We start from the raw sequence: 103,502 nt of genomic DNA, 5'->3' as shown, positions 1-103,502 counted from the left end.
CAACATTTCCATGCTGATCACCCTGTGTTCTCCTGCTCAAAAAGTGAGCAGAAGCAGTTGAACACCTGGGTCAGTTTTCAGTCGGCAGAACAGCCTCTACTGGGTCAGTTTTCGGTCAGCGGCAACAGCCAGTGGCATCGACCTGCAGACCGGGCGGCCGATCCTCACCGGCGCGGCGGACTATTCCAAGGAGCCGAAGGTGGTGCAGCCGAGTTTCCTCGGTGGGCACAATTGGCACCCCATGTCCTACAGCCCGAAGACCGGCTACGTGTACATACCGGCGCAGTACACCCTGGCCGAATTGAAGGCGGCCAAGGCCCCGCAGTTCCTGCCGAACAAATCGGTGGTCAACTTTGGCCTGGATGTGCCGGACCTGCCGGAAGACCCGAAAGTGCTCAACCAGATCCGTGATGCCTGGAGCGGTGAGTTGATCGCCTGGGACCCGGTGACGCAGAAAGCCGCCTGGAAACAACCCTATGTCAGTGCCGGCAACGGCGGCACCCTCGCCACCGCCGGCAATCTGGTGTTCCAGGGCACCGCCGACGGGCGGGTGGTGGCCTACCGTGCCGACACCGGCAAGCCACTGTGGGAGCACCGTGCCAATTCCGGCGTGATGGCGGGGCCGGTCACTTATACGGTCAACGGCGAGCAGTACGTGGCGTTTTCGGTGGGGTGGGGCGGGATCCTGCCGCTGTTGACCGGACCGCTGACCAACAAGGGCAAGGTACGGGCCGAGTCGCGGGTGATTGCCTTCAAGCTCGGCGCCACCGGCGAGCTGCCACCGCCCAAGGCTGCGCCTGTGCTGCCGACCACCCGCCAAGTACTCACGGCGACACCCGGGCAACTGGCCCAGGCGCGTGACATGTTCAACGGCCTGTGCGCCGGTTGCCATGGCTTGAACGCGATCAGCGGTGGCGTGGTGCCAGACCTGCGCTATCTGGACGACAACAAGCACGCGGCATTTCCAGCCTATGTCAGCGGTGCGTTGATCAATAAAGGCATGCCCAACTTCTCTGACATTCTGCAGCGCGAAGACATGGAGCTGCTGCGCCAATACCTGGTCAAGCGGACCCAGGATTTGCAGGCCGATCTCAAGACGCACCACTGACCCCTCGTTGAAATCTGCGCCTGGCGACCTCCCATGGAGTCGTCATGGCGAAGCTTTGCCTCCAATAACAATAAGATGGACTCGCCATGAAAACACTGAGCACGTTGACCCTCGGCACACTTTTCGCCAGCCTGGCGCCTTTAGCCCATGCCGACGTCAAACCCGACCCCGGCGACTACACGGCCTTGCCCCAGGGCACCGATGTGGTGGTGCTGTACCAGCAGAACCCGCGGGGCGACAAGGTCTACTCCGGCGGCAAGAAAGTCGCCGACAACCTTGACCTGGACATGACCGTTGGCGTGTTGCGCCTGATCCACTTCACCGAGTTTTTCAACACCGGGCTGACCTGGGATCCGCAGATCGTCATTCCTTTCGGCTACCAGAAGATCGGTGCCAGCGACAGCAAGAACTCGGGGTTGGGCGACATCACGTTTGGCGGCACGGTGTGGACCATTGCGGATCTGGCCAACAACGAGCATCTGGGTTGGTCGGCGTTTGTCACCGCGCCCACGGGCAGCGACAAGAACCAGGGGTTTGCCCTGAGCAGCAACCGCTGGGCCGTGGATTTCCAGGTGGGTTATATCAAGGGGCTGACCGACAAAATCACCTGGGATGTGATTGCCGAGACGGAGTTCTACGGCGAACAGCGCGCCACCGATGCCAAGAAAGATCCGCTGCTGCAACTGCACAACCACCTGCGCTACAACTTCACCCCAGAGACTTACGCGGCGGTCTCCTATCGCCACAATTGGGGCGCCCGCGAGACGCTGGACCATGAAACCCTGACCACCAGCCGCAGCAATGGCACGGTGGGCTTTACCGTGGCCACGATGCTGGGCAAACAGGTGCAGGTATTGGGGCAACTGATGCATGACACATCAGTGCGTGAAGGGGTGAAGATCGATAATTCGCTGCAGTTTCGCCTGGCGTATTTCTACTGACCCGAAGGAGCCGGCTTGCCGGCGATGGCGCCCGAAAGGGCGCCTGAGTTCCTCACTGCTGGGACAGAATGCACTCCAGCAATCCAGGAAACCGCACGGCCAGCACATCGGCCCGCAAGGAGTTCATATGGGTGGTGCCAACGCTGCGCGTATGCACCAGCCCCGCATCCCGTAAAACCCGGAAGTGGTGGGACATGCTGGACTTTGGACGCCCGCCGTCCAACTCGCCACAACTGGCTTCTTCCACCCCGGCCAGGCAACGCACGATGTCCAGGCGCACGGGGTCGCTCAACGCGTAGAGCAGGCGTTCGAGGGTCAATTCTTCAGAGGAGGGATGTTTAAAGGCTCGCATGAAACGAATGATAACAGGGCTAGCATTGATTACCATAGTTCGATTAAGATCGAACTATCGAATCAAACGTTACCCTCGTTTCAGGAGCATTCCCATGGCTGCATTGTTCGAACCCTTTACGCTCAAAGACGTTACGTTGCGCAATCGCATCGCTATCCCGCCGATGTGCCAGTACATGGCCGAAGACGGCATGGTCAATGACTGGCATCACGTCCACCTCGCCAGCCTGGCCCGTGGTGGCGCCGGCCTGGTGGTGGTCGAGGCGACCGCCGTGGCCCCTGAAGGCCGGATCACTCCCGGTTGTACCGGCATCTGGAGCGATGCCCATGCGCAAGCCTTCGTACCCATGGTGCAAGCGATCAAGGCAGCAGGCTCGGTGCCCGGCATCCAGATCGCCCACGCCGGGCGCAAGGCCAGTTCCAACCGCCCATGGGAAGGCGACGACCATATCCCCGCCGGCGACGCCCGAGGCTGGCAAACCCTGGCACCCTCGGCGATCGCGTTTGGTGCGAACCTGCCGAAAGTCCCCCAGGCCATGACCCTGGAAGATATCGCCCGGGTACAGCAGGACTTTGTCGATGCCGCACGCCGTGCCCGAGACGCTGGCTTTGAGTGGATCGAACTGCATTTCGCCCACGGTTACCTGGGCCAGAGCTTTTTCTCCGAGCACTCCAACCAGCGCACCGATGCCTACGGTGGCAGCTTCGACAACCGCAGCCGCTTCCTCCTGGAAACCCTGGCCGCCGTGCGTGAAGTCTGGCCGGAAAACCTGCCGCTGACTGCGCGTTTCGGTGTTATCGAATATGACGGGCGTGACGAACAGACCCTGGAGGAATCCATTGAACTGGCCCGTCGCTTCAAGGACGGCGGTTTGGATTTGTTGAGCGTGAGCGTTGGCTTCACCATCCCCGACACCAATATCCCTTGGGGCCCGGCGTTCATGGGGCCGATTGCCGAGCGTGTACGTCGTGAAGCCGCTCTGCCGGTCACCTCGGCCTGGGGTTTCGGCACGCCGCAACTGGCCGAAGGGGCACTGCAGGCCGGTCATCTGGACCTGGTTTCCGTGGGCCGCGCACACCTGGCCGACCCGCACTGGGCGTACTTCGCCGCCAAGGAACTGGGCGTGGACAAGGCCTCCTGGACCCTGCCGGCGCCTTATGCGCACTGGCTTGAGCGCTATCGCTGAGGCACACGACGCTATCGCAGGCAAGCCAGCTCCCACACTGATCCCGTTACAACCCGGTCGAGTGTGGGCTTGCTCGCGATAGTCATAGGTATCTACACAACTTTGCCGTAACGCCTAAATCCAGGCAGATAGCGCAGTTGTGGCGAGCGGGCTTGCCCCGCGCTGGGCTGCGAAGCAGCCCTAAAACCAGCCGCTACGGAGTATCTGATACACCGCATACGGCTTACTGGGGCTGCTTCGCAGCCCAGCGCGGGCGATGCGGCGTTCCGACAAGCCCGCTCGCCACAGGAGAGTTCGTCAGTTTCTGAAAGTTGTGTAGATACCTATGCCGCGATAGCGGTGGTTCAGGCGCTACTTTTCCGGCAGGTACACACAGCTATCGCAGGCAAGCAGCGCCCATTGGATCTTGTTCCACCTCGGCCAAGCCGTCGCAGTTTCTGCGGCGGCTTTTTTGTGGGCCATGGAAAGTACAATCTTCCATTTGGAACGTGCATTTTGCGCTGCGACCAAGCGCCACATACTGGTCGCGTCATTACGAACGTTCCCGGTTGTTTTATCCTGCCTTTGGCTTGAACAGGGCGCAGACGCACCAGGAATGGGGATATCCAATAATAAAGAGACAACCCATGAAAAAGCCAAACCCTCTGCTCGAAGACCTCAAGTCAGTCCTGCCCACCATTGCTGCCAATGCCTTCGCCGCCGAGCAAGACCGTAGCGTGCCTGCCGAGAACATCGCGTTGCTCAAGGGCATCGGCATGCACCGCGCGTTCTTGCCGAAGAAATACGGCGGCATGGAAATCTCTTTGCCGCAATTTGCCCAGTGCATCGCCCTGTTGGCGGGCTCGTGCGCAAGTACCGCTTGGGCCATGAGCCTGCTGTGTACTCACAGCCATCAGATGGCAATGTTCCCGTCAAAGCTGCAGGACGAGGTCTGGGGCACTGACCCGGACGCCACCGCCAGCAGCAGCATCGCGCCGTTCGGGCGTACCGAAGAAGTGCCCGGTGGCGTGACCTTCAGCGGCGAGATGGGCTGGAGCTCAGGCTGCGATCATGCCGAATGGGCGATCATGGGCTTTCGCCGCAAAAACGCCGAAGGCACCCAGGATTATTGCTTCGCCGTGCTGCCGCGCAGTGACTACACGATTTGTGACGACTGGTTTGCCGTGGGCATGCGCGGCAGTGGCAGCAAGACCTTGATCGTCGACCAGGCCTTCGTCCCCGAGCACCGCATCCAGAAGGCCAAGGACATGATGGAAGGCAAGTCGGCGGGCTTTGGCCTGTACCCCGACAGCAAGATTTTCTTCGCGCCGTACCGTCCGTACTTTGCCAGCGGCTTTTCCACCGTCAGCCTGGGGATTGCCGAGCGTATGCTCGACGTGTTCCGTGAAAAAACCAAAAACCGCGTACGGGCCTACACCGGTGCGGCAGTCGGCGCTGCGACACCGGCGCTGATGCGCCTGGCCGAGTCCACCCACCAGGTGGCCGCCGCGCGGGCGTTGCTGGAAAAGAGCTGGGACGAGATCGCCGAGCACAGCGAACGCCATGAATACCCCAGCCGCGGCACCCTGGCGTTCTGGCGGACCAACCAGGGCTATGCCACCAAAATGTGCATCCAGGCGGTGGATCGCTTGATGGAAGCGGCGGGCGGCGGCGCCTGGTTTGAAACCAACGAGCTGCAACGTCTGTTCCGCGACGCTCACCTTACTGGGGCGCATGCCTATACCGACTACGACGTTTGCGCACAGATCCTGGGGCGTGAACTGATGGGCCTGGAGCCGGACCCGGCAATGGTCTGACCCACCACTCTTTACCTATAAGAACAATCAGGGCAGGGCCATCGGCCTGCCCGGGAGCCTTGCATGTCTACTGAAAACCCAAGCACCGCATTCGATACCCGCGCATTTCGCCGCGCCCTGGGCAATTTCGCCACCGGTGTCACGGTGGTGACCGCAGCTGATGCCCACGGGCGCAAGGTCGGGGTGACCGCCAACAGCTTCAACTCGGTGTCCCTGGACCCGCCGCTGATCCTGTGGAGCATCGACAAACGCTCGACCAGCCATGCAGTGTTCGAGACGGCCAGCCACTTTGCGGTGAACGTGCTGGCCGCCGATCAGATCGACCTGTCCAACAACTTCGCCCGGCCCAAGGACGACCGGTTTGCCGAAGTCGAGTACCAGGCCGGCGAGGGCGGGGCACCGATTCTGGCCGACTGCTCGGCACGTTTTGAGTGTGAGAAGTTCCAGCAGGTCGACGGGGGTGACCACTGGATCATGATTGGCAAAGTGGTTGCCTTCGACGACTGCGGTCGTTCGCCATTGCTGTATCACCAGGGCGCCTATTCCATGGTGCTGCCGCACACCCGCATGACCCAGCGCGAGGAAGGCCAGCCACCGAGCAGCCATTTCCAGGGCCGCCTGAGCCACAACCTGTACTACCTGATGACCCAGGCACTGCGGGCCTATCAGGCCAGCTACCAACCGCGTCAATTATCTACGGGCCTGCGCACCAGCGAAGCCCGGATGCTGATGGTGCTGGAGAACGACGCCGGCCTGAGCCTGGCCGAGCTGCAGCGCGAAGTAGCAATGCCGGCGCGCGAGATCGAAGAGGCGGTCAACAACCTCAAGCGCAAGGCCTTGGTACGCGATGATCAGGAGCGGGTCAAACTGACCACCAAGGGCATCGACGAAACCGAGTCGTTGTGGACCATCGCCCGTGAGCAGCAGGACAAGGTCTTCAGCCAATTCAGCGATGAACAGTTGGAGACCTTCAAGACCGTGCTCAAGGCGGTGATCCAGCATTGATAATGACGATCAAGTCGTAGCCTATCCCTTGTAGGAGCGGGCTTGCCCGCGATAGCGGTGGGTCAGGTACACCACAATCGCGGGCAAGCCCGCTCCCACAGGAATATGCGCTTGGCCGGCTGGTTGCCACCGCGATCAGATAAAGTCGAACAGCACCTGGGCAGGCAACCGGGATTTTGCCAGGCGGGCGTTGAAGTCTTCGTTGCTGCGATATCCCAGGCTTACCACCACTGAACTGGTAAACCCGCGCTCACGCAAACCCAGTTCGATATCCAACACCTTGCTGTCGAACCCTTCCATGGGCGTTGCATCAAGGTCCAGGGCTGCAGCCCCCAGCAACAGGGTACCCAGGGCCAGATAAGTTTGTTTCTCCATCCAGTGCTGGACGTCCTTGAGGTCATAGCGATGCAAATTGACAAAATTGTGCCGCCCTCTGTCCTGGCCTGCCTTGGCTTGCTCGTCGTGAAAGCGTCCATCGCTGGCCTCTTGGCTGAGCAGGGCCTGCAGGTATTCCTCAGTCATCTGGGTTCGGGTACACAGCACCAGCACATGGGAGGCGTCGAGGATTTTTGCCTGGTTGAAGCCAAAGGCACCTTCCGCACTTTTGGCAATACGTGCTTTGGCATGCTCACTTTCTGCGACCACAAAGTGCCAGGGTTGCGAGTTGACCGACGAGGGGCTGTTGCGCAGTTGCTCCAGCAACGGCTCCAGGGTGGCTTTGGGAATCTTGCGTGAAGCGTCGAAGAGTTTGGCGGTGTAACGGCGTTTGGAAAGTGTGACCATGTCCATCATTGAGTCCCCGTTCTTGGTTAGTTGAAGCCTTGGGTGCGTTGCCGCAGGTGCGCGGCGCGGATGTCCCGTCCAGCCCTTTGGCGCGGGATGGACGGGGCCGCTTTTTCAGAAATCTTCAAATACGTTTAAAGACGCGCCTGTTCAGGCCAGCGGTGCCAACCAGCGCCGCAACGTTTCCGGGTGCCTTGCCAGCCAGTCGCTTGCCGCTTCGTCAGCCGACTGTTCGCCGCGATTGAAGGCGTCGTCGAGCTCGGCAACGATGGCGTTCGACAGGCGAATGTTGTCCAGCACCTGGATCTCGGCGGTTGTCAGTAGCGCCAGGCGATCCTCGCGAGCCAGCAGCACGGCCCGGTCGACGCTGCCGAGCAAACCCTTGGGGTCGCTGAGGTCGCGGATGCGATAGCGGTGATGCAGGAACTGCGGATGCCACAGCGGCACGACGCCCCAGCGCTGCTGGTGGTACAGGGCTTCAAAGGCGTCAATGCAGTCATCCTGGGAGCCGGTGCGGAACTGGTACCCGGCGCGGTTCAAGCCGTACTCATCCATGATCTTCAACGAGAACCGGGTAATCCCGGCCCCAGGTCCGATGCCCTGGATCAGCGGGTGCATCCGGGGGCGCACGGCTGGCTTGAGCAGGTCCTCAATGGAGGCCACCTCCTGTTCGCTCACGTAGTCAGGTACACCCCACAATGCATAGGGCTCGTAATGCAGGCCCAGTTCACGGGTGGGCGTCACCGCATCGACGGTCTGCTTGTAGATGCCGTGGCTGAACGGAATCCAGGCCGAGGCAATCATGTCGATCGCGCCTTCGCGCAATCGCTTGAAGTTGTCCTCGTGCAGGGCATATTGGCGCTCCACGGTCAGGCCCATGTGCTGCATGACCTGGGCGACTACCGCGGCCGTGGCGCGGTGGAACGACAGGTCCGTGACACCCAGCCGTACCCGCCGTGAGCCGTTGGCGATATTGGCCCGGGCGAAGTCTTGATGGGTCACAGGCAGCTTTTTACCCGGACGCCTTGGTGTGGTTTTACCCATGGTTGTTCCTTCACGATGATTGAGCGGCGTGGGACGCATGAACAGGACAGATCCGTGGCCTAGCGCGTGGGCGCCGGCGCTGCATCAATCTTCACCCGCAGCAGGCTGTAGGGTTTCTGGCGCAGATCCTTGCCCGCGTGAAAAATGCCCTGGCGATGCAGCTGGTTGGCCATGAAGTACAGGTAGCCATCCGGTCCGATGGACAGGGTGTCAGGCCAAAGCACGCGCGGGTCGTGGACGATGGTTTGCCACTGCCCATCTGCCAGGCGTTTGCGCACGCTGTTGTGTTCGTAGTCGCCGGCATACAGGGCGCCGGCGGCGTCGGCTTCGAGGCCATCGGAGGCGCCTTTTTCCCCGAGGTCCTTGACCGCCATATCGAGCCGCGCTTCGCTGACCGAAGGATCACGCAGCAGCGCAGTTGGCACCGAGTACAGATGGCGGCTGGACAGCGGGCAGAAGTACAGCGTCTGGCCGTCAGCCGACAGGGCGATGCCATCGGAGGCAACCGCAAATGGCCGGGTGCTGCCGTCGGCGTTGCGCACCTGCAAGACCTGGCCTTCGACCTTGGGCACGAAGTTGGGGTCTACCGAGGTCGACGGGGCGCCACTGAGTCGGCGTATGGCGGTGCCGCTGGCAATGTCCATGACGATGATCGCCCCCGGACCGCTGAGGGAGGAGTCGGTGATATAGATCACCCCTTCATTGCCCACCCGGAAATCAAAGCGCATGTCATTGACGTAGGTGCTGGGCAGCATCACGTTTTTCGGGAAGACCAGGGTCTTGACCACTTTATTGCTGGCCAGATCGACCGCCACCAGCTTGGCGCCGCCCGGCGTTGGTGATGCGAAGCCGGGGGCGGCGGTATCCAATATCCAGATACGCCCGCGACCATCGGCCACCACACTCTGCACGCTGATAAAACCCTTGGCCGGGTCCTTCGGGTCGGCCTGGTTCAGGCCCAGGTCAGGGTAGGGCACGACCTTGCCTTCACGCAGCTCACCGACGGTAAACGGCACGGCATCGCCCCAACGTGGAAAGTTGACAAAAATCCGCCCGTTTTCGGCAACGCTGACGCCAGTGGGCATGGCGTCGTGGAACGCGAATACCTGCTCGATGGCGCCAACGGTTTGTTCGCTGGGCAACGGCTGGCTCTGGGCTGCATGGCTGTTGCTGGCAATCGTCAAGGCCAGGATCGACCAGATAAAGCGGTGCTTGAGGTGCATGAAAAACTCCGGGAATCAGCAGGCAAAGGCGCGTTGCGGCTTATGGTGTGCGTTCCTGGCGTATGGAAAAACCCACTAATGGCGCTAACAGTTTCATCGCAATCGAGAAAGTGCACGGCGCTTGCGCGTTGCTCTGCCGCTGTTCGCCAGCCAACAGTCAATCAACAGTTTGCTGGTTTCCCCAGGTGTGAAATGTTCACGGGGCCCTCTGAATGCGCGGTTTTATTGGGCTTTTCAATCTTGGCGCAACATCTGCAACGGGGCAGGTCTGGCTACTGAAGAACGCGGAGCACGGACCACCGCACGCGCATTCCAACGAGAGGAGCAGTCCCCTATGAGCGTGCATACACTCAAACCAGCGCAGGATGTGAAGTGGCCCGCCGAGTGGGTCGCCGGCTTGCCCGAGGCCTTGGAGCAATTGCAGCACTGGGCCCAGTTCCGCCCGTTGCACTGCGCGTTGCGCCACAAGCGTCATGGCCGGTGGTATGCCTGGCGCTGGATCGACGCCTTGCGTGATGTCGAACGCCTGGCCGATGGTTTGCGCCAGCACGGTTTTGGCCAATACTCGCGGCTGCTGGTGAGTGGGGCCTTTGAGCCCAATCTGTTGCTGCTGGCCCTGGCGGCCGAGGCCACTGGCGGGCAGGTGTTGACGCTGGCTGACACCCTTGAGCCCAGTGCGCTGCACGGGCAAATCTGGCGGCTGCGCCCAACCCATGCGTATGTCCCGGACTGCCAGCAGTTGCAGCATTGGCTCACGGTCGTGGGCAGCAGCGCCGCACCGCAGGTATTGATCAGCGACCAGCAAGTACCGGGTAGTGAGGTGGTCGCCTTCACTCGATTGCTCGGCCCGGTGGAGCCGCTGCAGCGCCTGAATCGCTGGTGGCAACCCGCCGGCGAAACCGCGTTATGGAGCGAGGAGGGCACGCGCTGGCAAGGTGGCCTGGCGGTGTTACTCGAACAATGGCTCAACAGCGGCCAAGGCCTCCAGTGCGCGCCAAGGCGCCCAATGGCTGGATGAACTGAAACGCGATAGTGCATGATCGGGCAATGTGTCACACGGCGACGCAACGGATTTTGGGCGTAAAGCAATTGGCATGATATTCATCCGGGCAAACAGTAAGGGCGCATTTTCATGAGTGAAACCGAACGCGGACAGGCGACAAAGGCCATCCGCAACGCCGATGTGCTGATCATCGGAGGGGGGCTGAGCGGCACCATGCTGGCCGTGCAGTTGCTGCGTTTGCCTGGCACACGGCAGATCCTGGTGATCGAGCCGCGCACGGAACTTGGGCGGGGTGAAGCCTATAGCGCGGTGGAACTGGGGCACACGCTCAATGGCAACGCCGCGCGCATGAGCGTAGACCCGGACAACGCCGATGACTTGACCCAGTGGTTGACCGACTACATTGCTGCCGGCGGCTGGCCGGAGTCGGACCAGCAGCACGTGCCCGTGAGCGAGCTGTTCCCACCCCGGGGGATCTTCGGCCTGTACGCGCAACAGCGCCTGGCAGAGGCTCGGGCGGGGTCTGCGTCGACGCTGGAGCATGTTTGCGCCGAGGTAGTCGACCTGCAGGTGGCGCCGGGCGGTGTACTCCTGACCCTGGATGACGGCCAGCAACTGCAGGGCGCCCAGGCGGTACTGGCCACCGGCATGTTCCCGGCGGCGCGCACGCCACAAACCCAGTCCAGCGGCCTGAATGCGGCGGCGGTAGACCCGTGGGACGTGCGCGGCATGACCCAACTGGACCCACACTCCACCGTGCTGATCATTGGTTCCGGCTTGACCATGGTCGATGCCGTGGTGTCCCTGGAGCAGGCCGGTCATCGTGGGCCGATCGAGATTTTTTCGCGCCATGGCCTGCTGCCCCATGTGCGCCGGCAACCACCGACCTGGCCGGACTTTCTCGCTGAAGATCACAGCCTGCGCAGCCCGCTGCAATTGCTGCGGGAAGTGCGCCGCCAATGCCAGGGTGCCCAGGCACTGGGCATTGACTGGCAAGCGCCATTGGATACCGTGCGCGCCCATATCGGCCGTTTGTGGAGCCAGGCCAGCGAACGCCAGAAACGCCAGTTCGTGCGCCATGTTCGGCCCTGGTGGGAGAGCCATCACCATCGCTCGCCGCCGCTGAGCGCCGAGCTGGTGGCGCGGCTGCACAAGCAAGGGCGTCTGCGGATCCAGGCGGCATCGTTCCAGGGCCTGGAGCCCACGCTAAACGGCGAAGTGACCCTGCGCCTGCGCCGGCGTGGCGAGCAACACACAACGCAGGTCAGTGGTGCAGCGCTGATCAACTCCAGCGGGATCGAATACGACTGGCGCCGCGTGGCCCGCCCGCTGCCCCAGCAGCTGTTGGCGCGAGGCTTGATCCAGCCTGGGCCGCTGGCGCTGGGGATTGCGGCGGATGCATCGGGTGCGGTGCTGGACGCACAGGGCGTGGCCAGTGAGCGACTCTTCGCCATGGGCCCACCGTTGCGCGGCATGTGGTGGGAAAGCACGGCGGTGACGGATGTGGCAATCCAGGCCAAGGCACTGGCATGCCGATTAGGAACCTCGTAATATCTTCAAACTTCGCTTACCAGCTTTAACTTCTTCAGGATTGCGATGCAGATGCACGCGTCCTGAAAAGCCGTCCCTACCGAAGAAAAAATCGTGGTCTCGCCTTGGTGAGCTGCATACTGGCTGTTCAGCATGTCAACAATGGATGTTGAGTTTTGGTGATAATCCCCAGCCTCTTCAATTGCAGCTTTTCTATCCTCCACCAGTAAGATAGCTCGATGCAGAAGCTCCAACGGGAACTCACGCGACACCAGTGTGTGCTTGCCTACCGCGTTTATATGGGCCCCCTTTACTACGTCGCAGGCGGAGAACAAAGGGGCTGCGCAGGTGGTCGCCGTACAGATGATGTCGGCGCCTGAGACTGCCTGGCGGGCGCTATGATGGCTGATGTATTCAATTTCACGTAAGAACCGATTTTTTGCGTCAGCTATAAAACGCTCTGTGCTTGCCCTGCTTGTAGAGCATACGGCCACCTGGTTTATCTTTCTGACGCTCAATACAGCCTCAAATACGGCCATTGCCTGAGCACCTGCGCCGATGACGGCAACTTTTTTAGAGTGGGCCATTGCCAGCAAATCAGTCGCCAATCCTGCAGTGGCGCCTGTGCGTAGCGCGGTAATGGCTGCTGCATCCATTTGGGCTTTTATCTGCCCTGTAGCGCCATCCTGTATAACGATCACTCCACTTATAGATGTTCGTCCATGGGCTTTGTTGAGCAAATGATGAGAAACAATCTTGACCATAAATAGATTGTGAGAATGAGAGTAGTAGGGCATTACCCCAAATGTTGCATGTTTCTCCTGGACTCTCACGATAGTTCGTGTTGGGTTACTGTCGTTTGAGCTGTTGTATTGACGATAGTTTTCACGAAGTACGTCAATCGCCTCTTCCATACTGATGGTGTTTTTTATCAAGATCTCATCTAATATTTTCATAGGCTACTCATGCCAAGGGTACTTGGTCGAGAGTGATCAGAAAGCTGCGCTCGTAGGATAAACATATTTGTCCATTTGCCTTGAGCCCTTTTGTTCGCACTGTTACTACGCCTTGTCCGGGACGACTGGCAGAGGGACGTTTATGGATGACTTCGCTTTCTGCATACAATGTATCGCCGACAAATACAGGGGCTACCAGACGAACATTATCCCAGCCTAAATTGGCAATTGCCTTTGCGCTCGTGCTCGCGAGGCTCATCCCACCGACTATCGAAAAGGTCACCAGGCTTGATACCAGTATTTGTCCAAATTCGGTTTGCTTCGCATATTCTGCATTGATGTGGGCAGGATGGTTATTCATGCAGATTAACGACATCCAGACGTTATCCGCCTCTGTCACCGTACGGCCTGGACGATGTTCAAATATGTCACCAATAATAAAGTCGTCAAAGCCAAGCCCATGATCCTCACGATAGCGTCCGGGCCCAACTTTGGTTAGTTTGCTTAATGCCTTGCTGCCGGGGAGCGATTGGTTGATGTTCATGCTGGCTTCCTATTGGTTCTTGAGAGCGATTCGTTAATTTTCAAAAGCCTGCGGGCCATGATTTCGAAAGGAGGGCCTAGCATTTCCCCATCTAAGGTGGATATGGCTGTCGTTGGGCCCGCAGCTTCGAGGCATTTGATAATTGCTCGTGCTTTTTTCAGTTCGATTGCTGTCGGGGTAAATAATTTGTTTATCAGTTCTACTTGGGCTGGATGAATGGCGATTTTTCCGGAATAGCCAAATTCTTTCGCTGTTTCAATTTCTGTTCTAAGCGCTTTTTCGTTGTTCAGTTTAAAACAGGGCGAATCAATTACCATTAGCCCCATGCTGAGGGCAGCGATGGCTATATCGCATTTTATATGGGTAAGCGCGCGCTCTGCGATTTTGAAATTGATCTCCGAGGAGAGGTCAGCGCTACCTAAAATCAAGCCGCGCAGGTTTGTTCTTTCATTGATAATGGAGTCGATGCAGCGCAATCCTTTTAAAGTTTCGATGATTGCAAAGGTTTTTACTCGTTGGCCAGTAGCGGATATCAGTTCATTAAGGACTCTCAGTTCTCCGGCTGACTCTACTTTGGGGATGATCAAATATTCGGGAATAATGTTGTGGTCTAACAAGAAAACCAAGTCTCTGATGCCTTCTGGTTTGGTGAGTGCGTTAACTCTTATCGCTAGATTGCGCCGATTGTGGATAGAGTGGTCCAATGCCAGCAGTTGTTCTCGTGCAAATTGTTTTTTGTACATTGGGACTGAGTCTTCCAAGTCCAATAATACGATATCGGCGCTAGACTCAATAATTGTCCGTTCTATATGCTTTTGGCTGGCGGGCACGCATAGCCAACTTCTAGTCAATATGTCCATATCAAGACTCTCTTTTCAGAATGAGCAGTGTGGTGAGTACACCAAGTCCACCCAGGCATGCGGTGAGCAGTGCCACAGTTTGAATGCCGTAAGGGATAAAAAAAGTCGCAAGAGCACCAAATATTAACGCTACCAATTGTTGTAGGAAACTAAACAGCATCATTGGGTGGGCGCCGGGTATTCTGTTTACTGCCATGGCTGCTGCACATGGGTAGAGTGTTGCTTGGGCGTACCAAATAACCAGATAGGTCCCAACAACCAAGTGGATTGACATGTTTTGCCAGGCGGCCAGAAACAACACGCTGCTCGAAGCGATTAATAGGCATGCGCCAAAAATTGATAATTGGCAAACACTGACAACAGTCAAGGCTCGCCTTACAGTCAGTGCGCCTAAGTAATAAGCCAGGCCCAACCACAAGCCGAATGTGCCGTAATCGGCGCTGTTCCAACGGAAATTAGAGTGAAATATATACGCTCCGATACCTTGATAGATAATAAAAATACCATAGCCGCACCCTCCTAAAATGACCGGTAGAAAAAAACTGGGCTGGGTTGCAGTGGAGTAGTAGTTTGGCGTTAATGCGGATTCTTTTTCCACGGCGTCTAGTTTGTAAAGGCGGGTGCGTATTTTAAAAGCTAGTGCGTAGGTAAGTATCAATCCGATGATCATTAGGTATGGCAGAGCGATCCAGTTAAGGCTTGATATCAGAAAGCCGCCTACTACTTGCCCGCCGATAAGCGCAAGAATAAATGAATAGGATAATACAGACAGGTTTTTCGCAAGGGCTGCCCCTGATGAGATATCCGTTAACAGTGCTCTGCCGATCAGAGCTCCTCCGCCAGCACCTATGCCTTGCATGAGCCGGGAGAAAAAGAACACCTCGGAGCCCAAACTGAATAAGGACAGCACGCTACCGACGAATAAAGTCGCGCAGCAAACGAGAATTGCAGTGTGGCGCCCGAAACTGCGAATAAGGCGTGACATAAATACTATCGGTAGTACAGCGCCGCCCAAATAAAATAGTAGAACTTTATAGCTTTCCGCCTCTTCTGTATTTAGTATCGAGGCGAGTTGGGTTGTTGCAGGTATATATAGTGTTATACCAAGCTGGGCAATTATGGTCGTGCAACACGCGAGTAGGAGTACTTGCTGGGGGGATGATGACATGTAAATTCCTTTTGTCACGACGTCCTAATGTGCGGGGTTGCATCTACAGCATTGAGTTTACCGCTGTGCAAAACTGTTTTAAGTCGTCTGAGGCCATGTTTGCTCTGAGCATGACGCGAAGGCCTGGAGTTGATTTGGGAACGACAGGGTAAAATAGCGGCGATGTATAAAATCCACGCTCCATGAGTTTTGTTGCGGTGGTGATTGCATGTTGCTCATTACTCATGGGAATCAACCTGATAGGTAATCCATCTCCTGCCAAGGTGGTCTTGATGTGTGTATCGAACAGTTGGATGTTGGTCGTCAATCTGTTTTGCAGGTGTTGCAGTTCTGTGGATCTATGTATCTTTGCGGACGCGATAATTGCACCCAAACCTGCTGTGTTAATTCGTTGGGACCAAGAGAGAGGGCCGCCAAACCGCAATAAATTTGATTTGCTAATCGACGAATCAAAGAGGATCGCCCCGCCCGATGCACCAAAGCCCTTGTTCAATGATGCGATGATCATGGTGTTACTGTTTAGTGTGCCCATTGTATTGAGAACTAATCCGCAGCCATTTGTACCCTGTGCCGACAGGCCATGAGCCTCGTCATATAGAACAAATAGACCGTACTTGTCTTGCAGGCTCATAAGCTCCGATACATTGGCGGATCCTCCCGTGCTATAGACGCCGTCCGCGATGTAAGCGACCCGTTGCTTTTGTTTGCAGCAGTCTTCCAGAAAGTTTAAGTCATTGTGCGGTGCTGTCACTACTTCGGATTCATCTGCGAAAACGGCTTTCATCAAACTCAAGCAGAAGTGCGCGGACTGGTCAAAAATCATTAGCGGGGGGATGTTTTGTGTGAATACACCTGCGGCGAGTAATGGAAGCATTGCTGCGGCGGCTGAAGCGCATGAAACTGTAGTCAGCACCTGGACGGAAAACAGATCTGACAGTGCAAGCTCTGCCTCTTCCAATAGCGGTAAACAAATTCGGACACGGGATGTGGATGAGTTTAAGGTTTGCGACGAGTCTAGTGCCGTTATTGCTCCCTTCAAAATTTCTATATTGGAGTCCAAGCCGAGGTAGGAGTAAGAGCACATGTTTATGAATGGGTCACCATCGACTTGCATGAAGCCGTCACCAAGATTGTCGGCGACAATTCCGCTCATTCGGGCTTCTTGTGTTCGACTCCAAAATAAATCACCGCCAGCCACCATTTTTTTGATGTTTGAATAACGATTCATATTGCGCACCTGTCGCCCAAGGCAAAACGGATGACAATACTTTCCTAAGGAGTATTTTTTTACAATATTTTATGGCGTGGTAAGTTTCCTATGCTGATGTAGGTAAATTCCTAAAGTGTTTTTTAGGCACGATACAAAGGGATTCACAAGACAGTTTTGATAAACCCAGGCTGGAGCCCAAACACTTCCACCCCTAGGGCAGTCGATTGTCCCGTGGTGATTTTCACCCGTTCCACCGGCTTGTTCATGGCTGCCCGATATTCCACCGAAAGCCCGCCTGCCTCATGCCTGATCGCCTGGGCCGGGACGATGATCGCCTGCTCATTGTTATAGGTCACGATAGTCAGGCGCGCGCTCATGCCCAGGCGGACCCTTTGCAGCTGTTTCTCGGTCAATTTTGGAATGGCCAGGGTCACCGGGAATTGCGCGCTGCCCTGGCTGTCATTGGCGATCGCCAGGCCGCTGACCACACTGACGGAACCGCTCAGGCGCTCGCCATCAAAACCGTCGCCCATGACTTCCACCGGCTGGCCCTGATGCAGCTGGTTGATATCCAGTTCAGAGACTTTGGCAACGATTTTCAGGCGTTCGATATTGGCCAGCCCGAACAGCACCTGGCCCTGGCCGACCTTGCTTCCCGCCTGCACCGGTGCGTTGCTGCTTGCGCCGCCCTGCGGGGTGTTGCTGCCCGGTGGGGGCACGACAATCCCGGAAAACGGGGCCTTGACCTCCTGGCCTTCGAGCAGCTTGCGCAGGGCCTCGTACTTGACCGTGGCGTTGGTCAACTCCATATCCGCAATCTGTCGGTACTCACCCTTGCCCTGGTCCAGGGCTTGTTGCAGTTCACTGCGCGCGGCAGCCAGATCCAACTGTTGCTGCTGGGCCTGTTGCTTGAGGTCGTCCAATTCGTTGCGCGGGATGATGCCGCGCTTGAACAGGTTCTCGCTTTCAAGCAGTTTGCGCTGGGTGTTGTCGGCACTCATTTGCGAGGTGCGCAGGCCGCGTCGGGCGCGGCTGACCGTGGGGCTGGCGTCCCAGTCCTGCATTTCCTGCACGGTGCGCCGGGCCTTGAGTTGGGTAGACAACGCTTCACGCAGTTGCACTTCAAGGGTAGCGGGGTCCATCCGCAGCAGGACCTGGCCGGCCTCGACCCGTTGGCCCTGTTCCACCAGGTTGGCTTGCACGTTGCCGTCGAAGGGGGCCGTGAGGGTAATGGTGGTGTCGGGTTCGATCCTGCCCACCAGCCCAATCTGGTGTACCAGGGCATCATTTTTTATCTCAAGCCACTGCTCGGCCATGGCGGCCTGGTCGGCGGCAGGCGTTGGGCGGCTGAGCAGCGCAAATGCGCCAGCCCCCAGCAATATCAGCAGTCCAGCGCCCAGCAGGGCTTTTTTAGTAGTCATTGAGGGCGATTTCCCAACTTTCCAAAGTCATGCCCAGCGTCAGGTCGAGCTGGGTCTGGGCATTCAGATAAGCAATCAACGCATTGAGGCGGGAGTTTTCGGCGCTGCGCAAGTCAGCTTCGAAACTCAACACCTGGAAGTTGGTGGAGCGTCCGGCGCCCAGTTTGTCCCGCTCGATCTCGATCTTGCGCCGCGACAGTTCCACGGCCCGCTGGGCAATTTCATACTGGCGCCAGCGGGTGCCGAGGTCGCGCACCACGTTATTGACGCTGCGCTCCAGCTCCTGGCGTGCGTCGGTGATCAAGATGGCCTGGTTCTCCACATCCACCCGCGCGCGGACTTCGGCCTGCCGGGTGCTGATATCGCCGATGGGAATGCGCACCTGGACACCGGCATAACTGTCCCAGCGCCGATTGCTGGTGCTGCCTGCATCGTTATCGGTATTGGCGCGGATCTGATTGGCGCCGCCCACCAGGTCGACCTGCCAGCGCCCGGAATCCTTGGCCAGCACCAGGTTGAGGTCGGCCTGTTGGCTGCCCAGCAGGGCCGATAGGTATTCGGGCTGCTGGGTTTGCGCCAGGTTGAACGCCTCGCGTTTGTCGATCGCCATGGGCGATGCTTCGAGGGCTTCGGTGGCGCGGATCGGTGTGGCCAGGTCCAAGGCCAGCAGGCGCAGCAACGACAGGCGACTCATGTCCAACTGGTTCTGGGCTTCCTCGACCCCCAGTTGTTGCGAGGCAATGTCGGCTTCGGTCTGGACGATTTCGAATTCGGCCATGCGCCCGGCAGCGATCAACGCCTTGTTGACCTCCAGCAAGGTGTTGGAGCGCTTGAGCGCTTGCTGGGCGATGCTCAGTTGCTCCTGGGCGCGCAGCAATTCGCGGTAGGTGGCGATGATCTGGCTGATGGTCTGCGCGACGTTGGCCTTGAGGTTCAAGCGGTTGGCCTGCTCGGAAAGGCGCGATAAGCGCAGCGGTGCGGTGGTGGCGTCCCAACCGGCACCGCGCATCAGCGGTTGGATGATGGCCAGGTCCAGGCCGTCGCTGCGGTAGCGCCCGGCCCGGTTGGCGTTGTTCAGTTGCTGGGTCCAGCCCATGCTCAGCCGAGTGCCGTATTCGCCAAGCAAGCTGGTGGTGGGCGCCAGGTTGGCGTTACGAGCGCGGTCGTCACTGCCTTGGGTGGTGCGGTAGGCGCTGTTGAGCACCAGTTTGGGGTTGAAGGCATCTTCGGCCACCCGCAGGTCGAATTTCTGTGCCACCCGTTGCAGGTACGCGCTGCGAATCGCCGGGTTGTTGCGCAGGCCCAGGTACACCGCATCGCCCAGGGTCAAGGTAGTGAGCTGGGCATTGAGCGAGACACTGCGCTCATAGCCGCTGCGTGTGGTGGTCGGCGCCGAAGGACGGATCACGATATCGGCGGCCACACAGGGCAGGCTCACCAGGGCGATCAGCAACAGCCAGGGTTTATTCATCGCGCAGGGCCTCCACCGGCTGCAAGCGAGACGCCGAGACGGCCGGGTAAAGGCCGAAAAACAACCCCACCAGCAACGTACTGCCCACCCCCAGAGGCAGGGCCGACACGGCCAGGGCAAACTGCCAGCCCGACAGCCAGGCGTAGAGATAAGCCGCGCTCATGCCCAGCACCGCGCCGCACAGCGCACCGACGGCGGTGAGGGTAACGGCTTCGAGCAGGAAGAGGTTGCGGATATCGCGCTGGCGCGCCCCCAGGGCCATGCGAATGCCGATTTCCCGGCGCCGTTGCGAGACGTTCATCAGCATCACATTCATCACGCCGACGCCGCCGCCCACCAGGGAGATCGCCCCCAGGGCCAGTAACAGATAGGCGAATGTGCGGCTTTGGCGGGTCATGCCGTCGATCATTTGCTGGGGGATCTGGATCTCTACGGTGTGGTCTGTGAGTTGAGCGCCCAAGGCGTGGGTGGCGTCGGCGGCGATACGCTCCATGTCCTGGCCGGCGGACGCGCGTAGGATCACGCTGCCAACCTGCGGCGCAGAATAGATGCGGCGCATGCCAGGCGCCGGGATAAACAGTGAGTCGTTGGTTTGCACCGGAATCAGCATTGATCGCGGCTGGTTCTGCAGGATGCCGATGATCAAGAACAGATAGTCGTTGACCCGCACCCGGTCACCCAGGCGCAGTGGGTCGCCGGGCGTGCTCAACGCTTGGGCGATCTGGTCGCCGACCACGGCGTAGGTTTCGCCGCTGTCGAAGTCGGATAGGAAGCGGCCTTCGCGCAGTACCAGGCGCATCGCATCCTTGAGGCCAGGCGTACTGCCAATCAAGCCGGCGTTGGTGGTGCGACCATGAAAGATGACCGGCCCGCTGAATGAGGAAATGGCACCGATGTGGAGGATGCCCGGCACGGCCTGGCGCACGGCTTGCAGGTTGAGGCTGGTGGGCATCTTCGCGGTGCTGTTGCCCTTGGGCGGGAACTGGGCCACCAGGGTATCGGTGCCCATGTCCTTGAAAATCATCGCCGCATCCTCGGCGGCGTTATGCCCGATATTGATCAGCGCGACCACCGATGAACTGCCGATGACAATCCCCAACAAGGCCAGGATGGAGCGCTTACCCAGGGTTCGCAGGCTCACAAATGCTTCGTGCAGCAACTGGCTCAGGCTCTGTTCGACCCGCAGGCTCATACGCACTCTGCCTGATGAACCACGCCGTTGCGTACCAGGATCTGGCGATTCAGGCGTTCGGCGATCTGCGCATCATGGGTGACGATGATCAGCGTGACGCCTTGCTCGCGGTTCAGGGCCAGCAGCAGGTCCATGATGTCTTGGGCGGTGTGGCTGTCGAGGTTGCCGGTGGGTTCGTCGGCCAGAATTACCGCCGGCGCGCCTACCAGTGCCCGGGCAATCGCCACCCGCTGGCGCTGGCCGCCGGACAGGTCGGCGGGGCGATGATGAGCCCTGTCGGCCAGGCCAACCTGCTCCAGCATATGCAGGGCCTGCACTACCGATTCCTGGCGCGACACGCCGCGATAAGCCAGGGGCAGGGCGACATTGTCCAGGGCGCTGAGACGCGGCAGTAGGTTGAAGCTCTGGAAGACAAACCCGATCTGCTGGTTGCGCAGCGCGGCCAGCTGGTCCGGTGTAGCGTTGAAAATGTCATGGCCGGCGAAGCGATAGGCGCCGCAGTCCGGAAGGTCCAGCAGGCCGAGGATATTGAGCAGGGTACTTTTGCCGGAGCCGGATGCGCCGAGGATGCCGCAGCTGTCGCCACGGGCGATGGACAGGCTGACGTCGTTGAGAATGGCCAGGTGCTGGCCAGCCAGTTGATAGCTTTTACCGATGCCTTGCAGGGAAATGAAGCCTGGGAGCGTTGGGGTATCTGTCATCATGACTACGCCTTGCGCTGCGGCAATCCGGCCTATCCCTGAAAATATTTGAAACATGTTCAGGAACCGCACCGCGGCTGCCAGCAACTGGTTTTTATTCTTCTTTTAAAAACATTGTTTGAATAGTAACCGTGATCCAGCGGCTTCGCCAGCCACAGAGATAGAGCGGGTTTTTCTGGTTATGGAGCCGATTCTGGCCTTTGGAAAACGCTTGGGCCCACCCTGGGGGGAACGTTTACAGGGCGACCCGCCCTGGGTTTGGATAGTATGGCGCACTGTCACTACTTGCTTTCGGACACCCGCCCCGGTATAAAAAATCAAATTTTTTTTTAAAACATATTTCCTCCGTGGAACTTATATGGTCGCGAAGAAACTCAGCGCTCCAAATGTAACCAAGACTCGACTGCTGGATGCGACAGAGGCTCTCTTCATCAAGTACGGCTACGACGCCGTGTTGTTGCGGCAAATCACCGAGAAGGCCCAGGTCAATCTCGCCGCGGTCAATTATCACTTCGGGGACAAGGATTCCCTGATGAAAACGTTATTGATGCAACGCCTGGAGCCGCTCAACGAGCAGCGCCTGGAGTTGCTCGCCCGCTGCGAAGCAGAGTCTGATGGCCCGCTCGATTGCGATACCTTGCTCGGCGTATTGTTCGCCCCGGCCATGGGCCTGGAGCGCAGTGATCCGGCCAGCGGCGAAGGGCGTTCCTTCATCCGGTTCCTGGGTCGGGTCTACAGCGACACTTCGCCCTTCATCCAGGAATACCTCAAGGTCCATTACCAGCCGGTGTTTCAGCGCTTCTTCGAAGCCTTCGCCCTGGCGTTGCCCGACCTGCCGCGCAATGAGCTGGGGGTGCGCCTGCAATTTGCCCTCAAGGCGATTTCCGGGGTGATGGCCGGCACCGAGCTGCGCCTGCTGATGAACTCCATGAGCCTGGGACGCCCGGCGACCGACGCGGAAGTCATGGCCAAGCTGATCACGCTGGTCTCGGCGGCCATTCGTGTGCCACAGCAAAGCCCGGAAGCCGAAACGGCGCTGGGGCGGGTACTCGATACCCAGCGAGCGATTCGTGAACAGTCGGCACTGCCGGCGAGCAGCAAAGTCGCCCGCTGAACCCGTCGCAATCAAATGGAGTAGCCCCCACTACCTCTCGTGGCAAGCCCGCTCGCCACACAAGTACGGCCATCTAAGTAAAATATAGTTGTTTAAAATCAATAGCTTATTTACTTTTTACAAGAGTGGTGGGCGACTCGGCTTCACCGGCATATCGAGTCGGCTCTATCGCCTGCGCTAGGCTCAACAGGTGCTCGCACAGGTTTGGCGGTGCTGTTCTGATCAAATCGCGCGCAAAAAAAAGCCCGCTGGGGCGGCGGGCTTGATATGCAACATTTGTAACGGATGAGGCTTCACCTTACGTTTGCGGATGTGAATAAAACGTGAAAAAAATGTGGATCCAATATTATTTCGCAACGCTTTTCAGATATTCCACGCCTTGACACTTTTCGCCAGTCGCGCATGCATTTCATCGATATTTGCCGCCAGTTGCGCCGTCAACATTCGATAACCATCCAGCGCACTGTGCACGGGAGTATCCGGCGACGGCTGTTCGGCGGGGACCGGGCTGGCCCGCTCCAGGCGTTGCGCGGCGCCGGTTTGTAGTGCCCGCGCCATTGCGATCAACTGCACGCGAATTTGCCGGTGCTGCGTTTTGAGCGCCAGTTGCAAGCGCGCCATGCCCTGTTCATCTCGTGGATCGGGACGGGTGTTACCGAGAATTTCCAGGGTGCTGATGCACATCCGTAGATGCCGCTGGATCGCGTCCAGTTCGGTCATGGAAATCCGCACTTCCTTGGACACCGACGGCATCAACGAGCGCAGTTGCAGCATCGCCGCATTCAAGCGGTTGAGCAGCTTGAGATGTTCATCATCGGTGACCGACTGGCCACTGATGATCCGGCTGTAAATGGCGGCACAATCGCGCAGGGCGCTGGCCAGGTTGTAGCGCCAGGAATACACCGCATACAGCGGCAGGGCGAAGGAAAATGCCAGGGCCAGGGCGATGCCGATCAGGATGTCCACGGTGCGCCACAGGCCATCGGACAGCGGGTTGGAACCGTGACCAGCCACGATAAACACGGTAATCGCCGACAGCAGCGCGGTGTATCCACCCTTGCCGATGGCGTGATAGGAGAAGAATCCGCACACCACTGACATCAGCAGATAAGTGAGCAGTGGCTGGCCCACATACGCTTCTTGCACCACCAGCAACAGGCCGACGCTGGCACCGATCAGCGTGCCATAGGCCCGCTCCACGGCCTTTTTGCCGATATTGCCGTGGTGCTGCAAGCCGCCGATGACCACCAGCATGGTCACCGAGGCCCATTCGCCATGGGGCAGGTTCAGACCGGTGGTGAGCAGGATGGTGGCCAGCAGGCCGATGGACACGCGCACGGCGTGGATCAGCTTGGCGTTGCGATAGCGGCGATAGGGGTCGAGCAGGGGCCGCAACAGGCGGCGGGCGAAGGGCGGCAGGTTCATCGGGATTAAGAGGGCCTCATCTATAGATGTCATGCAGTCCAATGTGAGAGTGGGCTTGCCCGCTCCCACATTGGAGCAATGTCTAATCTAGAAAATATAGTCGGTGGTCAGGAAGCTCGACGCCCGGTCACGAATGATATCGCTGATCAGGGCCTTGTTGCTGTCCTGGAACTTGGTTGCCACCAGGGTGCGGATCGAGAACACCCGCAGCGCGTCATGCACCGACAGCGTGCCTTCGGCCGAGTTCTTGCGACCATTGAACGGGAACGTATCGGGGCCACGCTGGCATTGGGCGTTGATATTGATCCGGCCCACCTGGTTGGCGAAGGTGTCCACCAGGCGCCCGACTTGCGCCGGGTCGGTGCCAAAAATACTCAGCTGTTGGCCGAAATCCGACTCCAGTACGTAGTCGATCACCGTGTCCAGGTCGCGATAGGGCACGATGGGCACCACCGGGCCAAACTGCTCCTCGTGATACACACGCATCTGCGGGTTCACCGGGTACAGCACCGCCGGGTAGAAGAACGAGCCACGGCTGGCACCTCCATTGGCGTTCACCACCGTGGCCCCGTGTTGCGCGGCATCGGCCACCAGCCCATTGAGGTAATCCACCTTGCCTACCTCCGGCAACGGTGTCAGCGACACACCGTCCTCCCAGGGCATGCCCGGCTTGAGGGTGGCGAGCTTCTGGTTGAATTTTTCGATGAAACGCTCGACCACCGCTTCATGCACAAACAGGATTTTCAAGGCGGTGCAACGCTGGCCGTTGAACGACAGTGAACCGGTGACGGCTTCGTTGACCGCGTTATCCAGATCGACCTCCGGCAATACGATGCCGGGGTTTTTCGCATCCAGCCCCAGGGCCGCGCGCAGGCGATGGGGGCGAGGGTGCAGCTTCTTCAAATCACTGGCTGCCTTGTTGGTGCCGATAAACGCAAAGATATCCACCTTGCCGCTGGCCATCAGCGCACTGACGGTTTCGCGGCCGCTGCCATAGATCACATTGATGACCCCGGCCGGGAAACTGTCGCGAAAGGCCTCCAGCAACGGACGGATCAGCAGCACGCCAAGCTTGGCCGGCTTGAACACCACGGTGTTGCCCATGATCAGCGCCGGGATCAGCGTGGTGAAGGTTTCGTTGAGCGGGTAGTTGTAGGGGCCCATGCACAGTGCCACGCCCATGGGCACGCGGCGGATCTGCCCCAGGGTGTCCTGTTCCAGCTCGAAGCGGCTGGAGCGGCGGTCCAGCTCCTTTAGGGCATTGATGGTGTCGGTGATATAGTCGCAGGTGCGGTCGAACTCTTTCTGGGAATCCTTGAGGTTCTTGCCGATTTCCCACATCAGTAGTTTCACCACGGCATCGCGCTGTTCGCGCATGCGGCGCAAAAAAGCCTCGACGTGCTGGATCCGCTCGACCACACGCATGGTCGGCCATTGGCCCTGGCCACGATCATAGGCTCGCACCGCTGCGTCGAGGGCGAGCAGGGCGGTGTCGGCATCCAGCAGGGGGGTGCTGCCGATAATCACTGGCGTGTCACCATCAGCGCCGACCAATTGGACCGGGCTGCGCACTTGGGCCAAGGGTCCGTTCCAGTTGCGCAACTTGCCGTCGACCAGATAGTCGCGCTGTTCGATGGGGGCGGCGAGGCGAAATTGTTCGGGAATGTCGTTGGCGGTGGGAAACAGATTGGCAAGCAGGTGATTGGTGGTCATGTCGCTACCCCTGGAGTGGTTGCACAGCTTGAGTCAGAGATTCCCCCATCCGAGGGCTCTGTTGCAAGGCTTACGCGCATTTCCCTACGCACAGTGGGGCTGTGCCGGGTAAACTACGCGGCTTTCTTGAAGGAGTTCATATGAGTCAGTACCAGCCGGGCATTCTTGCCGCACCGGTGCCATTGCAGGCACGCCATCTGTTTTTTGCCATCGAGTCCATTGACGCCGTGCCGGCAGCGCTCGACGCGCTGGTTCAGTTGGTCGACTCGGCAGTGGTGGTGGGGTTGGGTGAACCGCTGGTCAAGGCCCTTGGCGCACAGATCGACGGGTTGCGCAGTTTCCCGCAGATCTCGGGGCCTGCTGCCCACAACCCGTCCACGCAGCAGGCGTTGTGGTGCTGGCTGCATGGCGAAGACCGGGGTGAATTGCTGTTGCGTAGCCGGGCCTTTGAGAAAGCCCTGGCACCGGCGTTTCGCTTGGTGCAGATGACTGAAGGTTTCCGCTACAAGACTGGTTTTGACCTGACCGACTACGAAGACGGCACCGAAAACCCCCACGACGACGCCGCCGTCGAGGCCGCCGTCGCCGGCAGCGGCGCCAGCTTTGCCGCGATCCAGCAATGGCAGCACGACCTGGATGGTTTCGCCGCCTTGCCGGCCCAGGAGCGCGACCACATCATCGGTCGTCGTCATGGCGATAACGAAGAACTGGACGACGCCCCCGAGTCCGCCCACGTCAAGCGTACCGCCCAGGAGAGCTTCACTCCCGAAGCCTTTGTGGTGCGCCGCTCCATGCCCTGGGCCGAAAATGGCCAGGCGGGGTTGATGTTCCTCGCGTTCGGCCACTCCTTCGATGCCTTTGAGGCCCAGTTACGCCGTATGAGCGGCCTGGAAGACGGGATTGTCGATGGCCTGTACCGCATCAGCACGCCGTTGACCGGTGGCTACTACTGGTGCCCGCCGCTCAAGGACGGGCACCTGGACCTTGGTGCGATCTTCCCCGCCTGACCCCCTGTAGGAGCCCGCTTGCGGGCTCCTACAAGGTCAGTTGTCCTTCATGGCCTTCAGCCACGCTGGATCCAGGCGTGTTTGTTCGGCCTTGATCCCCAGCGCCTTCATCTGCGCCTTATGCTTTTCGATCTCCCCGACCAACTGCGCCTGTGCGCTGGAATTGGCGTCCAGCTCGTGCATCTGCGTCAGCCCCAAGTGATAGAACCGCAGCAATTTGAGCGCCGTCGGATCGTTGGCCTGTACCCGCTCGGTCACCTTGTGCATCACGTTGGTCACCCGCATCAGGTTGCGCTTGAGCTGCCAGCCATAGACCGCCGGCGCCAGCCACGCCTGAGACCAGAGCGGGCCCCGGACCAAGGCAATGGTCAGCACCACCCCAGCCACCACGCCACCGATATTGAAGCGGAAGTTGTCACCGCCGGGCTCGCCAAACAGCATCACGGCCAGGCTCGACAGCAGCATGGCCAGGGCGACGAAGATCACCGCGACGATCACCGTACTGCGGCGGGTCTGCTGGCGATAGGTTTGCGGATCGACGGGTTTGATCTCAAACATGCGGGATGCAGTCTCCATGAGCTAAGTAGGGGTATTGCGCGGCGCGGCATCTTCTCACGGTTTGTAGGCGGGCGTGAGAAAGTTGAACGATGGCGGCCAGGGTTTTCTCTAATAGCTGTATGCATCGTAAGCAAGGCGAAGGAGATGACTGTGACTGAACAATCGAAAAAGCCTGATGGCCCGCACTCGTCGGAACATGCCAGTGATCAGCACAACTTGGGTTTTGACCCGGACTCCCCGGATCTGGCCGACCCGCAGGTAGACCCGGTCGGCCCGGCCATTGCCCCGTTGGACAAGAAACACAAAGCCGGCAAGCAGCCGGCTTATGATCCTTTGGGCAATCTAAAACCATAGCGGCCTGTGGCGAGGGGCGATACGGCGTCTTCGCCAGCCCCTTGCCAAGCCCCAGCGACTACAGGCGCTGGGGGGCGATCCAGGTGACTTCGGTGATGCCGTATTTCTCCGCCCATGGCCGGGTGGTTTTCTTGGTGCGTTCATGGCCCTGACGGCCAATGCGCCCGACGTGGGCCACCCCAGCATCACAGCTGGCCCAATGCCATGCTTCGGCGTTGTTCATCACCTCCGCCCGCACCACAAAGGACTTGGGTTCGCCGTGCAGCCTGTAATGGATGGTGTAGATCGTTGCCGTGCCCATATTGCCTCCCTGTTTTGATATGGAGTTGATGCAATTAGGTTCAGAAAGGTTCAGAAAGTTTGTGGTGTGACACGCCGACCTCTTGCTACAGATCAGTATTGGCAGCGGCACCGGTTACAGGTATTAGTGAAACCTTCGCTCTACGCCCAAGGAATGCGCCATGCACCAGGATTCACCGAGCCTGTCTCACAGCAGCCTGTACCTGCAACGCCTGGGGTATGACACACCGCCAGCGCCTACCTTGGAGACCCTGGCCCAGTTGCAATTGCGCCATGTCAGTACCTTCGTTTTCGAAAGCCTTTGCACCTTTTTGCAGGTGCCGGTCCCCATTGATCTGGCCAGCGTCGAACAAAAAGTCCTGCTCAACGGGCGAGGTGGCTACTGCTACGAGCTCAACCAGATGTTCCTGGCGTTGCTGCAAGAACTGGGCTTCGACGCACGGGGTATCACTGGCCGCGTGGTGATGGGCGGGCCACCCGATGCGTTGACCGCCCGCACGCATCGCCTGACCCTGGTGACCCTGGACGGTGAACGCTACATCACCGATGTCGGCTTTGGTGGCATGGTGCCGACCAGCCCCCTGCGCCTGGACGATCAGGCGCCCCAGGCCACCGCCCATGAACCCTATCGACTGACCTTGAATGCCGGCAGCTACACCTTATGGGCCCAGGTTGGCGAGGAGTGGCGCGGACTATACGTGTTCGACCTGCAGCCGCAGTCGCACTTCGACTACGAAATCGGCAACTGGTACGTATCCACTCACCCCGACTCGCCGTTCCTCGGGCAGTTGAAAGTGGCCCTTATCGGACCCGGGCTGCGGCGTACCTTGAACAATGCCCACTACGCCGTGCACCACCTGGGCCGGGACAGTGAGAAACGTCGGATCACCGATGTCGACGAACTGTTGGCCGTGCTGCAAGAGGCGTTCGGTTTGCGCCTGCCCGAACACCCACAGCTACGCCCGAAACTCGCGCAGTTATTGGCCGATACGTGATGGGTCCGCTCAAAGAGGCTTGATCCAGAGCCTTCGCTGAAGCGTTTTACCTCCAAATCAAGGCAAATTAATTCGAACCTTTCGCGCCGCAGGGGGTTCGAACCGGTTCCTGAATAATTTGCCCACCCTAAAATGGAGATGTAAGACGATGTCCAAACTATTCGGAAAAATCCTCAAGAATTCTTCGATCCTGGCCTTGGTTGCTGCGCCGGCCGTGGTCTTCGCCGCACCGTCCACCGACCCGATTTCTACCTTCGGTATCCTGGGCGCCTACAACGACTTCAAGCTTGAAGGCGGCAGCGAAAGCGAAAAGGACCACATGCCCGAAGCCGGCGTGTTCTATAACTTCGGCAACAAGCTGACCGCCGAATCCGGCTTTATCTACCAGGCCGGTGTAGACGCCAAGTTCGGCAAGAAAAGCGACAACAAGCTCAAGGAAGGCCAGGCTGACCTCGACCTGGGTTGGCGCGCCGCGCTGGATGCACGCAACTTTGTCGATGTGCTGGTCGGTGGTGGTTATAGCTGGACTCGCTATGAACCAGACTCCGACGACTACGACATGAAACTCACCAGCAAGTCGCCGTTTGCCAAGGCTGCGGTGGGGTACAACCATCAGTTCGACAGCATGACCATGCGCGTCGAAGTCGGCGCCCGCCACACCCTCGACGGCCGCGCCAAGCTCAAGGTCGACGGCATTGGCAGCGACACCGTGGACCTCAAGGACCGCACCAACCCTTACGCCGAAGTCAGCCTGCTGATGAACCAGAACGGCGACCTGCCGGTGATGGCTGGCCTGTACTACACCCGCACCGAGTACAAGCTCGATGCGGATTCGGAGGTGGCCGATAACACCAAGCTCAAGCGCGACGAGTACGGCTTCAAGGTCGGCCTGGCTTTCTAAGCCTGCTGTTACGGGCGCCGGCTTCGCCGGTCGCCCAACCCTGTCCGCCCAAGCCCCCTTTATGTCCGCCAATACCCTCAACACCGCGCCGCCACTGACTTAGTGTGAACCCAGCTGTTCATACCTAAAAAGAGAGGGTGGCTATGTGGTCTACGACCTCCTGTCGCATCGGTTTGCTGCTGGCCTTGCTTGGCCTGCTGTCAGCCTGTGACGACAAACCGCAACAGACTACGGCGCGCAACGCCGTACCCAGCGATCCGACCCTGGCCCAGCTTTACGACAGCAGTTGCAAACTCTGCCACGCCAACCCGGCATCCGGCGCGCCACTGACCGGCGATAGCCAGGCCTGGAGCCCGCGTGTCGCCCAGGGCGCGGATACGCTGTTGGACCATACCCTCAACGGCTACAACGGCATGCCGCCGATGGGCCTGTGCATGCAGTGCTCCGAGGAGCAGTTCCTGGGGCTGATCGGTTTCATGGCCGGTGTTCATATCCAATAACAACAATGGGGTAGGTGATGGTGCTTTCACGCAGGCAACTGTTGCAGCGCTCGGCGGTGGCCGGTGCATTCCTGGCGATGAGCAGTAACCCGGCGCTGGCCCAGTTGGCCCGGGCACCGCGCTTGATCCCCTGGCGTAACTGGTCGGGGGCACAAAGCTGCCTGCCCCTTGAGCGGCTGGCACCCAAGGACCTGGGGGAGTTGGTACAGGTCATTCGCCAGGCGCCGGGCAAGATCCGTCCAGTGGGCTCGGGTCACTCGTTCAGCGCCTTGGTGCCGACTGATGGCACATTACTCTCGCTGAGCTTTTTCAACGGCTTGCTCGACCACGACGCCAGCACCCTGCAAGCCACCTTCGCGGCTGGCACACCCATGTCACGCATGGGGCCAGCGCTCAAGGCGGTCGGCCAGGCGTTGCCGAACATGGCAGACATCGACTACCAGACGCTGGCGGGGGCCATTAGCACCTCGACCCATGGCACTGGCGTCGGGTTTTCCTCGTATTCCGCCGGTGTCACCGGCCTGCAACTGGTGACGGCCCAGGGCGAAGTGCTGGACTGCGACGCCAACCGTGAGCGCGAGGTGTTCAGTGCCGCGAGGGTGTCACTGGGCGCGCTGGGCATAGCCACCCGCGTGCGCCTGCAAAACCGCACGCCTTACCGCCTGCGGGAGCGCCAATGGATCGCCCGCACCGAAGAACTGCTGGAGGATGTGGCGAAAAACACCCGGGAAAACCAGCATTGGGAGATGCTGGTGGTAACACATTCGGACTACGCCTTGTCCATCGCTCTCAACGAGACCACCGACGCTCCGACCCCACCGATCGATCCGGCAGAGGCGGGCGGCAATGAGTTTGTGTCGATCATCGAAAACCTCGACAAATACGCCAGCGACTTTCCCCAGGCACGCCGCACGTTGCTCAACAGCCTGCGTTATTTCGCCAGTTTCCAGGACCGGGTGGCCGAGTCATTCGAAATCTACGCCAACGTACGCAACGTGCGTTTCAACGAGATGGAGTATTCGGTGCCCGCCGAGCATGGCCCGGCCTGCCTGCGGGAAATCCTCAAGCTGATCCGCGACAAGGACCTGCGCACCTGGTTTCCCATCGAGTACCGCTACGTCAAGGCCGATGATATTCCCCTGAGCATGTTTGAAGGCCGCGACAGCTGTTCGATCTCGGTGCACCAGCACTACACCATGGACCACCACAACTTTTTCGCGGCCGTCGAGCCGATCTTCTGGAAATACGCCGGGCGGCCCCATTGGGGCAAATTGCACACCCTCAATGCCCGCACCTTGCAGGCCCTGTACCCGCGCTGGAATGAGTTCGCGCGAGTGCGCCAGGCCCTCGACCCCGGCGGCAAATTCCTTAATGCACACCTGTCATCCATCCTGGGAGTTGCCTGATGAATCGCAGACACTTCATGGCCGGTACCCTGGGCGCCGGCGCCTTGCTGGTGGCGGGCGCGGCGCTGCTGCGTCCGGCTGACCGAGGGTCGCCGTACAGCGAGTATTTTCACCAGTTGAACCAGCAGCTCAAGGCCCATGGGCCCATGCGTCCGGTGCTGCTGATAGACCTGGATCGCCTGGATCACAACATCGACATCGTCATGCAATCGGTACAGCGTGGTGGCAAGCACCTGCGGCTGGTGGAGAAATCCCTGCCAGCACCGGGACTCTTGGCCTACATCGCCAAGCGCGCGGGTACCCGCCGCTTGATGTCGTTTCACCAACCCTTTCTCAACCACGACGCCCAAGTGTTTCCCGACGCCGATATCCTGCTGGGCAAGCCGTTGCCGGTACGTTCGGCCGAGCTGTTCTATCAACACCACCAAGGGGCATTCGATCCCGCCCGGCAATTGCAGTGGTTGCTGGACACGCCACAGCGCCTGCAACAATACCTGGCGCTGGCCCAGGGCCTGGGCACGCGGCTGCGGATCAATATCGAACTGGATGTGGGCCTGCATCGCGGCGGTATCAGCGACAACGCGGTGCTGGGGCAAATGCTGGGGTTGATCCGCGCGCATCCGCAGCACCTGGAGTTTGCCGGCTTCATGGGCTACGACCCATTTGTCGGCATGGGCGTGCCGGGCATCCTCGGGTCGCCCCAGGCACTGTTCGAAAAGGTCATGCAACGTTACAACGGTTTTGTCGACTTCAGCCGCCAGCAGTTTGCGACGCTGTGGCGTGATGACCTGACACTCAATACCGCTGGCAGCCCCAGCTACCGGATGCATGAGCAGGAACAGTTGAGCAGCGAAGTCTCGGTAGGCACGGCGCTGCTCAAGCCTACGCATTACGATCTGCCTTCATTGAGTGAGCATGTCCCGGCGGCCTACATCGCCACGCCCGTCCTCAAAAGCACCGGTGCGGTCAACATCCCGGCGCTGGACGACAAGTCCCGGTTGCTGTCGTGGTGGGATCGCAACCAACGCGCCACGTTTTTTATCTATGGCGGCAACTGGATGGCCGATTTCGAGTCGCCTGCGGGGCTGCAAAGCAATGGCTTGTATGGCCGTAGCTCCAACCAGGAGATGGTCAACGGTTCGCCTGGGGTTGGCTTGAACATCGACGACCAGGTGTTCCTGCGCCCGGCCCAGACCGAGTCGGTACTCTTGCAGTTTGGCGATCTGCTGGCGGTGCGCGGCGGCAAAATCGTCGACAGCTGGCCGGTTTACACCGGATGAAATGCCGCGTCCCTATGTAGGCCCCGACGGTGGTGAAGGCCTTGTTGTGGCTAGGGGACAAGCCCCCTAGCCACAGGTGATTGCTACAAGGCAAACGGAATTGTCAGCTTGGCCCACAACATATCGCCTTGCGGCCGGTTCTCGACATCAAACTCCTTGGCCCAACGGACCTCCGCGCTGGCGTACTCGAGAAAGGTGAAGTACACCGCCGGCCCAATCGCAAACACCTGGCCACGCACACCGTCGTTGACTTCTTCGCCATAGATATTGGTCACGGTGCGTCCGTACTGCTTATCGTCAGTCGTCTGCTTGAGGTAGTAGCCATTGATGCCCAGGCTCAGGTTGTCGGTCACTTTGTAGCTGGCCGAGTAATCGAAGTGGAAAATCTGCCCCGAGCGGTAGTCCGTCGCGTGGTTTTCCTGGTTGAAACTGTAGGTGGTCTTGATCGACAGCTCAGTGCGCTCGTCAGGCAGCCATGTCACTGACACCAGCGGCTTGTAGGTGTAGAAATTGTTGCTGGTGTTGGCCAGGCGCGAAGCGTCGTATTCACCGGTAGGCACGGTGATTTCTACCGCGGCGCCCAGGGTCAGATTCTTGCCCAGGTCCCATAGGATAATCGGCGCGATAGTGGTGTCGCCCATGCTTTCACGTTGGTCAGACATGCCAAACAGGGCCACTTGTTGCTTGAGGTAGGGCTGGGCGATATAGCCACCCAACCGCCCGCCAAACACCCGCAACGGGCTCAGGTAATCCAGGCGCGGGATAATTGCATCCGAGCGGATCTTCACCTGTGGCACCTTGCCCCCGAGGGAGCTGATATCCAGCTTCGTGGCTTCATAGTGGTTGTAGTAAAGGTTGAAGGCGAACATGTGGTCCGGCAGGTGATCCACATCCAGCGGCAGGATGTAAAAGCCATCGGTACCGGGGCCGATATTGTCCACGCCGCCCTCGGTGGCCAGGGTCGGCAGGCTGAGAAGGGCCAGGGCAAGGGGCAGGGGGGCAAGCGCGCGGGTCGGGTTCATGTCTGGGCTCATTATTATTGTTGGATGAATGCACCGTCGGCCCTCATCGGAGCCTTGCCCATAGAAATAAGCCCTCGACGCCCCGGAGGGCAGGGTATTGGCGGCCATATAGGGGGGCTTTGCCGGACAGCGTTCATTCAGAGTGCGGCAAGCCTTGCAAGCACCTATGATTGTCAGGATGTTTCTAAAACAATAACCGGGCATAGAGTCGGGAATCGCAGATCCATGCACAGCAAAACCGTTGATCCACACTACGAACTGGCGCTGGTCTCGCCTTTTCTCCTGCAAACCCTGGGGCAGGTTGCGGCGCAGAAGGGCGCCAATGCCGAGCATCTGTGCCGTGGCCTGGGGTTTACCCTGGCAGACCTGGATGACCCGGCGCTGCGCATTTCCTACCGCCAGGCCGTGGCGATGATCCAGCGGGCACTTAAAGTCCTGCCAGACCAGGGGCTGGGCCTGTGTGTCGGCAATCAGAATGTGCTGGGCACCCTGGGCCTGCTCGGGCATGTCATCTCACTGTGCAAGACCCTGCGCGATGCCTTTGCCGTGGGCGAGCGCCATCAACACACCTCCGGCGGCATCGCCACCTCGCGTATCCACGAAGGCGCCCAGCAGGTCATGGTCGATGTCGAGTGCCTGCTGCCCTTTGCCGAGGTCCAGGTATTTGCCGCCGAGGAGTTTTTTGCCAGCCTCATGATCTACGGGCGGACCTTGGTGGGCAGTGAATTCAAGCCACTGCGCATGGAGTTCATGCACGCGCCACCGGCGTATGCCGCCGAGTACCAGCGTTTGTTCGGTGACGATGTGCGCTTTGGCTGCCTGCACAACCGCATGGTCCTGGAGGCCCAGTGGCTCGACGTGCCGTTGCCGAATCACCACGCCTTGGCATTGCGCCAGGCCCTTGGCCTGCTGGAGCTGGAAAGTGCCCAACTACACCGGAAAATGGACCTCATCCAGGCGGTGGAACGCGCTATTTCCCGCGACTTGCAGGGCAGCCAACTGGAGAAGGTCGCCAGTGACCTGAACATGAGCGGCCGCACCCTGCGCCGGCGCCTGACCGAGCATGGGCTGACCTTCGAAGCTTTGCTGGAACAGGTGCGTCGCGCCCGGTGCATGGGGCTGCTGGGCAACCCGAGCCTGTCCATCGAACGCATTACCCAAGAGGTGGGCTACAGTGATGTGCGCAGCTTTCGCCGGGCGTTCAAGCGCTGGACGGGGCTCAGTCCCAGCGCATTCCGCAGCGTGGGATGAGGGCCACGCCGGGCCACGCAATTGCATTGAACCCTATTGCCCGGCCAGTGCCACATTAGGGGAACGCACACTTATCTGGAGGTTGGCATGCGCACCATCGATCTGGCGGGTACCCCAGTCCCGGTCATCGGCCAAGGCACCTGGCGTATGGGTGAAGACCCTGGACGGCGTACAGCGCAAGTGACTGCGCTGCAATTGGGCATTGACGAAGGCATGACCCTGATCGACACCGCCGAGATGTACGGCGAAGGCGGTGCTGAAGAAGTGGTCGGGCAGGCGATCCAAGGGCGTCGGGAGCAGGTATTCCTGGTCAGCAAGGTCTACCCGCATAACGCCAGCAAAGCGGGAGTTCCCCGTGCCTGTGAGGCCAGCCTCAAACGCTTGGGCACCGATCATATCGATCTGTATCTCCTCCACTGGCGTGGGCAACACCCGCTTGCCGAAACGGTTGAAGCCTTTGAACGACTGCGGGAGGCCGGCAAGATCGGGCGCTGGGGCGTTTCCAACTTCGACGTTTCAGACCTCCAGGAGCTGGCATCACCCGCCTGCGCCACCAATCAGGTGCTCTACAACATCGAACAGCGCGGCATTGAATTCGACCTGTTGCCCTGGTGGCAACAGCATCACCTGCCGTTGATGGCCTACTGCCCAATCGCCCAGGGTGGGGAACTGTTGGCCAGCCCCACCCTCAAGCAGATTGCCCGTCGATATCAAGTCACACCGTCCCAGGTTGCCCTGGCGTGGGTCTTGCGGCAGACCGGTGTCATCGCCATCCCCAAGGCCGTCACCCCCGAACACGTGCGCCTCAATGCCGCGGCGGCCAAGCTGGTTCTCGACGAACATGACCTTGACGCTATCGACCGAGTATTCGGTGCGCCGATACGCAAGCATCCGCTGGCAATGGTCTGAAGCCCTACTGAGGCGGGCGCGCGTGTCGCGCTACCGCCTCACCTGTGGCCGGGTTCAACCCGCTACCGGGCTGCGCCAGTCGTCAGAGCCGGACGTGCCCGAGACCTCATGGGTCCAGACGATTTTGCGGTAGGTAAAGTGCACATCTTCAAGGTGGGTGAAGTGTGCATTTCCCGGGTCCTGGCAGTTCGGCATCCGCGACTGGATATCGACGATGATCGCGTCCTCCAGCTCGATGGTGAAGTAATGCTCCTGGGTGCCGGCGGAGGAGGTGCGATACCACTCCAGGCGGCACTTGACCATTTCCCCCGACGTCAGTGCGCTGAACAGCAACGGTGAAGATTTATCGAATACCTTGCTGATCATCAGCGGCTTGTGTACACGCTGGCCGGTGGGTTGGCCCGACTGCGGATCACGGGGAATGATGACCTGATGCTGGAAGGCCTCGACCAGGATCTGGTCCTCGTGGCCTTCCTGATAGATATTGCCTACCGAATCCTGGGTGAACGTGCCTGCCGTGATCAAACCTTGCTTGGTACCGGTGATCGAGAGGTATGCGGGTGTTGGCATAATTGGTTTCCTTGCCTGATAGATAAGTTGGCGCCACAGGGCGCTACTACTCGCTAACAAGAAGTGTGCCGGATAATAGTTGGCCTAATAAAATAAGGGCGTTTCTTGGAGGAGGGTGCGTAACGGTGCGTGGGCGGTATGATTTCTGGTTTATAAGTTGGTTTTCTTTGCGCAATAGTGCGCAGATATTTGCACTGTTGGGCACGTCACGATATTGAAAGGTAAATGTTTGCTTTCAAGGTGAGTTGATTGAAAAGAGTGCGCAGTTTTTTGCGCATCCCTGCAAGCTGTATGAGGCTCGCTAAGGCTGTAAACCTCTTGGCGGGGCAGGAGCATCGATTGCGTGCGCTTACAAAATTGCGAGATTTTATTATCTTTGTAGGATTCTACTTAACTACGCCTTAGTGGCTTGTCCAATAAAATCTGGCTGCTATTGTTTGCACTTGTCCCAGCGTGAAAATGGAATTCAGCAAGTATGTCTTCGGCGCTTAATAGCTGTTTGCCATACTTTAATTCAGCATTGATCAGCACAGTGCAGCCCATCATGGTTTACTCAGACAAACTTTCTGCGCATTACTTGGAAGTTGCCCGCTCACCGATCTCCATTGCCTGTTTTGCAGGGCCGGACGTCCGTTATTCGCCAGCGTACGAAGCGCTGGAAAGCGAGTTGGACAAGGCCCGGTTGATCCATGGCAACAACCAGCCCGACTGGCAGCAGGTCATGGACAAAAGCGAGGCGTTGTTGCGTCACGAGTCCAAGGATTTGCGGGTCGTTGCCTGGCTGACGTGGGCCCTGTATCGGTGTGAGTCCTTTCCTGGCCTGTTGGCTGGGCTTGGCATGTTGCGCTACCTCTGTGAACACCACTGGGCGACGGTACATCCCATCAAGCAGCGGACTCGCATCGCGGCCTTTGGCTGGTTGATGCAGCGCATCGAGCCGGTACTGGCGCAGAGCGTTGCCCTCAGAGAGCAACGCTCCCTGTTCCAGTGCATGGCTGGGCATTTGGCGTGTCTTGACGAGCTATGGGTTGGGCACCTGGGGGACGACGCTCCGTTGCTGCTGGCAGCCCGCAGGCATCTCGCGGACAAGCTGCAACGAGCCCAGGAGAGCGCTGCGCCACAGTCCGGGGTGAGCGCGGTGGTTGCCCAGGTCAAGCAGGCGGCGACTCAACTGCTGGCGCCTGAGCCTGTGGTGAACAACGAAAAAGACGTACACAAGCTCCTGCGCGCACTGCAAGACAACGCTCGCCCCCTGTGTGCCTGGTGGCTGCGCCAGAACGCCACCGACCTGCGGGCCTTGCGCCTCAACCGCACGCTGGCATGGCTGGGCATCACCGGTCTTCCCGATAGCAACAGCGATCAGATAACGCCCTTGCGCGGGCTGGTGCCCGACAAGCTCAAGCGCTACCAGGAGCGATTTGCCCAAGGGCATTACGCCGACCTGCTGCTGGAGCTTGAAGCCAGCCTGGCGAGTGCGCCTTTTTGGTTTGACGGTGTGCGCATGGTCTGGGAGTGCCTGCAAGCGCAGCAGGCCGAATTGGCAATGGTCGAGACAGAGATTCAGTTCGCCCTGTTGCTACAACGATTACCCGGGCTCGCCCAGTTGCGCTTCCACGATGGAGCGCCCTTTGCCGATGCCGCCACCCGCGGATGGATCGACACCCAGGTCAGCCGCCACCTGCAAGCACGGGTGCCGGTCCGGAACACTGGCGGCGCCGGTCCGGCGCCATGGGAGGAGGCCTTGCAGGTGGTTGCTCCGCTGCTGCGCAAGGAGGGGCTGAAAGTTGCGGTCCGGGCCTACAAAAGTGCCATGCAGGCGGCGCGGGGTGATCGGGCGCGGTGTTACTGGCGCCTTGGCCTGGCTCGGTTGTGTATCCAAGGTGCCAAGCACGACTTGGCCAGGATCCAGCTTGAGCAGCTCGAGCAGGAGTTACAGCACGCCGGCCTATATCGCTGGGAGCCCGACCTGACCCTTGAGGTATTGCAACTGTTGTACGCCTGTTACGACGTATTGCCCCAGGGCCATGGCCTGCGCGAGCGCAGGGAGGATGTCCATCGCAAGCTGTGCCAGGTCGATCTGGAAGCGGTACTCGAATAGGTTTTCCCGTCATCAAGCAAAGGAGAAACAACATGGCCAAAGAAGGTTCGGTCGCCCCCAAGGAACGTATCAATATCACGTTCAAACCGGCCATAGGCGGTGCCCAGGAAGAAGTAGAGCTGCCTTTGAAGCTGCTGGTCGTGGGTGATTTCACCCAGCGCGAAGACACGCGCAAGGTTGAAGACCGCAAGCCCATCGGTATCGATAAGAACACCCTGGACGAGGTGTTGGCCAAACAAGCCTTGATGCTGACGTTGAGTGTTCCCAATCGGCTGCAGGAAACGGATGAAGCCGACGAGTTGGCGATCCAGGTGCGCATCAACGCCATGAAGGATTTCAATCCGGCTCAACTGGTGGAGCAGGTTCCGCAATTACACAAGCTGATGGCGCTGCGTGAGGCGCTGGTGGCGCTCAAAGGCCCCCTGGGCAATACACCGAGTTTTCGCAAGGCCATAGAAAGTGCGCTGGCCGATGACCAGGCCCGCGCGCGGGTGCTGGCCGAACTGGGGCTGAACAGCCCTGCCGCATGACCCACTCAGTAAAAAGGACACTGATAGCATGACCTCCAGCCCTAACGCCTATGCGGCACCCCTGGATACCGGATACAGCATTCTCGACGACATCATCGCCCAGACCCGCCTGACCGCCGATGATGAAACCTACGACATCGCCAGGCGCGGCGTCGCCGCGTTTATCGAGGAATTGATCAAGCCACAGAACCGCGGGGAGCCAGTCAAGAAGCAACTGGTGGACCGGATGATTGCCGAGATCGACACCAAGCTCAGCCGGCAAATGGACGAAATCCTCCACCACCCCGAATTCCAGGCACTGGAATCGGCCTGGCGGGGCTTGCAGTTGCTGGTGGATCGCACTGACTTTCGCGAAAACATCAAGATCGAGTTGCTGAACGTCTCGCGCCAAGACCTGCTGGATGATTTCGAAGACTCACCGGAGGTCGTTCAGTCGGGGCTCTACAAACACACCTACAGCGCCGAATACGGTCAGTTCGGTGGTCAACCCGTGGGCGCGATCATCGCCAACTACTTCCTTTCACCCAGCGCGCCCGACGTCAAGCTGATGCAGTATGTTTCCAGCGTCGCTTGCATGGCCCATGCGCCATTCATAGCCGCCGCCGGGCCTGGCTTTTTCGGCCTGGAGAGCTTTACCGGCCTGCCAGACCTGAAGGACCTGCAGGACCACTTCGAAGGGCCACAATTTGCCAAGTGGCAGAGCTTCCGCCAGAGCGAGGATGCCCGTTACGTCGCCTTGACGGTGCCACGTTTTCTCCTGCGAACGCCCTACGACCCGGTGGACTCTCCGGTCAAGACCTTCGCCTATAACGAACATGTCGTCAGCAGCCACGAGCATTATCTCTGGGGCAATACCGCCTATGCCTTCGCCACGCGCTTGACTGACAGCTTTGCCCGTTTCCGCTGGTGCCCCAACATCATCGGCCCACAAAGCGGGGGCACGGTGGAAGACCTGCCGCTGCATCATTTCCAGAGCATGGGCGAAATCGAAACCAAGATCCCCACCGAAGTGCTGGTTTCCGACCGTCGCGAATATGAATTGGCCCAGGAGGGTTTCATCGCCCTGACGATGCGCAAGGGCAGCGACAACGCCGCATTCTTTTCCGCCAGTTCCGTGCAGAAGCCCAAGCGTTTCGGGATCAGCGCCGAGGGAAAGGCGGCCGAGTTGAACTACAGGCTCGGCACCCAGCTGCCGTACATGATGATCGTCAACCGCCTGGCGCACTATTTGAAAGTGCTGCAGCGCGAGCAGTTGGGTTCGTGGAAGGAACGTACCGACCTGGAGTTGGAACTCAACAAGTGGATTCGCCAGTACGTCGCGGACCAGGAAAACCCCAGCGCCGAGGTTCGGGGGCGACGTCCATTGCGGGCGGCGCGGATTGTTGTCAGTGATGTTGACGGCGAGCCAGGCTGGTATCGCATCAACCTCAGCGTACGCCCGCACTTCAAATACATGGGGGCGGATTTCACCCTGTTCCTGGTTGGCAAGCTCGATAAAGAATGAGCCGGGAACTTGAGATGAGTCAGTACAGCGGTCTCCTTGAGCGCCTTGCCGGTACTGCGCCTGCGTTGGCGGGGCGCACGCCACGCGCCTGCGTTGCGGCATCGGTGGCCATCCACTTGGGCAACATGCTCAGCACCCGGGCAGGCAGTGTGCAGACGCTGCCTGACTACGGTTTGCCGGACCTGAATGATATGCGCCTGAGCCTGCACGAATCCCTGAGCCAGGCACGTTTTCTGATCGAACGCTTCATCGCGGCCTACGAGCCGCGCCTGAGCAATGTCCGGGTCGTCGCATTACCCCAGGGTCGCGATCCGTTGGTGCTGGCCTTTGATATCCAGGGCGCGCTGAATATCGACGGGGTCATGCAGGACGTGGTGTTTAGCGCAAGCCTGGCGGGCAGTGGACGCGTTGAGGTCGCCCCAGGTGTCCTTTAACCGCTATTACCAAAGTGAACTCAATGCCTTGCGGCAATTGGGGCGGCGCTTCTGCGAACGCAACCCGGCGCTTGCCCCATTCCTCGGGGACAGAGGCCGGGACCCGGATGTAGAGCGTTTGCTTGAGGGCTTTGCATTCCTGACGGGCCGCCTGCGACAGAAACTCGATGATCAGTTGCCGGAGCTCAGCCATTCGTTGATGCACCTGTTGTGGCCCAACTACATGCGACCAATACCCGCGTTCAGCATGTTGCAGTTTGCGCCGCTGTTGCGCGCAGGGCCCGGCATTACGGTCGAGCGCGATACACCGGTGGAAAGCGTGGCGATCGAGGGGGAGCGCTGCCGTTTCCGTACGTGTTATGCAACGCAGGTGCTGCCACTTGAACTCACAGCGCTGGATTACTCCGCGCAAGGCAAGGGGGCCTTGCTGAGCCTGCGCCTGGAGATGACCGCCGAAGGGTATATGGGCGAACTGGCACTTGAACACCTGTGCTTGCATCTTGCCGGGGAGCGCTATGTCAGCCAGATGCTTTACGTGAGCCTGCTGCGTCACCTGCAGGGCATTGAGCTGCTGCTGCTCGATGGTGAGCGCAAACCCCTGCAGGGGCGCGACGGTCAGGTCCTGTCGCTACCATTACCGGCTTCTGGCGTTCGGCCCGCCGGTTTTTCCCAAGATGAGGCGCTGCTGCCCTATCCGCCGAATGCCTTCACCGGGTATCGGCACCTACAGGAGTATTTCGCGTTTCCTGACAAGTACCTGTTTGTCGACGTCAATGGCCTGGATGTGCTGCAAAGCTTGCCGGATGACCTGCTCAAGCAGGCTCGGGGTTTGGAGTTGCGCTTCAAGCTGCGTCAGCGCAATCCCGAGCAGGTGCTCCCGACAGTGGACAACGTGAAGCTGTTTTGCACGCCGGTGGTCAACCTGTTCAAACACGATGGGGTACCGATCCGACTGGATGGCAAGCAGGACGAGTACCTGCTGCAGGGAACTGACTACGCACCAGGCCACTGCGGGGTGTTCTCCGTAGACCAAGTCACGGGATGGCGTCCGGGTGGCCTGGGCTACCAGACCTATGTGCCGTTCGAGTCGTTCGAGCACGATCAGCAGACGGCGAGCTACAGCATTCGCCAGCGGCCCTCGGTGCAACACACCGGCCTGGATACTTACCTGAGCTTTGGCATTCGTCAGTCCCAGGAGCAGGAAACCCTGTCCGTTGAACTGACCTGTACCAACCATGATTTGCCGCGCAAATTGCGGATCGGTGACATCAACCAAGCCTGCGAACAAACACCCGAGTTCCTGTCCTTTCGCAATATCACGGTCGCCACCCCTGGCATCGCGCCTCCGCTGGACAGCGGTTTTCTGTGGAAGCTGATCAGCAACATGTCGCTCAATTACCTGTCCCTGAGCGATATCAATGCGCTGAAAGTGGTGCTCGAAACCTATGACTTGCCGCGCTACCACGATCGCCAGGCCGAAAAAGTCAGCATCCGTCGGTTGGGTGGATTGCGCTCCATAAGCCAGCGCCCCATCGACCGGTTGCATCGTGGCTTGCCGATTCGGGGGGTGGCAATCGACCTGATCGTCGATCTCCAGCACTTTCTCGGAGAGGGCGATTTGTTTGTATTCGCTTCAGTCCTCAACGAGTTTTTTGCACTGTACGCGAGCCTTAACTCGTATCACGAACTGCGTGTTACCAGCACACAAGGAGAGGTGTATCTATGGCCATCCCGGATGGGCCAGCAAGCCCTGCTTTAACCGAATTATCCCGGACCATTCGCGAGTATTCGCTGTTCCAGGCGATCTCGCAGGTCATTGAGCGTATACGCGATGCCCACCCCTGCCTTGACGATGAGGCGCTTTATGAGCACCTGGAGTTCCAGGCCAATCCGGGGCTGGGGTTTCCCGGCAACGACATTGACCGAGTGACATTTTTTGTCGAGCGCGGGCAACTACGGGCACGCATGCGCCTCAACGTATTGGGGCTGGTGGGGGCAAACTCGCCACTGCCGGCATTCTATGCCGAACACGCATTGAGCGAGCGCGCGGGCGGTAATCCTGTCGCGGATTTCCTCGACGTGTTTCACCACCGTTTGCATCGGCTGATGCTGCCTCTGTGGCGCAAGTACCGCTACCGGGTGTGCTTTCGAGCGGGGGCCAGCGACTCGTTTTCCGAGCAGATGTTTGCCCTGATAGGCCTGGGCGGCCGGGCCATACGCAGTGCGACACAACTGGATTGGAATCGCTTGCTGCCCTACCTGGGTTTGCTGGGTATGCGCGCCCATTCGGCGGCGCTTATCGAAACGGTGCTGCGTTACTACTTCAAACACTCGCAGCTGATGATCGAGCAATGCGTCAAGCGCAAGGTGGTGATTGCCCCCAGGCAATGCAACCAATTGGCGCAAGCGAACAGTCGCCTGGGGCAGGACCTGGTCCTTGGGCGGCAGGTTGTGGATCGTGCCGGCAAGTTCAGGGTGCATCTGCAGGACCTCGACTGGCAGCGTTTTCATGACTTTTTACCTGGCGGCGCAAGCTACTCGCCGCTGTGCGCGCTGGTTCGTTTCGCCGTCCGCGACCCTCTGGACTTCGACCTGCGCCTGGCCCTGCGTCCCGGCGAGGTGCGGGCGCTGCACATAGGCCAACGCAATGTGTGCCGGCTAGGATGGACCAGTTGGATGGGGCAGGCGCGCGCGGATGGCGTGCTCATTCTGGCCAGTCAACTCGGGAGCGACGGATGAATATGATGAATGTGGATTTGCAGCAATTGATTCGTGTGCTGGCGCCTCAGACTCGCCATGACCTGGAGTACGCCGCCGCACGCTGTGTGGCCCGTGGGGGCGCCGAAGTCCTGGTGGAGGATGTCTTGCTGGCGCTGCTGGAGCGCCCACAAGGGCTGCTGGCGCGTGCTCTGCAAGACGCTGGCGTTGAACTGGGCGAACTGCAAGCGACACTGCAGCCCAGGATGGGGCAGGGGACTACGCGCAACCCGGTGTTCGCACCGCTGCTGGTGCAATGGCTGCAGCAAGCGCTGGTCGTTGCCCAGTTGGAGTTGGCGCAATCGAATGTCAGTGACGCGGCCTTGATCCTTGCCTTGTTGCGTAACCCACTGCATCACGCAGGCAGCCGCTATCAGGTGTTGTTGGCCCGCCTCGATGCGCAGCGCCTGCTTGAGTTTGCCTTGAGCGACCATGCCGAAGCTTCCCGTACGCCCGCTTGTGCCCAGCATGAATCACTGTTGCAGCGTTTCACCCATGACCTGACCCAGCAGGCCCGTGAAGGGCGGGTCGACCCGGTGTTGTGCCGGGACGCAGAGATCGCGCAGTTGATCGATATCCTGGCACGCCGGCGCAAGAATAACCCGATCATTGTGGGGGAGGCCGGTGTCGGCAAGACCGCGCTGGTCGAGGGGCTGGCCAGGCAGATTGCCCAGGGACAGGTGCCTCCGGCGCTCAAGGAAACGCGCCTGCTGATCCTCGATATGGGGCTGTTGCAGGCGGGCGCCAGCATCAAGGGCGAGTTCGAACGGCGGCTCAAGGGCGTTATCGAGGAGGTCAATGCCGCGTTGGTGCCGGTGATCCTGTTCATTGACGAGGCACACACCTTGATTGGTGCCGGTGGCTCGGCGGGCAGCGGCGATGCGGCGAACCTGCTCAAGCCAGCGCTGGCTCGTGGCGAGCTGCGTACCATCGCTGCCACCACCTGGTCGGAGTACAAGAAGTACTTCGAAAAGGATCCGGCACTGGCCCGGCGCTTTCAGCCGGTGCATGTACACGAGCCGAGTGTCGATGAGGCAGTGACGATCCTGCGCGGTCTCACTTCGGTGTATGAAGCCAGTCACGGCGTGTACGTGCGCGATGACGCCGTGGTTGCCGCCGCGCAGTTATCGGCACGCTACCTGGCCGGGCGCCAGTTGCCCGACAAAGCCGTGGATGTGCTCGATACCGCCTGCGCCCGCGTGCGCATCAGCCTCGTCACAGCCCCACCGGCGTTGCAGGCCGTGGCTACCCAATTGGCGCAAAGTACTGGCGAGTACCAGGCGCTTTGCCGCGACAGGGATGCCGGGTTGCCCATTGATCCAGGTGCGCTGCAGGTCCTGGCTGCGCGCCTGGACGCCGCCGGTTGCGAACATGAGCAGCTCACGCAGGCCTGGACGCATCAGCGCGAGATGGCCGAGCGGGTGCTGGCCCTGCGCATGCAACTGAATCAAGCCAGGCAGGCAGGCCAGGCCATCGAGGTGCTTGAGCAGCAACTGTGCGAAGCCCACGGCAGCTTGCTGGCCGAGCAATCGCGACAGCGCCTGGTGAGTTTCGAAGTATGCCCGCGGCTGGTGGCGCAAGTGATCAGTGCCTGGACCGGGATTCCACTCAGCCAAGTGGCTTGCGAACACAGCGTCAAGGTGCTCGACTTCGCTACCGATCTGCGTACGCGCATTCTCGGCCAGGAACAGGCGGTACAGATGCTGGACCGTTCGATGCGTGCGGTTGCGGCGGGCATCAACCGTGCCGATGCACCCGTGGGCGTGTTTCTGCTGGTCGGCCCCAGTGGGGTTGGCAAGACGCAGACGGCACTGGCCTTGGCCGACCTGTTGTATGGCGGCGAACGGTTCCTGACCACCATCAACATGTCCGAGTACCAAGAGAAGCATTCGCTGTCGCGCCTGATTGGCGCTCCGCCCGGGTATGTCGGTTATGGCGAGGGCGGTGTGCTGACCGAAGCCGTCAGGCAAAAGCCCTATTCGGTGGTGCTGCTCGATGAGGTCGAGAAAGCACACCTGGGTGTCATGAACCTGTTCTACCAGATCTTTGACAAAGGGCGGGCCAATGATGGCGAGGGGCGCGAGATCGACTTTCGCAACACGCTGATTCTGATGACCTCCAACCTTGGCAGCGACTGCACCATCGACCTGTGCGGCGCTACGCAGCGTCCCAGCGCACAAGTATTACAGGACGCCCTTGCGCCGCTGCTCAATCAGCATTTCAGGCCGGCACTGCTGGCCCGCATGCGTGTCGTGCCGTACTACCCACTGAGCGGTGCGGTGCTACGGGAGTTGGTACAAAGCAAGTTGCAGTGCCTGGGCCAACGTCTGCTGCAGCGGCACCTCGCATTCAGCTATTGCCCGCGATTGGTCGATTACCTGGCAGAGCGCTGTACCCGCAACGACAGTGGCGCGCGGTATGTCGATCAATGGATCGATAGCCATCTATTGCCCCTGATAGTCGATCGCCTGCTTGAAGCGATGGCCAGGGATGAGCATGTGCAGCGCGCCCACGCCATGCTGGACGGCGACGATCACATCACCTGTGAGTTTGCGTGATGAGGGATACCCCATTGTTACAGGCACCGGACGTTGCCGAACAACTGGTGCAGTGGCTCATGCGCCTGGGCCTCGATAGCGATAGGGCAAGTATGCCTGGCAACCTTGCCCATGCCGCCGCGCAGTTGAGCCAGTGCTCGCTCAGCCAGGTGTACCTGTCAGATGAGGCGGGTCACGGCTTGTTCCTGGCGGCCGAACATAGGCCGCAAGCAGGGCCGTGGGAAATCGGTGCAGGCGCAGAAGTGGATCAGCAGGGCCAGCAATTGCTGCGGTTCGCCCTGGAACATAAGCGTCCCCTGAGCCTCTGCGGCCTGCAAGACAGCATGTATGACACCGCTTTCATTCCTTCAGGCCTGGTGCCATGGCAGTCGCTGTTGTGCGTCCCACTCATCCATCACCACCTACCGGTGAGGGGCATGCTGCTATGCGTCACGGAGCGCGCCCTGGACCTGCAGCCGTATGCCACGCCACTGGGGCAGTTGGGGGTTTTTGCGTTGCGCCAGCGGGCGCTGCTACAGGAGCCCGGTCGGCCAGCGGCGGCCCATCAGGCGCTCGGTAGCGCAGTGCGTCCCGCAGGCCTTGGCCTGATTGGCAACAGCGCAGCGATGGATGATACCTGTCGCTTGATCGGCAAGGTGCTGGACAGCACCTACACCGTGCTCCTGCGCGGTGAGACCGGTACGGGCAAGGAGGTGGTCGCCAGGGCGATCCATGCCATGGGCCCGCGCCGATCCAAGGCGTTTGTCGTACAAAACTGCGCGGCATTCCCGGAGGGGTTGCTCGAAAGCGAACTGTTTGGCTATCGCAAAGGTGCCTTTACGGGTGCTGACCGTGACCGTCCTGGGCTGTTCGATGCTGCCGACGGCGGTACGTTGCTGCTCGATGAAATCGGCGATATGCCCCTGTCACTGCAAGCCAAATTGCTGCGGGTATTACAGGAGGGGGAAATCCGCCCGCTGGGTGCCAGCACCGCCCATAAAGTGGATGTGCGCATCGTTGCCGCCACCCACCGTGACCTTCGCGCGATGGTGGCCCAGGGCAGTTTTCGTGAGGATCTCTACTATCGTCTCGCCCAGTTTCCGATCGAGCTGCCGGCGTTGCGCCAACGTGAAGGCGATATACGAGAGTTGGCCCGGCACTTCGCAGGTAAAGCCTGCGCCACCCAGGGGCGATCGCCGGTGTCCTGGTCAAACCAGGCGCTGGACCAGCTTTCCTGCCACAGCTTCCCCGGCAACGTGCGTGAACTTAAATGCCTGGTGGAACGTGCCGTGTTGATGTGCGACGAGGGGGTAATCCTGCCGCAACATCTCATGCTGCCACTGGCGTCACCCGCACAGGCCACCGACGCAACGCTGCGCCAACGCCTTGAGCGCGTCGAACGGGGCTTGCTGATTGATTGCCTGCACAAGAATCGCGGCAATCGTACCCGTACCGCCCGCGAGCTGGGGGTTGCCCGGCGCACCCTGTTGTACCGCCTGGCGCGGCTGAATATCCCCTTTGGTGACGTCAAGGAAGGGTGCTGAATGTTCCGCTCAATCGAATTCAATTCAATGGGAGAGCCTTGATGGTTGTTTCTCGAGGGCAGGTATTGCTGCTTGGTCTGCTGATGTTGGCGCTAAGTGGGTGCACGGCAAATTACGTGTTTGACGACGATGACTACCGGCCGCTGGGTGATCCACGGTCCCACCAGCGTGGGCAGTAAGCCAGGAGACCTTCTATGCAGTTGGTATTTGAACTATGTAGCCATGGGCCTGGCATACCCGGCGGCGCCCGCAATAAAGTCTTTGATGGCGCCGGAGGAGTGATTGGCCGTGGCGCCGATTGCGATTGGGTCATTGCCGACCACAGTCGCCAGTTGTCCAGCCATCATGCCTTGGTCAGCTTTCGCGACGGTCAGTATTTTCTGACTGACATCAGCAGCAATGGCATTTGCCTGGGGGGCAGCGCCGTGCGTTTGCGCAAAGGCCAGGCTCGGCCTATCACCCCTGGCACTGTATTTCGCATGGGCCCGTTTGAAATTCGCGCGCAGCTGGTGGAGCGCTCGGGTGGTACGAGCCCTGGCGATAACCTGATTCCGGATGACGCGTTCCTGCAGCTGGATTCCGTGCGTGCCATGAATGACCCGGCCCCGCCGAGTGTGGCGCCGAACTGGACGGATACCAGCACTGTGGAGCGTCACCATGTGATTGTGCCGACCCTGGTCGAGCCTGCTGCGACGTGCGCGCCAGCCGCTGGGTATGTTCCGGCAGTCGATACGCATGAGCGGTTCTGGAGGGATTTTTCCGAGGCGCTGGGTGTGTGCCTGGAGCCTCTCGACGAGCCTGGGCGACAAGCATTGGCAGTCAAGGCAGCTGGCTTGCTCAGGCAGGCAATCGAAGGGCTGCAACAGAACCTGCACACCCATCAAGAGCTGACAAGTGAATTGAACACCGCACTCGGTCGTGCGCCAACCAGCGCCGAGCGTCCGTTGATGTGTGGCGCCCAAGCACTGGAGGCCATGTTGGTGGCCGATCGCCAGGGGCAGTTGCCCGCCGAACAGATGATTACCCAGGCCTATCGCGATTTGCAGGTTCATCAGGTCGCGGTGCTCGCTGGCTGTCGCGCGGCAATGCGCGGCGCTCTGGCAGCGTTTGCGCCAGGGCAACTGCTGGCCTGTTTCCAAAAGCAGGGCAACACGCCGTGGATCCCCAGCAGTGGCGCCTATTGGCGGGCTTATCTGGTTCATTACCAACGCCTGGTCGAGGAAGACGGTTGGACTGAGCGCTTACTCAGCGAGGACTTTGCCAACGCCTACACGGAACAGGTACGCCTGGTTTCCACCCTTCATAGCACCTGTTCTGGATGATCTGCATGTCACGCACCACCTCTGTTCTGCTACTCGCTGTGTTGGGGCTGTTGCCCGGCTGCAGCAATCTGTCTCCCTATTCGACGCTGACCAAGCTCGATCTGACGCTGGCCGCCAGTGATCTGGTCAACCCGGATCTGCATGGCCGACCTTCACCGATCGTGGTGCGCCTGCTGGAACTCAGAAACCCCGTGGCCTTCGAGAACGCGGACTTTTTCAGCCTGTATGGGCGTGTCGAAAATACCTTGCCCAAGGACCTGGTCAGCAGCGAAGAGTGGGAACTGCGCCCCGGTGAACAGGTGGCGCTCAAGCTCAGTGCAACGCCGGGCAGTCGCTATATCGGGGTGTTGGCCGCCTACCGTGATTTGCCCCAGGTGCGATGGCGTCATGTCGTGCCGTTGGCCGTCGAGTCACGGACCCGTGTCGATCTGGTACTCGACGAAACGGGTGTGCACGCGACGGATGTGCCGCCCGCCAAGGCAGGTGGCTGACATGCTGATTGATAAAGTGATCTGGCAGGAAGGCATGTTGCTGCGCCCTCAACACCTGCAGCACAACGACCGCTATTACCATCAGCAACTGGCGCGCCGCAGCCAATTGTCCCCGGGCTATGCCTGGGGGTTCTTGACATTGGAAATCGACCCGCAATACCTCTATATGGGCAAGGTGGTCGTCAATCAGGCCAGTGGGGTATTGCCTGACGGGACGTTGTTTGAGATCGCCGCGCCGCTGGTGATGGAAATTCCAGCCAACAGCGCCAGCCAGGCGCTGTACCTGGCCCTGCCCATGCTCGCCGGCCATGCGGTCGAGGTTCGTCACCCGGCGCAGACTGACGTATTGGCCCGTTATAGCAGCTACGAAGTGGAGGTAGGAGACGCCAATGCCGGGGAAGACACGCGCTGCGCCATCACCTGCGCACGCGCGGATTTTCGCTTGGTGCTGGGCGATGATCACGACGTCCAGACCTACGTCAGACTCAAAGTCGCACAAGTCCTGGATTGCGACGCCCAAGGCGTTGTGCAGCTCGATAGCGCATTCTCCCCGACGTTCATGCACCTGCATGATTCGCCATTTTTGCTGTCGTGCCTCAAGGAGGTGGTCAGCCTGTTGGCGTTTCGCGCTGATGCGATTGCCGAGCGCTTGCAGGACGCGGGCCAGGCGGCGGGGGCCGAAATGGGGGACTTCTTGATGTTGCAGTTGATCAACCGAATGGAGTTGACCCTGCGACATTGCCTGGACCAGGCCCGTGTGGGCCCCGATGTGCTGTATCAAACCCTGCTTGGGCTGCTGGGGGAGCTTTCGACATTTTCCAGCACGACAAAACGCGCCTGTTTTGAAGGGCGTTACCGACATAGCGACCAGGGGCCGAGCTTTCGTGAATTGATGGCCGCGATTCGCTCGGTCCTGTCGATGGTGCTGGAGCAACATGCCATTGAACTGGTGCTGCAGTCGCGCCAATACGGCGTGCTGGTGTGCCCGGTCAACGGCCTGAACCTGCTGGGTTCGGCGACCTTCATTCTGGCGGTCAGCGCGCACTGCGATTCTGAGGTGTTGCGCCAGCGGCTGCCGGCGCACCTGAAAGTCGGGCCTGTGGAGCGGATACGCGAGTTGGTCAACCTGCACCTGGCGGGGATTCAGGTCAAGCCGATGCCTGTGGCACCACGGCAGATCCCGCTCCATGCCGAGAAAACCTATTTCATGCTCGAACTCAGCGCCCGTGACCTGGAGCAGTTGGAGCATTCAGGTGGGTTCGCCTTCCATGTGAGTGGTGAGTTTGTCGATCTTGAATTGAAATTCTGGGCTATCAGGAACTGAACCCATGACCACAGAAAACGCATACCCGCAGGACGACAGAACGATCCTGCTGGACCGTCAGGGTGTCGGTCCGGCGCAGGGCGCCATGACGGATTTCGAGGCGCCACCGCGCTTTGAGCAGCTTGAGGACCGAATGATCTATGCCGCTCATTTGCACGGCGCCCAGCACTTCAGGCTTGGCCTCAACCCTCTGGTGACGTTGGCCTGGGACCTGTTGTCGGAGGTGGTTCGACTCAAGGGCAGCCCGGCCCGTGAAGGCCTGCGCGCACTCAATGAACGTTTGTCTGCGGGTATTACGCACTTTGAAAACCAGGCCCGGCACGAGGCAATCCTCGACAGCCAGATCATGGCGGCGCGTTATGTGTTGTGCAGCGTAATAGACGAGGCAGTGGTCACCACGGCATGGGGTAGCCAGAGCGACTGGTCACAAACAAGCCTGTTGAGCCGTTTCCACAACGAAACCTTTGGCGGCGAAAAATTCTTCGAACTGCTTGAGCGACTGTCCAGGGACCCGATCAAGCACCTGGCGATGCTGGAGCTGATGTACCTGTGCCTGGCGCTGGGCTTTGAGGGCAAGTACCGGGTCTTGGAACGTGGGCTGCTGCAATTGGACGGCATTCGTGACGCCTTGTACCGACAGATCATCCATGTGCGCGGTGACACGCCCCAGGCCACCGGCGCCGGGCCGTCGTCCAGCGCTGCTCCCCGGCAGGCGATACGTATTGTTTCTGCAACCTGGGTTTGGCTCGCCGTCGCGATGGGCCTGGCCATCCTGTATTCGGGGTTCGCCTGGGTGCTTGGAGAGCAGCGCGAGAGCGTGTTGCGGCCCTATCTGCCGAGTACCACCGACATCACCCGGACACTGCTGTAACGCAGGGAGCAATCAATGAAAAGTCTATTCAAAAAGCTGGCCGCTGCCCTGGGGCTGACCTGGGTCTGGAGCCTGCTGCTGGTGTTGTTGCTGGCGTGTGTGGTGTGGTGGATCGGGCCGCTGCTGGCGGTGGATGACCGGCGTTTCTGGCTTGGCGCGACTTCGCGCCTGCTGACCATCAGTGGATTGTTCCTGGCCTGGGGCCTGACGATGGTTTTCGTCAATCGGCGCGACGCCGTGCAACCCTTTGCAGATGATGCCGGCCCGGGCCAGGTGAATTCCAAACAGCGCAAGGGACTTGTGGAGCACGAGCACAACAACGTTCGCGGCCGTTTCACGGAGGCGCTGCAGGCCCTAAAGATGTCGCGACGCTATGGCAAGCGCGGTAAGCGCTGGCGCAACGAATTGCCCTGGTACCTGGTGATGGGATGCATTGCCAGTGGCAAGACCCGGCTGTTGCAGGCCGGTGGGCTGCAACAGCCGCTGGATCGCGTTGGCTCCGGCGCCCCGCACGCAGAGGGTGCAGTGCGTCATTGCGAGTGGTATTTTGCCGAGCAAGGGGTATTGATCGAAACCCCGGCGCGCTATCTGACACACACCGATGCGGACGTTGATAGCGGTGGCTGGGCGACCCTGTTAAACCTGCTGAAGGCCCGCCGTCGTGCGCGTCCGCTCAGTGGCGTGCTGCTGACGCTATCAGTCGATAGCTTGCTCAATGGCAGCGAGCAGGAACTGAGCGTCGCTGCGCGCCAATTCAACAGTCGCCTTCACGATTTACAACAGACCTTGCACGTGGAGCTGCCGGTCTATCTGGTGCTGACGCAGGCCGATCATTTGCCTGGCTTTGCCGAGTTCTTCGAGCACACGCAAGGGCATGCCAATGATGACCTATGGGGCGAGCCCATCTTGTCCGGCAAGACCGGGACCGATATTGCCGAAGTACGCCAGGCCTTTGAAACCTTGCTGCAGCGCTTGAGCGCGGAACTGATCCAGCGCCTGCATCTGGAGCGCAATGGCGAGCGCCGGGGCCGGATGTTGGACTTTCCCCGGCAGGTGGCGCAGATCGGTGAGCGGCTGTGTCTGTTTATCGAACTGGCGTTTTCTGCTCACCGTTACCAGCGCGTCAACGCATTGCGCGGTGTCTACTTGACCAGTTCCGGCAACGCTGCACACAGCCGTCCACGGTTTATTCAGGGCCTGTTCAAGCGGGTGGTGTTCGGTGACGTCGACCTGGCAGGCCTGGACCAGCGGGAGCGGGTGCACATCCGTCGCCGCCAAAGAGGCTTGGCGCTGGCCGCGTTCCTGATGCTTGGAGGCATGGGTTCGTTGTGGATGTACAGTTATTCGCAGAACCATCAACGGCTGGAGCAACTGCGCGAGTTGGCGCGGCCGCCCGTGCCTGGGCAGGCGGCAGAAGACCCGGTTTTGGCGATGGTTGCGTTACTGGACAGTCGATTGGCAGCCACCCAGGTCTTTGCTGCGCCGAGAGGCGCGGGTTGGTGGCAGTTCGCGGGGCTGTTCCAGGGCAGCATGAGCCGCCCGGTACTGGACACGGCGTACCAGCAGGCTCTGCTGCAACACCTGCTGGCACGGGTCAGCGAGATGTTGGAGGAGCAGGTACGCAACAGTGTGCACGACCGTCAGCAACTGCTTGTCAGCCTGCGGGCGTACCTGATGCTCAACCTGCCCGAGCACCGCGACAAACCCTGGTTGATGGATCGAGTCGCCGGGCTGTGGTCGGGGCACTACCCGGCGGACCCTGGGCTGCAGGCGCGGTTGAACGCACATTTCGCGCAATTGCTCGAACAGCCCTTTGTGCGACCGCTCGACGAAACACTGGTCGCCCATGCCCGTCAGGTCTTGAAGGTGCAACCCCTGGCGGGCGTGGTCTACCGCCTGCTGCGCGAACAGGGGGCGGAACTTGAACCCTACCGTTTCACCCAGCATCTGGACCCGCATGAGCAGGTATTCGCCGGCATTGACCAGCCGATCCCAGGCTTCTTCACCCAGCATGGCTACCGTCAGTTCTTTGCGGTACAGGGCACCCGGATGGTCGATACCATCGTGCGCGACAACTGGGTACTGGGAGAGGGCACGCAACTGAGTGCAACGGGCTTGCGCCAACTGATGGTCGAGCTGGAACAGCACTATTTCAGCGACTACGCCCAGGCCTGGGGCGCCGCACTGGCCCAGGTGCGCTTGCAGCAAAGCGATAGCACCCGACAGGTTGCCGGGCAGTTGGCGAGCCTGACGTCCGCGCGTTCGCCATTAGTGCAGTTACTGCAGCAAGTCAGGGAAAACACCCGCTTTGCAAGCCCGGTCGAGCGCCTGGAAGCGCTCCAGCCGGGCTCGCCACTGGCCCAGAACGTCTTGGACAGTGTTGCGCAACGTGCGCCCGACAACGCACAGCGCGCACTGCAGCGGCGCTTTGAAGCCCTGCATCACTTGCTCGATGAGCAGGACAACCCAGGGCCTGCGTTGTCCCAGATGCTGCAAACCCTCAACCAACTGCAGGCGCAGCTGGCCGCCCTTGGTCGGGAAAGCCAGCCTGAGCGGGCGGCCTTTGAGATGGTCAAGCGGCGCATGCAGGGGCAACAGGATGCTTTGGGCAACCTGCGCAATGCCACGGAGCGCCTGCCCGCCGCCCTCCACGGTTGGCTGGCCGCCATGGCCGACGACAGTTGGCGCCTGGTGCTCGACGATGCTTATCGTCACCTCAATCGGCGTTATCAGAGCGAGGTGTATGGGTTCTATTCTTCTGCGATCAAACAGCGCTACCCGTTCAGTGCCCATGCCAGTAGCGACGTTGCGCTCAATGATTTTCGCGAGTTTTTCAAACCCCAAGGGTTGATGGCGCGGTTCCTGGATGAAGATCTGCGGCCTTTTGTGATTGGCGATGGCCATCGCTATCGGTTGCGCAGCCTGGATGGCCGTAGCCTGCCGATGTCACGGGCGTTGCTGGAGCAACTGGCAAAGGCGCGCACTATCCGCCAGGCATTCTTTGCCGATGACCCGAGTGAACCCGGGGTGCGCTTTACGTTGGCGCCCTACAGCCTGGATCCCACGGTCAGCCGGGCGACCCTGCGATTCGGTGACCAACAGATGGAGTACCGCCACGGGCCGATCGTGCCGATGCTGTTCCAGTGGCCAACCACCGTCGAGGACGGTCGCAGCAGCCTGGTACTGGAAGGCATGGCGCAGCGGCCAATGGGTATCGAAAAAAACACCGGGCCATGGTCCCTGTTCCGCCTGTTCGATGTGCTGCAAGGCGAGCCGTCGAATGGACGTGATGCGCGGTTGCTCAAGGCCGATATCGGCGGCCTGCGCGCCAATTACCTGCTGACCAGCCAGCGCACGCCGAACCCGTTTGAAATGGCGACGTGGCGTACCTTCCGCATACCGGAGCAACTGTGAGCCCGCGGCTTGATGCCTGTAGCAGTGCAGGGCGCACAGATCGTGGCAAGGTCAGGCCGCGTAACGAGGATGCATTTCTTCAACACCCGCAGATGGGCTGTTGGGCGGTGGCCGACGGCATGGGTGGCCACCGCGCGGGGGATGTCGCCAGCCAGTGGGTGGTCGATAGCCTGGCTTCGCTGCCCAGCGGCGGCGGCCTCGATGCGCGGATCAAGAGGGTCTGCCTTTGCCTGCAATGGCTTGACCGGCGCTTGCGCCAGGAGATCACCGTAACCAGCTCGAATGTGGATTGCACCATGGGCAGTACGGTGGTGGTCCTGTTGCTGGAGGGGGATCGTGCCGTCTGCATCTGGGCCGGGGACAGCCGCTGTTATCTGTGGCGCGAACGCACGTTGTACCAGTTGTCCCGCGACCACTCGCTACAGGAGCAACTGATTGTCGAGCAGCAGTTGAGCCCTGCACAGGCCCGCGCCCATCCGGCCGCGAATGCCTTGACCCGCGCGATCGGAGCCGATGAGCCGGTGGCGCTGGAGGTGTTGGAGCTGACCCATAACCCAGGAGATGTATTCCTGCTGTGCAGTGACGGCCTGTACCAGGCGCTGAGCCATGCCGAACTGGGTCAGGCGTTGAGCCTGGCAACCCCTGAGTCAATGCTGGATCGTTTGTTTGATGGGGTCCTGCGCGGTGAAGCGCGGGATAATCTGACGGCGGTGGTTATAAAACCATGATCGCAAAACAACCCCAGTCCAGCGCTCCGCCCGGCGCCAGAGCTTCTATGCCGAAGTTACTTGCCGGTCGCTATCGCCTGGAACGGGTGCTCGGGGTGGGTGGCATGGGCACCGTGTACCGGGCCCGTGACTTGCTCCATGAGGAATTCGGCGAACCGAGGCCCCGGGTGGCGCTCAAGGTCCTCGGTGAAAACCTTGCCCAGTCACAGGACGCGCACCTGCTGCTCTACAGCGAGTTTTCCCTGACCCGCTACCTGCGACATGAGCACGTGGTGCGGGTGTTTGCGTTTGACGTGGACACGGTCGCTGGGGTGGCGTTCTTTACCATGGAGTTGATGAGTGGCATGACTCTGGACCAATTGTTGCTCGACTGTCCGCGCGGGCTGCCCTGGCAGCAATTGCGGCCTATTGCAACTGGGCTACTGGATGCGCTGGGTCATGTCCATCGACAAGGTGTGCTGCACGGCGATGTGAAGCCCAGCAATGTCATGTTGGTGGATGACGGGCTGCGTCTGTTTGACTTTGGCCTGGCCCAAGCCACGGCTGCGCCGTTGACGGAGCTGGCGGCTTTGAATCCCCGGCGCTTCAGCGCCTGGACACCGGCCTACGCGGCCCCCGAACTGTTGGACGGCGCGCTGCTGTCGGCCAGCACGGAGCTCTATGCAACCGCGTGCCTGTTGTACGACTTGGCGCTGGGCGGGCGTAGTGCACAAGGAGGGCGGCGGGAGCCTCCCCGGCAACTGCCACGGCGTTGCTGGCCAGCGTTGAGGGTTGCGCTCAGTAGCAACCCGCAGCATCGAACCATCACCACCGACGAGTTGCAGGCAGCCATGCAGTGTGAACACTCGGTGGTGGGCCGCTGGTTCGCCGCCCGTGCTCGTTAAGAGGAGTGCTCAGCCAGGCCATGCAACTGACAGTACTCACCCCACTCCAGGCCCGCCATTTGAGCGACTTCCCTGTGCACCTCCAGGCGCCTGGCGGCGAACTCCTGTGGCGACTGGCTGATCAGTTGCAGTGTCAGCTCCCACGCAAACAGGTTCTGGGATTCTGCCTGGGCCTCGAAGGCTTCGTGCAAAAGCTCGCGGCGGTATTGCTCCATGGTCTGGCGCTTGGCCTGGGCGGCCAGAGGGTTGAGGGTGTCCAGTTCGGCGCGCAACTCGGGATGCTGGTTCAAAAAGATATCCAGGGCCAGCTGATGGTTTTCGCCAGGTTCAGACACGGGGTTGCTCCAGGAGTACAGGGGTTACAACGTCAGGATGAGGCTTGTTCGTAACGGCTTTTGCGGCGGGCGCGTTTGCGCAGGCGATTGGCCGTCCACTGTTGCAGTGGATCGAGCAAGAAAAAGAACAGGTACGCGGCGAGTACCAGCGTCAAGTCGACCCAGGTCTTGCTGATAGGCCCTTGGACGGCTTCGACGGCGGCCTTGATCAAAAACAGTACGGCGACCCCACACAACCAGAGCACTACAGTGAAAACCAGAGGTCGTGCGCGATTTGAGATCCTGCGTTGCATGTTCAATACATCTCCCTGAGATTGCTGGGCCAGTCGGTGTGCCGACACCCGCGCGTGTAGAAGTGGTCTGCGGATCGATTCATTCGATACCGGCCTTTAGGTCGGTAGACCTGCTCAGCTCAAGACCTGTGTGGGTGACCATTGGTTCCGACAATAGCTGGCGCACCCACGGGCAGTACTGCCCTTAAGCGGGCTATTGTTTCAAAAAGCGTAGGAAATTACACCCTTGCCAGTGCGCCCGCAGGTATGGAGGGGCGATTTATCCTGCCCAGGCGGGGCAAAACCCTTTCACTCCCGGTGCCTGGGCGTGTAGCGTTAACCCCTCGTTGAAGACTCCGATTGAAGCGCTGCCCCCGATCAGGCAGCCTCAAGGCCAGGAAGGGTGTAAGGAGAAAATCATGGCGCAAACGCTGTTCAAACTCTTTTTCACCCAACGCCTGGCGGCCCTGGCGAGCACGGAGTCGCTGCGGGCCATCCGTGAGGGGCTGTTGTGGATCCTGCCGTGCCTGCTGGTCTCGGCAGGGTTCCTGCTGTTGTCCGAATGTGCCCGGATCCTCGATTTCCCACCGCCGGTGGTGGCATTCCTGGCGGGCCTGCATGCCCAGATCAGCTCCGTGATCCCCCTGCTGGTCGCGGCTTCCATCGGCTATATGTTGGCGATCCAGCACCGCTTACCCCAGTTGCCCGTGGCCTTCCTGTGCCTGGCGCATGTCGTCATCGCCACCTTTGTCCTGCGCGACTACCCCCGCGCCTCGGCGACGTTTGTCTTGTTCATTGCCATTGCCTCGCCGCTGATCAATGTCCCGGTGATTGCCTGGCTGCATCGGTACCGCTGGACCCGTCTGGTCAATGAGGACCTGGTGGGACACAACCTCAAGGGCACCATCAACATGGTCGTACCGGGGGCAATCACTGCGTTGCTGCTGGTGGCGACGTTGTCGTTGCTGTTGCAGGTTCCCCATGTGGCCCAGTTCCAGGGCCCGGTGATGCTTGATGCGTTGCAGTCGCCTTATGGCAGCGGGATGTTTATTACCGCGATCAATTCGCTGCTGTGGTTTTTTGGCATCCATGGTGTGTATGCGATCCAGCCGCTGTTTGACGCACTGGATCAGGCGGTGGTGCTCAATGGGGCGGCGTTGGCGGCGGGAGAGCCCATCCTCTATGTGCTGAATGCCGGCCTGCTGGGGTGCTTTGCCTTTATTGGCGGGGCTGGCGGTTCCCTGTGTCTGTTGCTGGCGATTCTGCTGTTTTCCAAGAGCCAGTCCATGCGCCTGCTCGCCGTGGCCAGCCTGCCGTTGTCGCTGTTCAACGTCAGCGAGGTGTTGCTGTTTGGCTTGCCCATCATCCTCAATCCGCGCCTGTTTATTCCCTTTTTAGCCGTCCCGGTGATCAACACCATGCTGGCATTGCTCGTGGTGCAGGCCGGTTGGGTCTCGCCGGCGGTGGCCAGTGTGCCGTTCACCGCGCCGGTGCTGCTCAATGCCTACCTGAGCACCCAGGGCGATTTGGCCGCGGTGGCCCTGCAACTGGTGTTGCTGGGGGTGGGGACGCTGGTCTACGCGCCCTATATCCGGGCAATCCATCGGCAGACCCTGGAGGGCGCGACCGTCTACCTCAAGTCATTCGACATGACCTTTCGCGGGCTCGAAGAAAAAGGCCGACTGCTGGAAATGGACCCGGTGCTGACGTCGCACAAGGCGCTGGCCCGCCAGGCCCTTGATTTAAGCAGGATCCAGCAGATCAGCGACTACGAGTTCTACCTGGAGTACCAGCCCCAAGTGTCCTCCCGGACAGGCTTGTGCACCGGCTGCGAAGCCCTGATGCGTGCCCGTGATGGCGCAGGCAAGGTGCATTCGCCCTGGGAGTTCCTCCAGTGGCTGGCCCAGGCCCGCTTGATGCCGGACGTCGACCTGTGGGTGGCTTCCCAGGCGGTGCGCCAGTACCAGAAGTGGCAGAAAATCGGGTTTGCGCTGCCAATCACCATCAATATCTCCAGCGCTACCCTGATGACCCCGGCGTACGGCAAGCAACTGGTGCAGATCCTGTCCCAGGCCAACGGCCAGGTGTCAGTGGAAATCACCGAGGATGCGCTGGTGGGCGATATCCAGATAACCCGGCAGATAATCGAGAAACTGCAGGCCATTGGGGCCAAGGTTTATATCGACGACTTCGGCACAGGGTATTCCGCGCTGAGTTATCTGCACCAGTTTCCGGTCGACTTCATCAAGATCGACCGCAGTTTTGTGGTGGCCCAGCAGGACCCCAAGGGCGCGCAGGTCTTGACCGGCATGTTGCGCTTTTGTGAAGCACTGAACCTGGGCGTGGTGGTGGAAGGCGTGGAGACGGCCGAGCAGTTGGCGTTCCTACAGTCGGGCAGGGGGCACGCCGGGGCGGAGCTGATTATCCAGGGCTGGTATTTCAGCAAAGCGCTGCCTGGCGAAGCCGTGCAAGGCTTTGTGCGCGAGCGTGCGGACCGGGTCAGCGATGAGGCCGATGCATAGCCCTGTCGTGGTGAGCGGGGCTGTTGTGGTGAGCGGGGCTGTTGTGGTGAGTGGGGCTTGTTGTGGTGAGTGGGCTTGTTGTGGCGAGCGGGCTTGCCCCGCGCTGGGCTGCGAAGCAGCCCCATTCAAGAACAATGAGGTGTGTCAGGCATTGCCCGTTGCCTGGTTTTGGGGCTGCTTCGCAGCCCAGCGCGGGGCAAGCCCGCTCGCCACAACAAGCCCCACTCACCACGACAGCCCCGCTCGCCACAGGCTAATGGGAAGTCCCTTCGGCAAACTCGATCTTGTTGCCCACGTTGTACTTGCCCGATGGCTTGTTCATGGGCAGGCGCTTGACCTCCTGCAAGGTCTGGCTGTCGTACACGATCAACGCACCCTCACGGTCCCAGATGCTCAGCAGCAGGTAGCGTCCATCCCGGGTGAATTCCACGTGCGCCGCGGTCTTGCCCGGCATCGGCCGTAGGGTGTGGGCGATTTCCAGGGTCTGCTTGTCGATCAAGTGGATCGCGTCGTTGTCCGGACCAAAAAACACATCACTCCATACATAGCGCGAGTTGGCGTGGCTGCGCATAAAGAACCCAGGCCCCAAGGTGGGGATCTGTTTGATCAGCTTCCAGGTCTTGAGGTCCAGCACCGAAATCTGCCCCTTGCTGATATTCGGCGTGGCAAATACCCACTGCCCGTTGCGTTGCCAGTAAGTGCCCGAGCCCAAGTGCGGCATGCCCGCCAGTGCAATGTCGGTCACCACCTGCCCGGAGTCGAGGTCGATCACTTGCCCGCCGCCGGCCTTGCGTGAGGTGGCGAGCAGTTGGCGGTAGTCGGGGGAAAAGGAAAAGTCATCGAGCACATCCTGGGCCTGGATGCGCCGGGGCTCGAAGTCCGGTTTGGGCGCCGCGTAGGACAACTCCCAGACTTCATTCACATCCTTGAGGGCGACGATAAAACTGTTGCGCGGCGGGGCGGTGTACACCGCGCTGACCCGTGAGCCCGTCGGCAGCGTCTTGACCAGTGACAGGTCGCGCGCATCCAGCACCACCAGGTTCCCGGGCAGGTAATTGCCCACCAGCACCCAGCGCCCATCCTTGCTCACCGCGAGGTTGCGGGTATTGAGGCCGGCGCGGATCTCGGCGATCAGCGTGAGGTTGTGCAGGTCATACAGGCTGATCCAGCCGTCGCGCGAAGCGAAGTACACAAAGCGCCCGTCCGGCGAGAACTTCGGCCCGCCATGTACAGCAAAGTGCGAGGCAAAACGGTCGAGCACTTCAAAGCGATCCCCGTCGAGAATATCGATGTGATGATCGCCCGATTCCACCACCACAAACAGGTTCAGCGGGTCGGCGTGGTGCTGCGGGGTGCTGGGCAGTTGACTGAGGTCGGCCAATTGGCGATGGCTGCTGCGCATGTCCTGCTCGCTCCAGGTCGCGGGCGTGGCGGGCGGCTGTTGCAAGAAGCTCACCAGGCCGTCGATCTGTTGCGCCGTCAGCAGCGGGGCGAATGCTGCCATCTGGCTGGCCGGGCGGCCTTGCTCGATCACCTGGCGAATTTCGGCCGGCTTGATCCGCCCCAGGCTCTCGGGCAGCAACGCCGGGCCGCTGCTGCCGACCCGGTTGAGGCCATGGCAGCTTTGGCAATGCTGCTGATAATCGGCGGCGGCATCGGTTGCGCCGTGGGCGGCGCTGGCCCAGAGCAGTGGCACCAGCCACAGGCGTTTCATACCGCCACCCCGGACACTGCGCGGTGTGCGGGCGCCAGGCTGGCGGGGTAGTGCAGGGCCGCATCGGCAAACAGGTCGACCACATGCCCGATCACCGTCAAGGTCGGCACCCCGGGCTCGCACATCAAGGCCATGGCTGGCAGCAGGCGCAGGGTGCCGCGATGCACCTGCTGGTCGGCGCGGGCGCCGTTGCAGATCAACGCAGCGGGCGTGTCGGCGGGTAGGCCGGCATCGATCAGGCGCTCAGCGATCATCGCCAGGTTCGACAGGCCCATGTAGAACACCAGGGTCTGGGTGCTGTCGGCGAGGCTGGCCCAGGGTAACTTCAATTCGCCGTCGCGCTGCAAATGCCCGGTGACGAAGCGGCACGAATTGACCAGGTCACGGTGGGTCAGGGGGATGCCGGCATAGGCGCTGCAACCGGAGGCCGCCGTGATGCCTGGCACCACCTGGCACGAAACGCCTTGTGCCAGCAGGTACTCCAGTTCTTCGGCACCGCGACCAAACACGAACGGGTCGCCGCCCTTGAGCCGAACCACGCGCTGCCCCTGCAGGGCCAGCTCGGCCAGCAGTTCGTTGATCTGCGACTGGGGCAGGCTGTGATACCCGCTGGCCTTGCCCACGTAATGGCGGGCACAGGTCAGCGGGATCAGGGTCAGCAGGTCGGCGCTGATCAGGCGGTCGAACACCACGGCATCGGCCTGCATCAACAGGCTCCAGGCGCGCAGGGTCAACAGGCGCGGATCACCGGGGCCGGCGCCGACCAGGGCGACTTCACCGGGGTGGAAGGGGCTGTGCAGCACGGAGGGTAACGCGTGGGATGAGTGCATGAGACTTCCTTGGTTCATCATCAGGTTGGCGGCCCCCGGTTGTTTCACCAGGTAGCCGGCCGGTGGTTCAGCGTGCCGAGCAAGGAATCAAGGTGGGCGGCGTGCGGGCGATTTCAGCGTCGCTGAGGTAGCAACCGGGGTCCGGGCCCCAAAGGTCGCCGCCAGCCCAGGCGCGGGTGCGGGTGTTGCCATTGCAAATGCCCAGCCAGCGGCAGTCGGTGCAACGGCCACCGATCTCGCGCGGGTATTGGCGCAGGCGCAGCAGCAGCGGGTCGGGGCGCTCCAGCCAGATCTCGCGGAACGAGGTGTGGCGCACATTGCCCACCGAGTGCTGCCACCAGTAAGTGTCCGGGTGCACTTCGCCGGTGTTGTCGATATTGGCGATGCCACTGCCCGAGGCATTGCCGCCCCAGGCATGCAGCAGGTGTTCAAGTTGCGGGTAGTGTTCCGGCAGGTGCTGGTGCACCCATTGCAGCAACAGCACGGCGTCGGCGTCGTTGTTGCCACTGACAAAATCGCTGGCCACGCCATTCTGGATGTCGTCCCAGGCCTGCTGGAACAGCATCAGCATGGCGTCGCGGCTCATTTGTTGATGGGCGTCCAGCTGCCGGCTGCGCTTGCCACGCCCGCTGTAGTTGAGGTGCGAGAGGTAGAACTTCTGCACATCGTATTCACGCATCAGGGCCAGCAGTTGCGGGAGCTGCGCGTAGTTTTCCTGGGTCAGGGTCGTGCGCAGGCCGACGCGGATCCCCGCCTGACGGCACAGGTTGATGGCGTGCATCGAGCGCTCGAAACTGCCCTCGCATTGGCGGAAGGCATCGTGGGTGGCCTTCAAGCCATCGATGCTGATGCCCACATAGTCAAAGCGTGCGGCGGCGATCTGCTGGATATTGCCCTCATCGATCAGCGTGCCATTGCTCGACAGCGCCACGAAAAAACCCTTGCTGCGGGCATAGGCGCTGAGCTGGAACAGGTCTTCGCGCAGCAGGGGCTCGCCACCCGAGAGAATCAACACCTTGACCCCGGCCTCGTGCAGATCATCGATTACCTTCAGTGCTGCTTCGGTGTCCAGTTCATCGCGGAACACACTGTCGGCACTGGTGGCATAGCAGTGCTTGCAGGTCAGGTTGCAACGGCGCAGCAGGTTCCAGATCACCACCGGCGCGCGCTGGCTGCCGGGTTTGGCGCTGCGTGGAGGCGGGCATTGGCCGGCCAGGGTGCGCAGGTAATGACTGATCCTAAGCATAAGATGTTCCTTGTTGTAGGAGCGAGCGTGCTCGCGAAAAACGCCCCGGCGACACGTTCATCCAGGATGCCCGCGTTATCGTTAACGACCTTCGCTGGCAAGCCAGCTTCTACTGGAGCGAGGAGAGGCCAAGCGCAGGCCGGTTTTTTTCAGGATGCGGCTGCTTACCAACATCTCGTCGGCCCGGCTGGCAGTGCCCAGCAGAAAGCGCAGGTGTTCACGGTAGCTGTCGATTTCCTCACGGCTGCGCCCATGCACCATGGCGAACAGGTTGTAGGGCCAGTCCGCACGCCTGGGCCTGCGATAGCAGTGGCTGACAAAGGGTTGGGCGCCGATCAACTCGCCCAGGCGCGGCATCTGTTCATCGCACACATCCCACACGGTCATGCCGTTGTGGCGGTAGCCCAGGCGGTAGTGATTGGGCACGGCGGCGATCCGGCGGATGGCGCCTTCCGCCTGCAGGCGCTTGAGCAGGTCGAGAGTGGATTCGACGCTGATGCCCAGTTGCTCGGCGAGCCAGGTCCAGGGATCTTCCACCAGGGGCAGGCCGGACTCGGTCAATTGGATCAAGCGTTGGGCCAGGGTTTCGTCAAACCGGGAAGTACAGACCGACATGGTAGGTTTGCTCCTTGGGCAGGTTGAGCACCTCAAGCCCGGTAATGGTGTGGATATGGGCCAGGGTCTGGTCGAGGTCGGCGCAGGTCGCGCAGGCCAGCACAAACCACATATTCCAGGGGTGCTCGCGCCGGTAGTTGTGGGCCACTTGCGGCAGTTCGTTGAGTTGCGCCGCCACCTGTTCAAAGCGGGACTCGGGCACCGCAAGGGCGGCGAGGGTGAACGCGCCACCCAGGCGCTCGATATCAAACATCGGCCCGAAGCGCGTCAGCACGCCGTCTTCGAGCAACAGATGCAGGCGGTCGAGCAACTCGTCGGGCGTGCTGCGCAACTCTGCCGCCACGGCCTGCCAGGGGTGACGTACCAGGGGCAGGCCCCGCTGCAGGCGGTTGATCAACTGCCGGTCGAGTTCATCCATGGGCCCATACCTGTGACGGTGGCGGTGCAAAGCGCCCGCCGCATTGTTTGAACATGCGCGTGCTGAACAACAGGTGGTGGGGCAAGTCGGCGAGCAGGTGCTGGTCCAGCAGTGCCTGGATCTGCGCCTGCACTGCTGCGCGCTCACGGCCATGAACCATGCAAAACAGGTTGTAGCGCCAGTGCGGCAAGCGCCGTGGCCGCTGGTAGCACAGGGTGATGCCCGGCGCGCGGGCCAGGCGCTGGCCGACTTCATCGATCAGCGCATCGGGCACGTCCAGCACCAGCATCGCATTGGCCACATAGCCCAGGGCGCGATGGTTGAGCACCAGGCCGACGCGGCGGAACAGGCCCTGTTCCTGCCATTGCTGCATCTGCTTCAACACCTGCAAATGGTGGGCGCCGATCTGCTCTGCGAGGTCTTCATAGGGCCGCGAAACGCGCGGCAGCCCACGCTCCAGGCACTGGCGCAGGTCGAGCAATTGCTCGTGGTTCAGCGGGGCGATCACGGGTGGCCTCCCAGGGCAAAACCCAGGTCGATGCGGTAGGAGGTGAGCATTGGCAGGTCCAGGGGGACCAGGCCGGTGTCCTTTTCCAGCTCCTCCAGGATCTGTTCCAGATGGCGGCGATTGGGCCCGGTCAGCACAAACCACAGGTTGTAGTGATGTTCGCGGGCGTAGTTGTGATTGACCTCGGGGTAGCGACTGATGCGCGCCGCCACCTGCTCCAGGCGCTCGGCGGGCACCGCCAGGGCGGCGAGGGTACTGGCGCCGGCGCGGCTGTGATCGAATACCGGCCCGACCCGCGACAGCGCGCCCGCCAGTTCCAGGCGTTGCAGGCAGGCCATCAACTCTTTCTCGCTGCAGCCCAGGGTGTTGGCCATCTCCAGGTAAGGCTCGGCGCACAGCGGCATGCCATGTTGATAGCGGTCGATCAGGCGTGCGGTCAGTTCATCCAGTTCCATCTCAGTACCCCATTTTTTGCGCGCGGCTGCTGAAGAAGATGCCGCTGGGGCTTTCGGCCGGCAGGGTCTTGAGCAAGGTCAAACGATAAGGATCCCAAACCTGCACCTGCTGGCCGTCGCGAACCGACAACCACAGCTGCTCACCGCGCCCGGTGAATTCCATGTGCAACACCCCGGGGCCGGGGCGCAGGTCCGCGACCACTTGGTGGGTCTCAGTGTCGAGTACCTGCACCCGGTCGTTGTCCGGGTAGGCGAAGTTGACCCACAACTGGCGCCCGTCGGGGCGCGCGGTGACAAAAATCGGCTGGCCGGCCACGGCGATGGCGGCGGTCTGTTGCCAGGTGCGGGCGTCCATCACCAGCACTTGGTGGCGACCTACGGCGGGCACGAAGGCCTGGTTGTCGGCCACGGCCCAGCCTTCCAGGTGCGGCATCTTGTACACCGGCAGTTTTTCCTGGCCGCGGCCGTAGTCGGCGAGCACGCGCTTGACCCCGTGCTCGGGGTGCCACAGGTCGAGCTGGGCCATGCCATCCTCGCCAAACAAGCCGGCCATGTAGTAACGGCCATCGGCAGTGATCAACGCGTCATAGGGCTGGCGGCCAATACCGCTGAAGCGGGTGATGACCGGGGTGTTGCCCTGGCTGAAATCGGCACTCCAGATCTCGTCCGTATCGAACAGGCTGAACACAAAGCGTTGCCCCGGCGCATCCACCAGGCCCACCACCCGCGAACGCTTGCCGTCGGCCAGGGGTGTGGCCGGGATATCGGCCACCTGTTTGAGGGTTTGCGCGTCGAACACCTTGACCCCACCTGGCTGGTAGTTGGAGACCGCAATCAGGCGCCCATCCTGGCTGATCGCGCCGCCGATGCTGTTGCCGCCCTGGATCAGGCGTTGGTCGATGCGCATGGTCAGCAGGTCAACCTTGGTCAACCCGCCGTCGCGACCAAACAGATAGGCGTAGCGTTGGTCCCGGGAAAACACCGCCGAAGCATGGGACAAGTCGCCCAGCCCCTCGACCCGCGCCAGGCGGGCCTGGTTGCTGCTGTCGATAATCAGCAGGCTGCCGCTGGCACGTTCCACCACCAGGCCCAGGTCGCCGGTGCCGCGCAGCGGGGGTTGGGCACAGGCCGTGAGCAACAGGCCGGCAAAGCAGGCAAGCAGGGGACGGATCATGGCGCGGGGGTTCCTTGCAGGAGGCGGTCCACCAGCCAGGCAATCTCGCCGGCATTGAGCAACGGGGCCCAGCCGGGCATCGCCAGGGCAGGGCGGCCATAAGTCACGGTGGCAATCAGGGTGTCGCGGGTCTGTCCGGCCAGGGCTTGGGGCGTGAGGGCCGGGCCCAGGCCGCCGGTCAGGTGCAGGCCGTGGCAGGCCCCGCAGTCCTGGGTCAGCAGGTGTTCCAGCTGGACCTGGCGTGCAGGCGCCGGTGCTCCATGCACCGGCGCGGGAATAAGAAAAAGCAGCGCCATGGCCGAACCGATCATCGAGACTTGCATGGCGTGCTCCTTGTGCTTATTTGAGGCTCAACACCCATTGGGCGAGGGTCAGGGCTTCGGCATCGGTGACTTGGTTTGGCGGCATCGGAATCGGCCCCCAGTTACCCTGGGTACCGTTCTTGATATGGCCGGCCAGGGTCTTGTCTGCGTCCTTGACCCCGGCGTTCTTCGCCGCGACTTCCTTGAGCGCCGGCCCCACCATCTTGCTGTCGATGGTGTGGCAGGCGGCGCAGGGTTTGCTCTTGAACAGCGCCGCACCATCCTCGGCAAGCGCCGTGGACAGGCTTAACGCCGCGCCCAGGGCCGCGAGTGCAAGCAGGATATTTTTCATTGGGTTGCCTCTTGTTGATGAAGCTCAATAGATATCGAATTGGGTGTTGTAAACGTTGAACTTGCCGGTCGGGGTAATCAGGCGCTTGTCCCTGATCACGTTCTTGAGCTTGAGGGTCTTGTCATCGACCACGACCAGCGCCGACTCCTCTTCCTGGCCGTTCCACACCGAGAACCACACTTCATCACCCGCCTTGTTGTATTCCGGCTGCACCACGCGCAGGGCGCCTTGCTTGATGCCGGACCATTCGGCAATCGGCAGCACGGTGTAGCCGGCGTCGAGCTTGTCGATGTTGAACACGGCTACCGACTGGCTGAGCTTGGTGTCGGGGTTGAGGGTGGTGTCGACGTAGAGGTTTCGCGAGTTGGGGTGGGTCTTGATAAACAGCGAGCCACCGCCCTGGCCGTTGAGCGATGTCACTTGCTTCCAGGCGTACTGCGGGTGCTTGACCGGGTCGGTACCAATCACCGAAACACCGCCGTCACCCAGGTGGCTGGTGGCCCACACCGGACCATATTGCGGGTGCACAAAGTTGGCGCCACGACCGGGGTGCGGGGTCTTGCCCACATCCACCAGAGCAGTGAGCTTGCGCTCCTTGGAGTCGATGACCGCGACCTTGTTGGAGTTGTTCGCCGCCGTCATGAAATAACGATGGGTACTGTCCCAACCGCCGTCATGCAGGAACGGCGCGGCGTCGATGGTGGTGATGGTGAGGTTCTTGATGTCCTGGTAATTGACCAGCATCACCTTGCCGGTTTCCTTGACGTTGACGATGAACTCCGGCCATTCGTGGGAGGCGATGATCGCCGCTACACGCGGTTCCGGGTGGTACTCTTGCTTGTCCACGGTCATGCCACGGGTAGAGACGATCTGCTTGGGCTCCAGGGTCTCGCCGTCCATGATGGTGAACTGCGGCGGCCAGTAGGAACCGGCGATCGCGTACTTGTCTTCGTAGCCCTTGAACTTGGAGGTCTCCACCGAGCGGGCCTCGATGCCCACCTTGATCTCGGCGACTTTGGTCGGCTCGACGGGCCACAGGTCGATCATGTCGATCTTGGCGTCACGGCCGATCACCAGCAGGTAGCGCCCGGAAGCGGAAATCCGCGAGATATGCACGGCATAGCCGGTGTCGATGAGCTTGACGATTTTCTTGCTGTCGCCGTCGATCAGGGCGATTTTGCCGTCGTCACGCAGGGTGACGGAGAACAGGTTTTCCAGGTTGAGCTTGTTGAGTTGCTTCTTCGGACGGTCTTCGGGTTTGACCAGCACCTTCCAGGTCTTGAGGGTTTCGGCCATGCCCCATTCCGGTGGCGTTGGCGCGGTGTGCTGGATGAAGGTGGCCATGCTGGTGATCTGCGCTTTGGTCAGCGCATTGGAGGTGCCCCAGTTCGGCATGCCGGCGGGGGAGCCATAGGTGATCAAGGCCTCCAGGTACGCCTGGCCACGGGCCTGGGTGATGTCCGGGGTCAGCGGCTTGCCGGTGGCGCCTTTGCGCAACACTCCATGGCAACCGGCGCAGCGCTCGAAGTAGATCTGCTTGGAGGCATCGAACTCGGCTTGGCTCAAGTCGGGTGCGCCGGGGCTCTTGACCATGGCTGCAGCCGGTGCGGGGGCCGCCGCGAAGGCCTGGGTTGAGAGGGCCAGGGCCAGCGCGCAGCTGAGCCCGGCCAGCGTCAGTACAAAGGGTGTTTTGTTGCGAGTCAGCATTCCATATCTCCTCAGGCAAGACCTTTGCGATCCGGGTAGAACGCAGGTTCTTAGTGCCAGCAGAGACTATGTCGCGGTGGGTGAATGACCGCTTGACGGCGATCAAGTTTGCCTTGAGTACGGCTTGCCAGGTTGTCGCAGGCCCCCGTAGCGTGGCGGTCAAACCCGTTGTCCATGCAAGGTGCGCCATGACCGAACCCTTCTATCAAGCCGTCAACAACGAACATGAGTTGTTCGAACACGCCTGGCGTCACCGCATGCCGGTGCTGATCAAGGGGCCCACCGGCTGCGGCAAGACCCGCTTCGTGCAGCACATGGCCCACCGTCTGCAACTGCCGCTGTATACCGTGGCCTGCCACGACGACCTCAGTGCGGCCGACCTGATTGGCCGCCACCTGATCGGCGCCCAGGGCACCTGGTGGCAGGACGGCCCGCTGACCCGCGCGGTGCGCGAAGGGGGCATCTGCTACCTCGACGAAGTCGTCGAGGCGCGCCAGGACACCGCCGTGGTCTTGCACCCGGTGGCCGATGACCGTCGCGAGCTGTTCCTGGAGCGCACCGGCGAAGTCCTCAAGGCGCCGCCGTCGTTCATGTTGGTGGTGTCCTATAACCCCGGTTACCAGAACCTGCTCAAGGGCATGAAACCCAGCACGCGCCAGCGTTTTGTGGCGATGCGCTTTGGCTATCCATCGACACTCGAAGAAGAACGCATCGTCGCCCGCGAAGCCCAGGTCGACAGCGCCCTGGCGGCCCAGGTGGTGCGCCTGGGGCAAGCCTTGCGCCGGCTTGACCAGCATGACCTGGAGGAGGTGGCCTCTACGCGCCTACTGATCTTCACCGCCCGCCTGATCGCCGCCGGCATGCCGCCCCGCGAGGCGTGCATGGCCTGCCTGGCAGAAGCGCTGAGCGACGACCCGCAAACCGTCGCGGCCCTGATGGATGTGGTTGATGTTCACTTCAGTTGACCGGCGCCTGCCGGGTGATCTGGCGATGTGGTTTTTTATCCTTGCCGAACTCTCGGTGTTTGCGATTCTGATCCTTGCCTTTGCCGTGACCCAGACGCTACGGCCCGAGGTCTTTGCCGAAGGCCGCGCACAACTGGACACCTCCACCGGCCTGGCGATGACCCTGAGCCTGCTGACGGCCGGCCTGCTTGCGGCGTTGGCCCAGCAACAGGCACTCGCCGACCGCTCGCGGCGGGCGGCTGGGTTATTGGTACTGGGGTTGTTGGTGGCGCTGGTGTATGTGTGGATCAAACTCAGCGAGTACGGCCACCTGGCCGCTGCGGGGTTGGGGCTGGAGCACAGTACGTTTTTTACCCTGTATTGGATTTTGACCGGCTTTCACTTTTTGCATGTACTGCTGGGGATGGTGATCCTGGCGTGGTTGGCGTTGCGCTGTTGGCGCGGGGCTTACGGGCCGGGGCGCCAGTCGGGGATGGAGTCCGGGGTGTTGTATTGGCATATGGTGGATCTGGTGTGGGTAGTGTTGTTTCCGTTGGTGTACGTGTTGTGAGGCTGCTGGCGTGCTGGGTCGCGCTGGTGCTGCTGAGCGTGGGCACCGTCATGTCCGGTGCTGCGGGGTGGTGGTGGGCAGTGGTGCTGGCCGCAGTAGCCAAAGCCTGGGTGATTGCCGATGGGTTCATGGAACTACGTCACGCGCCCCTGGGATGGCGAGCCGCGATGTTGGCCTGGCCGGTGGTGTTGGTGGCGGGGATTGTGGTGATGCGTTAAGAACGCTGTAGTGCGACCAAAATCCAACCCCTGTAGGCGCGGGCTTGCCCGCGAAGGCGGTGTGTCAGCCCAAGCATAGGTTGCCTGGTACGCCGCCATCGCTGGCAAGCCAGCTCCTACCGGGACTGCAGCTTCGCGCTCCGGCTCTGCGGCCAACCTCTCTCAGAAGTCGGTAATAAACTGCACCCCACCCACCACTGCACCGTTGGTTTGCGTCAACCCTCCAGGGTATTTCACGTATTGCAGGTTAGGCCGCACCATCAGCCATTGGGTGGCCTGTACCCCGTAGTTGACCTCATAACTGTACTCACGCTTTTGCTCAGGCACATACAGCGGATCATCCATGCCCGTCACTCCATTGCGCGCGTTGAGCGCCTGGGTGTTGTCGGTATAGCGGTCACTGACCTGCAACTTCGAAGCGCCGATGCCAAAAGTGTCATCTGGCCGCGAGTCGAAGGGCCCTCGATAGATCAGCCCCACCTGTACCAGGCTCTTGATCACGCTTTTATGCGGATCATTCATGGTCAGGTTGGCAAACACGTTAAGCCCGCGCTTGTTGTTGCCATCGACCGTGGTCAACTGCTGTTGGCCCGACAACCACCAGCCGGCATTGCCTGAATACATCCGATAAGGCTTCTGGCTGCTGGCCGCGTAGTTGCCGTCGGCGTCCTTGAGCATGTCCTTGGTATCGGCATTGGCGTAGTAATAACCGGCGTGGTACTCCGAACTCAGCCCGCCAACCTGCCCCTTCCAGATGGCTTCGATAGGAAAGCTGGTACCTTGGGAGCCGCTGATAAACGGCTTGAAGCCGTTGCTCGCCTCAGCGTTGCCAGGGTTCTTGTCGTAGGCACCAATCTGCATCGCGAACTCATCGGTGAACTGGTACTTGGCGCGCACCGCCCACTGGCTGATGGGGAAGCTGTTCCACACGCCATTCCAGTTGCCTTCCTGGGAGCCGCACAGGGTGACGTTCTGGAATTCGCAGGGGAACTGGTCAAAGTCCTCGCCATGGCCGAAGCGCCCCAGTTTCAGGGCGAATTTGCGCTCGAAGAATTTCTGCTCGTACCAAAATTGCGACAGGCGCCAGGCATTGCCGCCGCCAAACACTTCCATGGTCGAGGTCAGGCCGGTGGCGTCGGGGTGATGCACACGGTCATTGGTGATGTCCTTGCCATGGCGCTCGCCGATGCCGATGCGAAAGGTCGCGTCCTGCCAACCCCAGAGTTTTTGCAGGTCCATGGTCACGCCGAGGATCAACTGGTCGCTCCAGCGGGCGGTCATGTGGGAGTCGTAGCCGCCACCGAGGTTGGAGCCCGCTTCGCCGACATACTTGAGGGTAAAGTCGTAGCCCTGCGCGGCCAGTTGCGGGCGCAGGCCGTTCCAGTCGCCGAGCATGGCCGGGGAGGCAGGGTCGAGCAAACCGGCGCTCAGGGCGCAGGTGGACACCGTGCTGCAAAGTAGGGCCAGGGGGAGGTTGATGCGCATGAATGCTCCTTGGTTTTATTGTTGTTATCAGGGGTAAAACACAAATTCCAGGCACACACAGACCCCCAATGTGGCAGCGGGCTTGCTCGCGATGGCGGTGTGAAGTGCGACCGCTATCGCCGGCAAGCCGGCTCCTACAGTGGATGTGAGGTGTCTGCGGGAGGGGTTACTGCAAGTTGACGAACAACCCGCCATCGACCAGCAACGATGCACCGGTCACGTAGCGCGCCATATCGGAGGCGAGGAACACGATCGGCCCGGCGACGTCGTCCGGCTCACCCAGGCGGCCCAACGGCGTGCGCGAGGTCATGTAGGCGAGTTTTTCCTCGTCAGCCAGGTCTTCTTTGTTGATGTCGGTGGCGATAGTGCCCGGCAAGACCGAGTTGCAGCGGATGCCATACGGCCCCAGGGCGATGGCGCAGGACTGCATCAGCGAATGCAGGCCGGCCTTGGTCGGCGTGTAGTGGGTCTGCATGCCGCCGCCCACCAGGGCGCTGATGGAACTGACGGCAATGATCGCACCGCCACGCCCCTGGTTCTTCATCTGGTTGGCCGCTGCCTGCACCGCAAAATAGGCGCCGTTGAGGTTGGTGTTGACGGTCTTGAGGTACACCTCGCGCGGCATGTCGAGGAAGGAGTGGAACGGGCAGATACCGGCGTTATTGACGAACACATCGACACTGCCAAAGGCCTCGACCGCAGCGGCCACCAGCGTGTCGCCGGTGTCCGGGTCGGCGGCATCGCCACCCACTTCAATGGCCTGGCCGCCGAAGGCGCGGATCTCTTCGATCAGCGACAGCGCGGCGTGTGTGCCTTGTTCGCTGCCGCTATGGCCGATCACTACGCGGGCGCCCTGGCGTGCGCACTCGCGGGCGGCGGCGCGGCCGATGCCACGGGAGGCGCCGGTGATGATCACGGTTTTGTCTGCTAGCAACATCATGGGAAATCTCCTGAAAAAAATTAACGCTGTTGTAGGAGCGAGCTTGCTCGCGAAAAACATCAACGATAACGCGGGCTTAGCGGCTGAACGCGGCGTCATCAGGTTCTTCGCGAGCAAGCTCGCTCCTACAAAAAGACATTGCGGCCTCAGCCGAGGTAATTACCGTAGCCAACCATGGCAATCGCGCCGAGGATCACCGCGATCCCGGCCACCAGCACGCTTTTGTTGGTCGCGCTGGTGCCGTGCCATTCGCGCAAATACAGGCCCCAGCAATTGGACACAATGATGATGAAGGACATGTGCAGCACCCATGAACTGGCGTCGTTCTGCAAGCGGCTTTCGCCCATGCCATAGAAGAAAAATTGCAGGAACCACAGGGTCCCGGCGCACGCCACCAGCAGGTAGTTGCGCAACAGCGGGGTGCTGCGGTCGGTGTAGTTGCGGAACGTGCGGTTGCGCCAGTTCAGCCACAGGCACCAGATGCCGTTGGTCGTCAGGCCGCCCCACATGATTACCATGAACGTCACGTTGTTCTGGAACAGGCTGTTGGCACCATGTTCCACCGCTGCAGCGGCCAGTGGGCGCCCGGCGGAAATGCCATAGCTGAAACACGCGCTCAGCACCCCGGAAATCACCGCCACCAGCATGCCCTTGCCCAGGGCGAACTCGCTGACACTGGCTAACTTCACTGCCTGGGACACTTCCCGTTCCTTGATCAACCCGGCCTTGCCGCACACCGCGATACCGATCAGCGACACGGCCACGCCCCATAGCACCCAATGGCCGCCTTGTGATGCCAGCATCGAGGTCAGGGTGCCCTCTGTCTCGTGGGTGAACAGGTCGCGGTACAACGCTGGCATCAACGCACCGAGGGCCGAGGTCAGGCCCATGATCAGCGACATGCCCAGTGACAGCCCCAGATAACGCATGGTCAGGCCGAACGTCAGCCCGCCGATGCCCCACAGCACGCCGAACATATAAGTCCAGAGCAGGGTGCTGGTGTCGGCGTTACGCAGGATCTCGACCCAGCCGGGCACGGTCAATTGTGCGGCAATCAGCGGCACGATCAGCCACGACACCAGGCCACCGGTGATCCAGTAGCTTTCCCAGGCCCAGCCACCGACTTTTTTGTAGGGGATGTAGAAACTGCCGGAGGCAAAGCCGCCGATTAAATGCAGAATCACACCGAGGAGAATGATTTCCACGTGTTCGAATCCTTTTTATTGTGGTGGTAAGCAGATGAATGGATCAGTCGGGCGTGAGGCTGAACATCGGTAGCAGGTCCATGCTGACCGGCGAGTTATCCGGGTGGCTGGGCATGATGTCGTGCATGTAGTGCCACCAGCGCTGCATCAGCGCAGTGCCGGGCAGGGCGTTGAGGCCATGCACCGCTTCGTGGGTCAACACTGCAAACAGTGCGTTGCTGGGCTCGTCGAGGAAGATCCGGTAATCCACCACGCCGGCATCGCGCAGGGCCTGGGCCAGCTCCGGCCAGATCTGGTCATGGCGCCGACGGTATTCGTCGGCCATGCCGGGGTTGAGGTTCATGCGAAAGGCACGGGTCGGCATCAGAGGCCTCCAGGGGGCAGGGTCGGGCTGTAGATGCGCACGGCGTTGTGCAGGAAGAATTTTTCCTGGACGGCCTGTCGCTGATCAGCCATGCAGCGTTTGACCAGGCCCAGGGTGGCGGCGAAATCGGCGAGGTGATCGCTATTGGGCCAATCGCTGCCAAAGAAGCAGCGGTCTTCGCCAAACGCGTCCCACAGTACGGCCAGGCGGTCGTTGTAAAACGCGCTATCGACAATCAAGCCGTTGGGCCCGTGCTGGGGGATTTCTGCCAGCTTGGCAAATACATTGGGCCGTTCGGCCAAGCGCAACAGGTCTGCATGGTAGGCCGTTTCCTGGCCCACAGGGATCTGGGCGTTGGGCAGGTGATCGATAATGATGCGCAGCTCGGGGAGGGCATCGCTCAGGTGCAACAGGCCCTTGATCAGCCGCGGGTCTGGGTTGGCGCTGTCCAGGCAACGGCCGCAATCGGCAAGCTGGCGCAGGCCGTCGATAAACCCGGGACGTGTTTGGTCGACCAGCAAATCACGGTCCCACAGGTTGCCGTAGCGCAGGCCAAGGAACAGTGGCTCGTAGGCCAGTGCCGCAAGTTCGCCGGCAAACTGCGCGTGCAGCGGGTCGAGATTGCCGACAAAGCCAAGCATTCGCGCATCGCTGCGCAGGGTTTCCAGCAACCAGCGGTTATCGTCGCGCCACGGGCTGGCTTCCACCGCAATGGCACCGATCACGTTATGTCGGGCCGCCAGCGCCCAGTAGTCTTCAGGCAAATGTGCGGCGTACAGGCGGTTGCCCGGCTCGGGCCACGGGATACCCTGAGGGCGGCGTGGGTCGAACAGGTGCAAATGGCTGTCGATGATCGGGCCGCTGTAGAGGTTGGCAATGCTCATTGCGCAATCCTTGTTGGAAGGGTCGTTGTGAGGGCCGGCACTCACATGCCGTGACCGTTGCACCACCTCAGCTCTGCAGGTACACCACATGGGTATGGGTGTACTCGTACAGGCCGTGTTTGCCATCGGCGCCGCCGATCCCGGATTTGCGCACGCCGGCATGGAAGCCCTGCATCGCCTCGAAGTTCTCGCGGTTGACGTAGGTTTCGCCAAAATCGAGTTCGCGCACTGCGTGCATCGCCTTGCCCAGGTCACGGGTGTAGATCGAGGAGGTCAGACCATAGTCGCAGTCATTGGCCAGGGCGATGGCTTCGTCGAGGTCGTCGATAATCTGGATCGGAAGCACCGGGCCGAAGATTTCTTCGCGCATGATATCCATGTCGGCGCGGCCACCGGCCAATACCGTCGGCTGAAAGTGAAAGCCGGCGCCGAGGTCGGCAATCTGCCCGCCGGTGACCAGGCTGGCACCTTGGGCCAGGGCCGTGCGCACCTTGCGGTTGACATTCTCCAGACCCTGGCGGTTGATCAGCGGGCCCATTTCCACATCGGCCTGGGCCAGTGGGTCGCCGTAGCGGGTGGCGGCCATCGCCGCGCTGATGCGCTCGATAAACTGGTCGGCGACGCTGCGTTGTACATACACACGTTCTGCGCAGTTGCACACTTGGCCGCTGTTGATGATCCGCGAGTCACGAATGGCTTTGACGGCCAGCTCCAGGTCGGCATCGGCCAGGACGATGGCCGGCGCCTTGCCGCCCAGCTCCAGGTTGAGCTTGGTGATGTTCGGTGCCGCCGCGGTCATGATCCGCGAGCCAGTCGCGACGCTGCCGGTGAAGCTGATCATGTCCACGCCCTTGTGGGCGGTGAGGGCGCTGCCGACCTGGCCGTCGCCGCAGACTACGTTGAATACCCCGGCCGGCAAGTCGGTCTCGGCCACCAGGCGGGCGAACTCAAAGCAGTTGTTCGGTGTTTCTTCGCTGGGCTTGATCACGATGGTATTGCCGGTCAGCAGAGCCGGGGCCATCTTGCGGGCGATGAGGAAGAACGGGAAATTCCACGGCAGGATCCCGGCCACCACGCCCAGGGGTTTGCGGAACAGGAAGATGTTTTCGTTGGGCCGGTCGCTGGTGATGATCTCGCCTTCGATGCGGCGCGCCCATTCGGCCATGTAGTCGAGGTAGTCTGCGGTGAAGTTGACTTCGATTTCGGCCAGGCTGCTGATCTTGCCCTGTTCTAGTGTGACGGTGCGGGCCAGGTGCGCGACGTTTTCCCGCAGCTTGGCGGCGATTCGTCGCAAGTGCCCGGCGCGCTCGATGGCCGGTTTGCGGGACCAGTCTTTTTGCGCTGCGCGGGCGGCGGCCAGGGCCTGGTCGACATCTTCGGCAGTGGCGGCCGGCACCTTGGACAGCAGTGCGCCGGTGGCCGGGTTCAGCACGTCGATGTGCGCGCTGCTGGCGGTAAAGCAGCCGTTGATGAAGTTCTGGTAAACCGGAACGGATGGCATGGCAGGCTCCTTAGTAAGTGCGCGAAGGCGCTTTAGCGTCGGCGGCAGGGCGGTAGCGGGCGAGGGTACTTTGGGCGCTCTGGCGCAGCAGGCTGATATCAATGGCTACCGCGATAAAGCGGCAGCCCCAGGCCTGGTAACGTCGGGCGTCTTCTTCATTGGGTGCAAGAATGCCGCAGGCCTTGCCCGCAGCGAGCGTAGCGCTGACCGCGTGCTGGATGCGCTCCTGGACTTCGGGGTGGCCGGGGTTACCGGCATGGCCGAGGCCGATGGACAGGTCAGCGGGGCCGATAAATACCGCGTCCACGCCTTCGACGGCGGCGATGGCCTCGACGTTTTCCACGCCCAGGCGCGACTCGACCTGAACGATCAGGCATAGCTCTTGATGGGCGGTCGTGAGGTAATGGTCGACGCCATCCCAGCGCGTCGCCCGGGTCAGGCCGCCGCCCACGCCACGGATACCGTGGGGCGGATAACGCATGGCGCGCACCAGGGCCTGGGCTTGCTCGGCGGTTTCGACCATGGGGATCATCAGGGTCTGCGCGCCGAGATCCAGCAGTTGCTTGATCAGGTTGGCATCGCCGCTGACCGCACGCACCACGGGCGCGGTGCTGTACGGCGCCACTGCCTGCAATTGATTGAGCACGCTGGGCACGGTGTTCGGCGCGTGTTCGCCGTCAATCAGCATCCAGTCGTAACCTACGCTGGCGACAATTTCTGCGGCGTAGCCGTTGGCAAAACCCGCCCAGATCCCGTATTGGCTGACGTCCTGCCGCAGGCCGGCCTTGAACGCGTTGTGAGGCATTTTCATGGTGAAATTCCTTAGCGGTTATACGGACGATGCAGTTGGCAAGCGGGGTTCAGGTCTACGCCGAAGCCCGGCTTGTCGAGTACCGACAAGCGCATGCGGCCATTGATCGGCACCGGTTCGCCCAGCAGTTGCGGGTGGAACATCGGCACCACTTCGTCGGCCTTGGGCGCCATCATCAGGAATTCGGCGAACGGGCTGTTCTGCCGGGTGGCGACGAAGTGGTAGCTATAGACCGAGGAACCGTGCGGCACCACCATGGCGTTGTGCGCGTCGGCCAGGGCGGAAATTTTCACCAGTTCTGTCAAGCCGCCGCACCAGCCGACATCCGGCTGGATAATGTCGCAGCAGCCCATCTCCAGGAGCATGCGAAAGCCCCAGCGGGTGGCTTCATGTTCGCCGGTGGTGACCAGCATGCCCTTGGGTACGTTGTTACGCAGCGCTGCGTAGCCCCAGTAATCGTCGGGGGACAGCGCCTCTTCAATCCATTTAAGGCCGTATTCGTGGGCGCCAATCGCCAGTTTGGTGGCGTAGTTGAGGTCCAGGCTCATCCAGCAATCGAGCATCAGCCAGAAGTCCGGGCCGACCCGCTCACGCATGGTCGCCAGCTCTTCGAGGTTTTTGCGCAAGCCTTCTTCACCTTCGGCCGGGCCGTGGTGCAGGGGCATCTTGCCACCGATAAAACCCATCTTCTGCGCCAGGTCCGGGCGCGCGCCGGTGGCGTAGAACTGCAGTTCATCGCGCACCGCACCGCCGAGCAATTGGTGTACCGGTTCCTGGCGGATCTTGCCGAGCAGGTCCCACAGCGCCAGGTCCACGCCGGAGATGGTGTTGATTACCAGACCCTTACGCCCGTAATACAGAGTGGACTGGTACATCTGGTCCCAGATTTTCTCGATATCAGTGACGCGTGCGCCTTCAAGGAAACGTGCCAGGTGTTTCTCAACGATATAGGCCGCAGGTTCGCCACCGGTGGTCACGGCAAACCCAACGGTACCGTCGCTGGCTTCTATCTCCACTACCAACGTGCCGAGCACATTGATCCCGAAACTGCGGCGGCTCTGGCGGTACTCGGGATACTTGCTCATGGGCGTGGAAATGTGGTCGTCGATCCAGTGACCGTCAGCCTGGTCGTGATAGTCCGCGCCACCGCCGCGCAACACAAAAGCGCGGACGTGTTTGATGGTGATGTTGCCCATGGTGTGACTCCTGAAAATTAAACAGTGGCCGGCGTGTTCGACGCTTTTTGGCCGGGGAAATGGATACCCAGCACCAGCAACGCAGCCAGTACCGTGGTGGCGGACAGCAGGTACAGGCCGGCTGCCGGGGAGTGGAAGGCGGTTTCCGCCCAGTTCTTCAGGACCGGGGCGATAAACCCGCCCAGTGCGCCAAAGGAGTTGATCAAGGCAATTCCTGCAGCTGCGGCGCTACCTGCCAGGTAGCTGGACGGGAAGGTCCAGAACACCGGCTGCACGGCAATAAATCCCGAGGCGGCGAAGCACAGGGCGAGCATGCCCAGCAATGGGTTGGCGAATGTCACTGAGCAGGCGATGCCAGCGGCAGCCATTAATAAGGTGAGCGATGCGGTGCGCCGGCGCTCGCCGCTGCGGTCGGAATAACCGGGGATCCACCACGCGGCGAACAGCGCGCACACCCAGGGAATCGCCGAGACCAGCCCGACCATCAGGCCGACCTTGGTGCCAAGCAAACCACTGACCTGGGTCGGCAGGTAAAACACCACGCCGTACACACTGGCTTGGATCAGCAGGTAGACCAGGCACAGGTAAAGCACCGATGGCTGGTACAGCACGCTGAGCAGGTTGCGGCCATGGGAACCTTTGTGCTGGTCTTCGGCGTCCAGCAGGTCCTGGATCTGGCGGCGCTCCTCAACGGTCAGCCATTTGGCGTCGGCGGGGCGATTGTCCAGGTACCAATAGGCCCAGATCCCCACTGCCGAAGCCATCAGGCCCTCCACGACGAACAGCCATTGCCAGCCATGCAGGCCGCCGAAGCCGTCCATTTCCAGGAGCAGGCCAGACAGCGGGCTGCCGAAGATGAAGGCCAGTGGCGCGCCAAAGTAGAAAAAACCCATGGCCTTGCCGCGTGCGGCCTGGGGAAACCAGTAGGTGAGGTAGAGGATTACGCCAGGGAAAAACCCGGCTTCGGCCACACCCAGCAAGAAGCGCAGGATGTAGAAGCTGGTTTCGTTGTGGGCAAACATCATGGCCGCCGAGACCAGGCCCCAACTGACCATGATCCGGCACATCCACAGGCGGGCACCGACGCGATGCAGGATCAGGTTGCTCGGCACTTCGAGCAAGGCGTAGCCCATAAAAAACACCCCGGCGCCAAAGGCGAAGGCGGCGTCGCTCAGGCCGGTGTCGGCCTGGAAGGCTTGTTTGGCGAACCCGACGTTGGCGCGGTCGAGGAAGGCCATGATGTACATCAGTAGCAGGAAGGGCAGCAGCCGCCAGGAAATTTTGGCGAGCAGGGACACGGGTAGCGTGGTCATCTTGAAGTCCTTTTGTAGGGCTTTGTTCTTATGGGCCGGACTGTACGGCGGCCGAGCAATGCGCTACAAATCGAATCTCGCTCATAAGCGATAACCTCAGGGTATCGATAGTAAGGAACAGAATGAGTAGTCCGCTGATCTCCCGCAGCCTGTTCAACCGCCTGCGCTACAAGCATTTGCATATGCTGGTGGCCTTGAGTTCGAGCCAGAACCTGCACCGTGCTTCCCAGGCCCTGAACATGTCGCAACCGGCGGCCACCCGCATGCTGCGCGAGATCGAGGACATGTTTGCCTGTGACCTGTTCGAGCGCTTGCCCCGTGGCATGCGCCCCACGGCGTTGGGCAAGGAGTTGATTCGCTTCGCCGAATCGGCACTCAGCGGCCTGGACCGCTGCGCCGAAGACTTGATGGCCCGCCAGCAGGGCGGTTATGGCTACCTGGCCATCGGCACCATCATGGGCGCCGCGCCGGACCTGGTGATGGACTCGATTGCCCAGATCAAGTCACTCAACCCGCAACTGCGCATTCGCATTATGGGCGACACCAGCGACCAGGTGATCCAACTGCTGGAACAAGGGCGTATCGACCTGGCCATCGCCCGTCGCAACGCTGCCACAAATAGCGAGCATTACAGCTTTGAGCCGTTGGGCAACGAGCGCCTGCTGGTGGTGGTACATGCCGGGCATCCGTTGGCGCAGCGCGCGAGCTTGCCGTTGGAGGAACTGGTCAGCGACTGGCCGTGGATTCTGCAACCGGAAAGCAGCCCGGCACGCATCGGCTTTGACGAAGCGTTGCAGCGCCTGGCCTTGCCCCTGCCGGCGGACATCATCGAATGCAGCTCGGTGTATTCCATGCAGCAACTGATCCAACTGACCGATGCAATCATGGTGCTTTCGGAAAGCGCCCTGCGTGATTACCTGAAGATGGGCCTAGTGGTCGAGTTGCCAGTGGAGCTGGAAGTGACGCTTGCGCCATTTGGCATCTTGCTGCGCAAGGGTGAACCGGTGAGCCACGAGTTGGGGTTGTTTATTGATCTGCTGCGGCATAAGGCGAGGGCGCTTGATTAACAGCCTCCGCCCGTCTACCCGGCAAAAAGAACATGGTGCAGCGCAGGGATATTAAATAGAATGAATCTCATTTGAGACTCACTCGCGCTGCTCAGGGTTCGCTTGCCATGAATGATGCTGTATCGCCAACGACCACCGCCGAACCCAGCCTGAGCACCTTGTACCGCGACCACCGCAGTTGGCTGGAAAGGTGGCTGCGTCGGCGCCTGGGCAATGCCTGGGATGCCGCCGACCTGAGCCAGGATACGTTCCTGCGGGTGCTGGCCAGTGCCCAGCCGGTAGCGCAATTGCAGGAGCCACGCGCCTATCTGGTGACAGTGGGCAAGCGCCTGCTGGTCAATTTCCATCAGCGCCGCAGCCTGGAGCAGGCCTACCTGAATGCCTTGGCACGCTTGCCCGACGACTGCGTGCCATCGCCGGAGCAGCGCTGGTTGCTGCTGGAAACCCTGCAGGCACTGGATGAATTGCTCGATGGTTTGCTGCCGGTTGTGCGTCGCGCGTTTCTCTGGAGCCAGCTCGAAGGCCTGGGCTACCGGGAGATTGCCGAGCGTCTCAAGGTCTCGGAACGTACGGTCAAGCGCTACATGGCCCAGGCCTATGAGCATTGCCTGCTGGTGGAACTGTGAGCCGCACCGCGCCGGATGTGGCGCGGGCAGCGGCGCAGTGGCTGGCGCTGCTGGAGTCGGGCACGGCCGGCGAGCGCGATCACGCGGGCTTGCAGCAATGGCGCGACAGCCATCCCCAGCACGAACAGGCCTGGCAAAAAGCCCAGCTGCTGCGCCAGCGTTTTGCCGAGCTGCCATCCTCCCTGGCCATGGCCAGCCTCGACCGCCCGCAACCGGGGCGGCGTGCCGTGCTCAAACGCGCCCTGGGCGTGGCAGCGCTGGTACCGGCGGCATGGCTGCTCAGTCGCCAGTTACCCCTCGACGTGTGGCGTGCCGACCTGCATACCGCCACCGGCGAGCGCAAACGCGTGCCGCTGGCCGATGGCAGCGCCCTGCAACTGAACACGGCCAGCGCGGTGGATGTAAACCTTGCGCAGCGGCGCCTGACCCTGGTCGATGGGGAAATGGCGCTGAGTGTGCCAGGCGCGTCGGCGTTGACGGTACATACCCGTTATGGCCAGGTTATCGCCAGCCAGGCCGAGGTCTGTGTGCGTCAGTTGGCGCACGGGTGTCTGGTGTCGGTGCTCAAGGGCCAGGTGCACGTACAAGATGGATCTGGGCGTAGCGCCCTGGTACACGACGGGCAACAACTACGCCTGCAGGCCTCGGGACTGGGGGCGCCGGTTCCGTTTGACGCGCTGCAATTGGGCTGGCGCGATGGAGTTCTGACGGCGCAGAACCAGGGCTTGGGCGACTTCCTGCGCGAGCTTGATCGCTATCGTCCGGGTGTTTTGCGCTGGGACCCGAGCCTGGAAGCCTTGCGCGTCACCGGCAGTTTCCGCCTGGACGACACCGACCGCATCCTCAGCCTGCTGGCCACCACCCATGGGCTGCAGGTGCAGTGGCGCACGCGCTATTGGGTCACGCTGGCACCGCGTAGAACCCTGGCTTGACCACGATTTAATTGTTGAGGCAGATCCAATGTGGGAGCGGGCTTGCTCGCGAAGGCGCAGGGTCAGCCAACTCATCTATGTCTGATACACCGCCTTCGCGAGCAAGCCCGCTCCCACATAAAGCGGCTCCAACATTTTTTCGGCCAGTTTGAACGATCGTGTCCCTTTTTTTCGGCTCGCCTGTCATCCAAGGCAAGTGAACGAAAACAGAGAGCCTTTTAATGCCTGTCGTCCCGCCATCGCTACTGCGCCTGAGTCTGGTCCTGAGCCTGAGTGCCAGCCCAATGTTTATCCCTGTGAGCTGGGCCGAGGACGCGGCCCGGCGCAGTTACCAGGTGCCCGCCGGCAGCCTGGGCAGCGCCTTGACCCGCTTTGCCGGGCTGGCCGGGGTCAATCTTTCGGTGGATCCGGCCCTGGTCGGCGGTCGCCAAAGCGCCGGGATTTCCGGTGAGTTTGCCGTCGAAGAAGGCTTCGCACGCCTGCTGCAAGGCTCGGGCCTGCAATTGCAAACGGTGGGTGAGCGTGCCTACACCTTGATCCCCGCACCACAGGGCGGTGCTTATCAGTTGCCCGCCACCTCGATTCTGGGGACCGCGAACACACCCGTTGCCCAAACCTACGCCGGTGACCAAGTGACACGCAAAGGCGCCCAGGGCCTGTTGGGCGATAACGACTTTATGGATACCCCGTTCAACCTCACGTCTTACACCGCCAAGGCGGTGAAGAACCTGCAGGCGCGGACCCTCGGCGAAATGGTTGCCAGCGACCCTTCGGTGCGCATCACCAACCCCGCCGGTGGGCGTTTCGAGCAGTTTTCGGTGCGTGGTTTCAGCCTGTTCAACAGCGATGTGTCCTACGGCGGCCTCTATGGCGTGCTGCCGACTTACGCCATCGACATGGAAATGGTCGAGCGCGTCGATATCCTCAAGGGCCCCGGCGCCTTGCTCGGTGGTATCGCGCCGCGGGGCAGTATCGGTGGCGGAATCAATATCGAGCCCAAGCGTGCCGCTGATGCACCGCTTACCGAGTTCACTGGCAGCTATGCCTCGGCCGGGCAGTTCGGTGGTGCGGTGGATATCGGTCGGCGGTTTGGCGACGAGCAGCAGTTTGGCGTGCGTTTCAATGGCGTGAAGCAATCCGGCGATACCGAATGGGATCACCAGGAGGTCGACCGCGAAATGACCGTGATCGGCCTCGACTACCGCAAGGAGCGAGTGCGCCTGTCCCTCGACCTCGGGCGTCAGGAACGCACCGCCGACGCGCCCCAGGAGCGCGTGGAAGTTGCCAGGGGCAGCGTGATGCCCAAGGCCCGCGACATCCGCGACAACTTTGCCCAATCCTGGACGTACTCCCATACCAAGGACACCTTTGGCGCGGTGCGTGGCGAGTTTGATGTCAGCGATTCACTGATGGTCTACGCCGCCGCCGGTGCGCGCAAAGGCAACTACGACTTCCTGCGCCACGGTGTGCAGGCGACCCAGACCAATGGCGACTTCACGGTAGTGCCGCGCAGCTTCCGCCGCGACGAAGACGTCAAGACCGCCACTGTGGGCGCGCGCAGTTGGTTCAATACCGGCCCTGTAGGGCACACGCTCAATGTCAGCCTCAACCAGTTCAACATGGATTTCGACAATGCCGGCGAGCGCTATACCCCCGGCAGGAGCAACCTCTACAACCCGGTGGTGTTGCCCCGTCCAGGCCAGGCGGTGCGCTGGGACACCAGCACCCACACCGAAAACCGCTTCACCAGCCTGGCTTTGGCCGACACCCTGGCCTTCTTCGATGAACGGGTGCTGCTGACCCTGGGGGCACGCCTGCAAAAGGTCCAGGTCACGTCCTGGAGCAATGGCATCAAGGACCAGCCGGAGTACGACGAACAAGCGACCTCGCCAGCCCTGGGCCTGGTGGTGAAAGTCACCGATCAACTGTCCCTGTACACCAACTACATGGAAGGCCTGAGCCAGGGCGAGACGGCACCTTCGAGCGGGGTAAACAATGAAAACGCGATCTTCCCGCCGACCAAGAGCAAGCAGGTGGAAGTCGGCGCCAAGTACGACATGGGCAGCTTTGGCATGACGGCCAGCGTGTTCCAGATCAAGCAGCCGGCCTATGGCATCGACAACCAGGGCTTCTTCAAACCCAATGGCGAATTGCGCAACCAGGGCGTGGAACTGAACGTGTTTGGCGAACCCCTGGCCGGCGTGCGCCTGCTCGGCGGGGTGATGCTGCTCGACAGCGAACAGACCAAGACCGCCCAGGGCCTGACCGACGGCAAGCGCGGCACCGGTGCACCAGTGGCCAACGTCAACCTGGGTGCCGAATGGGATATCCCACGCCTGCAAGGCCTGACCCTGACCGCCCGCGCGATCCATACCGGCGCGCAGTACCTGGACGCGGCCAACCAGCAGAAGATCGACAATTGGGAACGCTACGACCTGGGGGCGCGCTACACCTTCAAGGTCAAGGAAAACCCAGTGACCCTGCGTGCGACTGTGGAGAACGTGCTGAACACGACCTACTGGGCATCGGCCGCGACCTCCAGCGATAGCGCGCCCGGCCTGACCCTGTCTACGCCGCGTACCTGGCTGGTGTCGGCAACAGTAGGTTTTTGACCAAACCCATGTAGGAGCCGGCTTGCCGGCGATGGGGCCCGTGAATCATGTGCTGAGTTCAAGGACGCCATCGCCGGCAAGCCGGTTCCTACAGGGCTTTGCATATTTCTATATGGAATAAATAAATAGTTATTTATTCCTTTTGTTGTTGGTGCGAATGGCGCATTTTGAAGGCCTGCGCATTCGTGCGGATTGACCCAACAGTGAAAGGAAAACCGACATGACCATCAAAGCGATCAACGTGCGCAACCAGTTCAAAGGCGTGATCAAGGAAATCCTGCTCGGCGAAGTGGTGTCCGAGATCGACGTGCAAACCGCGTCCGGGATTGTCACCTCGGTGATCACCACACGTTCGGTGCGTGACCTGGAGTTGAAGGTGGGCAGTGAAGTGATTGCCTTCGTCAAATCCACCGAGGTGTCCATCGCCAAGCTCTGATCAGCCGCCAGGGCCGCGCCTACAGGTTTTGCAGGCTGCGTTCCAGGCGTGAAATACCTTCTTCGAGCAATGCCCGCGGGCAGCCAAAGTTCAAGCGTACGAACTGTTGGCTGTCATCGCCAAATTCCACGCCCGCACTCAAGCCTACCTTGGCCTGCTCAAGGAAAAACCGCTGTGGGTCTTCCAGGCCCAGGGCGCTGCAATCCAGCCAGGCCAGGTAGGTACCTTGAGGCGCATGCATGACCACCCCCGGCAGGCGTTTTTGCACGGCATCCACCAGGTAGTCGCGGTTGCCTTGCAGGTACGTGACCAACGCCTCCAACCACTCACCACATTGGCTATACGCCGCCCAGGTGGCTTCCAGGCCCAACGGGCTGACGCTATCGACCATGCCGCAGCGTGCCTTGTTGAAGCGCTCGCGGATGAGTGGGTCCTGGACAATCGCAAAGCAGGTCTTCAGGCCGGCGACGTTGTAGGCCTTGCTCGCGGACATCAGGGTGATGGTGCGCCGTGCGATCTCTGCACTCAACGAGGCGGTAGGGATATGCCGGCGCCCGTCGAAGCACAGCTCGGCATGGATCTCATCGGAGACAATCAGCGTGCCTTGTTCCAGGCAGGCATTGGCGACGGCCAGCAGTTCCTCGCGGGCAAACACCTTGCCCAGAGGGTTGTGGGGGTTGCTCAACAGCAGTGCACCGGCACCTTTCAAGGCCTGGCGCAAGGCGGGCAGGGGGGTGAGGTATTCGCCCTGGTCGCTCAGTTCAAACGGCACTTCGATCTTCGGCAGGTTCCAGTTGCCCGCTGCATGGCGCAGCGGCGCGTAGTTGGGGGTTTGCAAGACCACCGACTGGCCCGGTTGGACAAAGGCATGCAAGGCCATGTTGAAGCCTGGCTCGACACCCGGCAGGAACAGCAATTCATCGGGTTGCACGCGCCAGGCGTACTTGTGCCACAGGTCGCTGATGATCGCCTCGCGCACTTCCGGCCGGGCGACGCTGTAGCCGAGCATCTGCTGGTCCAGGCGCGCGTGCAGGGCCTTGAGGATCGCCGGCGGGGCGGCGATGTCCATGTCGGCAATCCACATCGGCAAGACGTCTTCGGGGTAGCGGCTCCACTTGGTGCTGCCGGTGCCGAGGCGAGGGTGGATCGTGTCGAAATCAAAGCTCATGGGGGCGCTCGTGTCAGGAAGGCGGGCGAAGAATGGCGTCGATTCTAAGTCAGCCGGCCTGATAGGTCATCAACTGCTCCTCGCACAGGATGCGGATCGTGCGCCGTTGTACATCGATCAGTCCGGCGTCTACCAGCCGATGCAGGATCCGCGAAAACGTCTCTGGCTGAATCCCCAGTTTGGAGGCCACCAGACGCTTGGGCACCTGCAGCACCACATCGCCGCTGGCCAGGTCGCGCTCCTGGATCAGAAAGTTGATGACCCGGCGACTGGCATTGGCCAGGCTCAGGGTGTCGATGTCCTTGAGGCGTTGATGCAGGTGGATGCTCATGGTGCCGAGGATTGCCAGGCAGATCTGCGGCTGGTCTTCCAGGGCCTTGCGGTAATGATGGCCCTCAATGGTAACCAGCACGCTGTCCTTGAGCGCCGTGGCACTCACCGGGTAGGCCTTGGCCTGGCTGAACAGCAGGGCTTCGGCAAAGGTCTGGCCGGGGCGAATGACTTCCACCAGATGCTCCTGGCCTTCACCGGTGACCCGGTGCAACTTGACCTGGCCACTGATCAACAGGAAAAACCGCTCGGCGGGGTCGCCCTGATGCATCAAGGTCGCGTGCCCGGGCAGGCGCTTGAGATTGGCCAGGGTGCAGACGTCCTGGAAGATTTTTTCCGGCAAGGGGCTGAACAGATGATGCCGGCGCAGGGTTAAAACGATGGATGGGTGGGTCAGCATGGCGTACCTCCGCTCCCCCCCATGGTAGGGCGCAAGGCTTGCCGGGCCTATGCCTCGTTGGAGGTAGCCCCGAGGAGGCAGTGATCGCGCAGCAGTGCCGAAAATGCATCCCGGGCCGGATGGCAGCCTGTGTTGGCGTGCCAGTAAAACCGGTTGTCGATGCGCGTCAGTTCCGCGAACTCGTGGCCTTGCCAGTTGGCGCCCTGACGATATTGCTCGTAGATCCCCCGCGGTACCAGCGCGGCGCCGCTGCCGGCGCTGACACAGCCGATAATCGTACCGTAGCTGGCGATGCTGACGATTGACGCGACTTGGCCGTGGCGTGACAACCACTGCTCCAGTGCCAGGCGATACGGGCAGCCGGTCGGCCACATAAACAGGGTCAGGCCCTGCAGGTCGGTCACGGTGCGCACCGGCCCCAGGGACGTGGGGGCGATCAGCACCAGGTCTTCGCTATACAGCAGCGTGCTTTCCAGCCCGGGGCGTTGCACATCCACGGCGACAATCGCCGCATCCAGCCGATGGTGCTGGATATCATCGAGCAACTGCGACCAGGTGCCGGTGCTCAACGCCAACGACACTTGTGGGTACAGCGCGTGGTAGCGCGCCAGCAAATGGGGCAAGCGCCCCGTAGCACTGGACTCGATAGCCCCGATCCGCAGGTGCCCATGGGGCGCGCCACCAGGTGCGACGGCACGCCGGGAGGCTTCGGTGAGGTCGAGGATTTTCGTCGCGTATTCGATAAACACTTCGCCCGCAGGACTGACCCGCAGGCCCCGGCCCTCACGCAGGAACAACGCGACCCCGAGCTCCTGCTCCAGGGACTTGAGCCGTGCGGTGATATTGGACGGCACGCAATGCAGCTTTGCGGCTGCACGGGCGATGCTGCCCAACTCGTAGACCGTCTTGAACATGCGCAGTTGGGACAGTTCCATGGTTCACCTGAAGTGAAGAGTGGGCTCAGTTTAAGTCACTTTTTTCAGGGCTTGGGTTTTCTCATACTTTTGCCAGGCAGTGCCTGTGTGCTGCCACGTCCCTGAGAATGCTCATGCCCCACGCAAAAGTTGTCCTGGCGACCCTCTTCGTCATCCTCTGCTGGGCGTATTCGCCTGTCGGCATCCATATCGCGCTGCAGGCCTATGCGCCCGACAATCTGGCTGTGCTGCGCTTTTTGATTGCTTCGGTGTTTATGGCCGGGGTGGCCTGGTGCAAGGGTATTGCACGGCCCCGGGTCCGGGATTTGCCTTTGTTTGCGGTGTTGGGATTGTTTGCGGTGACGCTGCACCACATCGCCCTCAACTACGGCCAGCGCGGTGTGAGTGCCGGCGCCGCCAGCGTCCTGGCGCAATCGACGCCACTGTTCAGCGCATTGCTCGCCAGCACGTTGTTCAAGGAGCGGCTCGGCGCCTGGCAGTGGGGTTGTGTCCTCGGCGGCCTGCTCGGTGCCGGAGTCGTGGCGGTGGGGGATCGCGGCTTGGGCGAACTGGATGGGCATGGCGTGTTGATCCTGCTGGCAGCGGCGTCCTGGAGCCTGTATTTCGCCCTGCAAAAGCGTTATTCACAGCGTTATGACGGACTGACAATGGTGTGTTTCACCCTCTGGTCAGGTACGGCGTTGCTGCTGGTGTATCTGCCCGGATTACCGGAGGAAGTGGCCCAGGCTCCGGTGCGGGTGAACCTGGCAGTGCTGGTGCTGGGCATCTTTCCCAGTGCGCTGGCCTACCTGGCCTGGGCTTATGTATTGACGCATAGCCAGGTCAGTCGGGCAGCGATCGCGCTTTATCTCATACCGCCGGTGGCGATGGTGATGGCATGGGTGATATTGGCGCAGCAACCTTCGATGATGGTGATTGTGGGGACGGTTATTGTTTTGGCGAGTGTGGGGGCGTTGACGGTGAAAGTGCGGTAATGCAACGCCAGAGCGCGCAGCTGCATTCCCCTGTAATTGGGGCAGGCTTGCCTGCGATCACCATAGGTATCTACACAATTTTGCCACAACAGCCCGCTCGCCACAGGGGAGATCGTCAGTTTCTGAAGTTGTGTAGATGCCTATGCTGCGATCACGCCAGCAAGAACACCTCGGGGTGTCAGTTACCCAACGTCATCGCTAACGACCCTCGCAGGCACGCCAGCTCCCACAAAACCCTACCCAGCCTGGCGCAAATGCTCCATCGCCCACACCGCAGCCTCCACCCGCGAGCGCAACCCCAGTTTGTGCAGCAGATTCTTCACATGCACCTTCACCGTGCCCTCGGTAATCCCCAGCTTGTGCCCGATCACCTTATTGCTGTAACCCCCGGCGATGGTCTTCAACACCTGCCGCTCGCGCTCGGTCAGTTCAACCGCGGCATGGGGTTGGGGTGAGCGCAGGGCCTGGGCCAGCACGCGCGTCAGGCCAGGGCTGATCACCAGGGCGCCGTGCAGGGCATCGCGGATGTACTGGATCAGCAGTTCCGGCTCCATGTCCTTGAGCAGATAACCGTTGGCATCCAGGCGCAGGGCGTCGCGGATGTCGTCTTCGGCATCGGACACAGTAAACAGCAAGACCTTGCCGCTATAGGCCATGGCGCGCAGGCGGCGCAGGGTTTCCAGGCCGTTCATTTGCGGCATGTTGTTGTCCAGCAACACCAGGTCCGGTTGCAACGATTCGATCAGCCCCAGGGCTTCCTCGCCATTGCCGGCTTCGCCCACCACGTGCAGGTCATCTTCCAGTTCGAGCATCTGGCGCATGCCGTGGCGCATCATCGGGTGGTCGTCGACGAGCAGGATGCCGTGGCGGTGTGGGGTGTTCATGACAGGCTACCTTGTTGTAAAGATTGCCCGAGGAATTCCGGGCGAAACAGCAAATGTACCCGTGTGCCTTGGGGCTCGCGGGCAGAAATATCCAGTTGGCCGTGCAGGCTGCGGGCGCGTTCATCCATGATGTTCAGGCCGTGGTGTTCGCGTTGGTCCACCGGCTCGCTGAAGCCGCGGCCGTCGTCTTCAATGCTCAAGCTCACGGTTTCGCCGTGCTGGCGCAGTTGCAGCCAGGCGTTCTCGGCATGGGCGTGGCGCAGGCAGTTGGACAAGGCTTCACGGGTCACCTGCAACAGGTGGATCTGTTCACTGGCTGAGAGTTGGAAGGCCAGGGCGTCCACATGCAGGTGTACTTGGAATTCGCCACGGCGCGAGAACTCCTCGGCGGTGTCTTTGAGCTCCTGGACCAGCCCGGCATCGTGGATTTGCAGGCGGAAGGTGGTCAGCAACTCACGCAGTTGCCGATAGGCGTTGTTCAGGCCTTCGCGCAGTTCGCCGGTGACGGTTTCCAGGGTGGCCTTGGGTTCGTCACGGCGCAGCAGGGTCTGCATGCGGCTGACTTGCAGCTTCATATACGACAGCGCTTGCGCCAGGGAGTCATGCAGCTCACGGGCGATGATCGTGCGTTCATCCAGCAGTAACAGGCGGTGGTCCTGTTCACGCTGGCGCTTGAGGGACAGCGAGGTGCCAATCAGGTTGGCCAGCGCCTGGATCAGCTGTTTTTCCCAGTCCTGGGGCGCATGCCCGTCGACGAAATGCGCCTTGAGTTCGCCCAACTCTGCGCCCTGGTTGCTGATGCTGAACACCTGGGGCGGGGCCACGTGATGCCGTTCGCAGGTGGCGCAGTCGCCAATGGCGCAGACGTTGCGGCTGTTTTCACCATGCAGCGCGAGCATCTGCTGTGCCGGGGCGAGGAAGTGCCCTTGCAGGCACAGCGACAGGCGCAGGCCCGGCAGGCGCTTCTGGAAGCGCCGGATCAATTCGTCGAGGCCTTCGGCGTTGGCCAGGCGCGTGGCCAGGCTGCGGCTGCTCTCGTAGAGCAACTCGAGGGCGGCGTTGGCTTGTTGCAGGTTGAGGGTCTTGTGCTGCACCTGGCTTTCCAGGGTGCGGTGGGACTGCTCGATGGTTTCGGCCAGGGTGTTGAAGCTCAGGGCCAACTGGCCAAGCTCGTCTTGGGAGCGGTGATTGACCCGCGCCGTGTAGTCACCCTCACGAAAGCGTCGGGTCGCGTCCACCAACTCCTTCAGGGGCGTGACCACGCCGTACTGCAATTCATACAGCCCCAGCAGCAGGATGATCAGGGTGCTGAACAGCGCCAGGCCCTGGATCAGCTGTTGCCAGCCTTGTTTGTGCTCGCTCTGCTGCTGCAACAGGCTGACGAACTGGTTCAGTTGCTCGACAAAGGCCGGTGCGCGTTCGCGGAACAGGGCGCCGTCGCCACGCTCGATGGCCGGGCGCAGCTCCAGGTTCCAGTGTTGCTGGATCTGCTGGTAGCTCTGTTGCAGGGCGCTCTGGGGGCCGTCTTCCAGCACTGCTTTCAACGATTGGCTGTCCAGGCGCCGTTGCAGGCTTTGGGTGATGGCCTGGATCTCGTCGGCGGGGGCATGGTCGGCGAGTTTCCAGCTCAGGTGGTAGGTCTCCATGCGCACCGAGCCTGCGGTGTTGATGGCCGCGCCGTCGCCCTGGCTGAACCAGGCGATCAGCCCGGCGCTCAGGGAACTGGCCAGGGCCAGGATCGCAATCAGGATCACCGCGACACCGGCCCGCGCGGGCAGGGAGCTGCGCAGCCAGTTAAACATCACGGCGTAATCGAAGGAGGAAGAACAGCAGCATGGCGGCACCTGGCAAGGAAAACAGCATTGAATTCTGCAATCCCTGGCGCACTACCTCTAAAGAGTTGCCGGCGAACCCTCCCACGGGAAAAAGCCGGCACAAGAGACCAATCCATTGATAAATAAAGACTTTCTCTTGTTATTTGGCCTACCTCCTTGGAGGTAGATGGGGCAAGCATAGGCCAATACCCCCCAGGCGGACGTTGATCTGGGTCAAGTTCTGCGAGGACGTCGCCCCTAACCTGCGCTCATGGAATCACTTCTGGGAGCGCAAACCGTGACTCAACCCCGTGTAAGACAAGGCCTGGTGCTGGGCATGAGTACGCTGGCCTTCACCGTGTGCTTTATGGTCTGGATGATGTTCGCCGTCCTTGGCGTGCCGATCAAAGAGCTGCTGCAACTCAACGAAACCCAGTTCGGCCTGCTGGCCGCCACCCCCGTGTTGACCGGCTCCCTGGTGCGCCTGCCCCTGGGCCTGCTGACGGACCGCTTCGGCGGGCGCATCGTGTTCTTTGTACTGATGCTCACCTGCGTGCTGCCGCTGTACCTGATCACCTATGCCACCGCCTTCTGGCAATTCCTGGTGCTGGGGCTGTTTGTCGGCTTGGCGGGCGGCTCGTTCTCGGTGGGCATCGCTTATGTCGCCAAATGGTTCGACAAGGACAACCAGGGCTTTGCCATGGGCGTGTTCGGTGCCGGCAATGCCGGGGCGGCGGTGACCAAGTTTCTTGCGCCGGCCCTGATCGCCCTGGGTACCTGGCACCTGGTGCCGAAGGTGTTCAGCGCGATCCTGTTTATCACCGCGCTGCTGTTCTGGTTCCTCACCAGCGAAAACAAGGCCCACCGCAATGCCAGTGGCGCGACCTTTCGTGAGCAGTTGCTGTGCCTCAAGGACCCGGCCGTGTGGCGCTACTGCCAGTACTACTCGATTGTGTTCGGTGGCTACGTGGCCCTGGCGCTGTGGGCGACCAAGTACTACGTGCAGGAATACGGCTTCAGCCTGCAAAGCGCCGCGCTGCTGGCCGCGTGTTTTTCCCTGCCGGGTGGGGTGCTGCGCGCCGTAGGCGGCTGGATGTCCGACCGCTGGGGCGCACAAAGCGTGACCTGGTGGGTGTTGTGGGTGAGCTGGATCTGCCTGTTCCTGCTCAGCTACCCGCAGACCCAATTGCAGGTGCAGACCGTCAACGGCCCGCTGGATTTCCATATCGGCCTCAACGCCACCGTCTTCACCATCCTGCTGTTTGTGATGGGCATCGCCTTCGCCTTCGGCAAGGCCTCGGTGTTCAAGTACATCGCCAATGACTACCCGCAAAACATGGGCGCGGTGTCCGGCATCGTCGGCCTGGCCGGGGGCCTGGGTGGCTTCGTGCTGCCGATCATGTTCGGCGCCCTGGTGGACCTCACCGGCGTGCGCTCTTCCTGCTTCATGTTGATGTACGGCGTGGTCTGGGTCTCCCTGACCTGGATGTACTTCAGTGAAATCCGCAAGCAACCGCTGCTCGGTAAAGCGGTGGCCCAGCCTCTCCAAGGAGAATCCGCATGACTATCGCGCAAAAGCCCAATTCGGGTCCGGTGATCCACGACTGGCGCCCCGAAGACCCTGCATTCTGGGGCGCCAGCGGCAAACAGACCGCGACCCGCAACCTGTGGATCTCGATCCCGGCGCTGCTGTTGGCCTTCGCTGTATGGATGGTATGGAGCACGGTGATCGTGCGCCTGAACGCCATCGGCTTTAGCTTCACCACCGATCAGCTGTTCTGGCTGGCCGCCTTGCCGGGCCTGTCCGGTGCCACCTTGCGCGTGTTCTATTCGTTCATGGTGCCGATCTTCGGTGGCCGCCGCTGGACCGCCCTGAGCACCGCGTCGCTGCTGATCCCCTCGTTGTGGATGGGCTTTGCGGTGCAGGACCCCAGCACCTCCTACAGCGTATTTGTGCTGATCGCGCTGCTGTGCGGTTTCGGCGGCGGCAACTTCGCCTCGAGCATGTCCAACATCAGCTTCTTCTACCCCAAGTCCCAGCAAGGCACGGCCCTGGGCCTGAACGCCGGCCTGGGTAACCTCGGCGTGTCGGTGATGCAGTTCTGCGTGCCGCTGGTGATCACCTTTGGTGTGTTCGGCCTGCTCGGTGGTCAGCCGCAGACCCTGGAAGACGGCAGCCAGTTGTGGCTGCAGAACGCTGGCTTTATCTGGGTGCCGTTCATTATCACCGTGACCCTGTTTGCCTGGTTCGGCATGAACGACCTGTCCAGCGCCCGTGCTTCGTTCAGCGAGCAGGCGGTGATCTTCAAGCGCAAGCACAACTGGCTGATGTGCTGGTTGTACCTGGCGACTTTCGGTTCCTTCATCGGCTTCTCGGCCGCCTTCCCGATGCTGATCAAGACTTCGTTCCCGGACGTCAACGCTTTGAAATTCGCATTCCTCGGCCCGCTGGTAGGCGCCCTGGTACGCCCACTGGGCGGCTGGCTGGCAGACAAACTGGGCGGTGCGCGGGTGACCCTGTGGAACTTCGTGCTGATGATCGTGATGGTGTTTGGCGTCCTGCACTTTCTGCCACTGCACGGCCAGGGCGGCAGCTTCTACGGCTTCCTTGGCCTGTTCATGCTGCTGTTCATCACCACTGGCATCGGCAACGGCTCCACCTTCCGCATGATCCCGGTGATCTTCCGCACCCAGCATGAAAAAGCCAGCGCCGGCAAACCTGCCGCCGTGCGTGAGCAAGCCCTCAAGGATGCGACCAAGGAATCGGCAGCCGTGCTGGGCTTCAGTTCGGCCATGGGCGCCTTCGGTGCGTTCTTCATTCCCAAGACCTTTGGCTCGTCCATGGCCTACACCGGCAGCCCGGCATTGGCCTTCTACATGTTCGTCGGCTTCTACCTGAGCTGCATTGTCGTGACCTGGTGGTGGTATGCGCGCAAAGGCGCCGAGACCCCCTGCTGAGTCGACCCCCAATTCACACCTTGCGTGGGCGGGGCACAGAACCCCGCAGCAAGCCTGAGAGGAAAGCACCATGAGTCATTTACTCGATCAACTGCGGTTCTTCAATCGCAAGCAAGACGAATTCTCCGAAGGTCACGGCGAGACCCGCAAAGAGTCCCGCGACTGGGAGAACGTCTACCGTTCGCGCTGGCAGTACGACAAGATCGTGCGTTCCACCCACGGGGTGAACTGCACCGGCTCGTGCTCGTGGAAGATCTACGTGAAGAACGGCCTGATCACCTGGGAAACCCAGCAGACGGACTACCCGCGCACCCGCAACGACTTGCCCAACCATGAGCCGCGCGGCTGCCCCCGTGGCGCGAGCTACAGCTGGTACATCTACAGCGCCAACCGCCTGAAGTATCCGAAGATCCGCAAGCCATTGCTCAAACTGTGGCGTGAGGCGCGCCTGACCCTGTCGCCAGTCGAGGCCTGGGCGAGCATTGTCGAGGACAAGGTCAAGGCCGACTCCTATAAAAGCAAGCGCGGCATGGGCGGCTTCATCCGTTCCAACTGGGATGAAGTCAACGAGATCATCGCGGCGTCCAACGTCTACACCATCAAGCAATATGGCCCGGACCGCATCGTCGGCTTCTCGCCGATCCCGGCCATGTCCATGGTCAGCTATGCCGCCGGTTCCCGTTACCTGTCGTTGATTGGCGGCGTGTGCCTGAGTTTCTACGACTGGTACTGCGACCTGCCACCGGCCTCGCCGATGGTCTGGGGCGAGCAGACCGACGTGCCGGAATCGGCCGACTGGTACAACTCCAACTACATCATTGCCTGGGGCTCCAACGTCCCGCAGACCCGTACCCCAGACGCGCACTTCTTCACCGAGGTGCGCTACAAGGGCACCAAGACCGTGGCCATCACCCCCGACTATTCGGAAGTGGCCAAGCTTACCGACCTGTGGCTCAACCCTAAGCAGGGCACTGACGCCGCGTTGGCCCAGGCGTTCAACCATGTGATCTTCAAAGAATTTCACCTGGACAAGCCCAGCGCGTACTTCACCGACTATGCCAAGCGCTACACCGACTTGCCCGTGTTGGTGATGCTCAAGCCCATGACCGGCTTTGCCCCGGGCGCAGGCTTCCAGCCCGACCGCTTTTTGCGCGCGTCGGACCTGGTCGACAATCTGGGCCAGGACAACAACCCGGAATGGAAAACCATCGCCCTCGACGAGAGCGGCGAACTGGTCTCGCCACAAGGCGCCATCGGCTATCGCTGGGGCGAGAAGGGCAAGTGGAACATCCTCGCCAAAGAAGGCGGTGAAGGCCGCGAGATCGACCTGAAACTGAGCCTGATCGGCGATGACGTCGCCGAAGTGGCGTTCCCGTATTTTGCCGGTGAAGCCCACGACTACTTTCAGCACGTGGCCGGCGATGCCGTGCAGTTCCGCCGGGTGCCGGTGCACAGCGTGACCCTGGCTGATGGCACGGTGGCCAAAGTGGCGACGGTGTTCGACCTGTCCGCCGCCAACCTGGCCATCGACCGTGGCCTGGGCGGCAGCAATGTGGCCAAGGACTACAACGACGCCAGCGTGCCGGGTACACCGGCATGGCAGGAAGCAATCACCGGCGTCAGCCGTGAGAAGGCGATCCAGATCGCCCGCGAGTTTGCCGACAACGCCGACAAGACCCGTGGTCGCTCGATGATCATCGTCGGCGCGGCGATGAACCACTGGTACCACATGGACATGAACTACCGCGGGCTGATCAATATGCTCATGCTCTGCGGTTGCGTCGGCCAGACCGGTGGCGGTTGGGCGCACTATGTGGGCCAGGAAAAACTGCGCCCGCAATGCGGCTGGCTGCCCCTGGCCTTTGGTTTGGACTGGAACCGTCCGCCACGCCAAATGAACGGCACCAGCTTCTTCTATGGCCACAGCTCGCAATGGCGCCACGAGAAGATGAGCATGCACGACATCCTCTCGCCGCTGGCTGACAAGTCGCAGTTCCCCGAGCATGCCCTGGACTACAACATCCGCGCCGAACGCGCCGGCTGGTTGCCCAGCGCGCCACAACTCAATACCAACCCGCTGCATATCTGCCGCGACGCGGCGGCCGCTGGCATGGACCCGAAAGACTACGTGGTCAAGTCCTGGCAGGACGGCAGCTTGCGCTTTGCCTGCGAGCAGCCGGACAGCCCGGTGAACTTCCCGCGCAACATGTTTATCTGGCGTTCCAACCTGCTCGGTTCGTCGGGCAAGGGCCATGAGTACATGCTCAAGTACCTGCTGGGCACCAAGAACGGGGTGATGAACGAAGACATCGGCCACAGCACCGAATGCAAGCCGACCGAGGCCGAGTGGGTCGAAGACGGCGCCATCGGCAAGCTGGACCTGGTGACCACCCTGGACTTCCGCATGTCCTCCACCTGCGTCTATTCCGACATCGTGTTGCCGACCGCAACCTGGTACGAAAAAGACGACATGAACACCTCGGACATGCACCCGTTCATTCACCCGCTGTCGGCGGCGATCGATCCTGCGTGGGAGTCGCGTTCGGACTGGGAAATCTACAAAGGTATCGCCAAGGCGTTCTCGGCCATGTCGGTCGGCCACTTGGGCGTGGAACAAGACCTGGTCACCGTGCCGTTGATGCATGACAGCGTCGGCGAACTGGCCCAGCCGTTTGGCGGCACCGACTGGAAAAGCGCCGGTGTGGCGCCGGTACCGGGCAAGAACGCGCCAAACATGGCGGTGGTGGAGCGCGATTACCCGAACATCTACAAGCAGTTCTCGTCCCTGGGCCCGATGCTGGAAAAACTCGGCAACGGCGGCAAGGGCATCAACTGGAATACCGATGAGGAAGTCCAGTTCCTTGGCGAACTCAATCACCACGAAGGCGATGCGGGCATCAGCCATGGCCGGCCAAAGATCGACACCGCCATCGACGCCGCCGAAGTGATCCTGTCCCTGGCCCCGGAAACCAACGGCAAGGTCGCCTTGAAAGCCTGGGCCGCGCTGTCGGAATTCACCGGCATCGACCACAGCCACCTGGCGATTTCCAAGGCCCACGAAGCGATCCGCTTCCGCGATATCCAGGCGCAGCCGCGCAAGATCATCTCCAGCCCCACCTGGTCGGGCCTGGAAGATGAGCACGTGAGCTACAACGCCGGCTACACCAACGTCCATGAAAACATCCCATGGCGCACCATCACCGGCCGCCAGCAGTTCTACCAGGATCACCCGTGGATGCAGGCGTTCGGCGAGCAATTGATGAGCTACCGGCCACCGGTCAACACCCGCACCATCGAAGGGGTGAAGGGCAAACGCAGCAATGGCGAGACCGAAATCGTCCTGAACTGGATCACTCCGCACCAGAAGTGGGGGATCCACAGCACCTACAGCGACAACCTGCTGATGCTCACCCTCAGCCGTGGCGGCCCGATTGTGTGGCTCTCGGAAATCGACGCCAAGCGCGCCGGGATCGAGGACAACGACTGGATCGAGTGCTTCAACGTCAACGGCGCCCTGACCGCCCGTGCGGTGGTCAGCCAGCGGGTCAAGGAGGGCATGGTGATGATGTACCACGCCCAGGAACGCATCGTGAACGTACCGGGTTCGGAAACCACCAAGACCCGTGGCGGCCACCACAACTCGGTGACCCGCGTGGTGCTCAAGCCGACCCACATGATCGGCGGCTATGCCCAGCAGGCCTACGGTTTCAACTATTACGGCACAGTCGGCTGCAACCGCGATGAATTCGTGGTGGTGCGCAAGATGGTCAAGGTCGATTGGCTCGATGGTTCCAGCGGTGATGATCTGCCGCGTCCATTGCCGACCGATATCGAGGAGAACTGAGATGAAGATTCGCTCACAAATCGGCATGGTCCTGAACCTGGACAAGTGCATCGGCTGCCACACCTGCTCCATCACCTGCAAAAACGTCTGGACCAGCCGCGAAGGCATGGAATACGCCTGGTTCAACAACGTTGAATCCAAGCCGGGCATCGGCTACCCCAAGGAGTGGGAAAACCAGGACAAGTGGAAGGGCGGCTGGATCCGTAACGCCAACGGCTCGATCAACCCACGTATCGGCGGCAAGTTCCGCGTGTTGGCGAACATCTTCGCCAACCCGGACCTGCCGAGCCTGGACGACTACTACGAGCCGTTCGACTTCGACTACCAGCACCTGCACACCGCGCCCCTGGGCGAGCACCAACCCACTGCGCGCCCGCGTTCGGTGGTGTCGGGCAAGCGCATGGAGAAAATCGAGTGGGGCCCCAACTGGGAAGAAATCCTCGGCACCGAGTTCGCCAAGCGCCGCAAGGACAAGAACTTCGACCAGATCCAGGCCGACATTTATGGCGAGTACGAAAACACCTTCATGATGTACCTGCCGCGCCTGTGCGAGCACTGCCTGAACCCGGCGTGCGCGGCATCGTGCCCCAGCGGCGCGATCTACAAGCGTGAAGAGGACGGCATCGTCCTGATCGACCAGGAAAAATGCCGCGGCTGGCGCATGTGCATCAGCGGCTGCCCGTACAAGAAAATCTACTTCAACTGGAAAAGCGGCAAATCCGAGAAGTGCATCTTCTGCTACCCACGGATCGAAGCGGGCATGCCCACCGTCTGCGCGGAAACCTGCGTCGGGCGGATCCGCTACCTCGGCGTGTTGCTGTATGACGCCGACCGCATCAGCGAAGTGGCGAGCACCGCCAACGAGCACGACCTGTACGAGAAGCAGCTGGAAATCTTCCTCGACCCCAATGACCCGGCGGTGATCCGCCAGGCCCTGGCCGATGGTGTACCGCAGTCGGTGATCGACTCGGCCCAGCGTTCGCCGGTGTACAAAATGGCCGTGGACTGGAAGCTGGCGCTGCCGCTGCACCCGGAATACCGCACCTTGCCGATGGTCTGGTACGTGCCGCCGCTGTCGCCGATCCAGAACGCCGCCGCTGCTGGCACCGTGGGCATGAACGGGGTGATCCCGGATGTCGACAGCCTGCGCATCCCGCTGCGCTACCTGGCCAATATGCTGACTGCCGGTGACGAAAAGCCGGTCAAGCGTGCGCTTAAACGCCTGCTGGCCATGCGCGCCTTCAAGCGCTCACAGCAAGTGGACGGTGTGGAGGACCTGCAAGTGCTGGCCGACGTCGACCTGAGCGTTGCCCAGGTGGAAGAGATGTACCGCTACCTGGCGATTGCCAACTACGAAGACCGTTTTGTAGTGCCCAGCGCCCACCGTGAAGACGCGATGAGCGATGCGTTTGCCGAGCGTTCCGGTTGTGGTTTCAGCTTTGGCAGCGGCTGCAGTGGCAGCTCCGACACCAATATGTTCGGGGCGAAGAAGGCCAACCGCCGCGACGTGCTGAAAACCGTACAGATCTGGGAGGACTGAGCCATGCGCATTCTTAAAGTGATCTCGTTGCTGCTGGACTATCCCACCGAAACCCTGGTGAACGGCCGCGATGAACTGGAGCAGGCGATTCTCGAATCGCGGGAAATCAGCCCCAAGCAGCGTGGTGCGTTGTTCGAGCTGTTGGAGCTGATCTGCAGCAATGACCTGATGGATGGCCAGGAGCACTACGGTGCGTTGTTTGGCCGCGGTCGCTCGCTGTCGCTGCTGTTGTTCGAACACGTGCATGGCGAGTCGCGCGATCGCGGCCAGGCCATGGTCGACATGATGGCCCAGTACCAGGAGGCCGGGTTCGCCATCGGCGTCAAGGAGCTGCCGGACTACATCCCGTTGTACCTGGAGTTTCTGTCCACCCGCGAAGACATCGAGGCCCGCGAGGGCCTGGCGGATGTGGCGCACCTGCTGGCCTTGCTGGCGGCGCGCCTGGACGAGCGCGAAAGCGCCTATGCCAGTTGCTTCCGTGCGCTGTTGCAGATCAGCGGCGCCGAGCCGCACCAGGCGATTGCCGAGTTGCGCGCCCAGGTTGCCGCCGAAGTGCGCGACGACTCCCTCGAAGCCCTGGACAAAGTCTGGGAAGAGGAGGCCGTGGACTTTATGCAGGCCGAGCAGCAGGACCGTTGCAGCGCCATGCCCAGCGCGCCGGGCAAGGCCCGCGAAGAAAGTGCGGTGCCGTTGCACTGGGTGGATTTTCAGCACGAAGGGCTGGCCGCCGTGCCAGCCAAGGAGGTGGGTAATGTCTAAGTGGAATTTGCTGGTATTTGGCGTGTATCCGTATGTCGCCCTGGCCATCTGCCTGTTGGGCAGTTGGGCGCGGTTTGACCTGTCGCAGTACACCTGGAAGGCCGGCTCCAGCCAGATGCTCAATAACCGTGGCATGCGTGTGGCGAGCAACTTCTTCCATATCGGCGTGCTGTTCGTGCTGGCCGGGCATTTTGTCGGCCTGCTGACGCCGGCGTCGATCTACCACCATGTGATCAGTACCGAAAACAAGCAGCTGCTGGCGATGGTCTCCGGTGGTTTCTTCGGCTTGCTGTGCCTGGTGGGCCTGGTGATGCTGGTCAATCGTCGCCTCACTGATCCACGGGTGCGGGCCACATCAAGCCCATCGGACATCCTGATCTTGCTGGTGTTGCTGGCGCAGCTGGTCCTGGGTTTGCTGACTATCGTTGCGTCGACCGGGCATATGGACGGTTCGGTGATGGTGATGCTCGCGGACTGGGCGCAGAACGTGGTGTTGCTGCGGCCGGTGGAAGCAGCGGCGGCGATTGCCCCGGTGAGCCTGATCTACAAGGCGCACGTGGCGCTGGGCCTGAGCCTGTTTGTACTGTTCCCGTTTACCCGTCTGGTGCACATGGTCAGTGCGCCGATCTGGTACCTGGGCCGTCGTTATCAAATCGTGCGGCAGAAGTGAGGAGAACGTCATGACTACAGGATGCGGATGTGGTGGCGGCAGCGGCGGTGGTGGTTGCAGCTCTTCGGCCAAAGAGCCGGAAGTGGTGGTGGCCGTCGAGCCGCAACTGATCGCCAGCAGCGAACAGGAATGGCCGATTGTCAGCGTCAACGGGGTGCAGATTACCCCCGAGGCGATGGCTCAGGAACTGCAATATCACCCGGCTGAGAGTCGCGAGGAAGCGGTGTTCCTCGCCGCCCGCGCCTTGGTGATCCGTGAGCTGCTACAGCAGCGGATTCGTGAGCTGGGAGTGTTGCTGGAAGTCGGCGCCGGCGAGAACGAAGAAGAGGCAGCGACCCGCCTGTTGCTGGAGCGTGAAGTCAAGGTGCCGGACTGTGACGAGGCCACCTGTGTGCGCTACTTCGAAAGCAATCGCGGGCGCTTTCACAGCGCGC

95 protein-coding genes and 1 pseudogene (1 of these 96 only partly in view) are annotated in these 103,502 nt (G+C 61.1%); 50 read left to right on the top strand and 46 right to left on the bottom strand.

The window, feature by feature from the left end; genetic code table 11:
* Window positions 1-199 precede the first annotated feature (199 nt).
* Window positions 200-1,108, top strand: coding sequence for an outer membrane protein assembly factor BamB family protein (locus FIV38_RS09070; RefSeq protein ID WP_235861055.1), 909 nt, complete (start codon window positions 200-202; stop codon window positions 1,106-1,108).
* A gap of 86 nt (window positions 1,109-1,194) precedes the next feature.
* Window positions 1,195-2,049 carry a transporter gene (locus tag FIV38_RS09065; RefSeq protein WP_092237203.1) on the top strand — a complete coding sequence of 285 codons (855 nt, stop codon included), beginning with the start codon at window positions 1,195-1,197 and terminating at the stop codon, window positions 2,047-2,049.
* Between the two features lie 52 nt (window positions 2,050-2,101).
* On the opposite strand, the gene FIV38_RS09060 is transcribed toward FIV38_RS09065, so the two are convergent.
* The gene (locus tag FIV38_RS09060; RefSeq protein WP_029291131.1) at window positions 2,102-2,437 is read right to left on the bottom strand and encodes an ArsR/SmtB family transcription factor; all 336 of its coding nucleotides are present in this window, start codon (window positions 2,435-2,437) and stop codon (window positions 2,102-2,104) included.
* A 58-nt stretch (window positions 2,438-2,495) separates the two neighbouring features.
* Between FIV38_RS09060 and FIV38_RS09055 the strand changes: the two genes are divergently transcribed.
* The 3 genes from FIV38_RS09055 (at window position 2,496) to FIV38_RS09045 (ending at window position 6,388) form a co-directional block, all read left to right on the top strand.
* Complete coding sequence (locus tag FIV38_RS09055) at window positions 2,496-3,587, top strand: NADH:flavin oxidoreductase/NADH oxidase (RefSeq protein WP_029291132.1); 1,092 nt, start codon at window positions 2,496-2,498, stop codon at window positions 3,585-3,587.
* Between the two features lie 626 nt (window positions 3,588-4,213).
* Window positions 4,214-5,383, top strand: coding sequence for a p-hydroxyphenylacetate 3-hydroxylase oxygenase component (locus FIV38_RS09050; protein WP_092237200.1), 1,170 nt, complete (start codon window positions 4,214-4,216; stop codon window positions 5,381-5,383).
* A 63-nt stretch (window positions 5,384-5,446) separates the two neighbouring features.
* The gene (locus FIV38_RS09045; RefSeq protein ID WP_092237197.1) at window positions 5,447-6,388 is read left to right on the top strand and encodes a p-hydroxyphenylacetate 3-hydroxylase reductase component; all 942 of its coding nucleotides are present in this window, start codon (window positions 5,447-5,449) and stop codon (window positions 6,386-6,388) included.
* Window positions 6,389-6,523: 135 nt separating this feature from the next.
* On the opposite strand, the gene nfsB is transcribed toward FIV38_RS09045, so the two are convergent.
* The 3 genes from nfsB to FIV38_RS09030 form a co-directional block, all read right to left on the bottom strand.
* Window positions 6,524-7,177, bottom strand: a complete 654-nt coding sequence (gene nfsB, locus FIV38_RS09040; RefSeq protein ID WP_029291141.1) for an oxygen-insensitive NAD(P)H nitroreductase — start codon at window positions 7,175-7,177, stop codon at window positions 6,524-6,526.
* 144 nt (window positions 7,178-7,321) lie between these two features.
* The gene (locus FIV38_RS09035; RefSeq protein WP_092237193.1) at window positions 7,322-8,215 is read right to left on the bottom strand and encodes a glycine betaine ABC transporter substrate-binding protein; all 894 of its coding nucleotides are present in this window, start codon (window positions 8,213-8,215) and stop codon (window positions 7,322-7,324) included.
* 59 nt (window positions 8,216-8,274) lie between these two features.
* Window positions 8,275-9,438, bottom strand: coding sequence for an L-dopachrome tautomerase-related protein (locus FIV38_RS09030; protein WP_092237190.1), 1,164 nt, complete (start codon window positions 9,436-9,438; stop codon window positions 8,275-8,277).
* A gap of 334 nt (window positions 9,439-9,772) precedes the next feature.
* On the opposite strand from FIV38_RS09030, the pseudogene FIV38_RS09025 reads away from it, so the two are divergent.
* Window positions 9,773-10,423 (top strand): annotated as a pseudogene (locus FIV38_RS09025) (AMP-binding protein); the annotation flags it as partial.
* A gap of 147 nt (window positions 10,424-10,570) precedes the next feature.
* Window positions 10,571-11,992 (top strand): FAD/NAD(P)-binding protein, encoded by a 1,422-nt coding sequence (locus FIV38_RS09020; protein ID WP_092237184.1) that lies wholly within the window; start codon window positions 10,571-10,573, stop codon window positions 11,990-11,992.
* Window positions 11,993-11,997: 5 nt separating this feature from the next.
* Here the strand turns inward: FIV38_RS09020 and FIV38_RS09015 are convergent, their stop codons facing one another.
* The 9 genes from FIV38_RS09015 to FIV38_RS08975 form a co-directional block, all read right to left on the bottom strand.
* A complete protein-coding gene (locus FIV38_RS09015) occupies window positions 11,998-12,927 on the bottom strand; it encodes an ornithine cyclodeaminase family protein (protein ID WP_092237181.1) in 930 nt (309 codons plus the stop codon).
* A 7-nt stretch (window positions 12,928-12,934) separates the two neighbouring features.
* Window positions 12,935-13,471 (bottom strand): MaoC family dehydratase, encoded by a 537-nt coding sequence (locus FIV38_RS09010; RefSeq protein ID WP_070994202.1) that lies wholly within the window; start codon window positions 13,469-13,471, stop codon window positions 12,935-12,937.
* Window positions 13,468-14,331, bottom strand: coding sequence for an HpcH/HpaI aldolase/citrate lyase family protein (locus tag FIV38_RS09005; RefSeq protein WP_092237178.1), 864 nt, complete (start codon window positions 14,329-14,331; stop codon window positions 13,468-13,470). The genes FIV38_RS09010 and FIV38_RS09005 overlap by 4 nt, the downstream gene beginning before the upstream one ends.
* 1 nt (window position 14,332) lies before the next feature.
* Window positions 14,333-15,499: an MFS transporter gene (locus tag FIV38_RS09000; RefSeq protein WP_092237176.1), complete on the bottom strand. Its 1,167-nt coding sequence runs from the start codon at window positions 15,497-15,499 to the stop codon at window positions 14,333-14,335.
* A gap of 43 nt (window positions 15,500-15,542) precedes the next feature.
* Complete coding sequence (locus FIV38_RS08995) at window positions 15,543-16,727, bottom strand: aminotransferase class I/II-fold pyridoxal phosphate-dependent enzyme (protein WP_092237173.1); 1,185 nt, start codon at window positions 16,725-16,727, stop codon at window positions 15,543-15,545.
* Window positions 16,728-16,870: 143 nt separating this feature from the next.
* Window positions 16,871-18,130: an efflux RND transporter periplasmic adaptor subunit gene (locus FIV38_RS08990; protein WP_092237170.1), complete on the bottom strand. Its 1,260-nt coding sequence runs from the start codon at window positions 18,128-18,130 to the stop codon at window positions 16,871-16,873.
* Window positions 18,120-19,601 (bottom strand): TolC family protein, encoded by a 1,482-nt coding sequence (locus FIV38_RS08985; protein ID WP_092237167.1) that lies wholly within the window; start codon window positions 19,599-19,601, stop codon window positions 18,120-18,122. Before FIV38_RS08985 ends, FIV38_RS08990 begins: the two co-directional genes overlap by 11 nt.
* A complete protein-coding gene (locus tag FIV38_RS08980) occupies window positions 19,594-20,793 on the bottom strand; it encodes an ABC transporter permease (protein WP_092237164.1) in 1,200 nt (399 codons plus the stop codon). Before FIV38_RS08980 ends, FIV38_RS08985 begins: the two co-directional genes overlap by 8 nt.
* Entirely contained in the window at window positions 20,790-21,497 is a 708-nt protein-coding gene (locus FIV38_RS08975) for an ABC transporter ATP-binding protein (RefSeq protein ID WP_029291154.1), read from the bottom strand. The genes FIV38_RS08980 and FIV38_RS08975 overlap by 4 nt, the downstream gene beginning before the upstream one ends.
* Before the next feature lie 355 nt (window positions 21,498-21,852).
* Between FIV38_RS08975 and FIV38_RS08970 the strand changes: the two genes are divergently transcribed.
* On the top strand, window positions 21,853-22,608 hold the full coding sequence (locus tag FIV38_RS08970; protein ID WP_029291156.1) for a TetR/AcrR family transcriptional regulator: 756 nt from the start codon (window positions 21,853-21,855) through the stop codon (window positions 22,606-22,608).
* A 363-nt stretch (window positions 22,609-22,971) separates the two neighbouring features.
* On the opposite strand, the gene FIV38_RS08965 is transcribed toward FIV38_RS08970, so the two are convergent.
* Window positions 22,972-24,033, bottom strand: a complete 1,062-nt coding sequence (locus tag FIV38_RS08965) for an FUSC family protein (RefSeq protein WP_092237160.1) — start codon at window positions 24,031-24,033, stop codon at window positions 22,972-22,974.
* An 87-nt stretch (window positions 24,034-24,120) separates the two neighbouring features.
* Window positions 24,121-25,746 carry an NADP-dependent glyceraldehyde-3-phosphate dehydrogenase gene (locus FIV38_RS08960; protein ID WP_092237157.1) on the bottom strand — a complete coding sequence of 542 codons (1,626 nt, stop codon included), beginning with the start codon at window positions 25,744-25,746 and terminating at the stop codon, window positions 24,121-24,123.
* A gap of 140 nt (window positions 25,747-25,886) precedes the next feature.
* On the opposite strand from FIV38_RS08960, the gene FIV38_RS08955 reads away from it, so the two are divergent.
* The gene (locus FIV38_RS08955) at window positions 25,887-26,753 is read left to right on the top strand and encodes a Dyp-type peroxidase (RefSeq protein WP_092237154.1); all 867 of its coding nucleotides are present in this window, start codon (window positions 25,887-25,889) and stop codon (window positions 26,751-26,753) included.
* 36 nt (window positions 26,754-26,789) lie between these two features.
* Here the strand turns inward: FIV38_RS08955 and FIV38_RS08950 are convergent, their stop codons facing one another.
* Window positions 26,790-27,311, bottom strand: a complete 522-nt coding sequence (locus FIV38_RS08950) for a DUF3087 domain-containing protein (RefSeq protein WP_092237151.1) — start codon at window positions 27,309-27,311, stop codon at window positions 26,790-26,792.
* 144 nt (window positions 27,312-27,455) lie between these two features.
* On the opposite strand from FIV38_RS08950, the gene FIV38_RS08945 reads away from it, so the two are divergent.
* The gene (locus tag FIV38_RS08945) at window positions 27,456-27,665 is read left to right on the top strand and encodes a DUF6021 family protein (RefSeq protein ID WP_092237148.1); all 210 of its coding nucleotides are present in this window, start codon (window positions 27,456-27,458) and stop codon (window positions 27,663-27,665) included.
* A gap of 58 nt (window positions 27,666-27,723) precedes the next feature.
* Here FIV38_RS08945 and FIV38_RS08940 read toward each other — a convergent pair whose 3' ends face one another.
* Window positions 27,724-27,966, bottom strand: coding sequence for a DUF6555 family protein (locus tag FIV38_RS08940; RefSeq protein ID WP_029291166.1), 243 nt, complete (start codon window positions 27,964-27,966; stop codon window positions 27,724-27,726).
* 160 nt (window positions 27,967-28,126) lie between these two features.
* Here FIV38_RS08940 and FIV38_RS08935 point away from each other — a divergent pair, with 160 nt between their 5' ends.
* The 5 genes from FIV38_RS08935 (at window position 28,127) to FIV38_RS08915 (ending at window position 33,047) form a co-directional block, all read left to right on the top strand.
* On the top strand, window positions 28,127-28,960 hold the full coding sequence (locus FIV38_RS08935; RefSeq protein ID WP_092237145.1) for an arylamine N-acetyltransferase family protein: 834 nt from the start codon (window positions 28,127-28,129) through the stop codon (window positions 28,958-28,960).
* Window positions 28,961-29,108: 148 nt separating this feature from the next.
* Window positions 29,109-29,861 (top strand): outer membrane beta-barrel protein, encoded by a 753-nt coding sequence (locus FIV38_RS08930; RefSeq protein ID WP_029291171.1) that lies wholly within the window; start codon window positions 29,109-29,111, stop codon window positions 29,859-29,861.
* A 143-nt stretch (window positions 29,862-30,004) separates the two neighbouring features.
* Window positions 30,005-30,361 carry a c-type cytochrome gene (locus FIV38_RS08925; RefSeq protein WP_092237143.1) on the top strand — a complete coding sequence of 119 codons (357 nt, stop codon included), beginning with the start codon at window positions 30,005-30,007 and terminating at the stop codon, window positions 30,359-30,361.
* A gap of 77 nt (window positions 30,362-30,438) precedes the next feature.
* Entirely contained in the window at window positions 30,439-31,767 is a 1,329-nt protein-coding gene (locus tag FIV38_RS08920; RefSeq protein WP_167362649.1) for a D-arabinono-1,4-lactone oxidase, read from the top strand.
* A 68-nt stretch (window positions 31,768-31,835) separates the two neighbouring features.
* The gene (locus tag FIV38_RS08915) at window positions 31,836-33,047 is read left to right on the top strand and encodes a DSD1 family PLP-dependent enzyme (RefSeq protein WP_167362648.1); all 1,212 of its coding nucleotides are present in this window, start codon (window positions 31,836-31,838) and stop codon (window positions 33,045-33,047) included.
* Between the two features lie 83 nt (window positions 33,048-33,130).
* On the opposite strand, the gene FIV38_RS08910 is transcribed toward FIV38_RS08915, so the two are convergent.
* Window positions 33,131-34,069: a SphA family protein gene (locus FIV38_RS08910; RefSeq protein WP_092237133.1), complete on the bottom strand. Its 939-nt coding sequence runs from the start codon at window positions 34,067-34,069 to the stop codon at window positions 33,131-33,133.
* Window positions 34,070-34,294: 225 nt separating this feature from the next.
* Between FIV38_RS08910 and FIV38_RS08905 the strand changes: the two genes are divergently transcribed.
* Both FIV38_RS08905 and FIV38_RS08900 read left to right on the top strand, forming a co-directional pair.
* Entirely contained in the window at window positions 34,295-35,320 is a 1,026-nt protein-coding gene (locus tag FIV38_RS08905) for an AraC family transcriptional regulator (protein WP_029291185.1), read from the top strand.
* Window positions 35,321-35,407: 87 nt separating this feature from the next.
* The gene (locus FIV38_RS08900; RefSeq protein ID WP_092237130.1) at window positions 35,408-36,229 is read left to right on the top strand and encodes an aldo/keto reductase; all 822 of its coding nucleotides are present in this window, start codon (window positions 35,408-35,410) and stop codon (window positions 36,227-36,229) included.
* A 54-nt stretch (window positions 36,230-36,283) separates the two neighbouring features.
* Here the strand turns inward: FIV38_RS08900 and FIV38_RS08895 are convergent, their stop codons facing one another.
* On the bottom strand, window positions 36,284-36,799 hold the full coding sequence (locus FIV38_RS08895; protein ID WP_029291189.1) for an Hcp family type VI secretion system effector: 516 nt from the start codon (window positions 36,797-36,799) through the stop codon (window positions 36,284-36,286).
* 544 nt (window positions 36,800-37,343) lie between these two features.
* Between FIV38_RS08895 and tssA the strand changes: the two genes are divergently transcribed.
* Genes tssA through FIV38_RS08815 form a run of 16 tightly spaced genes read left to right on the top strand, consistent with a single transcriptional unit; the run spans window position 37,344 to window position 57,237 of the window.
* On the top strand, window positions 37,344-38,897 hold the full coding sequence (gene tssA / locus FIV38_RS08890) for a type VI secretion system protein TssA (protein ID WP_092237490.1): 1,554 nt from the start codon (window positions 37,344-37,346) through the stop codon (window positions 38,895-38,897).
* Between the two features lie 32 nt (window positions 38,898-38,929).
* On the top strand, window positions 38,930-39,427 hold the full coding sequence (tssB, locus tag FIV38_RS08885) for a type VI secretion system contractile sheath small subunit (RefSeq protein ID WP_092237127.1): 498 nt from the start codon (window positions 38,930-38,932) through the stop codon (window positions 39,425-39,427).
* A gap of 28 nt (window positions 39,428-39,455) precedes the next feature.
* Window positions 39,456-40,931: a type VI secretion system contractile sheath large subunit gene (gene tssC, locus FIV38_RS08880; RefSeq protein WP_029291196.1), complete on the top strand. Its 1,476-nt coding sequence runs from the start codon at window positions 39,456-39,458 to the stop codon at window positions 40,929-40,931.
* Between the two features lie 14 nt (window positions 40,932-40,945).
* Window positions 40,946-41,365, top strand: coding sequence for a type VI secretion system baseplate subunit TssE (gene tssE, locus FIV38_RS08875; protein ID WP_092237123.1), 420 nt, complete (start codon window positions 40,946-40,948; stop codon window positions 41,363-41,365).
* Entirely contained in the window at window positions 41,355-43,124 is a 1,770-nt protein-coding gene (gene tssF / locus FIV38_RS08870) for a type VI secretion system baseplate subunit TssF (RefSeq protein ID WP_092237120.1), read from the top strand. Before tssE ends, tssF begins: the two co-directional genes overlap by 11 nt.
* Window positions 43,088-44,104 (top strand): type VI secretion system baseplate subunit TssG, encoded by a 1,017-nt coding sequence (gene tssG / locus FIV38_RS08865; protein WP_092237117.1) that lies wholly within the window; start codon window positions 43,088-43,090, stop codon window positions 44,102-44,104. The genes tssF and tssG overlap by 37 nt, the downstream gene beginning before the upstream one ends.
* 2 nt (window positions 44,105-44,106) lie before the next feature.
* On the top strand, window positions 44,107-46,680 hold the full coding sequence (tssH, locus tag FIV38_RS08860; RefSeq protein WP_092237487.1) for a type VI secretion system ATPase TssH: 2,574 nt from the start codon (window positions 44,107-44,109) through the stop codon (window positions 46,678-46,680).
* Window positions 46,680-48,203, top strand: coding sequence for a sigma-54 interaction domain-containing protein (locus tag FIV38_RS08855; RefSeq protein WP_092237114.1), 1,524 nt, complete (start codon window positions 46,680-46,682; stop codon window positions 48,201-48,203). Before tssH ends, FIV38_RS08855 begins: the two co-directional genes overlap by 1 nt.
* 41 nt (window positions 48,204-48,244) lie before the next feature.
* Complete coding sequence (locus FIV38_RS30300) at window positions 48,245-48,382, top strand: type VI secretion protein TagU (RefSeq protein ID WP_092237111.1); 138 nt, start codon at window positions 48,245-48,247, stop codon at window positions 48,380-48,382.
* Window positions 48,383-48,397: 15 nt separating this feature from the next.
* Window positions 48,398-49,525 carry a type VI secretion system-associated FHA domain protein TagH gene (tagH, locus tag FIV38_RS08845; RefSeq protein WP_092237108.1) on the top strand — a complete coding sequence of 376 codons (1,128 nt, stop codon included), beginning with the start codon at window positions 48,398-48,400 and terminating at the stop codon, window positions 49,523-49,525.
* Window positions 49,526-49,530: 5 nt separating this feature from the next.
* A complete protein-coding gene (gene tssJ, locus FIV38_RS08840; RefSeq protein WP_092237105.1) occupies window positions 49,531-50,016 on the top strand; it encodes a type VI secretion system lipoprotein TssJ in 486 nt (161 codons plus the stop codon).
* A gap of 1 nt (window position 50,017) precedes the next feature.
* Window positions 50,018-51,340 (top strand): type VI secretion system baseplate subunit TssK, encoded by a 1,323-nt coding sequence (gene tssK, locus FIV38_RS08835; RefSeq protein WP_092237102.1) that lies wholly within the window; start codon window positions 50,018-50,020, stop codon window positions 51,338-51,340.
* A 4-nt stretch (window positions 51,341-51,344) separates the two neighbouring features.
* Window positions 51,345-52,211, top strand: coding sequence for a type IVB secretion system protein IcmH/DotU (gene icmH / locus FIV38_RS08830; RefSeq protein ID WP_092237099.1), 867 nt, complete (start codon window positions 51,345-51,347; stop codon window positions 52,209-52,211).
* A 15-nt stretch (window positions 52,212-52,226) separates the two neighbouring features.
* On the top strand, window positions 52,227-55,625 hold the full coding sequence (gene tssM, locus FIV38_RS08825; protein ID WP_092237095.1) for a type VI secretion system membrane subunit TssM: 3,399 nt from the start codon (window positions 52,227-52,229) through the stop codon (window positions 55,623-55,625).
* On the top strand, window positions 55,622-56,353 hold the full coding sequence (locus FIV38_RS08820) for a PP2C family protein-serine/threonine phosphatase (protein WP_235861054.1): 732 nt from the start codon (window positions 55,622-55,624) through the stop codon (window positions 56,351-56,353). The genes tssM and FIV38_RS08820 overlap by 4 nt, the downstream gene beginning before the upstream one ends.
* Window positions 56,350-57,237 carry a serine/threonine-protein kinase gene (locus FIV38_RS08815; protein WP_139273582.1) on the top strand — a complete coding sequence of 296 codons (888 nt, stop codon included), beginning with the start codon at window positions 56,350-56,352 and terminating at the stop codon, window positions 57,235-57,237. The genes FIV38_RS08820 and FIV38_RS08815 overlap by 4 nt, the downstream gene beginning before the upstream one ends.
* Here FIV38_RS08815 and FIV38_RS08810 read toward each other — a convergent pair.
* Together FIV38_RS08810 and FIV38_RS08805 are read right to left on the bottom strand one after the other, a co-directional pair.
* A complete protein-coding gene (locus FIV38_RS08810) occupies window positions 57,234-57,572 on the bottom strand; it encodes a DUF6388 family protein (protein WP_092237085.1) in 339 nt (112 codons plus the stop codon). The two genes, FIV38_RS08815 and FIV38_RS08810, sit on opposite strands and share 4 nt — an antisense overlap.
* 32 nt (window positions 57,573-57,604) lie before the next feature.
* Window positions 57,605-57,865 carry a hypothetical protein gene (locus tag FIV38_RS08805; RefSeq protein WP_092237081.1) on the bottom strand — a complete coding sequence of 87 codons (261 nt, stop codon included), beginning with the start codon at window positions 57,863-57,865 and terminating at the stop codon, window positions 57,605-57,607.
* A gap of 398 nt (window positions 57,866-58,263) precedes the next feature.
* On the opposite strand from FIV38_RS08805, the gene FIV38_RS08800 reads away from it, so the two are divergent.
* A complete protein-coding gene (locus FIV38_RS08800; protein WP_092237078.1) occupies window positions 58,264-60,366 on the top strand; it encodes a PTS sugar transporter subunit IIC/EAL domain-containing protein in 2,103 nt (700 codons plus the stop codon).
* A 253-nt stretch (window positions 60,367-60,619) separates the two neighbouring features.
* On the opposite strand, the gene FIV38_RS08795 is transcribed toward FIV38_RS08800, so the two are convergent.
* From FIV38_RS08795 to FIV38_RS08740, 11 genes are all read right to left on the bottom strand, one after another.
* Entirely contained in the window at window positions 60,620-62,080 is a 1,461-nt protein-coding gene (locus FIV38_RS08795; protein WP_092237075.1) for a cytochrome D1 domain-containing protein, read from the bottom strand.
* A complete protein-coding gene (cobA, locus tag FIV38_RS08790) occupies window positions 62,077-62,910 on the bottom strand; it encodes a uroporphyrinogen-III C-methyltransferase (protein ID WP_092237072.1) in 834 nt (277 codons plus the stop codon). Before cobA ends, FIV38_RS08795 begins: the two co-directional genes overlap by 4 nt.
* Before the next feature lie 67 nt (window positions 62,911-62,977).
* The gene (nirJ, locus tag FIV38_RS08785) at window positions 62,978-64,156 is read right to left on the bottom strand and encodes a heme d1 biosynthesis radical SAM protein NirJ (RefSeq protein WP_029291229.1); all 1,179 of its coding nucleotides are present in this window, start codon (window positions 64,154-64,156) and stop codon (window positions 62,978-62,980) included.
* A gap of 81 nt (window positions 64,157-64,237) precedes the next feature.
* On the bottom strand, window positions 64,238-64,771 hold the full coding sequence (gene ahbB, locus FIV38_RS08775; protein WP_070994233.1) for a siroheme decarboxylase subunit beta: 534 nt from the start codon (window positions 64,769-64,771) through the stop codon (window positions 64,238-64,240).
* A complete protein-coding gene (locus FIV38_RS08770; protein WP_092237071.1) occupies window positions 64,746-65,189 on the bottom strand; it encodes an Lrp/AsnC family transcriptional regulator in 444 nt (147 codons plus the stop codon). The genes ahbB (FIV38_RS08775) and FIV38_RS08770 overlap by 26 nt, the downstream gene beginning before the upstream one ends.
* A complete protein-coding gene (ahbB, locus tag FIV38_RS08765; protein ID WP_092237068.1) occupies window positions 65,182-65,697 on the bottom strand; it encodes a siroheme decarboxylase subunit beta in 516 nt (171 codons plus the stop codon). Before ahbB (FIV38_RS08765) ends, FIV38_RS08770 begins: the two co-directional genes overlap by 8 nt.
* Window positions 65,694-66,152 carry an Lrp/AsnC family transcriptional regulator gene (locus tag FIV38_RS08760; RefSeq protein ID WP_029291240.1) on the bottom strand — a complete coding sequence of 153 codons (459 nt, stop codon included), beginning with the start codon at window positions 66,150-66,152 and terminating at the stop codon, window positions 65,694-65,696. The genes ahbB (FIV38_RS08765) and FIV38_RS08760 overlap by 4 nt, the downstream gene beginning before the upstream one ends.
* Window position 66,153: 1 nt before the next feature.
* Window positions 66,154-67,326 (bottom strand): cytochrome D1 domain-containing protein, encoded by a 1,173-nt coding sequence (locus FIV38_RS08755; protein WP_029291242.1) that lies wholly within the window; start codon window positions 67,324-67,326, stop codon window positions 66,154-66,156.
* Window positions 67,323-67,649, bottom strand: a complete 327-nt coding sequence (locus FIV38_RS08750; protein WP_029291245.1) for a c-type cytochrome — start codon at window positions 67,647-67,649, stop codon at window positions 67,323-67,325. Before FIV38_RS08750 ends, FIV38_RS08755 begins: the two co-directional genes overlap by 4 nt.
* A gap of 16 nt (window positions 67,650-67,665) precedes the next feature.
* Window positions 67,666-67,980, bottom strand: coding sequence for a c-type cytochrome (locus FIV38_RS08745; RefSeq protein WP_029291248.1), 315 nt, complete (start codon window positions 67,978-67,980; stop codon window positions 67,666-67,668).
* Between the two features lie 24 nt (window positions 67,981-68,004).
* Complete coding sequence (locus FIV38_RS08740; RefSeq protein ID WP_070994234.1) at window positions 68,005-69,687, bottom strand: nitrite reductase; 1,683 nt, start codon at window positions 69,685-69,687, stop codon at window positions 68,005-68,007.
* Between the two features lie 188 nt (window positions 69,688-69,875).
* On the opposite strand from FIV38_RS08740, the gene FIV38_RS08735 reads away from it, so the two are divergent.
* From FIV38_RS08735 to FIV38_RS08725, 3 genes are read left to right on the top strand one after another with little or no spacing between them, the layout of a single operon-like run.
* Window positions 69,876-70,652: a CbbQ/NirQ/NorQ/GpvN family protein gene (locus FIV38_RS08735; protein ID WP_029291253.1), complete on the top strand. Its 777-nt coding sequence runs from the start codon at window positions 69,876-69,878 to the stop codon at window positions 70,650-70,652.
* Complete coding sequence (locus FIV38_RS08730) at window positions 70,636-71,202, top strand: cytochrome c oxidase subunit 3 (RefSeq protein WP_029291255.1); 567 nt, start codon at window positions 70,636-70,638, stop codon at window positions 71,200-71,202. The genes FIV38_RS08735 and FIV38_RS08730 overlap by 17 nt, the downstream gene beginning before the upstream one ends.
* Complete coding sequence (locus FIV38_RS08725) at window positions 71,199-71,420, top strand: cytochrome C oxidase subunit IV family protein (RefSeq protein WP_268876932.1); 222 nt, start codon at window positions 71,199-71,201, stop codon at window positions 71,418-71,420. Before FIV38_RS08730 ends, FIV38_RS08725 begins: the two co-directional genes overlap by 4 nt.
* Window positions 71,421-71,582: 162 nt before the next feature.
* Here the strand turns inward: FIV38_RS08725 and FIV38_RS08720 are convergent, their stop codons facing one another.
* From FIV38_RS08720 to FIV38_RS08680, 9 genes are all read right to left on the bottom strand, one after another.
* Window positions 71,583-72,905 (bottom strand): carbohydrate porin, encoded by a 1,323-nt coding sequence (locus tag FIV38_RS08720; RefSeq protein WP_092237066.1) that lies wholly within the window; start codon window positions 72,903-72,905, stop codon window positions 71,583-71,585.
* 166 nt (window positions 72,906-73,071) lie between these two features.
* The gene (locus FIV38_RS08715; RefSeq protein ID WP_070994276.1) at window positions 73,072-73,842 is read right to left on the bottom strand and encodes an L-rhamnose 1-dehydrogenase Lra1; all 771 of its coding nucleotides are present in this window, start codon (window positions 73,840-73,842) and stop codon (window positions 73,072-73,074) included.
* A 149-nt stretch (window positions 73,843-73,991) separates the two neighbouring features.
* The gene (gene rhaT, locus FIV38_RS08710; protein WP_070994237.1) at window positions 73,992-75,050 is read right to left on the bottom strand and encodes an L-rhamnose/proton symporter RhaT; all 1,059 of its coding nucleotides are present in this window, start codon (window positions 75,048-75,050) and stop codon (window positions 73,992-73,994) included.
* A 43-nt stretch (window positions 75,051-75,093) separates the two neighbouring features.
* Window positions 75,094-75,414 carry an L-rhamnose mutarotase gene (gene rhaM, locus FIV38_RS08705; RefSeq protein ID WP_208602583.1) on the bottom strand — a complete coding sequence of 107 codons (321 nt, stop codon included), beginning with the start codon at window positions 75,412-75,414 and terminating at the stop codon, window positions 75,094-75,096.
* Entirely contained in the window at window positions 75,414-76,298 is an 885-nt protein-coding gene (locus tag FIV38_RS08700; protein WP_070994238.1) for an amidohydrolase family protein, read from the bottom strand. Before FIV38_RS08700 ends, rhaM begins: the two co-directional genes overlap by 1 nt.
* Window positions 76,299-76,365: 67 nt before the next feature.
* A complete protein-coding gene (gene aldA / locus FIV38_RS08695) occupies window positions 76,366-77,799 on the bottom strand; it encodes an aldehyde dehydrogenase (protein WP_092237063.1) in 1,434 nt (477 codons plus the stop codon).
* 10 nt (window positions 77,800-77,809) lie between these two features.
* A complete protein-coding gene (locus tag FIV38_RS08690; protein ID WP_029291270.1) occupies window positions 77,810-78,610 on the bottom strand; it encodes an aldolase/citrate lyase family protein in 801 nt (266 codons plus the stop codon).
* Between the two features lie 11 nt (window positions 78,611-78,621).
* Window positions 78,622-79,806 carry an L-rhamnonate dehydratase gene (gene rhmD, locus FIV38_RS08685; protein WP_070994240.1) on the bottom strand — a complete coding sequence of 395 codons (1,185 nt, stop codon included), beginning with the start codon at window positions 79,804-79,806 and terminating at the stop codon, window positions 78,622-78,624.
* A gap of 17 nt (window positions 79,807-79,823) precedes the next feature.
* Window positions 79,824-81,119 carry an MFS transporter gene (locus tag FIV38_RS08680; protein WP_092237059.1) on the bottom strand — a complete coding sequence of 432 codons (1,296 nt, stop codon included), beginning with the start codon at window positions 81,117-81,119 and terminating at the stop codon, window positions 79,824-79,826.
* A 122-nt stretch (window positions 81,120-81,241) separates the two neighbouring features.
* Here FIV38_RS08680 and FIV38_RS08675 point away from each other — a divergent pair, with 122 nt between their 5' ends.
* The 5 genes from FIV38_RS08675 to FIV38_RS08655 all read left to right on the top strand — a co-directional run bounded on the left by FIV38_RS08675 (window position 81,242) and on the right by FIV38_RS08655 (window position 86,792).
* Window positions 81,242-82,186: a LysR family transcriptional regulator gene (locus FIV38_RS08675; protein WP_029291275.1), complete on the top strand. Its 945-nt coding sequence runs from the start codon at window positions 81,242-81,244 to the stop codon at window positions 82,184-82,186.
* Window positions 82,187-82,293: 107 nt separating this feature from the next.
* The gene (locus FIV38_RS08670; protein ID WP_092237056.1) at window positions 82,294-82,812 is read left to right on the top strand and encodes a sigma-70 family RNA polymerase sigma factor; all 519 of its coding nucleotides are present in this window, start codon (window positions 82,294-82,296) and stop codon (window positions 82,810-82,812) included.
* The gene (locus tag FIV38_RS08665) at window positions 82,809-83,744 is read left to right on the top strand and encodes a FecR domain-containing protein (RefSeq protein WP_092237053.1); all 936 of its coding nucleotides are present in this window, start codon (window positions 82,809-82,811) and stop codon (window positions 83,742-83,744) included. The genes FIV38_RS08670 and FIV38_RS08665 overlap by 4 nt, the downstream gene beginning before the upstream one ends.
* A gap of 221 nt (window positions 83,745-83,965) precedes the next feature.
* On the top strand, window positions 83,966-86,356 hold the full coding sequence (locus FIV38_RS08660) for a TonB-dependent receptor (protein WP_092237049.1): 2,391 nt from the start codon (window positions 83,966-83,968) through the stop codon (window positions 86,354-86,356).
* A gap of 220 nt (window positions 86,357-86,576) precedes the next feature.
* Window positions 86,577-86,792: a TOBE domain-containing protein gene (locus FIV38_RS08655; RefSeq protein WP_003173733.1), complete on the top strand. Its 216-nt coding sequence runs from the start codon at window positions 86,577-86,579 to the stop codon at window positions 86,790-86,792.
* Window positions 86,793-86,811: 19 nt separating this feature from the next.
* Here the strand turns inward: FIV38_RS08655 and FIV38_RS08650 are convergent, their stop codons facing one another.
* The 3 genes from FIV38_RS08650 to FIV38_RS08640 are packed head-to-tail and all read right to left on the bottom strand — an operon-like array spanning window position 86,812 to window position 89,625.
* Window positions 86,812-87,960, bottom strand: coding sequence for a MalY/PatB family protein (locus FIV38_RS08650; RefSeq protein ID WP_092237046.1), 1,149 nt, complete (start codon window positions 87,958-87,960; stop codon window positions 86,812-86,814).
* 49 nt (window positions 87,961-88,009) lie between these two features.
* Window positions 88,010-88,690, bottom strand: a complete 681-nt coding sequence (locus tag FIV38_RS08645) for a Crp/Fnr family transcriptional regulator (RefSeq protein WP_029291299.1) — start codon at window positions 88,688-88,690, stop codon at window positions 88,010-88,012.
* Between the two features lie 47 nt (window positions 88,691-88,737).
* Window positions 88,738-89,625, bottom strand: a complete 888-nt coding sequence (locus FIV38_RS08640; protein ID WP_070994245.1) for a LysR family transcriptional regulator — start codon at window positions 89,623-89,625, stop codon at window positions 88,738-88,740.
* 113 nt (window positions 89,626-89,738) lie between these two features.
* Here FIV38_RS08640 and FIV38_RS08635 point away from each other — a divergent pair, with 113 nt between their 5' ends.
* Complete coding sequence (locus FIV38_RS08635) at window positions 89,739-90,599, top strand: DMT family transporter (RefSeq protein ID WP_235861051.1); 861 nt, start codon at window positions 89,739-89,741, stop codon at window positions 90,597-90,599.
* A gap of 236 nt (window positions 90,600-90,835) precedes the next feature.
* Here FIV38_RS08635 and narL read toward each other — a convergent pair whose 3' ends face one another.
* Together narL and FIV38_RS08625 are read right to left on the bottom strand one after the other, a co-directional pair.
* Window positions 90,836-91,483: a two-component system response regulator NarL gene (gene narL / locus FIV38_RS08630; RefSeq protein ID WP_092237040.1), complete on the bottom strand. Its 648-nt coding sequence runs from the start codon at window positions 91,481-91,483 to the stop codon at window positions 90,836-90,838.
* Complete coding sequence (locus FIV38_RS08625; protein ID WP_092237037.1) at window positions 91,480-93,285, bottom strand: HAMP domain-containing protein; 1,806 nt, start codon at window positions 93,283-93,285, stop codon at window positions 91,480-91,482. The genes narL and FIV38_RS08625 overlap by 4 nt, the downstream gene beginning before the upstream one ends.
* A 310-nt stretch (window positions 93,286-93,595) precedes the next feature.
* Here FIV38_RS08625 and FIV38_RS08620 point away from each other — a divergent pair, with 310 nt between their 5' ends.
* The 7 genes from FIV38_RS08620 to FIV38_RS08590 all read left to right on the top strand — a co-directional run.
* The gene (locus tag FIV38_RS08620) at window positions 93,596-94,861 is read left to right on the top strand and encodes an MFS transporter (protein WP_050492699.1); all 1,266 of its coding nucleotides are present in this window, start codon (window positions 93,596-93,598) and stop codon (window positions 94,859-94,861) included.
* Window positions 94,858-96,255 (top strand): NarK family nitrate/nitrite MFS transporter, encoded by a 1,398-nt coding sequence (locus FIV38_RS08615; protein WP_092237033.1) that lies wholly within the window; start codon window positions 94,858-94,860, stop codon window positions 96,253-96,255. Before FIV38_RS08620 ends, FIV38_RS08615 begins: the two co-directional genes overlap by 4 nt.
* Window positions 96,256-96,325: 70 nt before the next feature.
* The gene (locus FIV38_RS08610) at window positions 96,326-100,099 is read left to right on the top strand and encodes a nitrate reductase subunit alpha (protein WP_092237030.1); all 3,774 of its coding nucleotides are present in this window, start codon (window positions 96,326-96,328) and stop codon (window positions 100,097-100,099) included.
* Between the two features lies 1 nt (window position 100,100).
* Window positions 100,101-101,639, top strand: a complete 1,539-nt coding sequence (gene narH / locus FIV38_RS08605; RefSeq protein ID WP_029291316.1) for a nitrate reductase subunit beta — start codon at window positions 100,101-100,103, stop codon at window positions 101,637-101,639.
* 3 nt (window positions 101,640-101,642) lie between these two features.
* Window positions 101,643-102,398 (top strand): nitrate reductase molybdenum cofactor assembly chaperone, encoded by a 756-nt coding sequence (gene narJ, locus FIV38_RS08600; protein WP_029291318.1) that lies wholly within the window; start codon window positions 101,643-101,645, stop codon window positions 102,396-102,398.
* Window positions 102,391-103,068: a respiratory nitrate reductase subunit gamma gene (gene narI, locus FIV38_RS08595; RefSeq protein WP_029291319.1), complete on the top strand. Its 678-nt coding sequence runs from the start codon at window positions 102,391-102,393 to the stop codon at window positions 103,066-103,068. Before narJ ends, narI begins: the two co-directional genes overlap by 8 nt.
* Window positions 103,069-103,078: 10 nt before the next feature.
* Window positions 103,079-103,502, top strand: the 5' end (the start) of a protein-coding gene (locus FIV38_RS08590) for a peptidylprolyl isomerase (protein ID WP_092237027.1). The gene runs 473 nt beyond the window's last position; only the first 424 of its 897 coding nucleotides appear in the window; the start codon lies at window positions 103,079-103,081; its stop codon lies off the right edge, out of view.

Origin of the sequence: Pseudomonas proteolytica (assembly GCF_007858275.1) — a bacterium.
Classification (GTDB): Bacteria; Pseudomonadota; Gammaproteobacteria; order Pseudomonadales; family Pseudomonadaceae; genus Aquipseudomonas; species Aquipseudomonas proteolytica.
Note: the sequence above shows the minus strand (reverse complement) of the source record. Positions and strands in the feature narration are given on the sequence as shown.

Excerpts from the sequence above, each read along its gene's own strand:
- nfsB (WP_029291141.1), bottom strand. The coding sequence starts at position 7,177 with ATGGACATGGTCACACTTTCCAAACGCCGTTACACCGCCAAACTCTTC.
- FIV38_RS08610 (WP_092237030.1), top strand. The coding sequence starts at position 96,326 with ATGAGTCATTTACTCGATCAACTGCGGTTCTTCAATCGCAAGCAAGAC.
- FIV38_RS09000 (WP_092237176.1), bottom strand. The coding sequence starts at position 15,499 with ATGTCATCATCCCCCCAGCAAGTACTCCTACTCGCGTGTTGCACGACC.
- FIV38_RS08900 (WP_092237130.1), top strand. The coding sequence starts at position 35,408 with ATGCGCACCATCGATCTGGCGGGTACCCCAGTCCCGGTCATCGGCCAA.
- FIV38_RS08645 (WP_029291299.1), bottom strand. The coding sequence starts at position 88,690 with ATGCTGACCCACCCATCCATCGTTTTAACCCTGCGCCGGCATCATCTG.
- tssJ (WP_092237105.1), top strand. The coding sequence starts at position 49,531 with ATGTCACGCACCACCTCTGTTCTGCTACTCGCTGTGTTGGGGCTGTTG.
- rhaM (WP_208602583.1), bottom strand. The coding sequence starts at position 75,414 with ATGCCGACCCGTGCCTTTCGCATGAACCTCAACCCCGGCATGGCCGAC.
- FIV38_RS08995 (WP_092237173.1), bottom strand. The coding sequence starts at position 16,727 with ATGAATCGTTATTCAAACATCAAAAAAATGGTGGCTGGCGGTGATTTA.
- narH (WP_029291316.1), top strand. The coding sequence starts at position 100,101 with ATGAAGATTCGCTCACAAATCGGCATGGTCCTGAACCTGGACAAGTGC.
- tssK (WP_092237102.1), top strand. The coding sequence starts at position 50,018 with ATGCTGATTGATAAAGTGATCTGGCAGGAAGGCATGTTGCTGCGCCCT.
- FIV38_RS08675 (WP_029291275.1), top strand. The coding sequence starts at position 81,242 with ATGAGTAGTCCGCTGATCTCCCGCAGCCTGTTCAACCGCCTGCGCTAC.
- narL (WP_092237040.1), bottom strand. The coding sequence starts at position 91,483 with ATGAACACCCCACACCGCCACGGCATCCTGCTCGTCGACGACCACCCG.
- FIV38_RS08660 (WP_092237049.1), top strand. The coding sequence starts at position 83,966 with ATGCCTGTCGTCCCGCCATCGCTACTGCGCCTGAGTCTGGTCCTGAGC.
- FIV38_RS08650 (WP_092237046.1), bottom strand. The coding sequence starts at position 87,960 with ATGAGCTTTGATTTCGACACGATCCACCCTCGCCTCGGCACCGGCAGC.
- FIV38_RS08720 (WP_092237066.1), bottom strand. The coding sequence starts at position 72,905 with ATGCGCATCAACCTCCCCCTGGCCCTACTTTGCAGCACGGTGTCCACC.
- FIV38_RS08750 (WP_029291245.1), bottom strand. The coding sequence starts at position 67,649 with ATGCAAGTCTCGATGATCGGTTCGGCCATGGCGCTGCTTTTTCTTATT.
- FIV38_RS08680 (WP_092237059.1), bottom strand. The coding sequence starts at position 81,119 with ATGACCACGCTACCCGTGTCCCTGCTCGCCAAAATTTCCTGGCGGCTG.
- FIV38_RS08735 (WP_029291253.1), top strand. The coding sequence starts at position 69,876 with ATGACCGAACCCTTCTATCAAGCCGTCAACAACGAACATGAGTTGTTC.
- FIV38_RS09010 (WP_070994202.1), bottom strand. The coding sequence starts at position 13,471 with ATGAACATCAACCAATCGCTCCCCGGCAGCAAGGCATTAAGCAAACTA.
- FIV38_RS08730 (WP_029291255.1), top strand. The coding sequence starts at position 70,636 with ATGTTCACTTCAGTTGACCGGCGCCTGCCGGGTGATCTGGCGATGTGG.
- FIV38_RS08945 (WP_092237148.1), top strand. The coding sequence starts at position 27,456 with ATGACTGTGACTGAACAATCGAAAAAGCCTGATGGCCCGCACTCGTCG.
- FIV38_RS08745 (WP_029291248.1), bottom strand. The coding sequence starts at position 67,980 with ATGAAAAATATCCTGCTTGCACTCGCGGCCCTGGGCGCGGCGTTAAGC.
- FIV38_RS08795 (WP_092237075.1), bottom strand. The coding sequence starts at position 62,080 with ATGAAACGCCTGTGGCTGGTGCCACTGCTCTGGGCCAGCGCCGCCCAC.
- FIV38_RS08950 (WP_092237151.1), bottom strand. The coding sequence starts at position 27,311 with ATGTTTGAGATCAAACCCGTCGATCCGCAAACCTATCGCCAGCAGACC.
- FIV38_RS08640 (WP_070994245.1), bottom strand. The coding sequence starts at position 89,625 with ATGGAACTGTCCCAACTGCGCATGTTCAAGACGGTCTACGAGTTGGGC.
- rhmD (WP_070994240.1), bottom strand. The coding sequence starts at position 79,806 with ATGGGCAACATCACCATCAAACACGTCCGCGCTTTTGTGTTGCGCGGC.
- aldA (WP_092237063.1), bottom strand. The coding sequence starts at position 77,799 with ATGCCATCCGTTCCGGTTTACCAGAACTTCATCAACGGCTGCTTTACC.
- FIV38_RS08670 (WP_092237056.1), top strand. The coding sequence starts at position 82,294 with ATGAATGATGCTGTATCGCCAACGACCACCGCCGAACCCAGCCTGAGC.
- nirJ (WP_029291229.1), bottom strand. The coding sequence starts at position 64,156 with ATGCTTAGGATCAGTCATTACCTGCGCACCCTGGCCGGCCAATGCCCG.
- icmH (WP_092237099.1), top strand. The coding sequence starts at position 51,345 with ATGACCACAGAAAACGCATACCCGCAGGACGACAGAACGATCCTGCTG.
- FIV38_RS08895 (WP_029291189.1), bottom strand. The coding sequence starts at position 36,799 with ATGCCAACACCCGCATACCTCTCGATCACCGGTACCAAGCAAGGTTTG.
- FIV38_RS09065 (WP_092237203.1), top strand. The coding sequence starts at position 1,195 with ATGAAAACACTGAGCACGTTGACCCTCGGCACACTTTTCGCCAGCCTG.
- FIV38_RS08940 (WP_029291166.1), bottom strand. The coding sequence starts at position 27,966 with ATGGGCACGGCAACGATCTACACCATCCATTACAGGCTGCACGGCGAA.
- FIV38_RS09030 (WP_092237190.1), bottom strand. The coding sequence starts at position 9,438 with ATGCACCTCAAGCACCGCTTTATCTGGTCGATCCTGGCCTTGACGATT.
- cobA (WP_092237072.1), bottom strand. The coding sequence starts at position 62,910 with ATGCACTCATCCCACGCGTTACCCTCCGTGCTGCACAGCCCCTTCCAC.
- FIV38_RS08970 (WP_029291156.1), top strand. The coding sequence starts at position 21,853 with ATGGTCGCGAAGAAACTCAGCGCTCCAAATGTAACCAAGACTCGACTG.
- FIV38_RS08755 (WP_029291242.1), bottom strand. The coding sequence starts at position 67,326 with ATGATCCGTCCCCTGCTTGCCTGCTTTGCCGGCCTGTTGCTCACGGCC.
- FIV38_RS08635 (WP_235861051.1), top strand. The coding sequence starts at position 89,739 with ATGCCCCACGCAAAAGTTGTCCTGGCGACCCTCTTCGTCATCCTCTGC.
- FIV38_RS08770 (WP_092237071.1), bottom strand. The coding sequence starts at position 65,189 with ATGGATGAACTCGACCGGCAGTTGATCAACCGCCTGCAGCGGGGCCTG.
- FIV38_RS09020 (WP_092237184.1), top strand. The coding sequence starts at position 10,571 with ATGAGTGAAACCGAACGCGGACAGGCGACAAAGGCCATCCGCAACGCC.
- FIV38_RS08700 (WP_070994238.1), bottom strand. The coding sequence starts at position 76,298 with ATGAGCATTGCCAACCTCTACAGCGGCCCGATCATCGACAGCCATTTG.
- tssA (WP_092237490.1), top strand. The coding sequence starts at position 37,344 with ATGGTTTACTCAGACAAACTTTCTGCGCATTACTTGGAAGTTGCCCGC.
- narJ (WP_029291318.1), top strand. The coding sequence starts at position 101,643 with ATGCGCATTCTTAAAGTGATCTCGTTGCTGCTGGACTATCCCACCGAA.
- tagH (WP_092237108.1), top strand. The coding sequence starts at position 48,398 with ATGCAGTTGGTATTTGAACTATGTAGCCATGGGCCTGGCATACCCGGC.
- FIV38_RS08615 (WP_092237033.1), top strand. The coding sequence starts at position 94,858 with ATGACTATCGCGCAAAAGCCCAATTCGGGTCCGGTGATCCACGACTGG.
- FIV38_RS09045 (WP_092237197.1), top strand. The coding sequence starts at position 5,447 with ATGTCTACTGAAAACCCAAGCACCGCATTCGATACCCGCGCATTTCGC.
- FIV38_RS08925 (WP_092237143.1), top strand. The coding sequence starts at position 30,005 with ATGTGGTCTACGACCTCCTGTCGCATCGGTTTGCTGCTGGCCTTGCTT.
- FIV38_RS08690 (WP_029291270.1), bottom strand. The coding sequence starts at position 78,610 with ATGAAAATGCCTCACAACGCGTTCAAGGCCGGCCTGCGGCAGGACGTC.
- FIV38_RS08980 (WP_092237164.1), bottom strand. The coding sequence starts at position 20,793 with ATGAGCCTGCGGGTCGAACAGAGCCTGAGCCAGTTGCTGCACGAAGCA.
- FIV38_RS08740 (WP_070994234.1), bottom strand. The coding sequence starts at position 69,687 with ATGCTGACTCGCAACAAAACACCCTTTGTACTGACGCTGGCCGGGCTC.
- FIV38_RS08800 (WP_092237078.1), top strand. The coding sequence starts at position 58,264 with ATGGCGCAAACGCTGTTCAAACTCTTTTTCACCCAACGCCTGGCGGCC.
- FIV38_RS30300 (WP_092237111.1), top strand. The coding sequence starts at position 48,245 with ATGGTTGTTTCTCGAGGGCAGGTATTGCTGCTTGGTCTGCTGATGTTG.
- narI (WP_029291319.1), top strand. The coding sequence starts at position 102,391 with ATGTCTAAGTGGAATTTGCTGGTATTTGGCGTGTATCCGTATGTCGCC.
- tssB (WP_092237127.1), top strand. The coding sequence starts at position 38,930 with ATGGCCAAAGAAGGTTCGGTCGCCCCCAAGGAACGTATCAATATCACG.
- FIV38_RS09060 (WP_029291131.1), bottom strand. The coding sequence starts at position 2,437 with ATGGTAATCAATGCTAGCCCTGTTATCATTCGTTTCATGCGAGCCTTT.
- tssH (WP_092237487.1), top strand. The coding sequence starts at position 44,107 with ATGATGAATGTGGATTTGCAGCAATTGATTCGTGTGCTGGCGCCTCAG.
- FIV38_RS08930 (WP_029291171.1), top strand. The coding sequence starts at position 29,109 with ATGTCCAAACTATTCGGAAAAATCCTCAAGAATTCTTCGATCCTGGCC.
- tssC (WP_029291196.1), top strand. The coding sequence starts at position 39,456 with ATGACCTCCAGCCCTAACGCCTATGCGGCACCCCTGGATACCGGATAC.
- FIV38_RS08805 (WP_092237081.1), bottom strand. The coding sequence starts at position 57,865 with ATGCAACGCAGGATCTCAAATCGCGCACGACCTCTGGTTTTCACTGTA.
- tssM (WP_092237095.1), top strand. The coding sequence starts at position 52,227 with ATGAAAAGTCTATTCAAAAAGCTGGCCGCTGCCCTGGGGCTGACCTGG.
- FIV38_RS08960 (WP_092237157.1), bottom strand. The coding sequence starts at position 25,746 with ATGACCACCAATCACCTGCTTGCCAATCTGTTTCCCACCGCCAACGAC.
- FIV38_RS08760 (WP_029291240.1), bottom strand. The coding sequence starts at position 66,152 with ATGGAACTGGATGAACTGACCGCACGCCTGATCGACCGCTATCAACAT.
- FIV38_RS09055 (WP_029291132.1), top strand. The coding sequence starts at position 2,496 with ATGGCTGCATTGTTCGAACCCTTTACGCTCAAAGACGTTACGTTGCGC.
- FIV38_RS08815 (WP_139273582.1), top strand. The coding sequence starts at position 56,350 with ATGATCGCAAAACAACCCCAGTCCAGCGCTCCGCCCGGCGCCAGAGCT.
- FIV38_RS09050 (WP_092237200.1), top strand. The coding sequence starts at position 4,214 with ATGAAAAAGCCAAACCCTCTGCTCGAAGACCTCAAGTCAGTCCTGCCC.
- ahbB (WP_070994233.1), bottom strand. The coding sequence starts at position 64,771 with ATGTCGGTCTGTACTTCCCGGTTTGACGAAACCCTGGCCCAACGCTTG.
- FIV38_RS08955 (WP_092237154.1), top strand. The coding sequence starts at position 25,887 with ATGAGTCAGTACCAGCCGGGCATTCTTGCCGCACCGGTGCCATTGCAG.
- tssE (WP_092237123.1), top strand. The coding sequence starts at position 40,946 with ATGAGTCAGTACAGCGGTCTCCTTGAGCGCCTTGCCGGTACTGCGCCT.
- FIV38_RS09015 (WP_092237181.1), bottom strand. The coding sequence starts at position 12,927 with ATGAAAATATTAGATGAGATCTTGATAAAAAACACCATCAGTATGGAA.
- FIV38_RS08625 (WP_092237037.1), bottom strand. The coding sequence starts at position 93,285 with ATGTTTAACTGGCTGCGCAGCTCCCTGCCCGCGCGGGCCGGTGTCGCG.
- FIV38_RS08655 (WP_003173733.1), top strand. The coding sequence starts at position 86,577 with ATGACCATCAAAGCGATCAACGTGCGCAACCAGTTCAAAGGCGTGATC.
- FIV38_RS08920 (WP_167362649.1), top strand. The coding sequence starts at position 30,439 with ATGAGCAGTAACCCGGCGCTGGCCCAGTTGGCCCGGGCACCGCGCTTG.
- FIV38_RS08905 (WP_029291185.1), top strand. The coding sequence starts at position 34,295 with ATGCACAGCAAAACCGTTGATCCACACTACGAACTGGCGCTGGTCTCG.
- FIV38_RS09035 (WP_092237193.1), bottom strand. The coding sequence starts at position 8,215 with ATGGGTAAAACCACACCAAGGCGTCCGGGTAAAAAGCTGCCTGTGACC.
- FIV38_RS08935 (WP_092237145.1), top strand. The coding sequence starts at position 28,127 with ATGCACCAGGATTCACCGAGCCTGTCTCACAGCAGCCTGTACCTGCAA.
- FIV38_RS08855 (WP_092237114.1), top strand. The coding sequence starts at position 46,680 with ATGAGGGATACCCCATTGTTACAGGCACCGGACGTTGCCGAACAACTG.
- FIV38_RS08910 (WP_092237133.1), bottom strand. The coding sequence starts at position 34,069 with ATGAACCCGACCCGCGCGCTTGCCCCCCTGCCCCTTGCCCTGGCCCTT.
- tssG (WP_092237117.1), top strand. The coding sequence starts at position 43,088 with ATGGCCATCCCGGATGGGCCAGCAAGCCCTGCTTTAACCGAATTATCC.
- FIV38_RS09005 (WP_092237178.1), bottom strand. The coding sequence starts at position 14,331 with ATGGACATATTGACTAGAAGTTGGCTATGCGTGCCCGCCAGCCAAAAG.
- FIV38_RS08975 (WP_029291154.1), bottom strand. The coding sequence starts at position 21,497 with ATGATGACAGATACCCCAACGCTCCCAGGCTTCATTTCCCTGCAAGGC.
- FIV38_RS08715 (WP_070994276.1), bottom strand. The coding sequence starts at position 73,842 with ATGTTGCTAGCAGACAAAACCGTGATCATCACCGGCGCCTCCCGTGGC.
- FIV38_RS08990 (WP_092237170.1), bottom strand. The coding sequence starts at position 18,130 with ATGACTACTAAAAAAGCCCTGCTGGGCGCTGGACTGCTGATATTGCTG.
- FIV38_RS08965 (WP_092237160.1), bottom strand. The coding sequence starts at position 24,033 with ATGAACCTGCCGCCCTTCGCCCGCCGCCTGTTGCGGCCCCTGCTCGAC.
- FIV38_RS08985 (WP_092237167.1), bottom strand. The coding sequence starts at position 19,601 with ATGAATAAACCCTGGCTGTTGCTGATCGCCCTGGTGAGCCTGCCCTGT.